Raw genomic sequence first — 113557 nt, forward strand, 5'->3', positions numbered from 1 at the left:
AGTGAAGGCACGCCCGACTTCGAATACGCACGACGGGTAACGGCCGGCGCTAAACGCATGCGCCGCGCGACGCCGACATGCGGCCTTGATGCCGACTTTCCCGGCCTTCCCTATACACACATATGATTTTCGCGGCCGGGTTTTGTCCATAAGATAGAAACACCTGAACGGCGGACAAGACAACAACGTGCCGTCGTAACCGCATGTATGGCAGAGGATAGTCGCTTGCATACCCATCGGATTGTTTCCATCATCGACGACGACGAATCCGTCCGCATCGCCACATCGAGCCTGGTTCGTTCACTGGGTTGGGACGTCCGGCTCTATGCGTCGGCCGAAGATTTCCTCGCCGCCGGCCAGATCGGAGATGTCGCCTGCGTCATCTCCGACGTGCAGATGCCGGGCATGACCGGGCTCGAGATGCAGCGGCGTCTGCTCGACGGTGGGATTGCGCTGCCGATTATCTTTATCTCAGCCTTCGCGTCGGAAACGGTGCGCCGCCAGGCCCTGGAAGACGGAGCGATGTGCGTGCTGAGCAAGCCTGTCGATGGCGCTGCCGTGTCGCGCTGCCTCGAAACGCTCCAGGCCGAAGGCGGCGAGCTTCATTGAAGCCCGCTCGCGGCGGACCTCAATAGTTGAATTTTAAAAAATTCGGATAAAATAAGTATCGGATTATGAGTCGGCGTCCTGCATGTCTGACTTTGATGTGCCGTGCTTGCGGCACAAGACAGGGTTCCGGTGCTCGTCAACGAACGTTTGCCTGGAATGCCTATGCCAACATCGCGCCGTTTAGTCCCCCGCCTTCCCGCGCGGCGCGTTCAATCGTCGTCATGATATTCCGCTCGCGTGCCGGCGAACCGCTGCGGCATGACGCGCGCGTGCTGTCCGTTCTCGCGGCCGTCATCGCGCTGGTCGTATTCCTGATCGACGCGTTCACGCCACTCGATATCGCGATTGCCGTGCTGTATGTGGTCGTGGTGCTGCTCGTCGCATCGACGGGGTCGCGGCCTGCGGCGATCCTCACCGCGTGGAGCTGCGCGGCGCTCACGGTGATTGCGTTTGCGATGTCACATGACGAGCACTACTCGGGCGGCGCGCTGGCGCGCTGTGCCGTCAGCCTGCTCGCCATCGGCACGACGTCGGTGCTGGCGTTGCGCAATCAGAAGAACACCGCAACGCTGCAAGAGCAACTGCAGTTGCTCGATCTGACGCATGACGCAATCGTCGTGTACGACATGAACGATTTGATCACGTTCTGGAATCACGGCGCGGAAGCGCTCTACGGATGGACCGCGCAACAGGCAATCGGCCAGCCGATTCATGAATTGACGCAGACCCATTCCTCAGTTTCACTCGACGAGATTCGCAGTGAGATGTTGCGTTCGGGCCGCTGGCAAGGTGAATTGCAGCGCGTGCGCAATGACGGCACCACCGTCATCATTTCCAGCCGTTGGGCCCTGTGGCGCGATGCGAAGGGTAAGCCGCGCGCCGTGCTCGCCACCAACAACGACATCACTGTCCGCAAGCAGATGGAAGGCGAGTTGCAGCGCCAGAAGGACGAATTGCGCGCGACGATCGATGCGATTCCTGGCATGGTCTGGAGTTCGTCGAGCGACGGGCGGCTAAGTTTCATCAACCGGCGCTGGAACGAACTGGGCGTGACGCTTGCCGACAATGATGGCGATATCTGGCGCTCGATCGTTCATCCCGACGACTACCCCGCGGCGCAGCACGCCTGGAACCAGGCCATTGCCACGGGCATGCCGTTTGAAAACGTCTCGCGCATCAGGCGCAGCGATGGAGTGTACCGATGGATGCATATCGGCGCGGAACCGCTGCGCGATCACGCCGGCAACATTTTGCGCTGGTACGGCGTGAACACCGATATCGAAGAACGCAAGCAGGCAGAGCAGGCGCTCGAGCGCAGCGAAGCGTTCCTGTCCGACGCCCAGCGCCTGAGCCGCACCGGAAGCATCGCGACGAAACTGCCCGACGGCGAAATGTGGTGGTCCGACGAAACGTATCAGATCTTCGACTATGCGAAGCACGTTACGCCCACTTTCCGGCTGATCCTCGAGCGCTCGCATCCCGAAGACATCGCGCTCGTCAGGCAAGCTTATCAGCAGAGTCTCGCGGGCGCGCAGTTCGTCGACATCGAACATCGCCTCGCGATGCCCGATGGAAGCGTCAAATATGTGCACTACGTCGCGCATCTCGCAGCATCGCAGTCGGCGCATCCCGAGTACGTCGGCGCGCTGATGGACGTGACGGAAGGGCGGGTGGCGCAGGAAGCACTCGACCGTTCGACGGCCGAACTCGCGCACGTGACGCGCGTGACGATGCTCGGCGAACTGGCCGCGTCGATCGCGCACGAGGTCACGCAACCGCTCGCGGCGATCGTCACGTGCGGCGACGCCGCTCTGCGCTGGATGAATCGTCCGCAGATCGATCTGAAGGAAGTCGGACAGTCCATTAACCAGATGATTCGCGACGCCAGGCGCGCGAGCGACGTGATCCGCCAGATCCGGGCGATGGCGCAAAAGCGCGACCCGAGTCAGGCGATACTCGATCTGAACGCTATAGTGAGAGAATCCATCGAACTGGTGCGACGCGAACTGGATGGGCACCGTGTCGAAGTGGATGCCGATTACGCATGTCCGCCGCCGCAGGTGTGCGCCGACCGTGTGCAATTGCAGCAGGTCATCATCAACCTCGTGATGAACGGTGTGCAGGCAATGTCGGGCATCACGGGACGGCCGCGGGAATTGCGCATCCGCACGCGCCGCTTCGATGCGCGGCACGCACAGGTGGTCATAGAAGATTCCGGCACGGGTATCAGCGAAGAGAACGCCGGGCGGCTTTTCAACGCATTCTTTACAACGAAGGCGGAAGGCATGGGAATGGGATTGTCGATCTGCCGTTCAATTGTCGAGGCGCACGGTGGCCGGATCTGGGCGGAGTCGCAAGAGGGAAAGGGTGCAGTGCTGCAGTTCATTCTGCCGCTCGATGAGGGAACCTGTCATGAGCAGTGAAACAGGCAACACCGCGACTAACTCGATTGTCTATGTCGTCGACGACGATAACTCGATGCGTGAAGCGGTCGGTATGTTGCTGCGCTCAGTGGGTTTGCAGGTTGAACTGTTCGCGTCCGCAGATGAATTTCTTGCGTTCCAGATGCCGGATGTGCCGAGCTGTCTGATTCTGGATGTGCGGCTCAAAGGGCAGAGTGGCCTTGCCGTGCAGGAACAGATTGCGGCGGGCGCAGTGCGTGTGCCGATTATCTTCATGACCGCGCATGGCGATATTGCCATGTCGGTCAAGGCGATGAAGGCCGGCGCGATGGACTTTCTCGCGAAGCCGTTTCGCGACCAGGACATGCTGGACGCCGTGGCGACCGCGCTCGGCAAGGACGAAGAACGGCGCGAAGCGGACCGCTCGGTCGCGGATCTGCGCCGCCGCTACGCGTCGCTCACGCCGCGCGAGCGCGAAGTGATGGCTTTTGTCGCGAGCGGCCTGATGAACAAGCAGATTGCCGCTGAAATGAAGCTGAGTGAAATCACGGTGAAGATTCACCGCGGTCAGGCCATGAAGAAGATGGAGTCTCGCTCGCTTGCCGATTTCGTGCTGAAGGCGGAAGCTCTCGGCGTCAAATCGCCCCAAGGCACCACTACGCCGCCGCGCGTTCAGCGCGGCTGAACCGCGCGGGCATCTTTGCCTCCCGAACGGCGAAAATCGCATCGTCGTTCGTTTCTCGCTCGAATCCCTTGCAATGCGACGCCCCCGCGCGCGGACGGATGCCGTCGCGCGGCTATTTCATCTGCGCATGTCCCGCCCGCATTAAACCTTCATATAGGTTGACCCAACCATTTGGCGTCGTAGGCAACCGTATGTACGGCTAGGCGCGCGAGCTCCGTTTGATTAACTTTGAGTCATCGCGGTGCAAGTGTTTCGACCGCAGGCAGATCACTCTATCGGACGGACATATCATGACCAGCTCGCTGCTCTCGTATCCTGAACCCGGTGCCGACATTGCGCCGCAACGCATCGCCAGCTCGATCGACGCCGAGCATCAATGGCGCAGCCCGCGCGCGCATCAAGCGCAGCCACACCGGCAGCGCGGCGATGTACAGGTGTCGCGCTGGACGCGCAATATCACCACGCCGCTCGAAGTCGTCAGTCACGGCAACGGGTCCGATCACTGCATAGGCCTGGCGCTGAAATGCGTGTCGCTGACCTTCAATCACGCGGGCCGCAGGCTCATGCAAGGGCGGGTGACGGCGGGTGTGGTTCAGGTGACGGCGCCCGCGGTGTCCGTCAGCGCTGTGTTCGAGTCGTCCGTCGACGTGCTGCATCTGTTCGCGTCGCAACAAGTTCTCGCCGAGTGCTACGAAGATCTGTTCCAACAGCCGCATGCGGGCGACATCGTGCTTGGCGACCCGAAGCTGGTCCGCGATGCCGCACTCGATCGGCTTGGTCAGGCGCTGGTCGTTTCACAGACCAGCGACGCCGCGTTGGGCAAGGTCTTTACGGAGAGTGTCAGCCTCGCCATCGTGTCGCGCATTGTCGCGCGTCAATTCACTGCATCGAACGCGCAGAACCGTGAGGCGGCCGCGCTGCCGCAGTGGCGCATGAACCGCGTGATCGAGTACATCGACGCGCATCTGTCCGAGTCGATTGGTCTCGCCGACATTGCCGCGAGCGCCGGCCTCACCCGCATGCATTTCGCCGCGCAATTCCGGCGCGCGACGGGCCTGCGTCCGCATGAATACCTGCTGCGCCGCCGGATCGAACACGCACAACAGCTGTTGCTGAGCTCGAAGCACAACGTCTTCGATGTCGCGCTGAGCTGCGGCTTTCGCTCGCAAGCGCATTTCACCACTGTGTTCAAACGCTTTGTCGGTGAGACGCCTTGCTGTTGGAGGACGAAAGCGAATGGCGCTCGATAAGCAGGTTCAGTCATTTCTCAGGATCAGCGAGGCGTTTCTAAAGCACACCGGCGATTCATTGTCCGTCAACGACGGCCCAAAAGCCGACGAAACCCCTGTGACGGTCTACGCGCACGGCGAAGCGCTTTGTGAATGCGTCGACGCGCTGCGATAGATCCCCATACAAAGCCATTCAACCAGTTAACTCTTCAACCGGAGTCGCGACATGCTGGCAAACGCAAATTTGATTGATCCGTGGATGCAAACCATTGGCTTGTTGTCCGTGCCTGCGAGTGGGTCGAAAGACCGCGGCAGTGGGTTGAATGAAGGCACCCGGGCGCGTCACGTGGACGACACGGCGCTTCACTGCGTCACGGTGAGCTTGCTGGACCGGCCGACGTCTTCGACCGCGACGATCTCCTGGCGCGACTCGACGCGCTGCTGCTATGGCGACCAGGTCTGGTGCGCGTCGCGGGCTCGCACCGAGGGCGTCTGCGCGATGAGCGGGCGCCCGATTCGTCGCGGCGACGCCGTGTACAAGCCGCGTCCCTGCCGGCCTGCGCCGCGCAATGCCGACGCAATGATCCTGACGTCCGCTCTCGACGACGCAACGCAAGCCTGATCTCGCTTCTTTTTTGCGCGGCTTGCGCTGGTTGGACGTCGTCGTGCTCACTGGCGTTGCCACCGGGCTCACCTCGCGTGCGTGCGATATCTCTGGCGCTGCCATTCTTCGGCTTCAACCGGCCGGATGCGAAGGTGTCGCAAGGCACGATCGACTGGTTCTGGTTGGCCGGTATGCAAGTGTCGATCAAGCGCGCTTACGATTGCATCCGATAATCTAAGCTAGCGCGCCGCACGGCATGTGCACGACGCATGCGGATCGGGTGAATGCGGACTCGCTGGAATTCCTGCAGTCGTAAAGCACAGATGAAGGCTGGCGATTCTCTGCGCGAGTATCGCCAGCTTTTTTATCGAGCGATTGTGTTCTTACCGTGTGGCGGATGATGGGCCTCAATCCGCCCATCGACGGCCACTCGCGGCACCATTACGTCCAGTACTTGAAATCCGTGATCGTCCGCAGATAGCCGGGCGTAGGACGGGGGGCGCGCGTATTGGCGTCCGTGCGGTGGCTGCTCTGCTTCCACGAATGAACCGGCGATTGCGCGTGCGCCCGGTTATCGGTGGCGATGCGTTCGAGCGGCAGTTGCACGTCCGTCCCGACAGTCATGACCGCCCGCATCAGGCCGGGTCCCTGCAGCGCGCACGATGCGCCGATCGACAGGCAAGCGGCAGCGGTGAGGTAGCCGGTTCGGAACCACCGAAATCTGATCGCGTTCATCGTGTGTTCTCCGCGGCGCGCTCTGGAGTACATGCGGGGCGCGCAAGGATGGGATTGGACATGCGATCGAGTATCGTCGTGTGGACCGGTAGTTTCTTTCGCGCTTGCACGCTGCTTTGTCTAATCGCATCCGCAGGCGCCGACCGGTCAGCCGCCCACCTCTTTGGGTAGGGATGTTCGCACTCGTGCGTGCGGATAGAGACCGTGTGATTGCGATAGGGTTACGGTCAAAGGCACGCTCGGCGAGCCGCCTTCAGGAGACCGGCATGTGTTTCGATATCCGGCGACGACGGCTTCAAGATGATGATGGGCGGGGTCGTCGATACGGCCTCTGACCTGACGGATCCGAACTTCGCCGCGATGGGGAATGTGATGGGTATCAGAGGCGTGCTCGTCGAGCATCGGGGGGAACTGAAAGTCGCTGCTCGACGCATTCACGCATCCCGAGCCGGCGCTCGCCAATGTCGTGGGCGCATGTCAAGAACTCGTGATGCCGCCTGTGACGACTATCGACGAGGCCTGGCGCTTCGGGCTATTCATGTTGCGCGCAGTAATCGACGGGCGAGGCCAGCGGATTGCCAACCGCGCGAAGGTCAATCTGTTGCGGTGGTGATTTCGTCGGCACGCGTACTGCGGCCGTGTCGTGATGCATTGGCGTTTGGATAGCCGGCAGGTGTCACGCCCGGCCCGGCGCCGCGTCCGCTCGGAATTGGCAGATCAGGTCCGAGCTATCGGCGAGTATTTCGATCTCGGCCTGCGTCAATGAGCAGATCCGTGTAGCCATAGAATCGGACAGACCGAGTGCGCGCTTTGCCTGCGCCCGGTCTTCCTTGAGCATTCGCTGCGCGAGCAGGAGGTACGATTGGTTAAATGCGGCGATCGCCTGCAGGCTATCTGATTTCTTGGTCAATGGTCTATCTTGCATGCGAAGGTTGACGTTTCATCACCGATCGTTTCCCGGTGATATGCTTTTGCTAAAGCTTACTCGCGCGGATATTCCCGTTTGTGACAAAACCTTGATTCATTCCGCCAATACGCCATATCAACGGTCACTGTTTCACCGGTCCATTTACAGCCAAAACGTTTTTGGCTGTAAATGCCGCCGCTGGTAAATGACATTACTGTAGCGTTCGGTCAATTGATCAGCGTGATCCGACAAGACCACACCCGACTCGACTAATGGAAGACGATACTTGTGCGGGGTTGCCATTCTCGGCAAACCCGAAAGGCCTCGGTTAAACCTGCCCGGCTTCTGGATTCTTTCGGGCAGGTTCTTTTTACGGACCGAGCACCGACATTTCCGGATTAAAGCCTGATCATTCCACACGCGAGATTCAAGTCCCATGCTTAAAGTAACGAAAGCCGTTTTTCCCGTGGCGGGGCTCGGTACCCGCTTTCTTCCGGCAACTAAAGCCAGCCCGAAAGAGATGTTGCCCATTGTCGATAAACCGCTGATTCAATACGCCGTCGAAGAAGCCATCGCAGCAGGTATCACCGAAATGATCTTCGTGACGGGCCGCAGCAAGCGCGCCATCGAGGACCATTTCGACAAGTCGTACGAGATCGAGGCGGAACTCGAGGCGCGTGGAAAGGAGAAGTTGCTTTCGCTCGTACGCAGCATCAAGCCGAGTCATGTCGATTGCTTCTATGTTCGCCAGGCCGAAGCGCTGGGTTTGGGGCATGCCGTGCTATGCGCGGAAAAGCTCGTTGGCGACAGCCCGTTTGCCGTGGTGCTGGCCGACGACCTGCTGGACGGCAGGCCACCTGTGTTGCGGCAGATGATCGATGTGTTCGACCATTACCATACGTCGGTATTAGGTGTCGAAGAGATTGCGCAGGACGAGTCGAAGTCTTATGGCGTCATCGACGGTAAGCAATGGGAAGAGAATATTTTCAAGCTGTCGGGTATCGTCGAGAAGCCGGCACCCGCGGACGCGCCCTCGCGCTACGGCGTGGTCGGCCGCTATGTGCTCAAGCCACGGATTTTTGAGCATCTGCGCGCATTGCGGCCGGGCAGCGGAGGCGAGTTGCAACTGACGGATGCAATCCAGTCGTTGCTAAACGATGAGCAGGTTTTAGCCTATCGGTATGACGGCGCGCGTTTCGATTGCGGCAGCAAGCTTGGCTACCTGAAGGCGACGGTGGAGTTCGCGCTGCGCCATCCCGAGGTGTCGGCTGACTTCAGCGACTATCTCGCCGCCCGCATGACGGAGCTGCAAACATAAAAACGATACCGAGCGGCGGGGCTGTGCCTCGCCGCCAGGAACCAAACCGGTGCGGCGTCAGATAGTGTCGTCGCACCGTCCCACAAGGCCTCAAACAGCGCCGGCGCGTGTCTGAATGTTGCCGATAGCGGTGATGAACTGCGTGAACTGGTCGAGATGCCACCCGGCGCTCGAATACCGCTGCTCACGGCTGCCGCGTGAAAGAAGCTCCGTGACATGTCTAACGCACACGTCGTCCGGCGGCTGTGGTTCTTGTGGTCCCGGCAATGCGTTGTCCAGCAGAAATTCAGCGCACTTGCGCTGATAGCAGAACAGCATGATAGGGACGTCATACACAAAACTCACGATCGCGCCGTGCAGTTTCGAGGTGACGACGCACGTTGCCGAAGTAAGCAGATCAACCACCTCGGTAATCGAATCGCCGTATTGAAAGCGCCCCACGGAAACGTTCGATGGCGAGAACAGGCGAGCAATGTCTCCGGTTACCGCGACGCTTTCGTCGTCGAGCGAGACGAACAGCACCTCGTCTACGAGGCGCTGGCTGTCGACTTTGGTGAGTATGGCGAGCACGGCATCCATGTATTGCCGCAGATGAATGGACACGACCAGAGTACGTCGATCACCGCTCCTGCGCTTTGGCGTATAGAGAGCAGGCAACGCGAAAGCGAGGTCCTTGAGATTGACAGGTGCCAATCCCGTTGCGTCCGCGACCGCGCGGACCGACGCTTCGTCGCGGACCGCGATGCACGGGATCGCTCTAAGCACGCTCGCAAACGCGTGGCGCCGTTCCGCCGTTGCGAATGGCCCGACTGACACGCCAAGCGCGGCGACGGGCCTGTTGAACCGTCGCCCCGCGTTGACGATCAGCTTTGCAAAGGGTAGTGATGCGTGGGCGCCGAATAGCGAGCCTCCGCCGAAGATCGCTGCCCGCGCACGCATGATGGCAGCCACATAGGTCACTGATCGCGCCGCCGCGCCCATTGCGCCAGGACGCCCCCACAATGCCCGGGCAAGCGGCAAGTGGAACCGATGCGTCAATTCTTGCGCGGGCGATGCACCTACTATCAGCGGACGAATCCCCGGTGCTCTGACCGATATCGATTGCAGCAAGTATCCGAACAAATCGTCGCCGAAGTTGTGCCGCCCATAGAATCCAAAGAAAGCGATGCGTGTCTCGCGGCGGATAAACGCTGGATGGACGTCGCCGTGTTGCGACTCGCGAGCGGAGCGAGGGCTCGATGCGACTGCGGACGGCGCTTCGGTTTCGGGCGCGCTCATTTCAGGGCCTCATGTGAAAGTGTGTGCGTCACGGCCGGCAAGCGGCGGCCTGGTACCGGCGTCAGTAATCGCCGGTAGGCTCCCACGTAAGAACGGAAAAACTGCGTGTCGCCGAAGCGGGCGCGCGCGTGCGCAGTCGCAGCGGCACCCATCCGCTGACGGAGTTCAGCGTCGTCGATCAACTGGCGGGTGTAATGTTCCAACTGTTCATCATCATTCGCGAGGAAGCCCGTGACGCCGTGGACGATGACATCGCGGTTGCCGACAATGCGGCTGGCTACCGCCGGAAGCCCGGCGGCTTGTGCTTCTATTAGTGCGATCGGCATGCCTTCCCATAGCGAAGGCAGAACGAAGATGTCGGATTGCAGAAGTCGTCGCCGAAGGTCCCCCGCGGGAATCCAGCCGGTCAACTGAATCGCGTCGCGATCGATCCAACGGTCGATTGCGTCGGCTTCGCCATCACCGATCCACAGGAAGTGCGCGTTCGAGGTTCCCGCAATGTTTTGCGCAAGACGCGTGAATCGCCATGGAGCCTTTTGATAAGTGACCCGCGCCGACGTGCATACGACCACGGCTTCGCCTGCCTGTCTGTGGCCGCCCGGATCGAACCCATCGAGTTTCACCGCATTCTCGACCAGACTTGTGCGCTCCGCACCCAAAAGCAGCATTCGTGCATAACGCAATTCGCTCTTCGAACAGGCAACGATGTGTCCACCCGTTGCATGCAGCATCCGCTCGATCAGCAAAAACAGCTTTGCCTTGAGCGGCGAAATGTCCTCCTTGAGAAAGGCGAACCCGTGTGGCGAATAAATGGTATGCGCCGTGATGCCGAGGAAGCGCGCCGCGATCCGCCCCAACGCGGCGGCTTTCGACGAATGAAGATGAACGATGTCCGGCCGCTCCCGAAACAGAGCGATGAGGAGCCGGAACACGCTGACGATATCGTGGGCTCCGATGCTGGTGTGCATGTCGACGACCTGACGATGCACCCTCGGATCGAACAACTGATCCAGCTTCGCAGTAGGCGGCGTGTCTTGCCGCATGGAATGCAGCACGACGACCTGGTCACCTGCGGCTGCCTGACGATTGGCCAGTAGGGCAACGCAATGCAGCACGCCGCCGCCCAGAGCTTCCGTTACGTGTACGATTTTTTGTCGCATGATCGCTTACCCTAGTTCCTGGATTGCTGGAGCCATCTGATAAGGCAAGAACGGTGATTCCCCGTGTCCTTCTTCATCAGTCATGTTGTGGATGCGTCCCGCGAGCGCGATCAGTCCAATGAGGAATAGCCACGTCGCCAGATTTGTCTGCATGCGTCCAGTCGGCGGAGCGAACTGACGCCAGAGGACGACCAACATCAGGTTCACGAGGATCAACTGAAAGCGGATGCCCGCATAAGTCACCTGGGTCATGCCGTAAAGCACTGCCGCCAGCAACGCGCAGATCAGCCAGCCGATAGGTGGAATGGCGAACTGCCGCCGGTACACCATCATCACGCCCAGCATCAGCATCTGGATCATCAGAAAGAGCAGTCCGGACGACGCATTCGGGGCCGCTATGCCGGTGTAGAGACTGGTCTTGTCGGCGAAGTAGTCCGGCATCAAAAGTGAACCGCCGATGACGGCAACCGCAACGCCGACAAACATCAGCGTGTGTCCGCGCCGGGTCGTCGCAATGAAAAGCAGGAACAGGAGCGCTGAAGAGAAATGCACGCAGGTGCCGATCAAAGCGTAAATGAAGTATCGAAGCGGCTTCTGGTGTGGTGAAACGCGGGTCGCGAGCAGGAAAATCGCCGATGCGAGACCGAATCGCATCACATTCATGGTCAGCTCGTAGAACATGCCGGGCACGAGCACCAGTCCACCGAACCAGATGCCGAAGCGGCTACGGGAAATGGACCACAGCAACAGCAGCGCAGTTGTCATCGAAATGCTGTTGACGACGAACCGCGGGTCGGGATCAATGGCCCAGAGAAACTGCGCATACGCATTGAATAGCGGCTCGGCGCCATAGCCGTTGCCTTGGCCGAGGTCCGTGAACGCCTGGTAATACGCAGCCGTGTCAGTACCGCTATGGCCACGCAAAACGGCTAGAGCGACCATCGGCAACGCACACGTGAGAACGACGGCAGGATTGGTGCCGCCATAGGCAATGCACAGCGCCACGCCGAAGTAAAAGATTAGTAGGGGAACGAGGTAGTAAGTCATTCTGAACGCCTCGCCGGTTGGTGCTGTGCGCTGGATGCGGGTACTTTTCTCACGTAAATCTCCGCGACAGCACGCAGCGCCGAAAATACTTGGCTGCGCTCAACAGGGAAAAACATAGCCATTCGACGTTGCTGATGACTCTGCGTCTGCGAAAGTGGAGGTAGTTATCCTGTTCACCTTTCTGGATTTTCCAGAGTTGAGCGCTCAGGCCGGTTTGCGCACCGAACTGCGCCTTGTAGACGTATGAAAGGGCGATCGGAAACAGGTAGGCCTCGCCTTGCTCTACGAGAACAGCTTCAAGCAGCATGAAATAGTCTTCAGCGTGCCGCTTCTTCTCGTCGAACCGGGCGCCGACATCTGCGCGCATCAGAATGCTGGACGGCGTGAAGCGGTTCGAGAACAGGATGCGCTGTCGCGACATGCGGCGCGGCGCGACGGCAGAAGGCCATGGTTGCGATTCGGGATGCTCGCCGGGCTCGAGTTGCGCCACAGGATGGCCAGTGATCGCCGCCTCCGGACGAGCACGCATCCATCCGTACTGGATCTCCATCTTGGCGGCATGCCAGCTGTCATCCGAGTCGAGAAACGCGATGTAGGGCTGTGTTGCAACCGCCCATGCGGCATTACGCGCTGCACCCGGTCCAGCGTTGCGAGGCTGCGGCAGTACGCGGATCCAGTTGGCTGGATACCTCAGCGCCAGTTGGCCGAGAAGGTCGAGTGTGCCGTCGGTGCTGCAATCGTCGACGAGGATCAGCTCACGTGGGCGGCACGTCTGCAGGAATACCGACTGGACGGCTCGCCCGATCGTAGCGCGGCAGTTGAAACATGGAATGATCACGCTTACCGGAATCTGTTCGGATAGCAAGGAGGGCGCAATCTGGGCATCCTGCTGAACGTCGGTGACAGGTGCCGGCTTGCGCCGTGCACCGGCCAGGAAACGACGGGCGCACAGCACGGACAGCGCAGCCCAGACGACCTCGCCTGCGACCGACGCAACCGCGGCGCCGACGATGCCTGCGAGCAACACGCCGATCACGCCAGCAATGACGCTGAATAACAACGCAGCGAAAGCGCAGCGGTTACGCACATGAATCAGATTGCGGGTCGTCATCACGGAAGAGGCGCTGACGGTCAGGAATCTGAATGGCGTGCTCAGCGTCATGAGCATCACCACATTCACTGATTGCTCGTATTGCCTGCCAAATACCAGTGGGATTGCGAACGGCGCGAGCAATGCTGCGATGCCGGCCAGTGCGACACCGGAGGCGAACATCCATTTGTTGCCGTCCCGGTACACTCGTTCGAGACGCTCGTCGCCCGACGCAGCCCAACGATGAAGGCGCGGCATCAGGAGCTTCTGGAACAAAACGGTTGGCAACAGATAGAGCGCGGTCAGGATCGTCACGGCGACGCTATAGACGCCGACGTCCTGCGACGTGCCGAGGTGCGAGACGATCACCAGCCCGCTTTGTCCGTACGCATAGAAAAGGAGACTGGAGACGCCAAAGGGCATGGCGTTGAGCCAGAGTTCATGGATCGACGGCGTTGGCAAACTCCCGCTCATCCGTCGCGCTGCGGATTTCGCCCCATGTCCAATCAGTTCCACAGCACCACGCCGCAGCGCGGAGACCGACCGCCAGGCGCACAGCGTTACGATTGCGCCCATGCAGCCGAAGCCGAGCGCAATCGCCTCGCTGCTTGCCCCCAGCTGCCAGCAAGCCAGCACCAGTACGAGACGTCCGGCATGCTGCAGCGCCTGCCACATCGCGACCCGCCCGAACTTCTCTTCGAGCTGCAGTTTCGCCGAGGCCATTTCGATTACGCCCTGTGTCAATACCACGGGGAGCATCGACAGCAGCAGTTGGCTGGTGCGCGCGTCGGCCGTGCCGACCCATGCCCAGAGCGCGGCGGCGACGAGGCACACGAGCGCGCTGCGAGTGATGAAACGAACCGATGCCTCCATCCAGCGCTTTGCCGCCCAGCCTTCGGTGCCGTAGGCCTTTAGCCAGAAGGACGGCACGCCGAAGCCGACCGCCGGGGCAATGATGGTCACGACGGCGAGCGCGGCGGCGAACTGTCCGTACTCCGAAGGTGACAGCGACCGCGCTAGCATCGCCTGTACGGCGAACGCCAGCCCGGCCGATCCCAGCGCGCTGACGGAGAGCAAAGATGCCGCCCAGGCATCGCGGCCTCGCTGCGTCATTGCGCGACCTCGTCCAGCACGGGGCGAGGATCTTTGCTTCGCGAGCTCGCGTAGCGATAGCTTCCGTAGGTCGTGCCATACCGGAATCGTCCTGCGTGCCGATCGATCCCGTTGAGTACCACGCCTTTCACGTCGACGCCGACCTGCCGCAGGCGGCGCGCACATTCTTCGAGTTCCGCCGGCTTCGTGATGGAGGCGCGCGCCACCAGGAACACATTGCCATTGGAATAGGGCGCAAGAATGGCGGCGTCGGGTACAGGGAGGAGCGGTGCGGTGTCGACGATCACCACGTCGTACCGCGCGGAGAGGGTCTGGAAAAGATCGGACACGCTCGGGCTGCTCAGATGGTCGGCAGCATTGGGCGGCATCGACCCGCTTGGGAGAAAGTCGAGCGTCGAGCGCTCGACGTTGCGGATCGACGCGTCGAGCCCACTGGCACCGGCGATCACGTCAGATAGCCCAACGGCCGAGTGGCAGCCATAGGCACGGCTCAGTCCGCTGCGTCTAAGGTCACCGTCGATCAACAGGACACGTTTGCCGGTCCGTGCGAGAACCGCGGCCACATTCGACGCGATAAACGATTTACCGATGTTGGGTGACGGCCCGGTGAACATCACGACTTTGTTGCCCGAGTCGGACAGCGAAAACTGCAATGCCGTACGAAGACTGCGCAAACTCTCGATCGCGGGGTCGGCCGGATCGACGAACGCCAGCGGTCGCCGCGGGGGTGTTTTTCGACGCAAGTACCCGGACAACCGGAAGCCACTGCGGTTCGCCATCGGCACCACGGAGAACACGCTGAGATCGGTCTGTTCTTCGATCTCGTGTGAATCGGAAATCCCACGGAACAGCAGATCGCGGATGAACGCGGTAGCGGCCGCTGCAAACACGGCGAGCACGACCACGACGAGACACAACACGGGGCGCCACAACCGGATCGGCTGGTCGGGCAACAACGCGTTATCGAGAACGCGGACGTTCCCGATCCGTCCCACCTCCAGAATCTGCAACTGTTCGATGTTGTTCAGCAAGCCGACGTAGAGGTCATTGCTGATCTTGACGTCACGTTGTGCCGTCACCACCCGACGTTGGGTCTCCGGCAGACGATCGATGCGTTGACTGAACCCGGCCGATTGCGCCTGCAGCACCTTGATCTGGCGATCGAGCGCGACCACCGTTGGATTCGTCGGCTCAAAGCGGGTCAGCGCCTCCGCGCGCTTTTGCAGGAGCGTGCTGACCTGGGTCTCATTGTCGGCGGATTGCTGCAGGATGGCGCGCGCCTCACCGTCGAGATCCACCGATCCCAGCTTGCTTCGAACCGCGGCATAGGCACTTTCGGCGGCATCGAGTTTCGCACGCAAGTCGGGTACCTGGCCGCGCAGGAAGGTCAGCGATCGCGCGGCCTGCTCCGCCTTGCGGTCCTCGTTCTGGCCGACATAGTGGCGGGCGATATCGTTCAGGATTGCCGTGATCAGCACCGGGTCGCTGCCGCGCAGCTTGACCTGAAGAACATTGGAATCCTTGCCCAGCTCACTGATGGAAAGACTGCGTTGAAGCTTGTCGATCGTCTCCAGACGCGATTGCCGCGTGAGCTTGAAGCGCGCGCCAGCTGCCGCGCGGATCGCGCTCACGTGCAAGGTGATCGGACCGTCGTCGCTGACAAAAGTCTCGGTCTTGCCGATCCGGCCGACAACGTCCTGTTCGAGGCCGGCGCCCGAAAGCCGGTAGCTTCCGGCGCCCAGAACCGTCAAGCGGTACTGTTCTCCCTCGAATCCGGTGGGAACGTCGAAGCGCTGGACGCTTGCGCTCTCGTCACCCCACGTGTATCCGCCCATGCCGAGGAAGCCAGGGTGGGACAGCCCCTTGCTGGATCGCGCGATGGCGCGACCGATGAACGGAAAACGCGCGGGCTCCGCCTCGATATCCAGACGCAGGTTATCGACGGCCGAAGCCACGACAAGCCGCGACTGGAGCACCTGCATTTCCGTGTCGGCGGACGACTTGACGTCGAGCATCGACGAAAGATCCTGGCCCAGCAGCGACGACGCGGTGGTTGCGGCAGAACCCTCGTCGACCTGAGTGATGATGTTGACCTGATATTGCGGATCCGATAGCAGTACCGCCGCGATGCCGAGAATCGAGACGGTTCCGAAAATCCACAGCATCATGCGGCGATAGAGCATGAAGACATCGAGCATCGCCGCCAGGTTGAACTCTTTCTCAGTGGCGGCTGCTTCGTGCGGAGCATACGGCGGGTTCACTGTGCACCTCCGCCAACGCAGACCGCTTCCGGATAGACGCGGTCGCCTGCTGGTTCATTCAGGCTTTTCAGTCGCCGTACCCAGTAGTCGATACCGTCTGTCAATGCCTCGCGACACGCGCGGAATGCGGAGATGGGCATGCCCATCGGATCATCGATATCCGCATCGTCGAAGCCGCGTATCGAGAAGATGCGGCCGCGCATCAGCGGATAAAGCGACTGCAGGCTTCGCGTCTGTGCTGCGGTCATCGTCAGTATCAGCTCCGCGTCGTTCGCGATCTGTCGGGTCAACTGCGTGGCGCGGTGCGCTTGGATGTCGATGCCGATTTCGGAAAGTACCGCGACGGCCTCGGTCGCCGCCGGTTGTCCCACCTCGGCCGCCAGACCGGCGGAACCGACGCGCAGACCTTCGACGCGTTGCTGAAGAAGGGCAGCAGCCATCGGGCTGCGGCAAAGGTTTCCGTGGCAAACCATTAGAACGTTGGAAATCATCTGGTTGTTCTTTCTTTGTGTTGAGACGTTGCTGACTCGAATGGGCGTTCGCGCATCCAACGTCATGACGAGCGCCATACCGCGAGTTCGTTGATCTCGAGCTTTCCCGTCCAGCCGGTGAAGGTCGTCTTGAGGACAGCCTGAACGGCGCCGGCTGGAACGGCTGCTTGTGCAGACGGAAGTTCATTCGCCGCGCTTTGCGATTCACTCACGCTTAGCGGAACGCCCCCTGCGGCAAAAAACTGGAACGCGAATGCCGTGCGGCCCGTTATGCCCGTCGCTGTGGCAGTACACGCGGCCAGAACGGTTTCGCCGGGACTGACCGGGAAAGGTGTACGTGTGATCACCGAGAATGGCGCGTTATCCTGATCGTTCGATGCCAGCCGCAAGGCCTGCCTCGAGCTGGCCACTGCGCTGTTTCCGGCAACCGTATCCGAAGCGACGATTTGGCCTGCAGTCTGACCGGGCGTGGCGACTGACATGCTCCAGTGCGTGAGCGCGTCCACGCGCGTGCCTGGGCGATCCAGCGTGAAGAGACTGTCGGCGTTGATCACGCTTCCCCGCCACGGCAGCGCCTGAACCTTCTGGAAGCTCATGGCGGTCACCGACTCGACGGGCACCTCGTCACCGATCAACGCCGTCAACGCCCCCTGCGGTGGAGACTCGAAACGCCACTCGACGCCGGAGGCGGAGAACTTCGCGGTGCCCGCGACCAATTGACGAGGCGCATTGTTCAGGTCCTTGCGCTTCCAGCGTCTCGGCAACACGATCGAGTCGCGGAACACGGTGCGAAGATGCTTACCCGAAGCCGTGGCGTTGACCAGCAGTCCGTCGATACCCTCGATGTGACAGTGGTTGAGCGCCACCGTGCCAAAACGAGCCTGACGGCCGAAATACACCACGTCGCCGTTGAAATCGAACGAGCAGGCATCGAAGACAAAATCCATGCTGTCCGAGTTGATGTCGACGGCACGCGCGGACCCGGCAAACGTGCAATCGACGAAGGTCATCCGTTCGCCGCTATTCACGCTTCTGCCCACCCCCGCAGCCACGTAGATGCCGTTCTCGCGGTTCTGTTCGAACCGCGACGAGAACCACGCGGTGAGGTACGTACTGAGCGGATCGATCCGGAGCGCGCCACGCCAGCCCGTGACCACGACATTGCGGCCACCCGCGTCTCTCACGGCGCCCGAAAATCCGGCTTGCCGGTTGCCCATCACGATGCCCCATCCTTCGGCCCGCGCCTTCCCGGGACCAAGTATCGAGATCGTGCCGCCTGTGCCGTCGAGGAACGGCGAGCGGTCACCCGGAAAACGCAACTCTGTCGCGGGAAGCGTGGTTTCGTTTCTGCAGGTCAAGCCGTCCCAACCCACGGGCAACTGAGAGAAGTCGAGCAGGACGCCGCCCACCGAGCACAGCTTGATCCAGGGCGCGGTGTCGATCGTCTCCGTGAGTACGTATCGACCGGCCGGAATCATCAAGGCCGGTAAGCACGACGTGTCGCGCGTGCGCAGTGCGATATTGCGCACGTAGTCGATCGCGCGCTGGAACGTGCCGGTGTCGTCCGTCGCACCCTTGCCCTTGACGGCGAAGTCACTGATCCAGCGAAATCCGCTCGGTGATCGATTCTCAATGGATTCGCCCCACCCACGCGAGACAGCGGTGGCGCCCAGTATTGCGGCGCCGGCTGAGAGACCCATTGCGGAACGGCGATTCACCATGACCGCACCGTCATGCGCTGGCTTCGGAGAAATCGCAATATCATGGTCATTTCGTCACCAACCCCGCCGTAAGTCCGGCGTTGATACCAGGAAGCAGGAGGCTCAACACGCGGCTGAAGCGAACCAGCCCGTTTCCGTCGACGTAGACGATGTCCTTCGGTTGTAGTTCGAACCGATTGGCGAGAATCATCGAGACGGGCGACGCGGCGTCGAGGTGGAAGACACGTGCGTCCTTGCCGAGCCCGCGGATCACATACAGTTGCGCGGCGTCCGCGGTGGTCGAACTGATGCTGCCCGCCTGTGAAAGCGCGTCGCTCAGCGTCAACTGACCGCTGCGTAGCGGCAGCGCGGTAATGGGTTTTGTCACTTCACCCAGCACGAACACGCCGTTTTCTTCTCTGGCGGAGACGCGAATCAGATCGCCGGGACGCAGCATGATCTTCGAAGGATTCAAACCGCGCTGCAGCATCCCCGTGAAATTGATGTCGTACGACTGACCGTTGCGAGTCAACGTAATGCGGCTCTGATCCGCAGCCGCGCTGAACCCGCCGGCATGACTGATGGCGTCGTACAGTGTCGTCGGGATATCGTTGATGGATTGCGCTCCCGGCGTACGTACTTCACCGTCGACGTACACCTGCTTCGCGCGAAACGACGCAATACGCACCGTCACCTGAGGATCGTGGAACGACTTGCTCAGTTCCGCCGCAAGCTTGCGTTGGACTTCGTCGACTTTCATGCCCTCGACGTGAATATTTCCGACGAAGGGAAACCGCAGATAGCCTGTGTCGTCGACGACGAATCCCGGTGGCGGGTCGTAGGTGCGCGCGTTCGCAGGTGGCTGCGCGCCCAAAGCCGCAGCCAGTTCCGGGTGGTCCCAGACCGTGATCTGGAGCACATCGCCAGCACCGATCGTATAAGCCTGGCCGCGGCCGAGCAGGGCGCTGGCGCTGGCATCGTTACGACGCTCAGCTTCACTGCGGATCTCGTCGATTGACGACAAGGTCACTTCGGTCATCGGTACGGGCAATTGCTCGGCCGGCGCTTGCTCACTCGCACTGGTTATCGGCAACGTAGACGCTTTTTGCATTTTCATGCCGGGCGCAACCGAACAGGCGGACAAGGCGAACTGGAGCGCCGCAATCCATGCAACCCGATTCATCGAAAACATGTTGACACCGCCGCGACGCAGCGCGTTGGACCTGACTTTCAATTGCTTCACTCCGATTCCTTTTTATTGGGCTCGCCGACCTCCTTCTCGCGGTCCGCGGCTCCCCACGATGACTAGTACGCCTGCTTGCTTAAGAACCCACGGACCACCGTGCGTAGCACGATCTTGATATCCATCCAGAACGATCGATGACGCAGGTAATACAGGTCGTACTCAACGCGGCCAGCCATCTTCTCCAGCGCGTCCGTTTCGCCTCGATAGCCGTTGATCTGCGCCCAGCCGGTAATGCCCGGCTTGATGCGATAGCGGTCGAGATAGCCCGAGATCAGCGGTCCGTACAGGTCGTCGTGTTCAAGCGCATGGGGACGAGGACCGACGATCGACATTTCGCCGCGCAGGACATTGATGAACTGCGGAATCTCGTCGAGACTCGTGCGGCGCAGGAAGCGCCCTACGGGCGTGATACGGTTATCGTTGCGTGTCGCCTGACGCACTACGCCACGCTCTTGCGCATGAACTCGCATCGAACGAAACTTGTAGATTGAAAACGGCCGTCCCTTCAGGCCCTTGCGGCGTTGCCGGAAGAAAACCGGACCCGGCGACGAGAGCTTGATGGCGATCGCGATCGCCACGAATAGCGGTGCAAGCCCGATCAGCGCAACCAGTGCAAAGGCCCTGTCGAAGATCTCCTTGCCGGTCATCGCCTCATCAGAAATGGCCGACGGAGAAAGACTGAGCGAGGGGATGTCGAGTGTGCCGAGCGACGCGACGCCGGCGTACAGTCCGAGCGGCATGAAGTCCGGCATCAGCCGAATTTCCACCAGCGTGTTCTTGAGCGCTTCGATGCAATGGGCCGCCGCGGCGTGGGCCGACAGCGGTAACGCGAGCCATACCTCGTGAATGCCGCCGGACTCCGCTAGCCCTGCGAGACGGGCCAGTTTGGTCTGGCCGTGCTCGCCCATGGCGGAGCCGGGTCGGTCGCCGGCGTCGTGCAACTCGACAACTTCCGCGACGCGGAAATCCGGGTGATTGCTGGAGTCGACCTTCGCAACGATCAGCTTGAGGTATTCGCCGTTGCCCACGACGACAATGTTACGGGCGCGCAACCCGACAACACGCGGGGAGGAACGCATCGTGGAGGCGATCACTCGCCATGCCGCGAGCAGTACGACGCCTATGCAGGTCCACCATGCGATCCAGGACACCAGCGTCTCATCCTGGTGCTGAATGGACAGCAGGAGCAGCAAGCCGGCGAACTGCAGGGCCAGCCATGCCGGCAGAACTCGGGTCCCGAGGCGATACAACGAGCGCATGGGCGATACGGCGTAAACGCGAACAATCGGCAGAAGAGCCGCTGACGACATCAGGATAACGATTGCGAACAGCAACTGAAGTGGGCCGCTTTCGTGGCCCTGCGCAGGAGCGATATGGGCTGCGATGACAGCCGCGAGCGCAATGCACCCGCTATCGATCAGGCGTGCGACAGCTTGTTTCATGAGAATCTCCGTGGAGCCGGTTGAGGAAGCAGCCAGCTATCGCTCGCTTCTACGAAACGGGGCGGCGTACCCGCTTGACGGTGGGCGGCTCGGACGACCCGTTATCAGCCAACCGGTTGCGCTCATTGGTCCGATACTCTGTCGGTGACATTTGCAGGTGCTGGCGGAACAGCTTGGCCAGTCGGTCGCCACTACCCAGACCCGTACGACGGGCGATCTTGTCGGCGGGCAGGTCGGTATCGACCAGCATGTGGCAGGCCTTTTCGAGGCGGACCCGCAGGACGAACTCCGTCGGCGTCACGCCGATCTCCTGTTTGAAGCGGCGCAGGAAATTGCGTTCGCTCATTGCCACAGCCTGAGCGGCATCCGCAATCGATATACGGCTCTCGCTGCTGACCCGCAACTGATACGCTGACGTGCGAATCAGGTCACTGGCGCGCGCCTCGCGGGAATTGAATACCGAGTGGGTGAACTGTTTCGGCGTGACGGGCAGGAGGTCGTGCGCGACCTGGCTGGCCGTCTCGTAGCCACAATCACGTTTGACGACGGACAACGCGCTGGTTAGCGCGACACTAGCGTCGGCGTCGATGCCGGCGGTTCTGGTTGCGGACAGCGCACTTGCGGTCATGGCACCACCTGCCATCTCAGTCACTGCAACATCCTTGGGTTCGAGTCGAGCCATTTCGAGAACGCCATTACCTCCGCCGATCCCCTGCACCACCTCCGCATGCGGATAGGCGTGACGTAACCACGAGATCAGCCGTTCGTCGCTTTCGACGGGTGCGCTCACGGCTCCGAGCGCAAACAGCGCATGAACATCTTTCGCATAGTGGGCGTCGACCGCGTCGGTCCAGATCAGCACGCCCGAGGACGAGCGTATGGCTCCGCCGCTGGCGGACACGAGACGCAGGTCGTAGTAGTTGTGTAGCGCGTTGTCCGGATGACGCAAACGGTTGGCGAGACTGAATGTCTCCGCCAGGCGCCCCATGTGAATGAGCGAAAAACCTTCGAACAGGAGAATCACAACCTGTCTGCGGCGGCGCGCCAACCCCACGCTCCCGCCCATCATGAGATGAATTGTTTTCCTCGTTATATCAGTCGCACATTCCATACCGCTGGCCCCCGGCACTATTAGCGAAAATGAGTTTTCTGCAGCGCATCATATTCGCGGGGGTGCTCCGATCAGACAGGGGCGTCCGATTCAACCATGCTCTTGGCGGATTTGATCAAGAACATCCAGGCAGGTAATTTTTTGACACGAAATGCATCGATTTGCCGCTGACGAACGCCAAGAAATTCATATTGGCTTCATATCCGGCAATTGAATATTTGGCGCGCGGTATCGGCGCGAAAGAGGGCGCCGTGTCGCGATAGTCCGCGTCTGGAGCCTCATTGCCAGCTGACTCAAATGCGGTCAAATCATGGCGAAATGACGATATATCAGGGTGGTGTGGCGAGTGTGGGTGGTTAACTGAGTTATACACATTGCATCATTTCGGTCGCTATAGCAGGTTCAGCCAGCTCTTTTTTCTATGTGAAAAGTTCGCGATGTGAAAAAAGCAGTGGTGAATTAATGCTCGCTATTGCGCTAATTGCAGTTCGCCACTAAGACCCGAAAGGAAAAAATAGACCCGAAAACATTGGCATCAGTTGCTGACTATTTTGGGTGTAATTTGTCGGGTGCGCTCCCATGACGGGTGTCGATCCGTATCGCTTGTGCCGGCCGTATCGATGCATCGGATTGCCTGGTGGCTGGCTAAGGGCACTGCACCGTCGCAGGGCTATCGGCAATCGAAACAGAAGCGGCGGGCGTCGGTGGAAGCAGCCCGGAATGAGCTCGGCCGCTTCTCCGCAAGGCGGATCACCGTGCGCAGGTATTCGCTTTCAGGGGAGCGCCACGCTGCGCGCTCAGCTCAGGCTACTCGGAGAGGCTTCTTTGCTCAGCCGGTAATCGGTGGGTGTGGTCGCCAGATACTTTCTGAAAAGCTTAGCCAACTGACCGCCGCTGCCAATTCCGCAGCGCCGTGCGATTTTGTCGATGGGCAAACGCGATTCAATGAGCATCTGACAACTCAGGTTCAGACGCGCGCGAAGCAGATAGTCGGAGGGCGTCATACCGATCTCGTTCTTGAAGCGCCGCAAGAAGTTGCGCTCGCTCATGGCTGCGAGACGCGCCGCGTCGTCGATTGAGATGGGACGATCGACGTTTGCCTCCAGCCACCGGGCCGACGCCATGATCTTCTCGCTAACCTGCGGCGCCCCGCTGCGGGCGACGGAAGAGCTGAAAGGAGTCTTATGCGGCGGCGCGACGGACTCGGCAACCTGACGCGCCAGTTCAGGCCCGAGGTCTTCTTCAACGATGTGCAGTGCCGTGCGCACGGCCGCGGGCGTGTCGCCTTGCGACCGTGCCGGACCTCGGTCGCACGCTTCGGAGCCGCTGCGCAGCAGCGGGCAATAGCGGCTTGGAAGCCCAGCCGCCTCCAGAAGCAGCCGGCCCTCAGCGATTGGGTGAACGATTTCGCTGAACGGATGCCTGTGGCGTAGCCAATTGCGCAGGCGCTCATCGCAGCGTGCCTCTTGCGCGCCCGCGCCGCCTGCGATGAACATCAGATGCGTGTCGCTCGTGCCTTTGTGTGAATCGACGCTGTCCGTCCAGACGAACACCGACGACGAGCTCGCAATGCGGCCACCCGCAGCCGAAAGCAGCGAGACGTCGTAGCGCGCGCGGCCCGATCGTTGCGACGCGGCGAGCGCGTTCGCCTTATGGAATATTTCGATGAGCGCTGCGACCTTGGGCAGCGCAAAACCATTGAACAGCACTATGTCGACGTGAGTCGTCGCGTTCACTTGCGCCGGCACCGCACTTTGCCGCGAGCTGAGCGGCGGAATATGTACCAGCCCCATTGGTTCTTTACCCCGGAATGTTGTGGCCTGTAAAGCCTCTCTCAAGACCCTGTAATTCTTTTGTCGAGGCCTGTTATGCAAATGATACAGGCGCCATTATTATAGGCTGAATTAGTCAAGACATTGGCAGTGGAGACATTGAGTGGGTATGGGAGCACCGAGTTGGGGCACGCGTTTAAACGGAAAAAAATTCGAATACGTCGAGACGATATCCTGGATAGACTGAGACGGAATGTATAGGGAATCTTCAAAAATGATTTATACCAGACACGAGAAAAAGCCCTATTCGAGGTGTTGGTACCCGTGCAGCGCGCGCTTGGGTAATGCCCGGTAAGTATTCTATCTCGCTGTAATTCCGAATCCCGTCTCACGCAATAACAGAATGAGGAATCTGTCTTTGTCTGCGGCTTCGACGCGCGTCACCAGGCCTGCGGAAAAAGCGTTGTCATGGCGTAACGATTCTGAATTGGACGAGGTTTGCATTCTTCATCCTCGTTTGAGACCGGTGCGCAGAACGCCATTGACGCGAGGAAACCTATGGCCGGTAGCAATTCGTCAAGCGCGGTCGAAACGGTGGTGCCTCTTCGGACAGAATGTTTCCGATAGCCGCCGCTCGGAGGAAGATCGAGCCGGGATTGATAGAATCGCACCGGCCGTGCACACGGCGTCATCCTGATTTCGATTTGCTGTTGCGCAGCGATTGTCTGACTCCAATTGATCCGGAACATTCGGGGTAGGGCTTTCCAGAGTCATTTTTGAAGGATGACGCCCGTATCATGTGGACGCGCCACGCGGTGCGTTCGCCGCACGGGGCTGGTTGCGGCCGTCAGATTCAAGCAGGATTGTGTCAAGGCCAGTCATACATTAAGCAAACGATTGCGCGAGGGCCTAAATAAGTCGGCCGCGCAGCCGATAACCCGTTCATGCACAAACAACACATTAAGACAATCGTTGATGCCGCCAGCGAAACCGCCGATAGCATCGTCGGCGCGCGGCAGTGGAGAACGGCCGAAGATGCGAGCGCGATGCACGATGTGATCTTCTGGGACATGATCGCCAAGCAATTACCCAATGTGAGCATTGCCGATCTGCTTTCAATCCTGAATTAGACGCAAAGCGCGGGTTGTGGCCGGGCATTCCGCGGTGGATTGAGCAGTGACATAAGACGGTTCGATAAAAGAGACGAAAATGTTCGTTCCGGTTCACTGTTTTCCGATTGGCGGATCACTTGCACAGTGAGCCGCTATTTTCGCTTCAAATTAGAACGCACAAGATACCGACGAGACGTTTTGCCATTCGGACACGCGGTTGGCCCCATAGCGGGGCGGCGAAATCGCGCGACTACCCATCGTTGAGTCCCATCACTGAAAAAATTTTGACGACCGCTCCTTGCCTGGGTGGGCGTCCTCCTTGTTGTTGATTAAAGACTTGCACGGCGCGCATCATCTCGTCCCAGGAAAGTTTTCGATAGGCGCAAATGTTGTACGTGATGCCGTGTTGCTGGTCTTTGACAAAATTATCAACGCTCGGTAGCTGCATGGTTTCCTCGAATGCGGCGCGCGATTTTTTGTCCGCCGGGGCGGACATTTCTCAACCACGGCGATGGTCAGCAGACTCTCTGCAAGACCTCGGCCCGCGGACGCCGCTCACTAAGACACAGCCGGTGGTTCTCTCAGGTCCTGAATGACCAGCGACGCAGACAGAAATACGTCTTCAATCGCTGCAGCGTACTCGCCCGCCGAATCGCGACTCTGTTCGTCCATCGGATGGAACGTGGCGCTGCGTCGGATTGCACGTCGCATACGCTCCAGTTCGTTGATTGTGGGAGATGTCTTGGCGAGCAGCGCTGCGATTAGCGTCTGATACGCGAGAAGTTGCATCCGCAGCTGTTGAATGTCTTCCATCAGTGACTCTTTCATAAAAGTGAAGCGTTCTGGAACAGGGCGGTCATGTCCCGGGATTGCGGACACTCCTCTTTTAGTGCCTGCTGTGTGGTGAGTCGGTACACATGTATTGGATTCAGGCTGCGTGCATCAATAAGTTGACTCTTCCCGCTGCGAGCTCACGAGCGATCCTAAGCAACCGTGTGAGACAGACCCAGAATGACGGTTAGTGAACCTGTTTTATCGTAATCGAAGAGCCGTGACTTCACTCGCAGAACGCCATCGAATCCCAGTTCGTCGACCTTCATTGTTACGTTGTCGCCGACAAGGGGAAGTTGGTGTGCTGCCCGTGTACCGGTAGTACGGTATGTACCAAAGCCACCGGTGTACTCATACACGTAAGTTACTTTCTCATCCATGTGCACCCCGCTCGTGTGGATCAGCAGTTCTATTCGCTAGAAGTCTCGCACAACTGCGGGCGATTTCGCTTGATCACTTCGGGTAGCCTCGAAGGGGGTTGCGATCACATCGATACGATTCGTGGGGCGCTGCGAAAAGATGGGAAGCCTTGTCTATAAAGACGAAGGCGGGAATGACCGTTTCATATGGCATGGCGATTTGACTTGATGGGTAATTGGCTCAGGTCCAAAACACCTCATGGCGTGGCGGATGCGGCCATGCTTTTGGCAGTTCTTCCCAACAAATACCGCGGTCTGGTCAATTGCCGGTCGGCTACGGCGAGGGAATATTGGTATCGAAAGTGGCAATCAAAGACTCTGATACATACGGGCCGATGTGCGGTTGCCCTGCAACTGGCGAGAGAATGGAAGTATCGACGAAAAAGAACCTGCCGCCCGAGGGAGCGGCAGGTTGTAAGATCGAGGGGTGGGGTTTGCTTGAGAGAAGCCCCCTCGAAAGACCGGCTTTGAGTTTAATCGCCCGAGGGCGGCAGCGGACTCAGGCGGCGGATTGGATCAAGTTGTTGACTGAACAGGACGTGAAAATAGCGGGCCGGTGCAAATTACGGGCGCGAGTGAGAATATGACCGGCCGTTCGAACCCGTGGTCCAGTCGCAGTTGACGTAGACGGAGCCCGCCCGACGCAACATCCCCCCACAAAAGCATAAAGTTATCCCCCACTCTGCCGTTAGAGCAGAGGGGACTACGCGCCGCCGAACTAACGCGGCGCGGCTCGCGGAAGCCAAGCCCCGGATGCAAAAAAACAGTCGCATAAGACTGATATGAAAAAGAGAGAGGGCCGATGACTGGTGTCTACAATCCCTTACTGGTCTGCCTGTCGCTGGTGGTCGCATTCCTCGCGTCCTACACGGCGGTGGAGCTGTCCGGTGGCCTGAACGCGCTCGCGAGCGCGAAACGGCGGCCGCTATGGCTCGTCGGCGGCGCGGTATCGATGGGCGTCGGCATCTGGTCGATGCATTTCATCGGCATGCTCGCGTTCTCGCTGCCGATTCCGATTGGCTACGATTTTTTCATTACCGCGGCGTCGCTGTTCCTCGCGATCAGCGTGTCGTTGATCGCGCTCGCCACCGCGAGCCGTGGCGCGCTGTCGCACAGGCGCCTCTGCATCGCCGGGACGATCATGGGCTTCGGCGTGGCGGGGATGCACTTTACCGGCATGTACGCAATGCAGATGTCGCCGGGAATCGAATACACGATCTGGAAAGTCGGGCTTTCCGTGGGCGTGGCGATCGCCGCGTCGATAGCGGCGCTCTGGCTCGCCTTCACGCTGCGTGCATCGGACGCCGGGAACCTCGTCGTCAAGCGGCTAGGCGCGGCCTTCATCATGGCCATCGCGATTACCGGCATGCACTATTTCGGCATGAGCGCGGCCAATTTCGCCGCCGGCAGCCTGTGTCTCTCCGGTGAGAAGTTCGACGCGAACTGGCTGGCGCTCGTCGTCACGGCGACGTCGTTCACCGTGCTGGTCGGCACGCTCGCATTGTTCGGTTTCCATACGAGCAGCCTGTCTCTTTCTCTGAAGCGCGCGAACCGGCAACTGCATTATCTCGGCACGCACGATGCGCTGACGAACCTCCCCAACCGTCAGCAACTCGCCTTGCGCATTGCGCAGGCGGTCGCCGAATGCGCGCGCAGAGAATCAATGTTCGCCGTGCTCTTCATCGACCTCGACGGCTTCAAGTCGATCAACGATTCACTCGGCCACGGCGTTGGCGACGACTTGCTCCAGGTGTGCGCCGAGCGTCTGCGTCAGGACTTGCGCCATACCGACATGGTCGCGCGGCTCGGCGGAGATGAATTCGTGATCGTGGTGGAGAACGTGGCCGATGCGTCGTCAGCGGCGGCAGTCGCCAATGGCGTGCTGCGGCGGCTCGCCCAGGAGATCGTCGTCGACGGACTGCCGCTGCGCGTGAGCGCGAGCATCGGTATCGCGTTCTATCCTTGCGACGGCGGCAATGCCGACGAGCTGCTCCATAGCGCGGACGCCGCGATGTACGCTGCCAAGCAAAGCGGACGCAACACGTTCCGCGTGTTCGATCCGCAGATGAACCACACCGCGCTCAAGTCGCTGATCCTGCAACGCGATCTGAATCGCGCGTTGAGCGACGGCGAACTCAGCGTGTCGTTCCAGCCGAAGTTCAGCGTTGCCTCCCAATCGGTGACGGGCGTCGAGGCGCTGATCCGCTGGCGTCATCCGGAGCTCGGCGAAATTGCTCCGCTCGAATTCATCCCGCTCGCGGAACGCTCGGGTCTCATCGTCGAGATCGGCGACTGGGTGCTGCGTGAGGTCTGCCGCAACATCGCGCTGTGGGATGCGCAAGGGCTGCCTGCGATTGCCGTGGCGGTAAATCTTTCGCCGATCCAGTTCAACGTGCCGGACCTGGTGGCGCGTATCGACGCGCTACTCGACGTTGCCGGCGTCGATCCTTGTCGCGTGATGTTCGAGATCACGGAAACCACGGCGATGCAGAGCATCGAGAAAACGAGCCGGACGATCGAAGCGCTGCAAGCGCGCGGCTATACCGTGGCCATCGACGACTTCGGCACGGGATACTCGAGCCTCGGCTACCTACAGCGGTTCAGGTTCGACCAGATCAAGATCGACGGCTCGTTCATGCGCGACCTCGACTCCGCCGGTCACCGCGGCAGCGCTTTGCTGTCCGCCGTCGTGACGCTCGCGCGCGCCTTGCAGATCGAGGTCGTGGCGGAAGGCGTCGAGACGGAGTCGCAGTTCCGCACGCTCAGCGAACTTGCCTGCGATCAGATGCAGGGTTTCCTGTTGAGCCGGCCGTTGCCCGCCGCTGAGTTTCTCGCGTTCCTGCGCGGCGCCGCAGGCCGGGTTGTCGCTCCCGGAAGCGCCTGCGCCGCGTCCGCGGGATGAAGGCGGATGCCGGTCCATTGTCGGAGACCGGGCCGGACGACCGATTCGCGGGGCCGCCAATCGCTGCGTTCCCCGAATACCGGGACACCCTGATTCCCGCCGGAACTACCCTCCAACGCCACCACCGGCGCGCCGGCCCTTCCCGACACCCCAACACCCCCAACCCCATTGGCAACACGCCAAAGCGGGACTTTTTTCATGAATTGCGGTGGACGCGTTAATGTACCAGCGCCGCGAGGCCGGGTATCTGGCGTCCCAGATACTCGCCGCCATAGGCGCAAAACGTACTTCTACCCACCGCGTTAATTTTTTTCATGGATTCTTTATGCTTATTAAAAACGTAGCAGTCAGCTTGCCCTCCAGGATCGTTACGAACGAGGAAGTGATCGATATGATTCGATTCCATTCCAAAGAGTACGAGGGCGACATCGACAGGGGGATGCGCACCATCAAGACGTTGCTCGATAGAAGCGGACTGGTTAACCGGCGCTGGTGTGAAAGCCATGAGTCGCCTATCGATCATGTCGCGATGGCGACGCGCAAGGCGCTATCGGAAACATATCTGAAGCCCGAACATATCGAGCTGTTTATTTATGTCGGCATTGGAAGAGGGTTCCTCGAACCCGGCAACAGCCACATGATGGCCAGCACGCTTGGCTTCGTCAATGCGGAATGTTTCGATGTGGTCGACGCCTGCATGAGCTGGACCCGAGCCATGGCGATTATCGACAGCCTTTTCAAGTCGGGCCAGTACAGAAACGCTATGATTGTGAATGCCGAGTTCAATATGCTTGCAGGCGGTCCACTCTATCCGGGGAATTTTGCGTTGAAGAACCAGGCTCAGATTGAATACACTTTGCCGTCGTTCACGATAGGCGAGGCGGCGACCGCTACCTTGCTCGTCGCAAAAGAGCCGGATAACTTCAGCTTCGCTTTCCGCGCGAAGCCGGAAGTGTCGGACCTGTGCACCATCCCGATTCCCGGCTACGAAGGGTATTGCCACCCGACCGAGCGGATCGGGAAAAACGGCGACATGCGTTTCACATCATTCGGCCATGAGCTTCACAAGAATTCGGACGAACTGTCCGCGGTATTGACTAAACTGCCTGTTCCGAAGAAAGACATCGACATCGTCTTCACCCACGCATCCTCCAAGGCGGCGTGGCAGGGTTATGGCGCCAAGGTCGGAATCGACGACAAGATGTATCACATCTATCCGGAAACCGGAAACCTCGTGTCGGCTTCGATCCCGGCTGCGATTTCACTGGCAAAGGACGACGGGCAGTTGAAGAGAGGCGACCGGGTGCTGTGCTGGGTCGGCAGTGCCGGCATGTCATTCAACGTCAGCAGCTTCAAATTCTGAGGCTGGATAGATAAACATAAAGCACGACATGAGAGCCATTTCAGGGAGCATCCGTTACCTCAACCGAGTGGTTTACGACTCGGCCAAGGTGTCGGACTATAGCGTGTTGGCTGTTGGCGTAATCGGTACGATCGGACATCCGCTGTACTGGCTGTGGTGGACGTACATCGATCCTCAACCCAACGAAAGCCTGCAAATGCGCGCTTTCGGCACAGCCGCCTGTGCGCTGCTGCTTTTGCGCCGTTTCTGGCCCACTTCGGCCGTGCGCTTCCTGCCGTGGTATTACTTCGTAACGGTAGCCTATACGCTACCGTTCTTTTTCACTTATTACCTGATTGCCGGTCACTATTCGATGCTCTGGTCAATGGCCGAGCTGGGCATGGTGTTTTTCCTGATCGCCATATTTCCGTCTTTCGTTGCGTTGGCACTCAATCTGATTCTGGGTATCGGCCTTGCCGTCCTGTGTGCCAGGATCGTGATTCCGCAATCCCTCCACGTGGATGGGCAGCTATTTCTCTACACGTATCTGCCAGTTTTTACATTCGGCATTTTCGCGGGCCTTACGTTCAGTTACAGCAACCTGAAGGGCATCGTCGCGCAGGCAAAAAATGTCGCGTTTCGCGCGCTCGCCGGCTCGATCGCTCATGAAATGCGCAATCCTCTCAGCCAACTGAGGCACGTACTGGATCGCATGGAAGAGGCGCTGCCCGCGGTGACGGATGCCAACCCGCCGCCGGCTTTGTCGCATGACAGGGCGGCGTTGCTTTATCGGCATCTCGCCCACGGCCAATTGTCGATTGATAGGGGCCTGCGCATTATTGCCATGACGCTGGACGAAGTCAGTGCGAAACCCATCCGCTCGGATCACTTCACCTATCTGAGCGCGGCGGCCACCACGCGTAAAGCGCTGGACGAATACGGCTTCGGCGATCAGAAGGAGCGCGCCAAAGTTCGACTTGCGGTGCTGGAAGATTTCATCTTCAAGGTCGACGAAACCGTCTATCTGTTCACGCTATTCAATCTGATCAAGAACGCACTCCATCACATTGCCACGCATCCTTTGGCGACGCTTACGCTTACAGTCGACCGCCAAACGGTGCTGGTTCATGACACCGGCCCCGGCATTGCGCCCGACCTCCTGCCGCATCTGTTCGAGCCTTTCCGTACCGCGGGCAATTCGGCGGGTACGGGGCTCGGCCTTGCCTATTGCCAGCGCGCGATGCGCGCCTTCGGCGGCACGATTGCCTGCCGCTCGGAAGTCGGGAAATTTACTCAGTTCACGCTGCAATTCCCCGTCGTCTCCAGCAGAGAAGTTGGAGAGCATGAGCAGAAGATTTTCGAGCGCGCCACGCCGTTTTTCACCGGCAAACGCGTTCTCGTCGTGGACGACGATGCTACTCAGCGGGCGCGAAGCCGCCGTGCGTTGTCGAAGGTGGGTGCGGACGTGAGCGAAGCGGAAAACGGCGAGGTGGCGTTGAGCGCGCTTCGGCTGTCAGCGCCGTACGACCTCGTGCTGATGGACATCAATATGCCGGTCATGGACGGCTACACCACCGCCGAGAAGATCCGCGCCGACCATCAAGACCCGAACTGGAACGTGCTGATCGCCGCCTATACGGCGGAGCCGGCCAATGTGACGCGTGTGCTCGCCCGCCGCGCCGGCATGGACGACATGATCAGCAAATCCGCCAGCGCGGTGGAACTGATCACCGCGCTTCAGACGCTCTTCGAAAGCGGCAATCGGCATGTTCACAGCCATCCGTTCGACGGGTTTGCCGGCAAAACGATTCTGGTGGCGGACGACGACACCTACAGCAGGCGGATTGCCAAAGGTTATCTGGAGCGATGCGGCGCACGCGTCGTCGAGGCCGAGCATGGACCGGACGTGCTGGCGAGGTTGGAGGAGAAGGGCCCCATCGATGCCATCGTGATGGACATGAACATGCCAGGAATGGGCGGCGTGGAAACGACTGCGTCGATTCGCGCCCGTGCTGATTCATATGCCCAGGTCCCCGTCATTGCATTGACCGGGCAATCCGATATGAAAGCCGTGCAGGCCTGTCTCGCTGCGGGCATGAACGAGGTCATGATCAAGCCCGTGCAGATCGGCGCTCTCTATGCTTCCCTTGCAAGACAGTTTGCCCAGCAACGTGCGTCGCATGCGCCGATCAAAGCTGAGCCGGTACAAAGGCCCGCCGTGCAAGCGGGCAGGCCTGCGCCGATCAAGGAAGGCCCCCTGCTCGACGAGAAACACCTCGAAGAACTGGTGGCGCTCGATTTGCTGGACCAGACGTTCCTCAACGGCATCGAGCAGATTCGCTCGACCGTGGCGCAACTCGCCGCCAGCGTGGCGGCCCGCGACCTCGAATCGACGCACGGAGCCTTACACGTCCTTCTTGGCATCAGCGGCAATATCGGCGCGAAGGCGCTGCATCAGTTCGTGCGGCAGATCTATCCGCGCGTGGTGGAAGGCGAATGGCCCGCCGAGGCCGACTGGCTGGCGCGAATCTGCTCGTTGAGCGACGACTCGGCGCCTGCCTTACAGACCTATTTCGCTTTGGCCAAAGCGCGTGGCGATCATGGGGACGCGCTGAGCGATTGATGGGCGTCGAAGTGCTCGTGTTGCGCATTGAAGCGGCATTACCGCGAACATTTTCCGCGTCGCAAGACAGCGCTTGCAACCTGCAAGATGTCATGCAATGGTCGAGCACGGCCGCCGGTGCCGTTCGAACAGTTCTCCCATGAACAATGGCAGGAACTGATGAAGACCGACGTCGACAGCGTGTTCCTAGTGGACAAGCGGTGGCGCGGCATATGATCGAGCGGCAACGCGGGAGGATCATCAACATCTGTTCGGTGCAAAGCGAGGTGGGCCGTCCCAACATTGCCGCTTACACCGCGAGCAAGGGTGCCGTGAAGATGCTGACGAAGGGCATGGCGATCGACTGGGGCCAGCACGGCATCCAGGTCAATGGCCTCGGGCCGGGCTACTTCATGACCGAATTGACCGAGGCGCTCGTCAAGGACGAGACCTTCAGCAAGTGGCTGATCGGACGCACGCCGTCGCGGCGTTGGGGCGATGTGGAAGATCTCGTCGGTGCCGCGGTCTTCCTGGCGAGCAGCGCTTCGAACTTCGTCAATGGCAACATTCTCTACGTGGATGGCGGTGTGACCGCCACGCTGTAATCCGTCGATAAAGCGCCGCCGCGGAACTATCTCGCAGCCGGTCCCGTCGAGTGCCTGAGTTGGAAGAGGGCATGCACCTCTTGTCCGTGCTGCGGACGCTTGCCGTCGAGTGTGTCGAGCAGATATTGCGCGGCGAGTCGCCCGATTTCGTAGGTGTCGATGCGCATCGTGGTCAGCGCGGGGCGAATCTCCTGCGCCATCTCCAGATCGTCGAAGCCGGTGACGGACAATTCGCCGGGAATCGCGATGCCCAGTTCTTCCGCCTCGCGCAGCACGCCCAGCGCGATATGGTCGTTGCCGCAGATGATCGCGGTGGGACGCTCGCCCGGCGCCTGCCAGATCGTGCGCAGGCTGCGCCGCCCGAATCCCATGGTCGATTCGCCTTCGAACATATGTTCCGGCCGCACGGCGAGGCCGCGCCGTTCGAGCGTCGCGCGAATGCCCGCGACGCGTGCCTGCACGCGGTCGTTATCGCGCGTCGGCTGGATGCAGACCGCGAACGAGCGGTGCCCGAGGCCGATCAGATGTTCGGTGATCTCCGCATAGGCCGCGTGATTGTCGAAGCCGATGCAGGTGTGCGGACTGTCTTTGCGATACGCGTACGTGACGGCATACGGCACGCGGTAGAGCCGCAACGCATCGAACAGTTCGGGCGGATGAGCTTCGCCCACCACTGCCATCGCTTCCACGCCGCGCGCCAGCATCGCGCGCACCTGCGTGAGCGCCTGCGCGGGATCGTAGTTCGAACAGCCGAGCACCAGTGTGATGCCGCGCGCCGCGAACGCCGCCTGCATCCCGCTCACCTGTGAAGCGAACACGCGATCATCCAGTGTCGGAATGATGATGCCGGCAATGTGGCTGCGCGTGGAGGCGAGGGCGCGGCCCGCCGCATTCGGAAACCAGTTGAGTGTGAGCGCGGCATGCTCGACGCGCTCACGCACGTTCGCGGAGACCTTGTCCGGCTCGTTGTAGACCCGTGATACGGTCGCCGTGGAGACACCCGCGAGCTTGGCGACATCGGAAAGCACGCTGCGGCCCGTGCTGCGGCGAGCGCGGTTCGTCGGGGTGCGGGCGGCGGCCGGCGGGTCGAGGGAGTCAGGCATCAGGTTGGAAAGCGCACAGTGAATCGGGGAACGCCCGCCATCTTACCGCCGCCCGCGCGCGCGGGAAGCTTGAGCGCGCGTGACAGTTTCAGCGGACGTTGCTGTGATCCGGAAATCCTCCCGGCAAACGCTAGCGAACGGAGCGGCTTGCGCCGAGTGCCGCGATACGGCCACGAAAATGCTCAGTGCCGGCGACGATCTTGTCGAGCACCGCGTCGAGCGCCCAGAAACGTTCACGCACGTCGTAGTCGATCACGCGGCAGCGAATCGAACTGAATGTGCCGATCCGTTGATGGTAAATCTTCGCGAGCGCCGGATAGCCGAGCGATTCGGAGACGGCGGCGAGCACGAGGAACGTGGCGAGTTCCTCTGCGAGAGCCGGGTCTTGCGCCGCATCGTTGCGCAGCCACTTGTACAGATCCGGGTGGAAGTTCGTGAACACGCCGTTGAAGCCGGCGGAACCCGCCTTCATCGCGTCCCACGCAATGGCCGCGTTGGCGTTGAGGATTTTCAGCGGCGAACCGTCGGCGAGCGCGACGCGCCGTTTGACCGTGGCGAGATCGCAGCTTACGTCCTTCAGCATGATGAAGCGGCCGGTGTCGATACACAGCTTCAATTCGTCGTCGGAGAGAAGGCGGCGGTAGGGCGCGGGGCATTCGTACAAACCGAGCGGAATGTCGGACGGCAGGCGCGCGAGGAGTCGTTTGAGATTCGCCGCGAACGTCTCCGTGCCCTGCTGCTTCGGGTCGAGCCGGTTCGTCACCAGCACGACGCCTTGCGCGCCCGTGGCCGCGGCCACGTTGAGTTCTTCTGCCTGCGCCTCGGGGTCGTCGCTGATATGGCCGGAGACGACGACCGGAATGCGGCCCGCCACCTTGTCGACGACGAAGCGTCCCAGCGCGCCACGCTCGGCGAGCGTCAGGAACTGCATTTCACTCGACTGCGCGACGGCAAAGAGCGCGTTCGATCCATGCGCGATATACCACTCGATCAGGCGTTCGAGTCCGGCGTAGTCGATTGCGCCGGCCTCGTCGAACGGCGTCAGCATTACGGGGACGATGCCTTCGATCGACGTGGCGGCTTGTTTGGAAGTGGTCATGCTCGTGATCTCCCGGAGAGGGTTCGTTGAGTCGGGGCGGCGCGCGCGTTCACGCAGGCGCTCGCACGGGTTCGGTTGGCGCGGACGGGTCTTCGATCGGCTTGCGCACCAGCAGGAGGTAGCTCATCGCGCCAATGAACGCGATGCCGGCGGCCGTCAGCAGCGCCGGGACGAACGACCAGCTCTGCGCGATGTAGCCCGTCAGGATCGGGGCGAGGGCGCCGCCCAGAAAACCGCCGAAGTTCTGAATAGCGCCGAGCGAGCCGACGCGGTTCGGCGGCGCGGCGGCGGTAGCGAGCGCCCATGAACTGGCGGAAGCGGCATTCGCCAGAAAGATCACCACCGAGATGCACACGATCGCGATCGTGTTGCTCTCGACGAGCGCCGCCGGAATCGTGAAGGCGACCATGCCGAGCATCGCGATCACCACCGCATTGCGGCGGCTCGCGACCGGGCTCGTGCTGCGGCTCGTGATGAGATCGGAAAACCAGCCGGCCGTCAGCGAGCCCAGGAAGCCGCAGAAGAACGGAATCGATGCCGCGACGCCCGTATGCATCAGGCTCATGTGACGTTCCATCGTCAGATAGCCGGGCAGCCACGTGAGGTACACCCAGTTCAAATAGACCGAGCCGAAGAAGCCGATCAGCATGCCCCACGTCGTGCCGTGCGAAAACAGCGAGCGCCATTCGGCGAAGGTGACCGTGGGTGCCGGCTTGCGGTCGGTTTCGTCGCCTTCGAGATAGTGCCGCTCGGCTTCGGTCATGGTGGCCTTGACGGGGTCGCGGTACACCGCGAGCCACACCAGCGCCACGACGAGGCCGACCACGCCCGTCACGATGAATGCCCAGCGCCAGTGAAACTGCACGACGAGAACCGACAGGCAGAGTGGCGCGAGCGCCGTGCCGAGTGGCGACGCCGAGTTGAAAATGCCGGTCGGCTTGCCGCGCGCGCGCAGCGGAAACCAGTTGCTGACCACACGGGCCGCCGACGGAAACTGCGGCGCTTCGCCGATGCCCAGCACGATCCGCGCGAGGATGAACCAGCCGAAGGTCGAGACGAATCCGCCCGCCGCCTGCGCGAGCGACCAGACGATCAGGCCGATGCCCAACAACTTGCGCGGCCCGATCCGGTCGACGAGGCCGCCTACCGGCAACTGGAAGAGCGCGTAGCTCCACGAGAACGCCGAGAGCAGCAGCCCCATCTGTCCGAGCGACAGCCCGAGATCATGGCGGATCAACGGATTGGCGACCGCGAGCGTGCCGCGGTCCAGATAGTTGACGATGCCGCTCACCATCAGCAGCGTGAGCGCCACGATCTGGGCGCGGCGGATTCTCGGTGGCGCCTGCTCGAGGCCCGGTGTTGCACTCATGATCGTTGTCTCCGTTTCATGTCTTCGGTTGCTGTGAGCAAGCCGCGCCGATGCGATGCCGGACGGCCGGAAATTGCGCTTCCGCCGTCGGCGAAGGCGTCGTTCAGTGGTATATGTTAGCGCTTACATTCTGAGATGCTTTTGAGCTGTTCATCGGATTCTCTTGGCAATTTCACTTCAGTAATCTAAATGATAGCGCTTACATTTTGAGCTTCATTTCGAGGAGATTGCAAGCGCTAACGCTGTTTTGGAGGGTAAACCCCCAGCCACTTGCGGACGAATGCCATCTTGTCGAAGGCGCAAACGCGGCTGGCCGCCACTTCGCCTGGAGCCAGGCCGAATATGTCGCGGAAGCTGGGCGGCGAGATCTCGGTGGTCAGCGCGACGGGCAGCGGCACATCGATCGCCGTGCGCATTCCGGTCGACGACGCTTCGTAGCAGCCGAGAACCCGATCGAATCGTCAAGACGATTTTCGCAAGCGGGCGACAATCGCGTTGATCTGCATGTCGAAGTGTTCGAACCATGAGCGCGCCACTTCCAACTGCGCGTCGACTTCCTGAAAGTGGGCCTCGTGTACTTCGACAGCGCGCCCGGCAGCGGCAATCGCTTCAGGAGTGGTCTGCGAGCGAAACGCGTGCGCCGCGAGCGACTCGATCTCGCCACGGTTACTCTGATCCATGAGTTCAGTGAGCAGCGCCTGCAACATCTGCAATTGACTCTGCCAGTCACTCTCCGCCCGATACAGCGCCTCTATAAAAGGTCCGGCATCGTCCGCTAAAGAGACGTTTGCGGCGGCGGACGTGCCCTGCCGCAGGTGATCCAGCACCGCGAGACAACCCTCCGCGCGGCGGGCCAATTCCTTCGCTTTGTCATGCGCTTCGGCCATGCGCGTCGTGAGCGCCGTGGCGCGATCGCAAAGCCGCGCCTGTAGGACGAACGTTTGCGGCTTCACCGGTTAGTGTCCATGTGCAGGCGTTCGTGGGTTGCGATGAATGATCTTGAGCCTGACGATGTGGACGAATTTGCTCACTTCCTTTCCTTAGGGCCGCTTGCGTTTGAAATGGAGTTGCGTCGCGGGACTGGCGCCGCCTTTCCATGTATACGGCGACGCCGCAGACGGCTTGATGTCAGGATTTCCTGATTTTGGCCCAGGCATTTCCCTTTCAACCGCGTGGCGCGCCGCGGACTGCGTCAGCTTATCCAGTACTCGTCTGGAATCCTGCGGTCCGGTTCGGAGAGGAAGGGATTGTCGAGCGTGAAGGTCAGCCGGGACGCGATCCTGGCGCGTGACAGCGCGTCCTGAACGTAGTGATGGGAGTTGAACAATCTCATGTAGCTGCCATTGCGATACGCAGCGATGAACCCGTCTTCGATCGTCTCCGCCAGTGCTTCGTGGCCCGAGGCGACATAGAAAATGAAATCCGATCGATACTTCAGCAGGAGCCTGTTCTCGACGACGAGATCCGGCTCCTGCTGCTGGCGTCCATCGATCTCAGTAAATGCTTCAACTAAGCCGCGTGGAAAATAGTCGATCCGGCCGCCTTGGGTCATCTCGAACAGCGTGTCATAGGTCGAGGTCTGGATGTTCAGGCCGGCTGCTCTCAGGACCTCCGTATCGATCCACCCAATTCCTTGCCCGCCAATGAACGCCTTCAGATCGGAGAAGCGTTCGACCTTGTCGAAATCGGCTTGCCGATCCTTTCGGATGACGAACACCCGGTGCCCGATCAGTCCACGATGTATCGGAATCCGCACTACATTCCTGCCACGTTCCGCTCGTGCCTCCATGCTCGTCCAATGCAGATTGATCATATTGTTAGTGCCGGCCAGTTCCGCCAGCGCGCGACCCCGCTCCATTTCGATGTCGGCTGAGCGCAATGTGTACGAGGCGTTGGCCGTTTTCATGGCCAGATCGAGAACCGCGAGCGCAAACGCGGCGTGCACGTCGCGGGCAGGCCGAATGCGGGGATAGACGATGTCGAAGTGAACGGGAGGGTCGGCAGGTGCGGCACGCGCGCGAAGCGTGACGCTCGCCGCGCTCAGCGCTGCCAGTACAAAGCGCCTGCGATGCATGAATGGATAGTTTCTCGAAACAGGAGTGGCGCGCTCGACCGGGCGCTCGTCCGCGCAGATTGTCGCCTGATCGGTTTTTCATCGTGCCACGTCCGGACCGTGCTGACAAACCGCGTAATCCCTTTGTCAGGAAGTCAGCTATGCTGTCTTCGCACCGGCCGAAATACCGATGCGCAGGCGTTAAGGATTTCCTGACGGCAGATTCAGCAGATCGGAAGTGCATTTTTCCGGGCTTCCTGACTGTGTGACTCACTAGGCCTCCCTAGGATGTTTTATCGAAATCGTCTATATCAGCGGACCCGTTATGAACGGTCATTCAGAAAGCCGCGAAGTCGCGGTTGAGTTCCTCAACACCACATGCGAGCGCCTGTTCGACATCTGGTGCGAAAGCAGAAGCGTCATACCGCTCAGCTATCTGTTGCACTGCTGGCCGTTACCGGATTGGGGATACGCGTCCGTGAAGCGACTATCGGACGGAATGCGCGAACTGAGGATGTCGAACCCCGACGCCCTCGGCGGCCGCGTCCGGCCGATCCTCGGCGAGCTGACGTCATGCATCGATGAGATTCTGTTGTATCCGCGGATCTGCCTGCCACGGGCGATCACCGATTCGCCGTCTGTCGAACCGATCATGTACGTCATGTAGATTCTCGTCAGATTAATCAGGGCGCGTTTCACCCGGAATGAGCGCCGGCGCAGACCAGGAAATGAGAGTGACTGGCTGGCCGGGGCAGGCAAACATTAAATCGCCACCCTGCCGACGCGGCGGCCGATTGGTCTGGGCCGCGCAGCGGCAACGAGTGCAGAATAGACGAAACAAGAACCGTAGCACTCGCGGGGATGTATGAAGCACAACCTGTTCGATGCATGGTGGAGTTTGATCGGCGGCTTCAGGAGTAGCCTTGTGTCGCGGCTTCTCGTGACGGTGCTGCTCGTCAGCTGCGTAGTCACTGTGTTGTTGACCGGGTTACAGCTTTACCGCGACTACTACCGCGGCGTAGAGCAGATTGAAAATCGCCTTGTGGACATTGATCGCAGCAGTCGCGACAGTCTCGCGGAAGCGCTCTGGCGCCTCGACGGCGCCCAACTGCAACTGGAGTTGAACGGCATTCTGCGTCTCGCGGACATTCGCGCCGTGGAAATCCGCGAGGCGGGGAAAGACGGTCAATCGGCCTACCTGAGCGCGGGTCAGCGCTCAGCCGGTCCCGTGATTGCCCGCGAGTTTCCGCTCCTCTATAACGTGCAGGGCAAGGACCGCGAGATCGGCAAGCTGTACGTCGAGGCGACGCTGCTCGACCTTTACCATGAGCTGATGCGAACCGCTGCGATGATTCTCGTCACTCAGGCCGCCAACACTTTTCTCGTTTCGCTGTTCATCGTCTACATCTTGTCCCGTCTTGTGATGCGGCACGTCGCGGCCATCGCGCGCACGGTGGAGGATTACGATTTCCGTGAACCGCCCCAGCCGTTCAGTCTCCAGCGACGCAAACGGCGCGATCCGGATGAACTGGACCGCGTGGCGGCCGCATTCAATGCAATGGGCGCGCGGCTGTACTGCGCGTATCGCGACGAGCAAGACACGGCGGCTGAACGCGAAGCACGCAATCTGGCGGAAGCGGCCAACCGGGCCAAAGGCGAATTCCTGGCGAATATGAGTCATGAACTGCGGACGCCGTTAAATGGCATTCTCGGCTACGCCCAGATCCTCGAGCGCGATGCCACGCTGAGCGAGCGGCAGCGCGAACGCGTGGCGGCCATCCGCAATAGTGGCGAACATCTGCTGACGTTGATCGAAGACACGCTCGATTTCGCGAGGATCGAAGCGGGCAAGCTGCGCGTCGAAATCGGTGACGTGCCGCTGGCAGGGTTTGTCGATGTCATTCGGGACATCATCGATGTGAAAGCGGAGCAGAAGCGCCTCGACTTCATCTGCGAAATCGCCGGGGATGCGCCCGTCGGCGTGCGTGCCGATGAGCGACGGTTACGGCAGGTCATGCTCAACCTGCTTGCCAACGCCGTGAAGTTTACCGATTCGGGTTGCGTCAGCTTGCATATCTCGAGGTCCGAGTCGAACCGCGTCCGTTTCGAAGTGCGCGACACGGGCATCGGCATTGGTCACGATCAGTTGAATACGATCTTCGAGCCGTTCGAGCAACTGGGCGCGGCCGAGCGGCGAGCAGGCGGCGCCGGCCTCGGCCTGGCCATCAGCCGCGAGTTCGTGCGCGCGATGGGCGGCGAGATCGAGGTGGAAAGCGAAATCGGACGAGGGAGTACTTTCCGCTTCGAACTGCCGGCAGCGACCGTGACGCCGGTGTTGCGCAAGGCGACGGGCCCTGCGCCGCTCCCGTTCACGGCGACGGGTTATGAGGGGCCGCGCAGGAAGGTGCTGGTCGTCGATGACGTCGAGGTCAATCGCGCGATCGTTGTGGATCTGCTAGGCCGTCTCGGCTTCGATACCGTCGAGGCGGAAAACGGTCGCGACGGGCTCGAGAAGGCGCAGCGCGAGCGACCGGCGCTGATTCTCACGGACATCGTAATGCCCGAAATGGACGGCTTCGAACTGACACGCAACCTGCGCCAATTGCAGGCGTTCGCCGATGTTCCGATCGTTGCCATGTCCGCCAGCCCATCCGGAGTCAACAAGGCGAGGAGCATTGAAGCGGGGGTGAACGCATTCCTGTCCAAACCGGTCGACCTCGAAGCGCTGCTGGCCCAGATCGCTACACTGCTTGGGCTGAAATGGACCCATGCATCGCCGCCGTCCAATCGCACTGCTACACCCGAAATCAGTCTCGCGGCCGTGCCTCGGCAACAGATGGAAGAACTGCATCATCTTGCCCGCCTTGGCGATATGCATGAAATCATCGCGTGGGCCGAGAGCGTGGCGGCCCGCGATTCGCGTTATCGCTCGTTCACGGCGCAACTCTGCGCGCTCGCTCGCGACTATCAGTCGAAAGCCATACTCCATCTCGTCGAGCGGCATCTGAATGTCGAGCCCAAGTCATGAACGAGCCCAACGTGGAGGCCGGCGAACGGCCGACGATCCTCATTGCGGACGACACGCCGGCGAATTTCGGCGTGGTCGTGGAGAGTTTGACGGACCGCGGCTTTCGGGTACTCGTTGCGCTCGACGGCGAAGAGGCGCTCGAACGCGCGCTGTTTTCCCAGCCCGACCTGATCCTGCTCGATGTGAAGATGCCTGGCATCGACGGCTTCGAGACCTGCCGGCGACTCAAGGCGGACGCGCGCACACGCGACATCGCGGTGATTTTCATGACGTCGTTGACGGGCGCGGAAGACATGGTCGAGGGTTTCTCGGCTGGCGGCGTCGATTACGTGGCGAAGCCGGTCCGCGTCAATGAAATGATGGCGCGCATCGAGACCCATCTCGCCTTGCGCGTGATGCACCGGCAGCTTGTCGTGCAGAACCGCCAGCTCCTGAACGAGGTGGCGGTGCGCCACCAGGCCGAGGCCGAATTGTCGCGCGCGCGCGATGCACTGGAGCAGCAGGTCGAGCAGCGCACGCGGCAACTCGCGGAGTCGAATGCGAGGCTTTCCGCTCAGGTCGACGAGCGCCGCCGGGCGGAAGCGAAATTGCAGGCGAGCGAAGCGCGTTTTCGCACGATTGTCGAAACCAGCCCGATTCCGCTGTGCATCACGTCGATGCCCGAAGGCGTGATCCTGTACGCGAATGAACCGCTGCGAGAACTGTTCGGTATCGATACGGGCATCGGCACGCTGACCAACATCGTCGATTTCTATGTGGATCCCGGCGACCGTGACCGGCTCGTGTCGCATCTGCGCACGGAGGGCAGTTTCAACAATAGCGAAGTCCAGATGCGGCGCATGAACGGCTCGGCGTTCTGGGCCATGGCGACCGCGCGCGTGGCGACGTTCGGCGACGCGCCGGCGATCTACGTGGGTCTGAGCGATATTACGTCGCGCAAGCGTATCGAACAGGAGCTGTTCGAATCGCGCAATCAATTGCGCGAGTTGTCCGCTTATATGGAGGCGATTCGCGAGGAAGAGCGCAAGCGCATCGCCATGGAGATTCACGATGAACTCGGCCAATTGCTGACCGCCCTGAAGATGGACGTCTCGCTGCTGAAAATGCGCCTCGGCAAAGATCCGGACGCCATGCGCAAAGCCGAGGACATGCGGGAACTCGTCGAAAAGACGATCTGGATGGTCCGCAATGTGGCGAACCATTTGCGGCCGGTGGCGCTGAACTTCGGGGTCGTGTCGGCGCTGGAGTGGCTCGTGGAGGACTTCATGCGACGCCACGGCATTCCTTGCCAGTTGCATATCAACGGCGGCGAACCGGTGCTGCCGGAGGCTTGTGCCACAGCCGTATTTCGTATCGTTCAGGCTTCGCTAACCAATGTCGGGCGCCACGCGCACGCGACGCGGGCCGACGTGACGCTGACCAGCACGGCGGCGGCGCTCGAACTCCACGTGAGTGACGACGGCTGCGGTTTTGATCCCAACATGGCGCGCACGGGTTACTCCTACGGACTGCTCGGCATGCAGGAGCGCGCCCGCCTGATCGGCGGCGCGATGACTATCGACAGTGCGCAGAGCATGGGCACCGCCATCTCCATTCACATTCCGCTTACAGGCGGGGCAGAAAATGATCGACGTCCTGATTGCTGATGACCACGCCGTGGTGCGTGGCGGCCTGAAACAGATTATCGCGACGACCACGGATATCGTCGTCGCCGCCGAGGCCGCGCAGGGTTCGGAAGTGCTCGATCGGCTGCGCGCGAGGCGGTTCGATCTCGTGCTGCTGGACATGACGATGCCCGGCATCAGCGGAGTCGATCTGATCCGGCGCGTACGTGCCGAGCAGCCGCCTTTGCCGATTCTCGTGCTCAGCATCCACAACGAGGCGCAGGTCGTGTCGCGCGCGTTGCGCGCCGGCGCGACGGGTTATGTGACGAAAGACAGCGATCCCGACGTGCTGCTCGCGGCGATCCGTAAACTGGCGGCAGGCGGGCGGTTCATCGACCCGAAACTGGTCGACGCGATGGTCTTCGAAACGCATTCCGGCGACGCGCCACCGCACGAGGTGTTGTCCGACCGTGAATTTCAGGTATTGCGGATGCTGGCCGCCGGTCAAAGCATCAACGAGATTGCCGAGTCGTGTTCGCTCAGCGCCAAGACCATCAGCACCCATAAGATGCGTCTCATGCAAAAACTCGGCCTGAACAACAACGCCGAGTTGATCCGATATGCGATCAGACACGGTCTGGTAACCGAGTGACGGAGCCGTTAGGGAAATCCTGAGGCTCGAAGCAGCGTTTCCCGAATCAACAATCCGGCGCTGCTGACTGAAGAATCCCCGCCGTTGTCCCACGATTGTCAAATGGGAACCTGAGGTGCGGGGGCAGATGTGGATGCGACGAAAGGCTCACTACGCGGACTGCGCGAGAAATTATTGGCAACGGCAGGCACGCTGCCGGTCCGTGTGCTCACGCTGCATGGTTCGCAGGACGGTCTGACTTGCCGGGTTTGCGTCGAAATCAGGCGTCCCGATGGTCCGATCCTGCTGTTCTTCTTCCGGCACGACGACGGTACCTGGCACGTCTTCCCGCCGGCAAAGAACCTGTGCAGAATGAGCTTCGAGCCGCTCGTCGGGTGACCTGAACGAGGCCGGACAAAGGAGATCATCGATGAATGCAGACAACCTGAGGACACTGTCGGGGCACGAAACGAAATTGCGCGCGTGGTTGAGCGAATGGTACGACCATGCGTTTGCGACTGGCTTCATCAGGCCGCCTTTCATACTCGACGACGCGACCGCTTTGAGGCTGGAAGGCTATTTCGATGTGGGTCTGACGCCGGCGGAGGGCGTCAACGCGATCTTCGGCGTGGTGCATTGACTCGTCAGACGCGCCGGGGCATCCGCCGCGTCGACGCGTTGCTCACCGGGAGCGGACTTTTTGTTGCGGGACGCCGCAGTCCAGTTCGGCGGCGTCGCTGTCGTCACTGCTTTCCTCGTCGATCCAGCGCCGCGCCCATTCGAGCGCGTATTGCTGTGCCGTCTCGCAGTTCTTGAAGCTCGGACCGATCAGCCCGGAACGCGCGATTCGCCTTTCATCACGCACGATCTCGGCCCATCCTCGGAAGCGGGTGTTTGCCAGCCGGTCGGCGGCAATGTAGATGACGTAGCCGCGCGGGTCGGATTCGGTTTGGCCTTTCGACGCGAGGCCCATCCACGGTGAGGCAGTTCGATGAATCGAATGTAAGGGTGTCACCGGCGCGCGGGATTCGACGCGCTCGGGTACGGCATGCGCGGAATTGTCGGGATTGGGGAGTTGCCGCGCGATATCCTTGAATGTGTCCGCCGTTTCGCCTGACTGCCATGTCTCGCGCGATGTCTGCCACGACGCCTGATCTCGCCAGAACACCCGGCGAAAACCTGCGTCTCGAGTCTGACGGTCGATGCCGCGCGTCAGGGCGTCGCGGCGTTCCAGTGTCAGTTGCGGACCGCACCGAAACTTGCGTCCGGTGCTTGAAAGAATCCGGTACATCTCCGCGAGAGCGCCGCTCGAACGCCACGCCTCGAAGCGGTGCCGGCACGTCGGCGCTGAAGGATAGTGGCCCGGCAACATCGACCAGGAATCGCCGGTTGTCAGTACCCACAGCACGGCATTCGCCACGACACGAACCGCCGCGCGCGGCCGGCCGCGCTGCCGGTGAACAATCGGGGGATCCGCCAGAATGGGCGCGAGCAGCAGCCACTCTTCGTCACTGATCTCGTTGAAATGCACGCTGTCCTCCACGTCGCCGTTCGCGCTACCAGCCGCTCGTCAGCCACGTTGGCAGGGACGACAGGATCAGCAGATCCTCGACACAATCCGATAGCTCGCAGACTTCCTGAAAGGCGGCATCGTTGGAGTCGTGCAGATGTTGCCGTCTGAGCTCCCGTAACGCAGTTCCGAGACGCCGAAGGGTCTCGGGGTCGCCGTTCATCATCGGCCAGCCTCTTAACAGATACGTCAGCGGCACGACGCTTCTGGTTTCGCACCACCGGTCGAAGAGATGCAAGCACATTGCGTTGACGTGCTCGATCGAGTTTTCTCTTTCGGACAGATAGGGAACCATGGCAGCACTCGGATGAAGGACGATCGGCGTGCGTTCATCGTATGCGGCCAGTTTTCGCGGTGCTGTCAGGAGATCAAGAAAATAAGAGTGGCCGATGCTGAACTTTGGGTCAGGGAATCCTTAGAGGCGTGTATTTATGTCAGCGACCGGCATTCGCCGTGTGGAAGAGCTTGCGTCTTGAGGCGTCAGAAAGCTCGCCGGCCTTCGATCGGATATCCGGGATCCGTATAGCCCGGCGTCGATGCGTGACCGGGAGGCACCAAGTTGTCCACAAACTTTTCGTCGTCGGCCCCCAGTTGCACATTCAGCGCCTGAACGTAGCTGTCCCAATGAGCCTCGGTGCGAGGACCAGCGATAGTCGAGCTGACGATTTTGTTCTTGAGCACCCAGGCCAATGCGAAGGCGATCGAATTGGTACCGCGTGCCGCGGCGTGCGCCGCAACCTTCTGCGCGATCGCCAGCGACTCAGGCCGCCATTCGGTCTGCTGGATGCGCTTGTCACCGCGCCCTACGCGCGAATCAGCGGGCGGCGCGCCATTCACCGTGTATTTGCCGGTCAGCACGCCGCGGGCGAGCGGGCTATAAGGCACGACGCCGATGCCATAGTGCGCCGCTGCGGGCAACTGCTCGACTTCGGCAGTGCGGTCCACCATGTTGTAAAGCGGCTCGCTGGCGACTGGGCGCTCGATGCCGAGCTGGTCGGCAAGACGCACGATCTCGGCAATGCGCCAGCCGCGGAAGTTGGACAAGCCGAAGTAGCGAACCTTTCCTTGGCGGATCAGATCGCCAATCGCGCGGACACCTTCTTCGAGCGGTGCATCGAGCAGTGCGCGGTGAAAGTAGAGGATGTCGATATAGTCCGTGCCGAGGCGCTTGAGACTGGCTTCCACCGACTGAATGATCCACTTGCGCGACTGGCCCTGTTCGTTCGGACCCTGCGTCGTCGGATAGCCGAACTTCGTGGCGATCACCCAGCTGTCGCGGCGCTCGGCAATCGCACGGCCGACGATTTCCTCGGAACGGCCAGCGTTGTAGACATCCGCTGTGTCAATGAAGTTGACGCCCTGATCGAACGCTTTATCGATGATGCGCTTCGACGTCGCTTCATCCGTTTCACCACCGAACATCATCGCGCCCAGACACAAGGGTGAAACCTTGAGGGCGCTACGGCCCAGATACCGATAATCCATTAGCTTTCTCCATGCAGGCTACGCCTGCTGTCTGCGACTCTTCCGGACCACGCTATAAACGGCGGCTAAATTCAGATGATAGGCATTCGCCGTCTAGAGATTAAGTCCATGAAACCGCAAGAGGTTATGAAGTGCATTCATGAATATTCCTGTATGCCTGTGCAAGCGCGGCTAGCTTTAGTTGAGGTGGCGTGTCTCAACCGAAGCGAAATACAAACTGGCATTGACCCAACGAATTTAACCAGTGCGCACCTGTGTGACTAGTGGTTAAATTCGGCAATCACCCATGAGGCCGGTTCATCAATGCCACGCGAAAATTTCAACGATCTGCTCGCTTTCATCGCCGTCGCGCGCGAACGCAGCTTTACTCGCGCGGCCGCCCAACTCGGTGTATCGCAATCGGCTTTGAGCCACACGATCCGCGCGCTCGAAACCAGGCTCGGCCTGCGGCTGTTGACGCGAACCACGCGCAGCGTATCGCCGACCGAGGCAGGTGAGCGCATCCTGCGGACGGTTGCGCCGCGCTTCGAGGAGATCGAAACCGAACTGACGGCCGTCACCGAACTTCGCGACAAACCCGCCGGCACGATTCGCATCACCGCGACCGATTACGCGACCAACACGGTGCTCTGGCCCAGGTTGTCGAAGGTGCTCCGTAAATATCCGGAGATCAAGGTCGAGATCATCACGGACTACGGCTTAACTGACATCGTGGCGGACCGCTACGACATCGGCATTCGTAACGGAGATCAGGTCGCGAAGGACATGATTGCGGTGCGCGTTGCCGCGGATATGAAGATGTCGATCGTCGGCACGCCGGCCTATTTGGAAAAGCAGCCGTTGCCGAAAAAGCCACAGGATCTGATGGCGCACAACTGCATCAACCTGCGCTTGCCGACACTCGGAGCGTTTTACGCGTGGGAGCTGAAAAAGGGCAGTCGAGAAATCGAGGTTCGTGTGGAGGGCCAGTTCTCGTTCAACGGTACTTATCACATGCTCGACGCCGCATTGGCCGGTTACGGCCTTGCGTACATACCGTCCGACCTGGCGCAACCTCACGTTACGGCGGGGCGTCTCATTCGCGTGCTCGACGACTGGTGTCCGACATTTCCGGGCCTGCATGCGTACTACGCCAGCCGATCCGAGTCTTCGCGAGCGATGGCGCTGATTATCGATTCGCTGCGTTATCGTCCGAAGACGAACTAGCGTCAGCGAATCCCCCTCTCGTACGAGACAAATCCGCGCGTTGCAGCAGAGCATTTTGTATTCCTGCCGCCGGCATACTATGCTGAAACTTTCCCATGGCGATCGGCGGGAATTCCCATGCGCATGCAATTCCTGGCTGTTCTGGCGTTGATCGCCTCAAGTTCGTTCGTCGCCGGTTGCGGCAGTGAACTCTCGCAAGATCCTATTGCGCAGATCATGGACAAGCCGCGCTATACGAGTGCGAAGTCGCAATGGTCGATGATCGTCATGGACGCGGGCACCGGCGAAGTGCTGTACTCGCTGCAGCCTGACGTGCTGTCATTGACCGGCTCGGTGCGCAAGCTCTTCTCGGTGGGGACGGCACTCAACGCCATCGGTCCGGATTATCGTTTTGAAACGCCGGTCTATCGTAATGGCACCATCGACGCATCCGGCAAACTGACTGGTGATCTCATCGTCAAGGCATCCGGCGATCTGACTTTCGGCGGCCGGATGAAGGCCGACGGCACGATTGATTTCACCGACTTCGATCATAACGAGGCGCGTGCCTTCAATGGTGCAATCCTGACACCCGAAGATCCATTGACGGCCGTGAACCAGTTAGCCGCACAGGTCAGGGCGGCGGGCATTACGTCGATCAGCGGCGACGTGATCATCGACGACAGGCTCTTTGACGCGTTCCGCGTGCCGAATGGCAACGTGCTCATTTCGCCGATTCTCATCAACGAGAACGTGATCGATGTGACGCTCGCACCGGGTGCGAACGCGGGGCAACCTGGCGAGCTCGACTGGCGGCCGCGCACGAACGCGATGACCGTGCAGGGAACGTCGATTACGACTGCGGCCAACAGCGCACCGGACATCGTGACATCCGGCGACGCGCTCGACGAAGGGCCGCTCAGTTGTCTTGCCACGCCCGGCTGCAAAGGAACCATCTCCGGCGAAGCCAGCCTCAACACGCCGGCGTCGATCCCTGCCGGCTATCAGGCGGCTTTGATCGGCAACGACCTGTACGTCAGCAACCTGCGTGTCGAGGATCCGCCGTCCTTTGCGCGGACCGCCTTCATCGACGCATTGGCACGCGCCGGCGTGACGGTGTCGGCGCCCGCTGTCCAGCCAAATGCTTCAGACAAATTGCCCGCGCCGCAAACGTATACGAGCGCGACGCAGGTCGCGAGTTTTACGTCGTTGCCGTATTCGGAGTTCGCGAAGCTGATCCTCAAGGTCAGCCTGAATACGGGCGCTAATCTGAGCCTGATGTACCAGGGTTTGACGAAAGGCGCGCGGACCGTCGGCGACGCGCTGGCCACCGAGCGTCAATCCTTGACCGGCGATCTGGGCCTCGATGGAGCGGGCTTCAATTTTCCGACCAATGGCAGCGGCACGCCCGACAGCCGCGCGACGGCACGCACCACCGCGACGCTGCTCAGCGTAATGAGCCGCCGGCCGAACTACACGGTGTATCGGAACGCACTCTCGATTCTCGGTGTCGATGGCTCGCTTGCCGCAATCGGTAAAAACGTGCCGGGCAAGGAGCATATCGCCGTGAAGAGTGGCGCGACGGTCACGGGCGGCCAGATGATCGCCATGAACATGGCCGGCTATATCGACGCAAAGAGCGGACGGCGGCTCGCCTACGCGCTGTTCGTCAACAACGCCGGTCGGGTGGCCGCGCTCACCGATACGCTCGATGTATTCGACGACGAAGCAGAAATACTCGGCATCGTCTACGCGCGGTATTGACGAAACGCAGGCAGGCTGCGCCGCCGCGTTACTGCAGTTTCCAGAGCATCGCCGAAATCGTGCCTTCGTCCTGGAAGACCGATAGCACGTCGATGATGCCTGAAATAGGAACGTTGTTCACCGTCAGCACGAACGCGATCCGGTGGCCGCTTTTCGCGTCGATATAGCCGGCGAGGGATTGTCCTCTCAGGAACGGTAACGTCGGCGCGTTTGGGTTCTCCGTGACGTAAGTGCCGGTCTTCGCGTGCACCTGGCCTTTCGCTCCCGCAAGCGTCGCATCGGATTCGAAGGCGGTGATGGTGGCCAGCGATCCGTCTACGCCCAGCACCGGCAACGCGTCGAAGTAGGGCGAAAAGACCGGCGTCGTGCTCATGCCTCTCAGCATGGCAATGACGGCAGTGCCGCTCGCAGTCGAGTCGCCGCCGCCGCTGCCGTCGATGAAGTGATACTGGCTCGACGGGATCTTGAACGTGGTGGTCAGCACGCTCTGTTCCGCCGCCAACGCGTCGGTCAGCGTCTTGGCGTTGTTGTTCGCAAGACCGAACAGCATGAGGCTCGTATCGGCGCCGATGTTATAGCTCACCTTCATGACGTATTTAGCGTATTGCTCATACGGTTGCGAAGTGAGTTGCGCAACTTGCGTCGCGCTCGAATACGAGCCTTGCGCGGGCAGCAACTGAACCGGATTGGCGGCGACGGGCGTCGCCGTGACCGTGACACCCGCGCGCGCCAGGGCTTCGATAAAGACCGTCCGGGCATAATTGGATGGCTCGGTCACGCGGAACGTGCGAATCAGCGGGTAGGCGTTCGTCAGTGGCGGCACGAACCCGGCCGGCACGTTACCGGTTACGTTGCCGACACAACCCGATGAGCCGATGCACAACGGCGGTTCCGGTGCGAGTTTGATATCCAGATCCGAGGTCGCGCTGCCCGTCGCGAGCGTGGATTGCACACTGAACGCGGCCGTTTTGGGCCGCCAGTCGAATGGAACGGCCGAGCCTTCGGCGCTCTGGTTCAGGGTGACGTCGACGACGTCGTCGTTGACGAAGATCGGCCGCACATTGAACTCACCGCGGAAGTTGAAAGGCTCGAAAAGCCGGTCGTCGATCACGACATCGCCGTTGATTGTTTTGATGCCCGCAGCCGCGACCTGCGCGGCGAGGGAATTGAAGCCGGCGAGCGGATCGGGCGTGGCGAGTATCGCGTTGCCCAACGAGTCGGCCTCGTTGTGATCGAAGTTCGTGATGGCGATCGTGCCGTCCGGGTTGGCTCGGCCGCCCATTGTCAGATCGCCGCTTGCCAGCAGAATCAGATTGCCGGTGAGGGTGCCGCTAGCATTGACCGTACCCTGCCGGTAGACCGGCGTGACGAATTGATGCTGCGCACCCAGTTGATTCAACGCGGAGCCGACCGAAAAGAGCTTACGCACCGAACCGATCAGCATTTGGGCGCTCGAGTTCATATCGTAGATCACATCGCCCGAGTCGAGGTCGACCACTCGCATCGACCAGGTCGCGCTCTTGTAGATCGGCTTTTGCATCACCTGCATGATCGAATCGGGGACGGTCGGATTCGAATTGATCGAATCGCCGCACGACACCAGCAGAATGGCACTCGCGATTGCGGCCCAACGTTTCCACTGTCGATCGATGGTCGGGCTCATGGCATGTCTCCAGCGTTGACTGCACGGTAAGCGGCTCGATTCGCAGCGGATGCATCCCGTCACGGCGAGATTGCGGCATCAGAAAGTTCGGCGCTCAGGCGAACGACTACGCCGCATGAAGTGAAAATCACGCACGGTGCGAAATTCGATCTCCGGCAACAGCAGGTAATGTACTTCTACTTTGTGACCCGGCCGGCAGATAGTGGAATTAAATACCGTCCTGAACGGGTGTCAAGGAGACTGTATGCATTGACGCGCAGGCGGCGAAGCTTTGGCGTTGTTGCATGATGAGTGAAATAGGCCGGCTTATTGCAGCTATCATTTAGCACTCGGGGCAAACCGGGGTAACGGCGTCGTTGTGGCCGCAACGACGCTAACGAAGCGCTGGGATTCACCGGCTTTGCCACACAGTTCGTAAGGAGGGAGCATTGGTCAAAGGCACCAACGGGCAAGAAGTTCTCGACCCGGCATCGACGCGTGAAGATATCGGGCAAGGCGGCGGAGGTGCGCCGGGCGAGGTGACCGCGCTAGGGCTGTTCCTTATTTTTTCCCGCATCGGTCTCACGAGTTTTGGCGGGGGATTGAGTGGCTGGTTTCTGCGCGAGTTCGTGCACGACCGGCGCTGGCTGAGCGAGGACGAGTTCCTCAACGGACTGGCGTTGTCGCAGGCGCTGCCGGGCGTCAACATCAAGAATCTGGCCATCTGGATCGGTTATCGTTTGCTTGGCTGGCGCGGCGCGCTGGCCGGATTTTGCGGAATCATCTTCCCGCCGGCCGTCCTGATCGTGCTGCTCGGCGCATTCTTCTCGGCCATCGCCTATCTGCCACTCACGCATACCGCGCTGGCGGGTGCGGCGGCAGGTGCAATCGGCCTATCCGCGGCGATGGCGATCACCGCCGCGCGCAGGCTGCCGCGGCGGCTCTTTTCGTACCTCATGCTGATCGCGACCTTCGTGGCGGTGGCGTTATTCAGGGCGTCGCTCGTGTGGACAGTGTTGATAGCCGGCGTCCTGAGCGTCGGCTACGAATACGTCCGTTCGCCGCGGCAGCAATAACGACAGTCGGGCAACTTTCAGAAAGCCACATCACGTGTCCAGAAATCTCATCGCACTGTTTTCGGTTTTTGCGCCGCTTTCGATCGTGACGGTCGGCGGCGGGCAAGGGATCATTGCCGAGGTCCAACGGCAAGTCGTCGACGTGCATCATTGGATGACGCACGCCCAATTCCTGAGCGACTTCGCGATTGCGCGGCTCGCGCCGGGTCCGGGGTCGCTGCTGGCGACATTGATCGGCTGGCAGGTGGGCGGCTTTGGCGGAGCCCTCGTGGCGACGCTGGCTTTGTTCGGGCCAACTGCGTTCCTGATGTGCGGTGTCGTGCACGTGTGGAACAGACATGAAGGCGCCCGCTGGCTGAACGCGTTGCAGGCGGGTCTGCGGCCCGTCGCCGCCGGTCTTATTCTTGCCGCCGTCTACGTGTTGATGAAACAACTCGATGGCGGCTGGATAGCATGGCTTACCGCGGCAATCGCGACCGTGCTGGTGATGACGACCCGAATCAACGCTTTGGTGTTGATAGCGGGCGGCGCCGGGTCGTTCGTCGTGCTGCATCTCGCGGGTTTGCTCTAGTCCGGCAGCGACGCACCCGCAATCTGCCGGTCGATGCGTTGCGCCTGCTTGTAGACCGCATGCATCAGCAGCGCCGTGTTGCGGGAAGGCGGAGAGAACTTCGAATAGACAAAGGTGGAGACGAGTTCGAGTTCCTCGATCAGCGGACGGACGATAAAGCCCTGACCTTCGGCGGCGAACTCGTCGACGATAGCGAGCCCGAGTCCTCCTTTCACCAGTGCCAGCGCCTGGTCCGCGCGCGTGACGTCCACCACGGATTGCAGTTCGACATTGGCTTGCTGGCATGCGCGCGCGATCATCGTGCCGAACGGAATGTCGCGCCTGAAGAGAATCATGGGTTCGCCAGTCAGCTCGGCCAGCGCAATCGGCTCGGGCGCGGCGAGACGATGAAGCGGCGGCACGACGCAGACCATCCTGCCGCGCATGAACGGCACCACGTCGAGGTGTTCGTGCTCGATCGGCATCGATGTGACCGCCACGTCGACGGCCTTGCTCAAGACTTCGAGCGGCATGTCGGCCATCAGGGTGGTGTGCCAGTCCACGCTGAGCGCCGGCAACTGCCGTTTCAACTCGACGATGGCAGGCGCGACGATCGACGTCGCCAACGACGGACTGCACGACACCCGCAACAGGCTCGCCGGCCCAAGCGCCAGCGCCCGCGCGAATTCATCGACGCTCAGCGCCGCCTGATAGACCTGCTCCACCTCCCTGAATAGCGCCTGCGCTTCCGCTGTCGGTATCAGCCGGCCTTTCGTGCGTTCAAAGAGGCGCAGCCCCAAGGTGGTCTCAGTGTGGGAGATGAGCTTGCTGACAGCCGGTTGGGACACGTAGAGCATCTTCGCCGCTGCGTTGATCGAGCCGGTCAGCATGACCGCACGAAACACTTCCATCTGCCTGAGCTTGAACCGCATGCATCCTCCAGAACGCGTATCCGGGGATATTAACCAAAAGTTATAGGGTAGCTGAAACTCGGCATACGACAAGCTTGCGGCAACTATCTAGTATCTGCTCAACGGGAGCCCGTCTCCCGCGTTGCATAGTGCACTCAAGACAAAGAGCAGACAGGATGGAGACAAGATGAATCAGGCAACTCAGTCTGGAGTCGCGGCAATCGACGTTGCCACGACCGCGCGGCGGACCCGCGCCCGCTTCGGCATACTCGCGCTGCTGGCGGTCGGCACGATGATCAATTATCTGGATCGCAGCGTCGCCGGCATTGCCGCACCGAGCATGAGTCACGAACTCGGCTTGAATCCGGCGCTGATGGGCGTGATCTTCTCAGCGTTTTCGTGGACGTACACGGCTTCGCAGATTCCCGGCGGCGTGATGCTGGACCGCATCGGAACCCGCTGGACGTATTTCTTCGCACTCACGCTGTGGTCTCTTTTCACCGGATTGCAGGGGCTGGCGACAGGTTTCGTCTCGCTGCTGATCATGCGTTTGCTGATCGGCATTGCCGAGGCCCCCTGTTTTCCGACTAACAGCCGCGTGGTCGCGATCTGGTTTCCACAGAGCGAGCGCGCCCGCGCAACCGGCATCTACACGTTCGCGGAATACGTCGGCCTCGCTTTCCTGAGCCCGTTCCTGTTCTGGCTGGAACAACGCTATGGATGGCGTGCGTTGTTCGGCATCGTCGGTACAGTCGGGGTCGTGTTCGGCGGCATCTGGCTCATGCGCTTTCACGAGCCGCATCAGTCCAAGCGCGCGAATCGCGCCGAACTCGATTACATCGCGGATGGCGGCGGCGTGGTCGACGGAAGCCAGCAGGCCACGCACTTTCGCTGGTCCGACATCGGCGCGCTTCTCAAGCGGCGCAGCATGCTCGGCATCTGTCTCGGCCAGTTCGCCTGCAATTCGACCAACGTGTTCTTTCTGACGTGGTTCCCGACTTACCTCGTCACCGAGCGTCATATGCCGTGGTTGAAGGTCGGGCTGATCGCGGTGCTGCCGTTCATCGCCGCGTCCGTGGGTACGCTCGCGGGAGGCTGGATCTCCGACGCCATGCTGCGCCGGGGCATCTCCCTGAACTGGTCGCGCAAGCTGCCGGTGATCGTGGGCCTGCTCGCGGCGTCGAGCATTGTCCTCGCGAATTATGTCGAGTCCACTGCAACCGTCATCGCGATTCTTTGCGTTGCGTACTTTGCTCAGGGGATGTCGGCGCTTGCATGGATGATCGTCTCGGACATCGCACCAAAGGGTCTGCTCGGTTTGAGCGGCGGCATCTTCAATCTGTTCGCCAATGCAGCGGGGATCGTCACGCCGCTGGTGATCGGCCTGATCGTCAACGCGACGGGCTCGTTCGTCTATGCGTTGGCCTTCATCTCGGCGGTCACGCTGGTCGGCGCGCTTTCATACATTTTCGTCGTTGGCGATATCAGGCGCATCGAACTGCAAAACGACATTCTTCAAGCAAAGGAATAAATCGGATATGACTCGCTCTCTCGACGGGAAAGTGGCCATCGTCACGGGCGCCGCGCGTGGCATCGGTCTGGGCATCGCGCAAAAACTGAAAGCGGACGGCGCACGCGTCGCGGTGTGGGACCTGAACGTGGACGACTGCGGCGCGCAACGTCTGGGCTTCGCGCCCGACCACGTTCAGCAGGTGGACGTCGCTTCCATGAACTCGGTCGAACAGGCCTTCGCGGCTACGCTCGACCATCTCGGGCAAGTGGATATTCTCGTGAACAACGCGGGGATCAATGGACCGGTGGCGCCGTGCTGGGAATATCCGGTGGACGCATGGCAACGTGTGATCGCGGTGGATCTGAACAGCGTGTTTTACTGCTGCCGCGTCGCCATTCCGCATATGCGCGCGCGCGGTGGCGGCCGCATCGTCAACGTGGCGTCGATCGCGGGCAAGGAAGGCGTTCAGTTCATCTCGGGGTACTCGGCGGCGAAGGCGGGTGTCATCGCGTTCACCAAGGCCGCGGCGAAGGAACTGGCGAAGGACAACGTGCTCATCAACTGCGTCGCGCCGGCAATGGTCGAAACCGAACTGTTCAGCGAGATGTCCGACGCGCATATCGAGGCGAGCAAGGCCAAGATTCCGATGGGCCGCTTTCTGCAGATCGAGGAAGTCGGTGCGATGGTTAGCTGGATCGCGAGTCCCGAATGCAGCTTTACGAGCGGCTTCACGTTCGATCTGACCGGCGGGAGGGCCACATATTGAGCGCGCCGACAAAAGCGCCGAAGCTTGCGGTCGCGCATCTCACCGCGCTGGAGCTGACACCGCTGGAATGGGTCACGCAAGCGGCGCGCGCGGGGTTCGATGCGGTGGGGCTGAGACTGAACCCGACCTCCGCGGATGCGATCGCGTACCCGTCCATCGTGGGCAGCGAAGCGCATCGCGTACTGCGGCGCGTGCTTGCCGACGAGGGCATGACGGTGCACGACGTCGAGTTCATTCCGATGCCGCCCGATATCGACGTCGCGTCCTATGCGCCGATGTTCGACGCGGCGGCCGATCTGGGCGCACGTTGCGTGACAGTCTCGGGCGACGATCCCGACGCCGGGCGGCTTGCCGCCAACCTCGCGGCCTTGTGCGAACTGGCCGCGCAATATGGCTTGCGTGTCGATCTGGAGTTCATGCGCTGGCGCCATGTCGGCACGCTGAAGCAGGCCCGGTCGATGGTCGAGCGCGTGGCCAGCGCCAACCTTGCGATTCTCGTCGACGCGTTGCATCTCGCGCGCTCGGGCGGTAGTCCGGCCGACGTTCGGGCGTTACCGGTGGGGATGGTGCGTGCCGTGCAGCTTTGCGACGCGTCGCAGCACGCGCCGGTCGGTGACGATGCGACGATCCTCGAAGCGCGCACCGGCCGTTTGCCGCCGGGCGAAGGGGTGTTGCCGCTCATCGACTTGCTGGACGCGCTGCCTGCCGGCACGGCTTTGGGCGTGGAGATGCCGTTGCCGTCGCTGCCTGCGAAGGACCGGCTCGAACTTGCGTACCGAAGCACGCGCGCTATGCTTGAAGTGGCACGCCGCCGACACGAATCTCTCGGAGAGTCGCCGCAATGAATATCTTCGATGAAGAGAAGATCGACTGTCACAACCATATTTTCGATCCCGCACGCTTTCCCTATCGCGCGGACACCGCGTACCGGCCATCGATGCAGGAGATCGGCACCGCTGCGCAGTTTGTCCACGTCATGGACGCATGCGGCGTGCGACATGCGTTGCTGGTCGGGCCGACGAGCGGCTATCGCACCGACAATCGCTGCATGCTCGATGCCATTGCATGCTATGGCGATCGCTTCAAAGGCATCGCCGTGGTGGACAACGGGGTGAGCCGGGAAGCGTTGCTGGAGATGAGGCGCGCGGGCGTGGTCGGCGTCGCCTTCAATCCGGCGATGGAAGGCGTCGAAGCGCTCAACGACGCCGACGCGCTTTTCAATACGTTGGCTGACCTCGACATGTTCGCGCAAGTACAGGTCACGGGCGATCAGTTGGTTGCGCTCGAGCCGCTGATCGGGCGGACTGCGACGCGGGTGCTGATCGACCACTGCGGTCGACCCGATGTCGCGGCCGGCTTGAATCAGCCCGGCTTCCAGGCGCTCCTGCGTCTTGCCGACACCGCGCGCACGGTCGTCAAGCTTTCCGGCTTGCAAAAATTCTCACAGCTTGAATATCCGTACGAAGACGCGCAGATTTTCGCCCGGCAGATTCTTCGCACGTTCGGGCCGGATCGCTGTGTGTGGGGTTCGGATTGGCCGTTCCTGCGCTCGCCGGTGCGAATGGACTATGCGCCCTTGCTGACGTTGGTCCAGCGTCTGATTCCCGATCCGGACGCACGCCGGCGTGTTTTGTGGGCTACGCCTCGCAACTTGTTTGGCTTCGACGCTTGAAGGTGCAGTCGCTGTGCTGCCACTGCGATTCACCCGAGAGGCACGACTTGCCGCTGCGTATCAATGCGTCGTTGTCCGCATTGCCCGATAATCGCGTCGCACGATCTCCATGAGCTCCTCGACCGACGTGCTGGCTGCCTCCCGCTGGTAGGTCACCCGTCCGCGTTGCATGAGCATCACGCGATCCGCGATGTCGAGCGTCTGCGCATAGTTGTGCATGATCATGACGATAGACAGGCCCCCTTTCGCCTTTAGCCGAAGGATCAGGTCGATGATCAGTCCAGCCTCGCGGGCGCCCATCGCGGCCAGCGGTTCGTCGAGCAGCAGTATCTTTGCATTCGAATTGACCGCGCGAGCGACCGCGATAGCCTGTCGCTGCCCGCCCGACAGCTGCTCGACCGGCAGGTCGACCGAGGGCACGTGCACGCCGATTTCTTCAAGACATTCCGCGGCGCGCTCACGCATTGCGCGATTGTTCAACAGGCGAAACGGCCCTCGACGGATGATCTCCCGATTCAGGAACATGTTGTGATAGATGCTCAGGGAATTGGCGAGCGCGAGATCCTGATAGACACATTCAATGCCGAGCGAACGGGCGTGATCGACCGACCGAAGCATGGTTTCCTCGCCGCCGACGAAAAGCTTGCCGCTTGTCTGCTGATGAAAACCGGTCAGAATTTTGATCAGCGTCGATTTGCCTGCGCCGTTGTCGCCGAGTACGCCGAGAATCTCGCCCTGTCTTAGCGTGAGCGTCACGCCATCGAGTGCGGTGACCGCGCCGAAGCGCTTGACAATGTCTTCACCGCGCAGCGCCTCCAGCACTTCGGACATTACAGCTCCCCTTTGCGTGCGAGACGAACCACGTGAATGTTGAAGATCATGGCCCCGAGAATCGCCGCGCCGAGAATCATGTTGAAGGTGAAGGCGTTGATGCCGATCAGCGTGAAGCCGTCGTTGAGAATGCCAAGCACCGCCGCGCCGATCAGTCCGCCGATGATCGTGCCCGAGCCACCGGCGAGCGGCGTGCCGCCAATCACGGCAGCGGCGACGGCAAGAAACATGATCTGGTTGCCGCCTGCTTGCGGATCGATCGACGTGATGCGGAAACCCTCGAGGATCCCGGTCAGGCCGGCGAGGAAGGCGGCAAGAATGAAGTTGCCGAGCTTCAGCCGTCTGACCTGTATCCCCGCCTCGCTCGCACCCAATGGATTCGCTCCCGAGGCGATCGTATGCAAACCCCAACGTGTGTGACGTAGCAGCACATGCATGATGGCGGCAATGACAAGCGTCCAGATGATTTCGCTATACCCCCATCCGCCCATGAATGCCGCAAACGCTGAGTTTTCCGGCGGCGAAACCGGCGTGCCTCGTGAAATCGTCAACGTGAGGCCGTTCACGAAGAACAACGTGCCGAGCGTCGTCACGAACGAGGGGATGCGCAGGTACACCGTCACGGCGCCGTTGATCAGACCGACGAGGCCCGCGGCAACCACGCCGGTGAGCATTCCGAGCCACGGCGGCAAGCCCGCCTCGATGGCGAAGTGCATGATGAAAGGCGCAAATGCAAAGACCATCCCTGCGGAGAGATCGATCTCCCCGCCGATCATCAGCATGATTTCGCCAAAGGCAATGATCGCGACTGGCGCGATGAACTGCGACAGATTCTGCAGACTCGCGCTGGTCAGCAGAAAGTCATGGTTGACCGTCTCGAAGTAGATGCAGAGGATGAGCGCCACCGCGAAGATGCGGATCTCGCTGGAACGCCCGAGCGCGCCTGACCGGCGCCTCGGACGTTGGGCGGCTTTCTGGGCGTCCGTCACAGAAGACGTCACCCTTTGATCGCACCGGTGCGTGGCACGATCTGGGCTTTCGTGCTCTTGCCTTCATAGCGCGTCGATGTGTTCAGGTACGGATCCACCGTACCCTTGGTGACGAACTTCAGGCCCGTGTTGACATTGGCCGGTCCGACGAGCCCGCCGGAGGCGAGGAAGGTGAACGCTTCGACCACGGTATAGAAACCCTGCACGTACGGCTGCTGGTCGATCGTGAAGTCGAGGAAGCCTTCGTGAATCAGATCGACCGTGCGCGGCAAGAGATCAAAGCCGCCGCCGTGAACGCCCTTGGACGGCAAGTTGGATTCCTTCATGACCACGGCGACGCCCTGGGTGCTGCCCGCGTCCACCGCGAACATGCCTTTGAGATCCTGGTGGCCGAGATAGAACGATTTGATCTTCGAGAGTTCTTCGTTGACGGTCGCGCCGGTTGCGATGGTCTGCACGTCGATCTTCTTGCCCGATTTCTTGATTGCAGCCACCGCGCCATCGAGGCGGGGCTGAATGTTGAGCTGGCCGGGCGTGGCAATAAAGAGCGCGACGAGGCCGCTATCGATGAGGCTCACGATCCGCTCGCCCATCTGATAACCGGACAGATAAAGATCCTGGCCGATATACGCAAGGCGCGGATTCGTGGAATCCGAGGGCGCGTCGGCGTTATAGGCGAACACGGGAATGCCGGCGTCGAGCGCGGCCTGGATGGGTTTGTCGAACGCCTTGGGGTCGACGATCGGTACTGCGATCGCGTCGGCTTTCGAGGCGATCGCCGCGTTGACCGCATTCACCATTTCGGCGATGTCGGCATTGGCCGAGCCGGTCCATTGATAGTCCATGCCCAGCAAAGCGGTCGCGTCCTGAATGCCGTATTGCGTCGGCACGAAGAACGGATTCGTCGTGACATGGTTGACGAATACGATTCTCCACCGTTTGTGCGCCGGGAACGAACCCGCTTCCGCCGCCTGGGCCTGCGAGATCATTCCACCCATTCCACCCATTAGCGCCAGTGCTGCGGACAGGCCTGCGCCCTGCAGCAATCCCCGACGCATGCCTTGCACTTCGTCCTTGTCTTCCTTTTCTTGCGCCATCTCAGTCTCCCGTCTCTCAGTTGTTGAACACTTCACTGTTTATAACGGCGCAAGCAGGAAAAGCTCCGGCAAGACAGGTACCGGAGCCGGGCATCACTCCTTTCGGAAAGCCCACGTGCACGCGCGTACGCATGACTACCCCTCAGAAAATGCTATATCACGCACTTTTGCCCACTAATCGATGTATACCCTTAACTAGTCTGACTAATTAATTACTGTCGCGCAGCTTTTGCCTTTTTCATTTGCAGCTCGAGGTGCGGCGCAACACGATGACGGACCTGGTCTGGTGTCGCCGGAATGATGTGCACGATACACCGATTTAATAGTATTACTATCGAGTTGGCACCTGGAAGGAGAGGGACATGAAGAACGGAAAGCGCCCGCTACGCTCTGCCCAATGGTTCGGGTCGGCCGACAAGAACGGTTTCATGTATCGAAGCTGGATGAAAAACCAGGGCATTCCCGATCACGAATTTCACGGTAAACCAATTATTGGGATCTGCAACACGTGGTCCGAGTTGACCCCGTGCAATGCCCATTTTCGAAAGCTTGCTGAACACGTGAAGCGCGGCGTGCTGGAAGCGGGCGGTTTCCCGGTGGAATTCCCGGTGTTTTCCAACGGCGAGTCGAATTTGCGTCCCACGGCGATGCTCACACGCAATCTTGCGAGCATGGATGTCGAGGAGTCGATTCGCGGCAATCCGATCGACGCTGTCGTGCTGCTGGCCGGTTGCGACAAGACGACCCCCGCGCTTCTGATGGGCGCGGCAAGCTGCGATGTGCCGGCGATCCTCGTCACCGGTGGTCCGATGCTCAACGGCAAGCATCAAGGCCGCGATATCGGTTCGGGCACGATCGTCTGGCAACTGAGCGAGCAGGTGAAGGCGGGCAAAATCTCGCTGCACGACTTCATGTCCGCCGAAGCCGGGATGTCACGCTCGGCGGGTACCTGCAATACGATGGGCACCGCCTCGACGATGGCATGCATGGCGGAAGCGCTCGGCGTCACGCTGCCTCACAATGCGGCGATTCCCGCGGTGGACGCGCGCCGCTACGTGCTGGCGCATATGTCGGGCATGCGCATCGTGCAGATGGCGCTGGAGGATCTACGTCTGTCGGCACTGCTCACGCGTGAGGCATTCGAAAATGCGATTCGCGTCAATGCAGCGATCGGCGGCTCGACGAATGCGGCGATTCATCTGAAGGCTATTGCGGGACGCATCGGCGTGAGCCTTGAACTCGACGACTGGACGCGGATTGGACGCGGTACCCCGACGGTAGTCGACCTGCAGCCGTCGGGCCGCTACCTGATGGAAGAATTTTATTACGCAGGTGGCCTGCCTGCGGTCTTGCGCCGGCTCGGCGAAGGCGGCCTGCTGCCGCATCCGGGTGCGTTGACTGCGAATGGTCAGTCGCTGTGGGACAACTGCAAGGATGCCCCGCTTTACAACGAGGAAGTCATCCGCACGCTCGATAAGCCGATTTTTCCGGACGGCGGCTTATACGTACTGCGCGGCAACCTTGCGCCCAACGGAGCGGTGCTCAAACCTTCCGCGTCCACACCCGCGCTCCTCAGACATCGTGGGCGGGCGGTGGTTTTTGAAAGCTTCGAAGACTACAAGGCACGCATCGGTGCACCCGACCTGGACGTGACCGCGGATTCGGTGCTGGTCTTGAAGAATTGTGGACCCAAGGGCTATCCGGGCATGGCCGAGGTCGGCAACATGGGTCTGCCGCCAAAACTGCTGGCTCAAGGCGTGACGGACATGGTGCGGATATCCGATGCGCGGATGAGCGGCACCGCGTACGGAACGGTGGTGCTGCACGTAGCGCCCGAGGCTCGCGCGGGCGGCCCGCTTGCGGTGGTCCACGACGGGGACTGGATCGAAGTGGACTGCGATGCCGGACGCCTGCATCTCGACGTCAGCGATGCCGAACTCGCCGCGCGTCTCGCCGCATGGACTCAAGCACGCCAGGACGATCCCGCCGACGCGAGCGGCTACCGGCATCTGTACGTTCAGCACGTATTGCAGGCCGATCAGGGATGTGACTTCGACTTTCTGGTGGGCTGCCGGGGCGCGGAAGTGCCGCGCCATTCGCATTGAGCGGCGGAGAGCGGGCGATCGACAGCGCAACCTGCGCGTCGCTGCGGCTTCCTGTATGCATGTCCAGTCGATGACAAAGACGTTTACTTCGCATGCGAATGTTATATACTTCGCATGCGAACGGTTAGACACGTTCCAATGTGCCCAGGCGTGCATACCCGTAGATAGCCTGAGCAAATCTTTGGAGACGAAGCAATGAATGCGGAAGTGAATGTAGAACTTGCAAATGGCGTGCTGGTCGTCACGATCTCGCGACCAGGAAAAATGAACGCCATTACAAACGTGATGTATGGCGCGCTTGCGGATGCAGTCGAACGGGCCAATGTCGATGAGGACGTTCGCGCATTATTGATCCAGTCAGATGGGGACATGTTCACAGCCGGTAACGATCTCTCGGAATTTGCCATACAGGCTGCGGGCAACGGTCCACAGGAACGTCAGGTGGTCCGCTTTCTTCGCGGCCTGGCTAACGCGACAGTGCCTATCGTGGCCGCTGTTCAGGGCAAGGCGGTCGGAATCGGTACGACGATGTTGCTCCATTGCGACTACGTGCTTTTGTCCGAAGAGGCGCAATTGATGACCCCCTTCGTGAATCTGGCCTTGGTTCCCGAGGCCGCCTCGAGCTACCTTATGCCGCTACAGATTGGGCACGTCAGGGCATTCGAAATGTTCGCGCTCGGCGACCCGGTTTCGGCTGATTCCGCCGTTGCCTGGGGTATTGCAAATCGGCTCGTCCCCGTTGCGGAACTGCGTACAGAAGCACGCCGGATTGCCGAGAAAATTGCCACCAGGCCCTACGGATCTCTGACGGCAACGAAACGGCTCATGCGGGACGCAGAGCGGCTGACGGCCCAGATGGATCGGGAAACCACGATATTCGTGGAGCGGCTCGCAAGTGCTGAGGCGAAAGAAGCATTCCTGGCGTTTGCCGAAAAGCGCCGGCCAGACTTCACGAAGATTCCGCGATGATGTGAGCGGCGTACACCGCCGAGCAAGACGGCGGCACGGCGGTGCCGCCGCGTTCAGTGTCACCCTATGCCGCTTCTTCGTCGACGTCGGGAAACTTGTCCTGCAAACTCGTCAGCCAGCGCGCAACCACGTCGATCTCTGACGACGTAAATCCCTCCGTCAATCGTGCATTCAACTCAGCGAGACCCGATTTCGACCGCTTGAGTGCGGCGCGTCCTGCGGCGGTCAGCCAAAGCCGCGACGCGCGTCGATCGAGTTCGTCCGAATGACGTTCCACAAGACCGGCCCGCTCAACTCTATCGACCAACCCGCTCATTCCCGGCGCCTTGAGATCGAGTGCCGCCGCCGCCTCGCTCGTGAGGGCGCCGTCGTTTTTCCCGAGAAAGAAAAGCAGTCCCGCCTGCGCTGCGGTGACGCCACCTGCGGCTGTGCGGGTCTGCGACCATCGATTCAGGCGCTTTTGGCCCACATTGAGCAGATATACGAGCCGATGATCCATGTTTCAACCTCGCCTGTTGCGCTCCAGAGTACGGCGCTTTTTTGTTGGAAGTTAGTTCGTGTACGAACTTTTATCTTAGCATAAGTCATATCGCACGACAGACGGCGGGAGTCGGCAAATGAGGCCGAGTGCGGCGACAAACAACTACTCAACCGGGGTCATACCCGCATGGCTGAAGCTAATAAAAAAGTGAACTTTTTCTTCCCGCCGTGTCAATTTTGATGGTCTTCCTTCGTCGTCTCAATGGCAGCATGCGGCTTACCTGCGCATTCAGCCACCACTGACAGGAGATTTGCCATGACGATTCAAAAGATCACGCCTTTTCTTTGGTATTCCACGGAAGCTGAGGAGGCGGCTGCTTTCTATGCGAGTATTTTTCCAGACTCGCGCGTCACTCGGGTCACCGCGGTGCCGAGCGCCGGGTCCACGAGGGTTGTCGAGTTTGTTCTCTTTGGGCAGCCTTTCATCGCCATGAGCGCGGGGCGACTCGACGCGTTCAACCACTCGATATCCTTGATGGTCAACTGCGCCGACCAGGCAGAACTTGACCGCTATTGGAACGCTCTTCTCGAGGGCGGCGGTGCGCCCGAGGAGTGCGGCTGGCTGAAAGACCGCTTCGGCGTCTCGTGGCAGATCGTTCCGACCGATATCCTCGACATGATGGCTGACCCCGATCCCGCCAGGGCCACGCGTGCTGCCGACGCCATGTTAAAAATGGTGAAGTTCGACATCGCCACGCTGAAAGCCGCCTATGCGGGGACGACGGATTAACAAAAGACCCCGTATATCATGTGTGCCATAGCGCGTCGGTCGGGTTTGTCCGCTTCCGGCCGACGCTCATCTCATACGTTCTGGAACCCTAACGCCAGGCGAGATACCGAGAGCGGGAAACGCGGCGCTGTTTCGCCGGTTATGGCAAGTGCAGTGAGCATCTGACAAAATCTCTAGAAGAATACTAAGAACGGAGGCAGCTTGCGGACGGTCGAATACCGCTTTTCCACCATCTGGCGCATCGATGCGCCAGTGCAGGACGTGTGGGCGGCAATCCAGGATTCGGCGCGCTGGCCCGAGTGGTGGCATAACGTCGAGAGCGTGGACCAGTTGCAGGCAGGTTCCGATCAGGGCGTGGGCGTCGTTCAACGCTATACGTGGAAAGGCTGGTTGCCCTATCGCCTCGTGTTCGATATGCGGGTGACGCGCGTCGACCCGTTGGTCGCGCTGGAGGGGGAAGCCAGCGGCGATGTCGAAGGCGCCGGCCGGTGGAGCTTTTCGACCGATGGACGCGCTCTGACTGTAGTCCGCTATGACTGGTGCGTGCATACGAAGCGCCCATGGATGAATGCCTTGGCGCCGTTGTTGCGACCGGTTTTCCAATGGAACCACGATGCGGTGATGCGCGAAGGCGGCGCGGCGCTGGCGCGGCGGCTGGACGCGCGGCTGCTAGGCATCGAGCAGGGATGAAGCTCTATCCCGGCTGCAGCGGGGTTCAATCAGCGCAAGCACGAATTCGCCCCGGCCGTTCGATGAAGTGTGCCGTTCAGGAGCCGCCGAACCAGTTGTAGCCCTGGTTTTCCCAGTAACCACCGGGGTATTCGTTCGTCACAGTGATCGCCACGATATGCTTTGGATTCTTGTAGCCGAGCTTGGTCGGCATGCGCAGCTTCATCGGGAAGCCGTATTTCGGTGGCAGCACCTGACCGTCGTAGGTCAGCGTAAGCAGCGTCTGTGCATGCAGTGCAGTGGGCATGTCGATACTGGTCCAGTAGTTGTCCGAGCAGTGCAACGACACGTACTTCGCTGTGGTGTCCGCACCCGAATGCTTCAGGAAACTGGAGAAGCGCACGCCGCCCCATCGGCCGATCGCACTCCATCCTTCTATGCAGATATGACGCGTAATCTGGCTTTCCTGCGGCATTGCGCGCAGTTCATCGAGCGTCCAGACGCGTTTGCCAGTCGCAAGACCACCCACCTGGAGCCGGTAGGTAGCGGCGTCGACTTCGGGCACATCGTCGATATCGTAGAACGCGTTGAAAGGAAACGGTCGCGTGATCATCGACTCAGGATAGGTCGGGGCCATCTCGTTCGGATTGAACAACAGGGCTTGCACCTCGTCGTTGAAGAACGACACTCTGCGCAGCATGGTGTTCACCGACTTGTCATTGGTCAGATCGCAGCCGGACAGCAAAGCTAACCCGCCGAGCGTGAGAACTCGCTTGCCAAGCAGCCGGCGGGCCGGATTTTTCAGCTCGTTGCGCGCATCCTTGATGATGGACTCAGCGTGAGACCGAAGAAACGTATCAGGCTCCACAGCCTTTTTTCGAAAACTCATGGTCACCGTCCGCGAATCATCAGAAGCAGCGAGCGCGGCACCAGTGCGACCATGACGACATGCACGACGAAGAACGCAACCAGCACGCTCATTGCAACGAAATGCACGACACGCGCATTGTCGTACCCGCCCATCAGCGTGCGCAGCAGCGGGAACTGCACCGACTTCCATATCGCCAGTCCCGACAGGATCACGAGCGCAATATCGACGATGACGACCAGATAGGCGAATTTCTGTACCGCGTTGTAGCGTGTGAGGTCCTCATGCGCGAGCGTGCCGCGCAGTGCGGCGACGAGATCGGTTGCAAGCGACTTGAAGCTGACCGGCAGCAGTTTCCGGCGCAGACGTCCCGAAGCGATATTCAGCCCGACGTAGATGAGGAAATTCGCGACCAGCATCCACATGATCGCAAAATGCCATTGCAAGGCCCCGCCGAGCCAGCCGCCCAATGTGATGGCGGAAGGAAACTGTAAAGCTGGAAAGATCGGCGAGGCGTCATAGACTTGCCAGCCGCTCATCACCATCAGGACGACAGCGAGTGCATTGATCCAGTGGGTGATGCGGACCCAGGCGGGTTGAATCGTTGCGTGGCCCAAAGCGATCTCGTGATTGATGAAGTTGCGCATCGTCGGAAACGTCAAGCCACCGGCTTGCTCGGAATATCAATCGCTACTGGCCGGAATGCTGCGCTGCCTGTTCGATCAGCGCAGCGACTTCCCGCGGATGAGATTCGAACACCGCATGGCTCGCACCGTTGATCTCGACCGTATTGGCGTGAGCGCGCGCCGCGTACATGCGCTCGAGGTCCGGATTGATGATCTTGTCGGCCTTCGCGACCATGTACCAGCTCGGCTTTGTCTTCCATGCCGGATCGGAAATTTGCGCGGAGAACTCGGACGCCGCAAGCGGTATCTGCGCATGCGCTTCGAACTCTGCCTGCGCACGAGGCAGGTCGGGTGCGAACTGCAACGGATAGTCGGCGGGTTTCAGGTAGACAAAATTATCCGGCGTGCCGACGATGGAGATGGGTGAACCCGGGTACTTCTTGCCGTTGGCCGCCATGGTTTCGCCGGCGTCGAGCGCATGCGCGGCGATGTAGACCAGCGAGCTCACGTGATCGTCGTTCCCGGCTTCACTGATAATCGCGCCGGCATAGCTGTGACCGACGAGTACGCACGGACCGTCGAGGCTGTTGAGCACGCGTTTCGTGGCAGTCACGTCGTCGTTAAACGATGTCAGCGGTTGTTGCACCAGTGTCACGTGGTAGCCATCCTTCGTCAGAATGTTGTAGACGGGGCGCCAACCCGCGGCATCGGCGAAGGCGCCGTGGACCACCACGATATTCTTAACAGGCGCGGCAAAAGCCGGCGCGACGGCAGTGGTAAGCAGGCAGAGTACGGCGGCGGCTCGTAAGGCGGAAAAACGCATGGTGAATCCTTGAATATTAGAAGCGCAACAATGGATTAGGATTGTTGAATGAATGGAAAAGAAAATCGGAATGTCGACGGCATGAGGTGACGCGTAGCCGCTGTCGTGGTCATCTATGATTTCCAACACGATTCAGGCCGCTACCGGGGCCGGCCGCGCTTGCTGCCATCAGGGAAGATCATCGCCACTAGCGGCCACAGCGGAGACCGGCATCATGCGTTAGAACTGCGGCGCCACGCCGTCCTTTTCGACGAACAGCACGTGCGCGTCATAAACGCCGTTCGCGCCTGGGGTCACCACGGCGAAGACTTTCTTTCCCGCGATTAGATCGGCTTTGCTGACCGGAACCGGCGTCACGACGGGCACGTTTGTCGGCACGGTCACCGTGCTGGAGCCCCCCTTGTACGACAGATTCAGTTCACGGCCACTGGTGCCGGTGACAACCGATACTACGTTTGCATTCGTCATTGTGCTGTTAGGACCGAAGTCATAGGCGAAATGCCCTTCGGCCGTACCGCGTGCCGCCTCAGGAAAAACGATCATCGAAGTGGCCGTCAATTTTCCATCGCTTCCCGTGAGCGCCGGCGTCCCGACGTACGAACCGACTTTGGCGTCGGCAAGTTTGGCGGCCTTGAAAGCCGACACGCCGACGTCCGGCTTGACATCGATTGACACCGTATCGCCGCTGTTCCGGTGTACGGTCAGCATTTCGCCTTTGAACGACACGATATCGCCACGAATCCGTTCCGGTTTGACGTCGGGCGTTTGCGCGAAAGACACGCTGGAAAACGCAATGGCAGCGAATACAACGCCTAGTTTGTAATGAATCGACACGAGTTACTCCATCTACATGAATGCGATTGAATCGGGGCGCCGCGGTTGCAGCAACCCATGTTGCATGGGACCGGAGCAGGGCGCCCAAGCGCGAAGTCTGGTCGACAACTAAAGCGCTAACGCCGATCGGCAGGAGACAGACCGCCCGCGCGGGTTTGTGCGCTGCCGAGGCGCGAACGGGTCAGGGCAGTTGATTTTTCATGGCCAGAACGTCGATCGGTTCGATGGAAGGAGGGCTTGCCAGCATCTCGTCGGCGCGCGCCATCAGGGCGTTGGCCATGCTACCGAGCAGGTGTGCCTGACGATCCTCTTCACTCGCAAAGGCGTCGAAGACGCCGAACGTCGTCGGCGAGAACTTGAGGGCGAACCAGATCGGCGTGGTCGCCTCGCGATTGGTCATTTCAAGGCCACTGGTAAGGAAGTCCGCTACCGCCTGCTCCTTTCCCGGTTTGGCTTCAAGTCGGACAAAAAAAGCGTGCTTGATCATCTTCGTTTCTCCAGTGTCCGCGTGATGGGTTCATGCGGTGAGTGACACTGTACAAACAGAGTGCGCAGGGGAATACTGTCCCAATCGACAATTTTGGTACCAATTCTGCCATGCGAATTTTTGTCCTTGCGCTCGAGGGCGTGTTCGACACGGGTCTCACCACTGTGCTCGATAGCCTGACGATGGCCAACGGCCTTGCGCAAGCGACAGGCATGACCACGCCGGGCTTCGACATTACCGTGGTGGGGCTGCGGCCCGAGGTGCGTACCGCGCTCGGGATGCAGGTACCCGTTTGCGATATGTCCGACGCTCCCGCGCCGGATTGGGTCGTCTTGCCGGCGCTCAACCGCATAACAGCCGATGCGCTTGTGCCTTTGCTCGGCCGCGATGATGTGATCGATGCGTCGAGTGCCTTGCGTGCGTGGCGCAGCGGCGGCGCCCGCGTTGCGGCCGCCTGTACGGGCACGTTCGTGCTGGCTGAAAGCGGCTTGCTCGACGGTGGCGAAGCCACGACCACCTGGTGGCTCTCACCGTTATTCCGGCAGCGTTATCCGCACGTGCATCTGGATGCACATCGGATCGTCGTTTCCAGCGGCGGCGCGCTGACGGCGGGGGCGGCCCTGAGCCACGTCGACCTTGCGCTCTGGTTGATTCGCAACAACAGTCCTGAGCTTGCGGCGCTCGTAGCCCGTTACCTCGTCTTCGATTCGCGGCTGTCGCAGTCGGCGTATGCGATCTCCGATCACCTTTCCCATTCGGACCCGCTCGTCGAGCGTTTCGACCGTTGGGTGCGCGAGCGTCTCGACACGGCAATCTCGCTCGACGCCGTCGCCGATGCATTGGCGACCAGCACGCGGACGTTGACTCGACGTCTGAACGCAGTACTCGGTAAAACGCCTGTCGAGTACATACAGGATCTGCGGATCGAGCGTGCCGTTCAATTGCTCAAGACGACCAAGCTCACGGTCGATCGCATTGCTGAACAAGTCGGGTATGCGGACGGTCACACTTTGCGAACGTTGCTGCGGCGGCGGTTGGGTAAGGGAGTGCGTGAGTTGCGGGGATCTTGAGTCACAATAGCCGTCGTGCGATGCGCCTGCCGTCCGGTCCGGGCCGAGTTCGCACAGTAGCGACGCCGGCAGCATCGTGCGCCACGCTCGCCGTCACAGCGCGCCGCTCAAACAGCCAGACCAGATCTGCCCGGCGAAACAGGTTCGCCGGAAATGGGAGAGTCTATGTTCGACAAGATGCTGCGTATCGAAGGCGGACCGGACTGGCACCACTTCCACGTCTATACCGACAGCGAATTCGTCGCAGTACTGCTCGTCATAGCGCTGCTGCTCGCGATTCTGCTGGCGAGCGCGGTCTGCTACTACCTGACGCGCTCGATCATGCTGTTGATCGTCGGCCGCCTCGCGCGCCAGGAGCGGCACAAGTGGCTGCGAGCCGCCGAGCGTCACAAGGTCTTCCACCGGCTCGCGCCGCTCGTGCCTGCCGCGATCGTCTACGCGGCAGGCCCGCTGCTTTCAGGCATCACGTTCCCGATGATCGCGGCGCTCGGGCATCCGCTGTCGGTGCTGGCGGCCTGCTACATGGTGTACACGCTGCTGCGCGCCGCGCTCGCGTTCCTCGACAGTGTCAGCGAGCGCTACAGCCACTTCCCATCCTCGAGCGAGCGGCCGATCAAAAGCTTCCTGCAGATCGCCACCATCGTGCTCTACGTGATCGCGCTGATCGCTGTGATTTCCGTGTTGCTGGAGCGTTCGCCCGCCTACTTCCTCACTGGCCTCAGCGCGATGACGGCGCTGCTCATCATCATCTTCCGCGATTCGCTGCTCGGCTTCGTGGCGAGCATCCAGCTCGCCGCCTACGACATGCTGCGAGTGGGCGACTGGATCGAGGTGCCCGGCTACGTCGCCGACGGCACGGTGATCGACATCGCGCTGAACACGATCAAGGTGCAGAACTTCGACAACTCGATCGTCATGCTGCCGAGCTACGTCCTCCTGACAAACGGCGTGAAGAACTGGCGTGGCATGACGGAGTCGGGCGGCAGGCGCGTCAAGCATTCGATTCATTTCGACGCCGACACGGTCCGCTTTCCCGACGAAGCGCTGCTCGCCCGGCTGCACAGCGATATCGACCCGCCGCTCGCGGCATTTGCGCCCGACGACGCACGGCGCACGAACCTCGGCCTGTACCGTCTCTATCTGACCGCGCATTTTCGCGACCATCCGGCCGTCCGCCGCGACATGCCTGTCGTGATTCGCCAGGTGCAATCAAGTCAGCCCGTCGTCGCGCTGGAGATCTTTCTCTACCTCGACGAAACCAACTGGGAGCCGTACGAAAACCTGCAGTCGGACATGCTGGACCATGCTTATGGGCTCGTGCCGCTGTTCGGCTTGCGCTGCTGGCAACAGCAATGCCAGTCAGCGCGGCAACCTTAGCGGCGGGTGCAATCGCGGGCATAGCGTCTCGGGGCGTTCCAACCCGCGGCCGGACCACGGGAATGTCGGCTTGAGGAAAGCCGCCTCGGGCTGGCACTAGTTCAGCCCGGCATCTACACTTATTCCATACCTTGGCTGATGATGCCAACGACTGCGCCGAACAGGCGACGCAGGTATTGCCGCGCCTCTTCACTGACAAGAATAATCAACGGCGATCCGGCGCGGACAGGAGACACCGACATGAACGGCTATCAGGTCACCTTCTTCACCCAACAGGATCGCCGCCATCACGGCAAGCCGCTGGCCGATTGGCTCGTCCATCTTGCGGGGGAACTCGGTCTGCGCGGTGCGACCGTGATACCGGGCTGCGAAGGCGTCGGCCAGCATCACCGCATTCACTCGGCGCACTTCTTCGAGTTGGCGGACCAGCCTTTGTCCGTCGTGATGGCGATGACGAGCGACGAAGCCGATCGATTATTCGACCGGCTGCGCGCCGATGGTGTGCATCTGTTCTACGTCAAGACGCCTGTCGAGTTCGGGGTCATCGGGAACGACAACGGGAGCACTGCGAAGTCTTAGCAATACGATTGCGTGCGCAAACTCCGCGAGGTTCGACGCGCCCAACTCTCGTTGCCGACCCGACGTGCATCGCCGGGCGGCGCGTTCAATAAGCGTCCATCGGCGCCGCAAAGCCGCCGGCTTCGTTCGTCTTTGCTTCCGGCTCGCCGAGATACGGGCGATCGGGGCGAATCCAGTGCGCGGCAATCGGCCCAAGCACGAGAAAGAACATCGACAGTGCAAACACCGGCTGCCATGAATGCATCGTATCGACCAGCCAGCCGACGAGCGGCGGCGATACCGATGCCGCAATGCCGAGCCCCGTGTTCATGATGCTGCTCGAAGTCGCCGCGTGATTGGGCGCGAGATCCATTGCGACGGCCCACAGCGGCGCGGTCACCAGTTCGGATAGAAACAGCGCGGCAGCCAGCGAGAGGGCGGCGAGTGTCGACGACGTGTGCAGGAACATCGGCACGAAGAACACGATCGGCGCGAGAAAACCAATGGTAATCAGCGTTTGACGTGAGCGGCGAATGTTGCCGGTCTTCTTGAGCATCAGATCGCTGAGTGAACCACCGAGCGTGGTGCCGACCACACCGCTCAAGAAAATCCCCGAGCTGAAGATGGCCGAATGCCGGATATTCAGGTGATACGCCTGCGCGAAGAACGACGGCATCCAGTTCAGAAAGAACCACAGAATCCAGCCGTGACAGAAGCTCACGACGGTAGCCGGCCACAGTGCGCGCAGCAGCGGCGGCCAGCGCATCGGCACGCGTGTCTTGCCGAGTTTCGCGGGGAGTCGCGCAATGTCCTGGGGCGTGATACCCGGATGATCGGCGGGATTGTCGCGGTAATACCAGACCCACAGTACGACCCACGCCAGACTCGCCGCACCGAGCACGATAAACGCGATGTGCCACGAAAACGCGGTGATCAGGCCGGCGACGAGAATCGGCGTCGAGGCGTTGCCGAGCCGCGCGCAGGCATGCGTGATGCCTTGTGAAAAGCCGCGCCGCTCGGGTTCCATCCATGCAGTCAGCGCGCGGGCCGATGCCGGCACGATCGGGCTTTCACCCAACCCGACGACGAAGCGCGCGAGCAGCAACGTCCCCAGCCCGCCGGCAAAGCCGGTGAGGAGTGTGCCGAGCCCCCACAGCACGCCGCATACCGCGAGCATCTTGCGGGCGCCGAGACGGTCGCCGATAAAGCCGCCTGGAATCATCGCGAGCGCGTAGGTCAGCGCAAAGGCGGAGAACACGATGCCAAGCTGCGAGTTGCTCAGATGCAGATCGCGACGGATCGCGAGAGCCGCGGTCGAAATATTGGTGCGGTCCACATACATCAGGAACGACATGATGCACAGGACAATCAGTACGCCTGTCGTCGCGGAAAAGCGGTTGCGGCGGCGGATCGATTCCATCGTGTCTCCTCCTTGCGACCACGCAACGGCACGTGCCGTTGCGTCTCGTGTCGCGGCGCCGCGGGAATCGCCCCACGTCGCCGTACGTCGAACAGTTCGCTATGAATTGGTGTGATGCGAACTGAAACGCGAACTTGAACCTACTTATTCGAGTACTTCGCCGTGTACGCCGGCGGCGAGCGTCTGCTTTTCCCAGCGTTGCATCGGCACGACTTCGGCGACCGGACCGTTCGGCGAACGGAACTTGACCGGCAGATGACCCGGCGCCGTCAGGATCTCGCCGCCGTTTTCCTTGATCTGCGCGATGAATGCGTCGAGGTCTTCCACTTCCATGCCGATGTGGTGAATGCACGGCGCCGGGCCGGCGAAATCGGCTTCATCGGAGTCCGACTTCTCATAGTGAATCAGCGTCAGGTCCATGTAACCGTCGGTCAGGTGATGCGAAATGTGATCGCCGTTCTTGCCCTTGCGACGCACCGTGTTCACGTGCTTGTAGCCGAACACGTTCTCATAGAACGCGCGTTCCTTCTCGACGTCTTCAACCTTGAATGCAATGTGCTTGATGAAATTCGGCATGGGTCATCTCCTCTGATGTAAGCGCGCGTGGTTGCGCGATGAAGATCAGTCTAAGACGACATGTCGCCTCAGTCAATCGAATCATTCGAATGATTCGAATTAATGGATAGGTTCGGGTCGATGCCGATTGTCTCCGGTTATCGGGCTCGGTAGCGGCATGGCGCCGATCACGGTCACGCACGCGGGTGTCGATCCTGTATCCTTCCGGAATTCGCCGTGCAGGCCGCGAATCGGACCGGAGGCAGCGCATGAAATGTGTGCGTCTCGCGGCCATCTCAGCGCGGAACGGGCGGCATTTTCCGATTCCTTTTCTTCACTCTGACACTGACCTGAATGCCAGGACTTCGTACTCCGGGAGAGCAACCGCTCTATGAAATCGTCCGCGCCCGCATTCTCGAGCGCCTTCGTACCGGCCAATGGACGGCCGGCGACAAGATCCCGACGGAGCCGCAACTGGCCGAGGAATTCGGCGTCGGCATCGGCACGATCCGCCGCGCGGTCGAAGAACTGGTGGCCGAGCGCCTGCTGATTCGCCGGGCAGGGCGTGGCACGATTGTCGCGAAGTTCGCCGACGAACATGCGTTCGACCACTACTTCAGCTTCGTCGATACAGACGGCGAATTAATGAAGGTCACCGCGCGCCTGCTGCGCTTCGGCAAGGAGCGCGCGAGCCCGGCGCTTGCCGCGACGCTCAAGCTCGCTCGCGGCGCACGGCTTGCCACCGCCGACAATCTTCGGTTGCATGACGACGTGCCTGTCATGCTGGATCGTTTGTGGTTTCCGCTCGACGTGTTCCCGGATCTCGAACCCGGCATTTTCGAAGCACGGCGCGGTTCCATCTATGGCTTTTACCAGGAGCACTTCGGGATTTCGGTGGTGCGCGTGGTGGAAGATCTGGGCGGCGCAATTGCCGACGAAGAGGTGGCGCGCGCGCTGAATATCGAAGTCGGTGCGCCGGTGTTGCGCATCGAGCGCACGGCTTACACGTTCAAGGACCAGCCGGTCGAATTTCGCGTGCGCTATGTCGATTCGAGCCGTTGTTCGTATCGGAACGTGCGCGGCTTGCAGGATTGAGCGGTGTGCATCGACGGCGGAGAGGGCGGTGCGCCTGAGCAACTGCTCGGAAGCGGCAACCGCGTCCACCGCGCGCCTGAAAAACGCGGCACGTCATCAACGAACGACGCCCATAAATCAGGACGTCGTTCGCATCGATCAGTCTATTGCCGGAACTGCGCGATCGCGCCGAGCGCCGGCTCATTGAATACCGTCTCGCACCACACGCGCGCCTCGTCGGCGAGTGCGATGCTCCAGCCGCCGTGCTGCGCGTTGTCGGTGAATTTGGCCGCGAGTTCGGCGCGCGACAGCGGCTCACGCGCGCCGCCGCGCATATGCGGCTGGCGCACTTCCTGAAAGGTACCGTCGTTGAGCGTCGCGCGCAGATGGCCGGTGAAATTGCTCGGGTACTCGTTGTCCGGATCGATCACATAGCGGATCTTGCCGGCCAGCGCGAGCACCGCCGGATCGTGAATGCGCGCTTCGGTGAACTGGCTGAAGCCCGCCTTGCGATCGAAGAAACCCACCGCCATGCAGAACGGTGTGCTGAACTTGGCGGCGTAAGCGGTCGGCGGCCGATGCTTGACCGCGAGGTCTTCCCACAGCCGATGCACCGTGCCTTCGCCCACTTCACACACGATGTCGCGAATCTGATCCGCCTGCACGCCGCGCTCCGCGAGGGCGATCGCACAATCGATATACGGTTGGGTCATCGTGCCGCACGCATAGGGCTTGAACGCGATCGTCTCCATGATCCACGACTTGCCGAGCGTCTCGAGCACCGGCGAGAAATCCGGCGCGCGCGACGGTGCGAACGCCTTGAAGAAACCGTGCTTGCCTTCGAGTACCGTACGCGGGCCGTCGAAGCCGCCGCGCGCCATCAGCGCCGCGCGAATGCCCGACTGCGCGGCCCATCCGGCGTGCATCCGCTTGGTCGAGGTGCCTTCGGCCAGATACTCGATGATCCCCGCCGCCATGCTGCCCGCGATACCGAGCGCCGAGGTGGCCTGCTGCGGATTCAGGCGTAACGCACTTGCGACGCCGCCCGCTGCCGCGAGTGCACCGATCACGGCTGTCGGATGAAAGCCTGCCGTATGAATAGCGCGCGGCGCGACGAGACTCAAGCGGCACATCAACTCCGTGCCGACCGCGATGCCACGCAGCAACGCTTCGCCACCAAGACCTTCACGTTCGCACGCTGCCAGCACCGCGGGCACGACCACTGCGCCCGAGTGCACCGGACCGCCCTCGAATGTATCGTCGTAATCTTCGCCGTGCGCGGCGGTGCCGTTGATCAGCGCCGCGTCGAATGCACTGAAGCTGCCTGCGTGGCCGAGCGCTGTGCAGGCGCCGCCTGCGTCGGTGGCTTGCAGCGTCGCGCGGATATACGATTCGTCGCGCCCGGCGATGCACAGACCCGTCACATCGAGCAGCAACAGACGGGCGATTTCGACGGTCTGTGCAGGCAGTGCCGACGCGTGCACGTCCGCAATCCAGGCGCCGAGTTTTTCGCCAACGATTCCGTGTCCTTCTGGTTTTTCAACGCTCATACGGGTGACCACTCCGAGTCGGTAATGAAATGCGTGCGCCGCCGTGTTGCGCGCGTGCCGGGCGTTTCGGGCGCGCGCTGAGGCTTAGTGCGGACCTTCGGCGACGGTGGCTCGCGCCGTCTTGCCGGCGGCGTCACCTGCCGCGGCTGCGGGGGCTGCGTCTTCCGCGCTATGCGCGGCGATCGCGCGCTGGAAGCCCGCCTGCACGTGCTGGCGCATCGCCGTCGCGACGGCTTCGGGATCGCGGCTCGCGAGCGCGTCGAGAATCAGGCGATGTTCGGTGTGCGACGCCTGCGAGCTGCCCGCAATCGAAAAACCGCGCCGGCGCAGCAGGTGCATACGGTTGATCGTTTGCCGGTACAGACCGAGCATCGTCGCGTTGCCCGACAGTTCGACCAGCCGGTCGTGAAAGGCGATATTCAGCGTGAAGTAATTGTTCAGCTCGCCGTGGATCGAACTGGCTTCGAGCTGATCGAGCATTGCGTGCAGTTCCTGCAACTGCGTGTCGGTGATCTTCGATGCGAGCCGGCGACCGGCCATCTCGTCGAGGCCGGCGCGCACTTCATAGAGTTCGGCGGCTTCGTCGTCGGAAATCTCGCGGATGTAGACGCCGCGATTCTTTTCGAGCCACACGAGACCCGCTTCCTCGAGCGCGCGAAACGCTTCGCGCACCGGACTGCGGCTGATCTTCAGATGGTCGGCGAGATCCATCTCATTGAGTTTCATGCCGGCCTCGAGCTCACCCGTCTTGATGCGACGGAGAATTTCCTCTTGCACGAGACCGGACAGCGTGACGGAGCGAAGCAACTCGAGCGAAGTGGTGGGGCGGGGCATAGACAGACCTGTTTTGGGAAAGCTGGCAGTGTACAACGCACATTGCGTCTTGAAGATTGTCGACAACATACTATCCACAACGCAGGCGCGCAACTAGAATTTGCCATGATTTGCGTATTGTCGACAATATGTACAATGCGATCTCGTACCCTGGCGATTCCCTGTTCACGGCCTCACTATCCTTTACGATCCGATGACCCAAGCCGATCGCGTCACCCAAACTCTCGCGCGCTACCTCGTCAACGCGCGTGCCGACAGCCTGCCGCAAGCCGTGCGCGACCATGCGGTGCGTACTTTCGTCAACTGGATGGGCTGTGCGGTCGGCGCGTCGCGGCATGAAGCGGTCGAGATCGCGATGGCGGCGCTCGCACCGTTCGGCGGCCCGGCGCAGGCGACGGTGCTCGGCCGCACGGAGAAGGTCGACGTGCTGAGCGCCGCGCTCTTCAACGGCATCAGCTCGCACGTGTTCGACTTCGACGACACGCATCTGAAGACCGTGATCCATCCGGCGGGCCCGGTGGCGTCGGCGATTCTTGCGCTGGCCGAGTATCGGCCGGTCAGCGGCAAGGAGTTCATTCTCGCGCTGACGCTCGGCATCGAAACCGAATGCCGGATCGGCAATGCGGTCTACCCGAACCACTACGACATCGGCTGGCACATTACGGGCACGGCGGGTGTGTTCGGCGCGGCCGCCGCGGCGGGCAAGCTGCTCGGGCTCGACGAACAGCAGATGATCTGGGCGCTCGGTCTCGCGGCGACGCAGCCGGTCGGCCTGCGTGAGATGTTCGGCACGATGACCAAGAGCTTCCATCCGGGACGCGCGGCGCAGAACGGCCTCGTGTCGGCGTTGCTGGCGGCGCGCGGCTACACGAGTTCGCAGCAGGGCATCGAAGCAAAACGCGGCTGGGCGAACGTGACGAGCACGCATCGCAACTACGCGGAAATCACGGACGGGCTCGGCGAACGTCATGAAAGTCTGCTGAACTCGTATAAGCCGTTTGCGTGCGGCATCGTGATCCATCCGGCAATTGACGGCTGTATCCAGTTGCGCAACGAACATGGGTTGAAGGCGGACGCGATTGCGTCGGTGCAGTTGAAGGTGCATCCGCTGGTCCTCGAACTGACCGGCAAACGCACGCCGCAGACCGGGCTCGACGGCAAGTTCAGCGTCTATCACTCCGCGGCGGTGGCGATCATCGACGGTCGCGCCGGCGAGCATCAGTACAGCGACGCGGCCGTTCATGACGCCACGACAGTGCGGCTGCGCGACAAGGTCACCGCCGAGATCGATCCCACGATGCCGGCCGACGCCGTTCACATCACGGTCACGCTGACCAATGGCGAGCGGCTCGAGAAACATGTGGAGCACGCCATCGGCAGCATCGATCGGCCGATGAGCAATGCCGAGCTGGCCGCCAAGTTTACCGATCTGGTCGAACCGATTCTGGGCGGCGCGCACGCCGCGAAGCTGCTGGAAGCGGGATGGCAGATGGAGTCGCTGGACAACATCGCAACGCTGGCGGAGCTGGCGCGTCCGGTCGAGAAGACGTCGTAAAACGGCGCTCACGTGCAGTACCGATGAGGTGCGCCTCGTGCAAGCATGGACGCGCGTCATCGATAACATTGTCGACATAACACAAGCCGCGATACCCAAAAACGCGGCGGACCGTGGATTCAGGAGACGAGATGTCGAGTTCCGTCGGTGTGGCAGTCGCAGTAGCGCGTCCGTATCGCGTCTTTATCGCCACATGGGCGGGCTGGATGCTGGACGGCTTCGACAACGCCATCTACATCTACGTGATCGTGCCCGCCTTGACCGAGTTGCTGCCGAAAAGCGGCTTCGTGGCCGATCACGCGCATATCGCGCGGCTCGGCGGGTTGATGTTCAGCCTCTTCATGCTCGGCTGGGCCTGCTCGATGTTCTGGGGCTGGTGCGCGGATCGCTTCGGCCGCGTGCCGACCATGTGCGCGACCATTCTCATCTATTCGATTTTTACCGGCGCCTGCGGGCTCGCGCCGGGCATCGTGTCGTTCGCGATCTTCCGTTTTCTGACGGGCTTCGGCATCGGCGGCGAGTGGGCCGCGGGAGCGCCGTTGTTGCAGGAGTCGGTGCCGGAGCATTTGCGTGAACGCCTATCGGGATGGCTGCATACCGGCACGCCGATCGGTTTTCTGTTGGCGTCCGCCGCCGCGCTGGTGATTCTGCCGCTGGGCGGCTGGCGCGTTCTGTTTCTGATCGGCAGCGCACCCGCGTTGCTGACGATCTGGCTGCGCCTCGGCGTGCCGGAGTCGCGCCGTTGGCAAGAGCAGCGGCGCGCACAGGGGCCGCGTGCGCGCGTCAGCGATCTGTTCGCTTCCGGCATGGCGCGCACCACCTGGTCCGCAGCATTGATGATGACGTGCCTGATCTTCGGGCTGTGGTCGTCCACATTCTGGATTCCGACGCTCGTGATTACCTGGCAGCGCGCGGGCGGCGCATCCGTTGCCGATGCGCAGTATCTCGGCTCGCTGAGCGGCCTGATCCTGAGCGTCGGTACGCTCGCGGGATGCGTCGCGATGCCGTGGATCGTGCGCTGGATTCCGCGCCGCAAATCGGTCGCCAGCGTGTTCTTCTCCGGCGCCCTGATCTGCAATGTCACGTCGTACTTCGGCATTGTGGTGTTGCTGAAAAGTCTGCCGCTATTCCTGATCACGCTGCCGCTGCTCGGCTTCTTCACGAGCGGCGTGTTTTCGCTGTTCACGATTTGGCTGCCCGAAATGTTTCCGACGATGCAGCGCGCGCTCGGTTCCGGATTCGCCTTCAGCTTCGGCCGCGTGCTTGGGGCGGCGGGGCCGTCGATTGTCGGCGCGCTCGCGGCGATGTTCGGTTCCTATCCGCTCGCGATCACGGCAGTCTCGCTGATCTATCTGGTCGGTCTGTTCTGCGTGAAGTGGGCGCCGGAAACCGCGCATCGGGCACTGCAGAGATGATCAAACGTATTCCGAATGATGTGCGTCGCGCGCCGCAGGGCGTCGGCGGCAATCGAAACTGAAGGAGCAAACCATGCATCACGGTCACAGTCGCGGTCACGGGCAGGGCGGTTCAAGATGAAAGCGAAAGCAGGCATGTTTACCGGCACCACAGGCAGAGTGTTCATGCTCATCTGCGCGATGTATTTCATCGAATACGTCGACCGGGTCAATCTTTCCATCGCGGCGCCGCTGCTGAAGTCGGAGATGCATCTGTCGAACACGCAGCTCGGCATTGCACTCTCGGCGTTCGGCTATTGCTATGCGATCTTCCAGGTCATCAACGGTTATCTGGGCGACAAGATCGGACCTCGCCGGATGCTGGCGTTCTCGGGCATCCTATGGACGCTCGGCACGCTCGCGACCGGTGTGACCGGCGGCCTCGCGACGCTGGTGCTCTCGCGCGCACTGGTCGGTCTCGGCGAAGCCGGCACGATTCCGAACGCCACGCGCGCGATGGCCAACTGGGTTCCGCTGGTCAAACGTGGCTTCGCACAGGGCTTCACGCACTCGGCCGCGCGCCTCGCGGCCACCGTCACGCCGCCGTTGCTCGTGCTGATGATTCCGCTGCTCGGCTGGCGAGGCGCGTTTGTCGCGCTGGGCTGCGTCAGCGCGATCTGGGTGGTCGTATGGGCGCTGTATTTCCGCGACGATCCGCGCACGCATCCGTCGATCACCGCCGCCGAAGTCGATACGTTGCCGCCGTATGCCGGCCCGCGCCATCGCACGGCGGTGCCGTGGTGGCCGCTGATCCGGCGCATCATGCCGGTCACGCTGGTGTTCTTCTGCCACGCGTGGACGCTGTGGCTGTATCTGAGCTGGCTGCCGAGTTTCTTCGTCGGCGTGTACGGCATCGACTTGAAGAGCACGGCGCTGTTTACGTCGGGCGTGTTTCTCGCCGGCGTGGTCGGCGATACGGCGGGCGGCCTGCTGACCGACGCGATTTATCGACGCACCGGCAATCTGAATACGGCGCGGCGCAACGTGATCATCATCGGTTTCGCGGGCTCGCTGCTGTTTCTCTCGTGCGTGCTGTTCGTGCGGGACCGGACCTTGATCGCGCTGTGTCTGGCCGCGGCACTGTTCTGCCTTGAATCGACCGAAGGCCCGATCTGGGCCGTGCCGATGGATGTCGCGCCGGCCTTTGCGGGTGTCGCTAGCGGCTTCATCAGCACGGCGGCCGGTCTTGCGGCGGTGGTGTCGCCGGTCGCGTTCGGCCTCATTACCGACATGACGGGCAGCTATCGTCTGCCGTTCGTGATGTCCATTGCGCTGTTGCTGGTCGGCATTGCGTTGTCGTTCTGGATTCGTCCCGACCGGCCGCTGCAAGCCACCGCGCAACCCACGCTATCAACGAAATCACTGGGAGTGCATTCATGAAAGGAGAAGTCAACGGCGTCGCGGTCGTCACCGGGGCGGCGCGCAATATCGGCCGCGAGATCGCACTGCAACTCGCGGCAGCGGGCAATGCGGTGCTCGTCAACGCGCGCAGTTCCGCCGCCGAGGCCGCCGAAGTCGTGCGCGCGATCGAGGCCGCGGGCGGCCGCGCGGCCGCGCATCTGGCCGACGTCAGCGAACCGGCGGGTGCGCAAAGTCTGATGGAAGCGGCGATTCACCATTTCGGGCAGATCGACATTCTCGTCAACAACGCCGCGGTGCGTCGCGAAGTGCCGTTCGCGGAGCTGGATTACGCACGTTGGCGCGAGGTGATGTCGGTGATTCTCGACGGCGCGTATCTGTGCGCGCACGCGGCGTTGCCCCATTTGCGGCAATCGAAGGCCGGCGCGATCGTCAATATCGGCGGCATGTCCGCGCATGGGGGCTCGGCGGGGCGCGCGCACGTGATCGCCGCGAAAGCGGGCCTCGTCGGTTTGACGCGCGCACTGGCGCACGATCTGGGTCCGGACGGCATCACCGTCAATTGCGTGGTGCCCGGCTTGATCGCGACCGTGCGCGGCGGCGCGGCGGGCAATACCGAACCCGCGCATCACGCTGAGCGCACTACCTTACTTGGCCGGCGCGGCCAGCCCGACGAGGTCGCAAGCCTCGTGCAGTTTCTGTGCGGCCCGACAGCACGCTATCTCACGGGCCAGGCGATTCATGCGAACGGCGGCGCTTTTCTAGGCTGATCGTAGCCGCGGCGGCGCGGCAGACAACATCTGCGCGCCGCTGCCGACCAGTTTCAAGTCGGACTCGCTATTGCGGGTTTCGCAGGAGGATTGCTTATGCGGTGAAGACATCGAATTAGTTAGTATTACAGAGTGAAATGTTTAAGGCACAAATAAATTATGACTTGGCGGAGATGACAGAATGAGAAAGTCGCTTTTTGCATTATCGATATTGGGGACCTTTGCTGGAACCGTTCACGCGCAGAGCTCGGTCACGCTGTACGGCATTGTCGACGAAGGCGTGTTGATCAACACCAACGCGAAGAACGTGGTGAACGGCAAGAACGTGGGCGGCCGGCAATTTTCGGTCGATTCCAACGCGGGCACGCAGGGCAGTCGCTGGGGCATCCGCGGCGCGGAAGATCTGGGCGGCGGCCTGAGGGCGATCTTCGTGCTGGAGTCGGGCATCAACGTCAGCACGGGCGCGTTCGGACAAGGCGGCACCGCATTCGGCCGGCAAGCCTACGTGGGCCTCGCCAGCCGTTCGTTTGGCTCGGTGACGTTGGGCCGTCAGTACGACAGCATCAACGACTATGTCGGCAACTACGGCTTTGCCGCGGCGTATGGCGGATCGACGACGGAACATCCGGGCGACCTCGACAACGTCAACCACACGTTCCGCGCGAACAACACGATCAAATACGCGAGCCCCAATTTCAATGGCCTGACGTTCGGCGGCACGGTGAGTCTGGGCGGCGTAGCGGGCGAGATTTCGCAGTCGAGCGGGTACAGCCTCGGTGCGAATTATGGACACGGCCCGTTCGGGATTGCGGTCGCCTATGAACTGTTCAAGAATCCATCCGCGCTGGGCTCGATTCTGAACAGCAACGCTAGCCCCACGACGTTCAACTCGCTGAATTCGGGCTATCTCGGCACGAAGCCTGCCAACTCGCTGCAAATCATCACCACGGGCGGCTCATATGATTTCGGCCCAGCAAAGATTGGCGCGGTGTATTCGAATACCAAGTACATGAACATCGGCGCATTCGGTGGCGCGACCGCGACGTTCAACAGCTACGAGTTGAACGCGCTCTATCGCGTCACGCCGGCGCTGTTCTTGTCGGGCGAGTACAACTATACGAAGGGCAACGCGGTGAAGGGCGACATCGGCGACCAAAAGTACAACCAGTTCTCGTTGCTGCTCGACTACGTGCTCTCCAAGCGTACCGATGTCTATCTCCTCGGCACCTTCCAGACCGCGAGCGGCACGAGCTCCACTGGCGCTGCGGCGGTTGCGGATATCGGCAGTCTCGGCGATTCGTCGAATAATCATCAGGCCGTGGCGCGCGTCGCGATTCATCACAAGTTCTAAGAGCTCTGTTTTACATGCGCAAAGCCCAGGGCATCGAGCGATGCCCTGGGCTTCATTCATGCATTCAAGCCTCGCGCGCTAACACTTCACGTCAACGCTGCCAGGTTATTTCGCGCTGATCGCGACGCCGCGAACCTTGGCAACTTCACCAGCAGTGACAGCGGCTGCGCGATTTCCCCAACTGCTTCGCACAAAGCTCAACAGATCCGCGATCTGCTGATCGGTCAAACGCCAGCCGAAGTCGGGCATGGCAAGCGGCGTCGGCGCGGCTGCGGTGGACGGCATATGCGAGCCGCTCAATACGATATGAATCAGCGATGCCGGATCGCCGCTCAGCACCGATGCATTGCCCCTGAGGCTAGGGAAGGCCGGCATCGCGCCGGTGCCATCCGTGCGGTGACAGGCTGCGCAATTGTCCAGATAGAGATGCGCGCCGGTCGAATCGATGTGACCGGCTCTGAGCGCGACAGCCGTCTGATCCGCGCGACCGCTTTGCTGCGCGGCCGGCGGCGTCGCGCCCGTTTGCAATGACGGCGACGTCAGATAAGTTGCAATCGCGTTCAAATCTTCGTCGTGCAGATATTGCGTGCTGTCGTTGATGACCTCCGTCATCGGGCCGAATGCCGCGCCGTCGTGCATACGCCCACTGCGTAGATAGGCGACAAGATCGGCCTTGCTCCATACCTTATCGCTGGTCGATGTTTGCGCCATGTGACCACGCAGGTTCGGTGCATACCAGCCAGCCAGCGTATTGCCGGACAGGAACGCGGTATTGTCCTTGTCGTCGAGTACGCTCTCCTGCCCGAGCATGCCGTGCGGCGTGTGACATGCGCCGCAGTGCGCGAGCCCTTGCACCAGATACGCGCCGCGATTCCATTCGACACTCTGGTGCGGATCGGCTTGATAAGGCAGTGGGTCATGCGCATACAAACGATCCCACACTGTCATCAGCGTGCGAACGTTGAATGGAAAGCGCAGTTCGGACGCGCGATTCGGCTGCCCGACGGGTTTGACGCCTTGCGTGAAGTAGCGATAGAGCGCATGCATATCGCTATCGTCGATCTTCGCGTACGACGGATACGGCATTGCCGGATACAGACGATGACCGTCTTTGGCTATGCCTTGGCGCAACGCCTTGGCGAAGTCGTCATAGCTATAGCCGCCGATGCCAGTCGATGCGTCCGGTGTGATGTTGGTCGAATAGAGCGTGCCGAAGGGCGTCGCGAGCGGCAGCCCGCCCGCGAACGGTTGCGCCTTGTTCGCCGTGTGGCACGCCGCACAATCTCCGACTTTCGCGAGATAAGCGCCTTTGGCTAGCTGCGCGTCGACGGTTACTGGCGTGGGCGTGGCATTCAAAGTTTGCGCGTTCGCACCGCTGCCGGGCGCGCCACTGCACATCAGCGCAAACACGGGGATCAGGTACTGCCTCAAGCGATCGAAAGTGATTTTCATGACGGTCGCTCACGCCTGAACCAGAGGGCCGGGATTCTTCAGATACGTCTCGCGTATTGCCTTCGCCGCGTAGTACGTCATGGCGCCGATGGTGCCGGTTGGATTGATGCCGAGATTTTGCGGGAACGAACAGGCGCCGGTCACGAACACATTCGGAACGTCCCACGACTGAAGGTATTTATTCACCACGCTGTTGTCCGGCCGGTTGCCCGCGATCGCCCCACCGGTCGTATGCGTGCTCTGATACGGCCCGACGTCGAAGTGATCGCCCGGCTTGCCCGCGTTGATCGCAACCGATTGCGGTTTCGGATTCATCGCGCGCGCGACATCGGCGGCTTTGTGGCTGACGAACTGGGTCATGCGGCCTTCGTTGTCTTTCCAGTCGAACGTCATGCGCAATAGCGGCAGGCCGTATGCATCCTTGTAAGTCGGATCGAGGTCGAGATAGTTGTCGCGGTACGACATCACCGAGCCTTGCGTGGAGATGGCGAACGAATGCAGATAGTGGTCCTTCACGGCCTTTTTCCAGCCGGAGCCCCACTTCGGCGTGCCGGGCGGCACCAGTGCCTGCGCGATCGGGCGGCCGCCCGTCACGGTCGCAAAGGTAATCGCGCCACCGACGAAGTTCAGCGGACCGTGATCGAAGTTGTCGGCATTGAAATCGTCGTAGACGACGCCGCCCGCTCCCGAACCGATGAACGGATTGATCGCCACGTCCTTGTCGAAGAAGACCTGAATCTTGCTGTTCTTCTGGTACGCGTAGTTCTTGCCGACAGTGCCTTCGCCGGTGGCGGGATCGTATGGCTTGCCGATCCCCGACAGCAACAGCAGACGCACGTTGTGCATCTGGTACGCGCACAGCGCGACGATATCCGCGGGCTGCTCGACGGTACGACCTTGAGCGTCGATATAGGTGACGCCCGTCGCGCGCTTGCCGGTCGCATCGAGATTGACCTTGACGACCGCCGAGCGGTCGCGCAATTCGAAGTTCGGCTTTCTCGCAAGCGCCGGGAGAATGCAGGTCTGCGGCGATGCTTTGGAAAACATGTAGCAGCCGAACAGTTCGCAATAGCCGCAGAAGTTGCACGGGCCTAGCTGCATGCCATACGGGTTCGTGTACGCCTTGGAAGCAATCGACGCAGGCGTCGGATACGGGTGGAAGCCCACTTCGCGCGCGGCCTGCTCGAACAGCATCGACGGATACGCAGTGGGCAAGGGCGGCAATGCGTAATCGCGTGAACGCGAAGCTTCGAATGGATTGCCACCACTGATCGGCTGACCGTTGACGTTACCCGCCCTGCCCGAAGTGCCGGCGACATATTCGAAGCGGTCGTAGAACGGCTCGAGTTCGGCGGCGCTGACGGGCCAGTCCTGAATCGTCATGTCGTTGGGTATGAAGCTCTTGCCGTAGCGCTGTTCGTAGTGGCTGCGCAGTTTCAGTTCGGCATCGGTTGCACGATAGGTGAAGCCGTTCCAGTGCACGCCCGAGCCGCCGACGCCGTCGCCGAACAGAAAGGCGCCGTACTGGCGCAGCGGCAACGCGACTTCCTGCGCCTGGCGGCGGATCGTGACGGTCTCGTGCGCGAGGCTTTGCATCAGCTTGAAGCGCTGCACGTAGGTCAGTTCGTCGGCGACCTTCGGATACGCGAAGTCGGGATACGTATCGCGGTTTTCGCCGCGTTCCAGGCCGACCACGGTGAGGCCGGCGTCCGCCAGTTCGATCGCCATGATCGAACCCGACCAGCCCATGCCGACGACCACCGCGTCCACTTTGGGTTTACTGATGTTCGCCATGTGTCTCCTCCTGGCGTGTGTTTTATCTAATGCTGCTGTGCGCGTTGCTGGATGAAGGCGGCGGCTATGCCTTGCCTTCGATCGTTACGGTTCCGAGCGGATACACTTTGCCGGGTTGCGCGACCCAGTCGAGATAGTCGGCGCGCGCGCCGGGAAAACCGATCATGGTCCAGCTCGCGGCGTGCTTGTTGCCGCCATGAATCGGATCGGAGAAATAGCCTTCTTTGGTGTTCTGCCACAGCAACGCGATGAAATGACCGGCCGAGGTTTGCTCGAATTTGACCTTGCGGCTATCCATGCCATGCAGCAACGTGTCCTGTTGCGCGGTCGTCAATTGCACAAACGGCTTGCCGCCGAAGTGCGCCTTGCAATAGGCGTCGAGCGCCGCGATTCCGGTACGGTATAGGTCGCGAGGGGTCATGGGACTTTGATAGCCGGCGAGCGGCGTGGCATCGGGATGAAACGGGCCATGCATATACCACGCTGCCGCATGACCGAACGCGCCTTCCATCTGCCGGTCGATGAACGCCGCGACGTCGAGTTCGAGCGCGCCCGGACCTTCGGCATCGGTGGGAATCAGGCGGTCGATCGCGGCTTGCAGCACGCTCCACTCGTCGGGCTTGAAGAACTTCGGCTGGTACGGTTTCGCGCTAGAACCGTCGGTTCCAGCGGTGGCTGACGTTGACGCCGATGCCGATGCCGTCACGCCGCCGGGCCGATCACACGCAGCAAGGCCGCCCGCCACCGGCAACACCGCGACGCTTTTGATCAGGAACCGGCGCCGCGATGATGCTTTGGGAGGCACTGCTGACGCGGCGGCGGGTTTATCGTCCATGATGAACTTCTCCGTGCATTAAAAAGGCATCCTGATCGATCTGGCTTGAGAGCAAGATGGTCGACCAGCGTAAGCGCCGCGAAACGGCGCCCCCCGTCTTTACTTCAACGCGTCCGCGCCTGCCTTGCAGATATCCGCATCCTGGTCGCCGCTGCCGCCGCTGCATCCGATCGCGCCCACGATCTTGCCGCCCATCACGAGCGGATAGCCGCCGGGAGAAGCGGCCAACGAAGGATCGAGCGTCGCGGAATAGGTGTGGCCGGTTTCGAAGGCGTTATAGAACGTGCGCGTATCGCGACGAAAGCGCGCGGCGGTCGCGGCTTTGCGCAGCGCGATTTTCGGCGACGCGTTCTGCGTGTTGTCCATCTTGGCGAACGCGACGAGTTCTCCGCTCGGATCGGTCACGGCAATGGCTTCGGGCCAGCCGTGCCGCGCGGCTTCAGCTTCGGCGGCTTCGAGCGCCTGGTTGGCGTTCTGCAGGCTGATCGGCATGCCGTATGGAATATCGAACGGCGAGTGCGCCGGCAGGCCACCAGCCGACGGTTGCGACGCGGGCGTCTGCGCGATGGCGTTCGTGCCGCTCAGTGCCGCGCACAGCGAGAACAGCGCGGACAACGAGGCTTGGATGATTCGCTTGCTGGTCATATTGGATTCCCCTGTGTGGCCGATAAAAAGCGTCGAGCATTGGCGGTCGGTGACAGCTTCGCCCGATGCGTCAAACACATCGGGCGAAGCGCATCACGTTCAGTCGACCGAAGTCCAGCGCGTACCCAGCGCTTCCGTAATGGCGGCGGTGTCGAAGCGATACGCCATCAGCGCAGCGAAGCCGCGCCGTCCGTCGATCGACGCAGCCGCACTCGTGAAGCCATGCTTCGCGATCATCGCGGCTTCGAGCGCGTCCGCTGCGGCCTTGCCGATCTCGATCGCTTCCATCGCGTGGTCCGCGTTGTGCGCGAGTCCCGCGGCCTGGGTTGCGGCGACGCCGAGCGCATGACGTGTATGCACTTCGTCGAGACGCAGCAGGCGCGAGACCGCCAGCACCGCGCCCAGCAAGCCCACCGAAGACGCCACGTTCCAGCGCACACGGAATTCAGCGCTATCGACCGCGCTGAGAATGCGCGCGGCGGCTTCGATACCGATCGCGGCGGCGGCGATCGCGTCGCTCTCTGAAGAGCCGAGCGTGTCCCCGGCTACGATCACAGCGGCGAGCACCGGCATCGCCGGCGACGCGGCGGCTTGCGTCGCCAGCGACGTGCCGAGAATCCATGCGCGGGTGCGCGAGTCGGTCGCCGCGCTGCCTTGCGATTGCAGCAGGGCGCTGATCTGCTCGGTGGAACGCGTCGCCGGATCGGTGATCAGGCGCGCGTGGGTGAGAGCGTCGCGCGCGGCGTCGAGTGCGGCGTCGGCCGAAGCGGGCAGCGCGGCGATGGCGAAGCCGACGAGCGCGTCGGACACGACGGAATGTTGTGCGGCGTTATGCATGATTCAATTCTCCGGCGGGAGCGCACAGTGCGAAGAGCGCGTCGAGGTTGGCGGCGCTGTCGAGTGTCGCCACGGCGGATGCGAGTTGCGCGGCGGTGCCGTCGCCAAGCAGCGGATCCACGAGCAGACGGACCTTGTTCATCAGCTCGTCGTCGGTCAGCGGACGCGCGAGGCTGCCGCGCGCATGCTCGACGTGATGTTCGACGACCGTGCCGTCCTTCAGCGTCGCCGCGATAAAGACTTCGTCGCGATTGACCGATGCGTCGGGCGCGAGCTTGGTGAGCGCGCGCACCGCCGTCACGTCGTCCTGTACCACGCGTGCGTCTTCGTATTGCGCGAGGCCGACCTGGCCGTCGCACAGTGCGGCGGCCACGCCGTGAATCGCGCTGAAGCGCGCCTGCAGGCCGTCCTTCGGCTGCGGGTTGCCCATCAGTTCGGGCACGAGCGGATGGCAGCGCAGCGTGATCGATTCGATCGACTGCACGTCGTCGATTTGCGGCGCGAGCGCGAGTCCCGCGTCGATCGCCGGATGCGCGACGATGCCGCACGGGTACGGCTTGTACGTGTTGAAAAGCAGTTCCCAGCGCTCGCCGAACGCGCCGTTCATCAGTTCGAAATCGACCTTGGTCGACATCGAATGCGAGTAGCCGCCGGCGGCTTCGAAAATATCGGCGGCGGCGCGCTGGCCGTGCTGCGCGAGACGCGCGGCCGCAATGCCGTTCGCAGCCGCCTTGCCGGGGTGATAGGGCTTGGTCATCGTGCCGAACGCTTCGCGCTGGCCGACGAACATCGAGGCGGCGATCGACACCGCTTGCGTCAACCCCGCTTCGTCGAGACCGAGCAGCAGCGCGGCCGTCACCGCGCAGCCGATCACGCCGCACGTGCCGGTGATGTGCCAACCGCGGTCGTAGTGTTCCGGCGAGATCGAGACGCCGACCCGCAACTGCGCTTCGCAGCCGAGCGTGAAGGCCGTCAGCGCGGCGGCGCCGTTCGGCCGCGTGTCGGGCGCAAGCGCCGTCAGCACGGCGAGCACCGAAGCGGCCGGGTGAATGACGGTCGCGAGATGGGTATCGTCGAAATCGTCGAGATGGCCGGCAAAGCCGGTCGCAAGCGCGGAAAAATGCAGATCGACTTTTTCGCTGCGGCCCGGCACCGGCGCAATTTGCGCCACGCCTAGCTCATGGGCGGCGGCGAGGATCGCGTCGACACCAGGATGCCGCGATGCGCCGATCGAAGTGCCGATCACATTGATCAAAGAACGCCTGGCTTCCTCTGCGACCGGGACCGGCAGCGGACGCTGCGCCAGTGCGAAAAGGCCGTGCGCGAATGCGGCGGCGATGGAACTCATTGAGACAACTCCTCCAGACGAATGCCGTTGGTCTTCGGCCCTAGCAGCCCGACCATCACGACGATCACAAACATGGCTGACGAAATCAGCACGAACACGGCGGGCACGCCCGAATGCTTCAGCAATGCCGCCACCCAGAAACCGACGAAGATCGAACTCAGACGGCTCCAGCTAAAAACGAAACCCACGGCGCGGGCGCGAATCCGGGTCGGATACAGCTCGGCCTGATAGGTGTGAAAGATGCCGATCAGCCAGTTGTTCGCGATGGTCACGGCGCTGCCGAACAGCAGGATCAGCACCGGTTCGCGCACCATGCCGAACAGCACGCCGGCCACCGCGACGACGATCGCGCAGCCGACCAGTTGCCACTTGCGCTGGACGCGCTCGGCGCACGCCATCGCGCCGAGTGCGCCAAGCGGCGTCGCGAACGCGATCACCATCGTGTAGAGCAGCGAATGCGTGATCGTGATGCCCTTCGTGTAGAGCAGCACCGGCACCCACGCACCGAATCCGTACACGCCGAAGGTCTGGAAGAAGTTGAAGAACGACAGCATCACCGTGCGGCTGAAGTAGCGGCCCTTCCACATTTCCGACCATGAACCGCTGTGCTCGCCGGCCGGCGGTTCCGGCGTGTGTTGCGCGGGTGCCTGCAACGCGTGGCCGGTTTCGGCGACCACGCGGGCCTCGATCGCATCGACGATGGCGCGCGCCTCGTCGACACGGCCTTTGCTTTCGAGCCAGCGCGGCGATTCGGGCAGCCCGCGCCGCATGAACCAGATCAGCACGGCGCCCGCTGAGCCGATGATCATCACCCAGCGCCAGCCTTCGAGACCGAGGATGGTGTGCGGCACGAGCAGAAACGACAGCACCGCGACGGTCGGCACGGACGTCAGGATCACGAGGATGCTGAACGCACTGTAGCGGCCGCGCGTGTGATTCGGCGTCAGCTCGGAAATATAAGTGTCGACAGTAATGAGCTGCACGCCGATTCCGAGGCCCGCGACGAAGCGCCAGAGATCCATGGATTCCGGTGAATGCTGGAATGCGGCGGCGAAGGTCGCGACCGAATAGATCAGCATCGCGCAGGTGAACACGGCGCGGCGTCCGAAGCGGTCGGTGAAGCCGCCGAGCGCCACCGTGCCGACGAACATCCCGGCGAAAAACGAGCCGAGAAAGCTGGCGAAGCCGTTGACATCGAACAGGCCCGCCGTGGTGGCGCGGTACAGACCACTGCTGATGAGTCCCAGTGAGATATAGGCCGCCATGAACATTTCATAAAACTCGAACCAGCCGCCGATCGCGATGCGCGCGACGAGGCCGCTGAAATAACGCGTCGGCGGCAGGCGGTCGAGCCGCGCTGAAACGCTGGCTTCGACGCCGGTCCTTCCGGCGATCTCCTTTTCCATGTACATCGCGTCTGTCTCCTGATGGACTGATGTCCTATATTGGTAGTGTCGACACTTTCGCCAAGTGTATGGCGAATCTCAGGTGAATTTCAAGAGATATTCGATAAACTGTGCACACTTGTGGAAATCGGGCAGGGTGCCGTACCGGGCTGGCCGGGCGTCGGTTTGCTAGAATCCGTCCACGCAGCCGGGCGGCACGCCAAGAGATATCGAGGAAGAAAGGGATGGACGAAACTGTCGACACACGCGACGAAGAGGAGCAGGGCGACGCATCGCCGGTCGGGGAGATCGTCGACTGGGTGGCGCGCGGCATCATCGAAGGCCGGCTGCAACCGGGCGACGACCTGAATTCGGTCGATCTCGCCAAGCGCTTCAACGTCAGCCGCACGCCGGTGCGCGAAGCGCTGTTCGTGCTGAACCGCGAACGGCTGGTCGACTGGTCGCCGCGGCGGCGCCCGCGCGTGTCGTCGATGAGCCTCACGGAAGTGCGCGAGATCTATCAACTGCGCGTCTTGCTATATGGGCAGGTGTCGCTCGCGATCGTCGAGCACGCCACGGCCGAGGACATCGAGTCGTTGTGGCGCGCGCACGCGCGTCTCGCCGACGCGGCCGCGCGCGCCGACGTCGACGGTTATTTCTGGGCCAATGTGGCGTTTCGCGATGAGGAACTGCGGGTGAGCCGCAACGGCATCTTCAAGGAAGTGCTCGATTCGATGCGGATGCGCACCAACCGGCTGCGGCATCTCAGCACGTCGTTGCCCGGACGGATGCAGCGCTCGTGCGCCGACCACCAACGGCTGTGCGAGGCGTATGCCGAGCGCGACGGCACGCTCGCGGCGGCGCTCAACCGGTCGATCGTGTTGACTGCGCTGCAGGCAATCGAGCAGGTGTGGGACACGGATTTCGGTAAGGGTTGACGCGCGTCTTCTGTGCGTCTCAAGGCAAGCCGGGGTTCATTCAGCCAGACGTTGTCAACGGTGAAGACTGGTTCTGCTGCCTGGGGGGACCTTCAGGATGAAGTTCGGTCCCGTGCGGTTAGCGACAAGCACGGGACCTGCACAGCATGTCATTCATTTGCCGAAGTACGGCGTGCAGAAGCTGGCCGGACCGACACAGGTCGATTGCATCGCCGTGTGCGCCGGACCACCCGACGACGTGCTGTTCGCCGGCACACCGCCGTAGCCCTGGGGCGCCTGCTGGTCAACGGATTGCGCTGCGACCTTCGCTTCGGCGGCCTGGATGTCGGCCGGATAGTTCGCGTCGTCGGATCGCGCCGGGTTGTAGCCGGCCCGTTCCACCTGCAAGAGATCGTTGCGGACCTCGGCACGTGTCACCGGACCGTTGGATTGCGCGAAGCTGAGCACTGGAGCGGACAAGGCGGCGGCAGCGAGGGCGAGGCAAGCAAGAGCTTTCTTCATGATCTAGACTCCGAAATAAATACAATGGGTGACTGATGGAAATTCGCTGAATAGCAGCAGCTACTTCGACGCTACTGGTATTGCGCGGGTCTTTCTTCCCTGAGCGTCTGGAAGCCATATTGCGCTTCTGCAAATGACGCGATCCCCACCGGTTCATTACGAAATTGACATATAGAGCCTGCCCCTGGTCCGGGTTGCGGGCGCTTACTCGAGTACCGCCTCGATCAGGCGTGGGCCACGCTGCGCTATCGCCGAGACGAACGCCTGCTCGAACGCCCGACGGGAATTCGCGCGCACGGCGTCGACACCCAGGCCTTGCCCAATCGAAACCCAGTCCAACGTCGGTGTGCCCAGATCGAGCATGGCGCCCGAGTTCGGTCCATTCGAAGACGCGCCCACGCGGACTAGTTCGTTGTTCAGCACCTTGTAACCGCGATTGGCGAACACGACGGTCACGATGTCGAGGTTCTCGCGCGCCTGAGTCCAGAGCGACTGGACGGTGTACATCGCGCTGCCGTCGCCGACCAGCGTCACAACCTTGCGGTCCGGACGCGCAATAGCCGCGCCGGTCGACACTGGCATCATGCTGCCGATCGCACCGCCGGTCAGGTTCAGAAAATCATGCGGTGCTGCGTTGTTCAGGAGGTCGTAGTAAGGCAGGGTGGACGAAACGCCCTCATCGGCCACGATCGCGTTCGCGGGCAGGTGCATGGCCACGATCTGCGCAATGCTTTTCGCGTCGAGTGCGCCGTCGAGCGACAACGGGATCGCTTGCCGCGTGATGATGCGGCCCTCGGCGCCTCGTGCATCCACGGCATCCATGAGCGCGGCGAGTGCCGCTGCGCCGTCTTCGTGCGGATGACTTAGCACGGCGATCTCGCAGCCGTCGGGCGTCAGCCAGCTGGGTTTGTCGGGATACGCGAAGAAACTGACCGGAGGACGTGCGCCGACCAGAATCAGCAGCTCTGTCCCGGCCAGGAATTCGGCGGCGTGCTCGCCGAAGTAGGGAAGCCGCTCGACCTGCACGCGACCCGCGCCGCGTTCCAAACGAGGTGCAAACGTATCGGACACCAGCCGCGCGCCGGTCTTCGCCGCGATTTTGCCCGCTGCGACCAGACCTTCGCCGAGAAGCGCGTCGCCTCTAACCAGGAGCACTGCTTTTGACCCTGCCTGCAGTTTGCTGGCTACGCGATCGATAGTCGAACCGGCTGCGTGTGTGCGCGGCTGAAGCGGCAGCGGAGCTGCAACTTCAACGGCGGGATCCCAGGCGGTGTCGGCCGGGAGAATCAGCGTTGCGATCTTCCCCGGCGCCTCCCGCGCGGTACGGACGGCGCGTGCCGCATCCGCGCCGACGGAACGGGCGCTCGTGGACGAATGCACCCAGTCCGACACCGGGCGTGCAAATCCGGCGATGTCCGACGCGAGCGGCGCGTCGTACCTTGCGTGCGACGACGCGTGGTCGCCGACGATATTCACGATCGGACTGGAGGCGCGGCGCGCGTTGTGGAGATTGCTCAGACCGTTTGCCAGACCCGGTCCCAGATGCAGGAGCGTGGCGGCCGGCTTGCCGGCCATGCGTGCGTAGCCGTCGGCGGCGCCCGTGACGACGTTTTCCTGAAGCCCCAACACGGGTCGCATTTCTTTCACCGCATCGAGCGCTGCGACGAAATGCATTTCCGATGTGCCCGGGTTTCCAAAACAGACTTCCACGTCGCTGGCAACCAGCGACTTCAGCAGACTTTCTGCACCGTTCATGGTGTTGCTCCAAAGATGTCGAAAAGGGGCGCCGCTGTCTGATGGATTCGGACGCAGTGCCGGCTTGACGATCATTCTCGACAGTCCTACTGTGAGTAACAATCGAGTCCAATTGGAAACTTAGTTACATCATGCGTAAGAATCTGGATTACGGACTGCTTCACGCGATGACGGCGTTTGTGAGGGTGGTGGATGCCGGAACCTTCACATCCGCTGCCGAGCAGATGGACCTCACGACCGCGCAGATCTCGCGGCTCGTATCCGGACTGGAGGAGCGCCTGCGCACCAAGCTGCTGCAGAGAACGACCCGCCGGATTGCGCTCACCAGCGCCGGCGAGACGTATGTGATCCAGTGCCGGGATATCCTCGAGCGCGTGAATGTGGCGGAGGCATACGCATCAGGGGCGACGGTCGAGCCGGCGGGGCGGCTCAGGGTTCAATGCATGGGTAGCTTCGGGAATTACTATGTGGTCCCGCTGATCGCCGAATTTTGCGCAGCGTTTCCCAAAGTGAGCATCGAGTACGCGACTTCGCAGTACGCGCCGGCGCTGCTTGCGGAGGGAATCGACGTGGGCATCTACCTGTCGCGACAGCTGTCCGATTCGGGATTGGTGGCGCTGTCGCTGGGTACGGTGTTCGGTGTGATGTGCGCGGCGCCTGCCTACATGGAACAGCACGGTGCGCCCCGGCATCCGCGCGACCTGGCCAATCATGCCTGCATTCGGCTGATCAATCCTTCCGTCGCCTCGGAGTGGGAACTGATCTCGGGCAAGCGGTCCTATCAGGCGCAAGCCGTCGGCCCCATCATCGCGGACAATCCCGACGTTCTTCTGAAGACCGCGGAGCAAGCTAGCGGCATAGCATTGTTGCCGTGGTTCACCGCCAGGGATTCGATTCGCGAAGGGCGCCTGGTTCGCGTTCTTCCGTCGTGGCGGTCGCCTGATGTCACGGTCTCCGCGTTGTATCCCTCCAGACACTTTCTCGATGCCAAAACCAAGGCGTGGCTCGATCTGCTCAAGGCTCGAGTGACGCCCGCGCTGATCGACGATGGCTCAATGTTTCGGTGACGCGGAAGGTTGCCGGCTGCAATCCGCGCTGAGGCGCCATGCCGTATGACCCATTCAACCGCTGACCGGCCGGCCGCGCGCCTGGCAAAAAACCATGTCATGCGTTAATGCATGACAGGTGTGCATATTTGTAAGTTTTCAGACTGATTTGCATGGACCATCATTCGCTTCATCTGCTTTTTCCCCTTACCGGTATTTGCAAGGAGCGTTCACCATGACTATGCAAGCCCTCGTTCTCTCCCAGTACAACGGACCGCTCGAACTCACCACCTTGGCGCGCCCCGAGCCGTTGCCCGGCCAGGTGCTGGTGCGCATAGCGGCGGCCGGTCTGAATCCGCTCGACACCAAAATCCGGGCAGGCGGCGCGGCCCATGCAAAACATCCGCTGCCGCTGGTGCTCGGCATCGACATGGCCGGCGTGGTCGAGGCGGTGGGCGCGGGCGTGACCCGCTTCAAAGCAGGCGACGAGGTCTACGGCATGACGGGCGGCGTCGGAGGCATACAGGGTTCGCTCGCACAATACGCCGCCGTCGACGCGAATCTGCTCGCACTGAAGCCCTCCAATCTGTCGATGCGCGAAGCCGCCGCGCTGCCGCTGGTGTTCATCACCGCCTACATGGGGATCGTGGATCGCGCGAAGCTTCAGGCTGGGCAGACCGTGCTCGTGCAGGGCGGTGCGGGTGGCGTGGGTCATGTGTCGGTGCAACTCGCGCGAGCGCTCGGAGCGCACGTGTTCGCCACGGCGAGTTCGCGCGATCACGACGCGCTCACGCGCCTCGGCGCCACGCCGATCGATTACGTCGCTCAGAACGTCGAGCAATACGTCGCGCAGCATACGGGCGGCGCGGGTTTCGATCTGGTCGCCGACACGGTGGGCGGCGCGACGCTCGATGCCTCGTTCGCGGCGGTCAAGCATTTCGGCCATGTCGTCAGCGCGCTCGGCTGGGGTACGCATGCACTCGCGCCGCTGTCGTTTCGCGAGGCGACCTACTCCGGCGTTTTCACCCTGCATGCGTTGCTGACCGGCGAGAATCGGGCGCACCACGGCGAGATGCTTGGCGAGGCGACCCGTCTCGCAGAAGCGGGTCATTTGACGCCACGGCTCGATCCGCGCCGCTTCGATCTGCGCTCGGCTGAGCAAGGTTACGACGCAATCACCGATCGCAGCGCGCGCGGCAAGATCGTCGTCGATATCGAATGACGCTGGCCGCGCCGGTCGGCGACCGCGAACGATTCAGCGGCGACCGGATGCCTGTCAAGCGCTGGCGAGTCTGTCGACGACAACGTCGATCAGCGCCCGCAACCGCCCAAGCCGCCGAAGGTCGCGATGGTAGCCGAGCCAAACCTCGCGCCCCGGCGGCGTTTCGCCGAGGTCGATACGCCGCAGGCCCGGCGTGTTGTCGCCGAGCGCGCACGGCAGGACCGCGAAGCCGCCGCCCTCGGCGCACATGCGCGCCTGGACACCACGATTGTTGCTGGCGTAAGCGACCCGCGCATTCGGCAGCATGCGGCGGATCCACGTCACATCGGGCAAAGCCTCGAAGGCGCTGTCCATTGTGATGAGCGCTTGCCCCGCGCCATCGCCGGCCTGCGGCGCAACCAGATCGACGTGTCCGTACAGCGCGTAGTTCAAATCCATGATCTTTCGCTGGATCACGTCGGGTTCGTCGAACGGCGTGATGCGAAACACGAGGTCTGCTTCACGGCGCGAGAGGCTGTAGCGTCGCGAATCGGTGATCAGTTCGATCGACAGTTGCGGATGCCGTGAGAGAAAGCCGGCGAACACCGGCGTCAGCACGTGAATGCCGAACCAGTCGGATGACGACACGCGCAGCGACCCCGTCAACTGCTGCGTTGTGCCTTCAAGCGAACGTGTGAACGCGAGCGCTTCTTCCTCCATTCGCTCCGCGAAACTCAGCACCGCGTTGCCTTCATCGGTCAGTACGAAGCCTTCGGCGGTGCGCTGGAACAGCGCCTGGCCGACCGCGTTTTCGAGCGCACGCAACCGGCGGCCCATAGTGGGCTGGGTCTGTCCCAGTTGGCGCGCGGCTGCGCCGAGTGTGCCGCAACGGGCAATCGCGAGAAACACGCGGACATCGCCCCAGTCCATGGTCGTTTCGTTCATAGCAGGATGTGCTCGTGCGACAGGCGGGCTTATCGTACCGAACTTCGAGCTTTGGCGGTGGACGATGCCGACCACCGCGTCATCGTCGGAATGGTCTTTGCTTGACGGGCAAGTACATCGGCAAGCGTGCGGCCACCGGCGAATCTCGCTCACATACTGACGAAAATTTCTACCTTAGCGACCAGGTGATACCGGACTACGCTGAACGTGCTCGGCGTACTAACAGCTCAATCCTGCCTGCAACGTTAAACGGAGACGACATGATCCAGATGATCGATATTGGCGCGGTCGCCGGCGACACGCCTGAAGGATATTCAAACAAGGTGCTGACGAGCGTGAATGACCACGACGTCCATTTGAGCGTGATGGACGCGCCATTTTTCTGGCATTTTCATCCGGATTCGGACGAAACATTTTTCGTCGTCGAAGGTGCTCTTACCATCGAATTCGAAGACGGGGCGATTGACCTGCAAGCCGGCCAATTGCTGACCGTGCCTGCGGGCACGCGCCATCGAACGCGGCCGGTCGGCGCGCGCTCTGTCAATCTCACGGTTGAAAAGAAGGATGCGACTACGGTCCAGTGCGATGCGCCGCCGCATCGGACAGCGCGTCTTGATTGATGGCACGGGTGATGATCGGCGCCTATCCGCGCTCCGCCTGGCAAGGCGCGTTCAGCACGGCGGGCCGGCCGACGATCGCCAGCGTCAGCAGCACAGCAGCCAGTTCGCAAGCCGCCGCGACCCATCCGAGGCCGGCCACGCCGCCGTGAGCCAGGGTCAGCGCGCCGAGCGCGGCGCCCATCGAAAAGCCGATGTACATGAAGGAAGCATTGAGCGACAGCACGATCGACGCGACCTTCAGGCCGGCGATGTCGATGAGCCGCGCGTGCTGCGCCGGATAGAACGCCCAGTGCGCGACGCCCCACAACGCGATGGCCACGAGCACGGGTATGAGTGCAGCGGCGGGTGGCAGCAAGCGTGCGCTGATCGACAGCGTGCCGAAGGCGAGGCCCGACAACGCGATTGTCGGCACGATCACGGCCAATGGCCCGAACCTGTCGCTGGCGTTGCCGCCGGTCACGACGCCGACCGCGGCCGCGAGACCCCACATGAACATCACCATGCCGATCTGCGCACCCGCCAAACCGGTGACGCTGGCGAGAAACGGCGAGAGATACGTGTAGACCGTGTAGGCGCCGGTGGCCCAGAGCGTGGTGGTCAGCAACGTTGCCAGCACGAGCGGATTGCGCGCCACCGCGATGCGCTCGCGCAGCGTCGCGATCGGGATGCCCGCACCAATGTCGCGCGGCAGGCCGATGACCAGCCCGGCCGCGGCGAGCGTCGCCAGGCCGGCGACGCCGGCAAACGTCATGCGCCAGCCGAGCGCATGGCCGACGACCGCGCCGAGCGGCACGCCGAGTGCGATGGCGATCGTGATGCCGCCGTTCACCACCGCGATTGCTCGGCCACGGCGTTCGGGCGGCACGATCACGCTCGCCAGCGCATTCGCGCCCGGCACATACAGACCGGCGGACAGCGCCAACAGCACGCGCGCGCCCATCAGCGCCCAGAAGTTCGGCGCGACCATGGCGAGCACATTCGAGAGCGCGAAGGCGATCATGCTGGCGAGCAACAAGGTGCGGCGATTCAGGCTGCCGCTTAGCGCCGTCAATACCGGCGAACTGAGGCCATAGGCCAGAGCGAAAACGGTGACCAGCTGGCCCGCGGTTTCGATCTTCACCGAGAGGTCGGCGGCGAGTCCGGGCAAGAGAGGCGAAATCATGAAGCCTTCGGTGCCGATCGCGAAAGCGCCGAGCGCGAGCCAGTAGACCGGAGCGGGGAGAGCGGAAGTAACGTGTGCGGATTTCATGCAATGCCTCGAGGCGAAAGTGATGCGTTGCATGATTCTGGAGGCGGCGTTCGCGGCCATCAATATGCTAGAGTTCCCGACTTATCGGACACCAATGTCCGCAATCGTGGGGACGCGCGTGGACAGTCTCAACGCACTGAAAGTCTTTTCCCGCGCGGCTGAGCTCCGCAGTTTCACGGATGCCGGCCAGCAGCTCGGCCTGTCCTCGTCCGCGGTCGGCAAAGCGGTGGCCCGGCTCGAGAAGCGGCTCGGCGTGCGCCTTTTCCACCGTAGCACGCGCAGCATCACGCTGACGCAGGAAGGCCAGCAATTCCTCGAAAGCTGTCGCCGCATCTTTTCCGAAATCGACGCGATCGAATCCGGCTTCGCGCAATCCAAAGGCGCGCCCAAGGGCCGGCTTCGCGTGAGCCTGCCGATGGTCGGCATGCTAATGATGCCGACCCTGAGCGGTTTCATGCGCGCCTATCCCGAGATCGAACTGGATCTGGACTTCAGCGACCACCTGGTCGATGTCGTCAACGATGGGTTCGATGTCGTCGTGCGCACCGGCGACGCGAGCGATTCGCGGCTGATCGCGCGTACGCTCGGCGCTTACCGGCTTCAACTTGTCGGCGCGCCGTCTTACTTCGCTCGCGCCGGCACGCCGTCGAAGCCCGAGGACCTGTTGAACCATGCCTGCCTGCATCACCGCTATCCGACCAGCGGCAAGCTACAGCGCTGGCCTTTGGTGACGCCCGCTTCCGGCAATGACGTGGCGTTGCCCGTGACGGCTTCGGCGAGCACGGTCGAGCCGCTGATCGCGCTCGCCGAAGAAGGGCTCGGCGTGACCTGCGTGCCGAACTTTGCGATCCGCCGACAACTTGCCGACGGCAGCCTCGTGACGGTACTGGATGAGTATGTCGAACACAGCGGCGTGTTCCGCGCGGTGTGGCCGTCGAGTCCGTACGTGTCGCCCAAGCTGAGGGTCTTTGTCGATTTCCTCGCGGCGAATCTGCTGCCTGCTGCCGATGCGAAACGGCTCAGGACTCCGGAAAAAAGCAAGCGCTCGTAGCGCTCGAAGCTGTTGTACAGAAGCCGGGGGAATGGTGAACTTCAGACCGATACGATGAATCGGTGAATTGACCTTGGGCGTATCCGGTCCGAACTGCTATCTTGAGTGAGTGTCGCCGACACAGTCGGCGATCGAGCGTCGCATGGGTGCTGATAAATACCTGCCTAGAGGTGCATGATGGTCGAAGTTACGTGGCTTGTCGTGGCTGACGGAGGTCGCGCGCGTATCTTCAAGATGCCTGGACTTACGCTCGACTTGCAGGAGGTCGAAGTTCTCGTCAACGATGAATACACCGGTACGGTCTTGACCGAAAAAGATCGGGAGAAGTTTGCAAAGCGCGTGTCCAGACTATCTGGAGGAGGGACGGCTCCATCAACTCTACAATCGGCTGCGCCTCGCCATCGAGGCGAAATTCCTCGGCATGGTGCGTTCGAATCTGTGCGAGGACACGCGTCGACTGATATTCGAGCAGATCAGCGAGGATCTGCTGGCGCTCAGTACCCAGGAAATCGAGGCGCGTCTGCGCAAGCAGTGATCGGCTGAGGGAGAATTGCATCGAGCCCGCAAGGATTTTGCAGGCTCGGCCTTGCAACGTTCAGGAGCTGATTTCCGGCCCGTGCGATTTTTCTTCCGCATCACGGAACCAGACCTCCGCGCGAGACCGGGCGTTCACCCAGGAGTGCGGTTGCGGCGTTTCGAACTCACGATCGATGAACCGGCGGCCCCATTCGACCGCGTCTCTAATCGCTTCTTCTTCGGTCAGCCATTCCGGTTGAATGGTCATCGGGCGAATATCGACGACTTTTCCCGCGTTATTCTTCAGGCTCACGCTCGCAATCCATGCGCCGAACTTGTTCGTCTCGGGGCGCACGACCATCTCAAACTCGCCGTAAAAAACAGTGGATGCTGGCATCGTTCTCTCCTTTAGCGAGCGGGCCTCTGCTCAGCGTCATCATGCCGTAATCTCAGCATTCCGACACAAAGAAAATTGCGCCTGAATGGCGCAAGCCCATCGTATTTCGCCGATAGTTGGCATTGGAGAAACCCGCGTGCACCCGGTCGTGACTTGCTCATAGAATTCCGTGTGGCGTGCCGCGCGCGAAGACGCGTACTCGTATGAAGAAATCGTGGGCTCAACTCATCTTTCGTAAGGAGGCGTTATGGCACAAGAATTCTCGTATCGACGATTCCTGTTTTCGGCAACGATCTCTCCACTGCAAGGGAGCCGCGGGATCGTCACTGTCGATGTCACGACCTCGGACGCTGAGCGCGTCGCCGATCTCGGCACGCAGCGTTTCCTTCACGTGGAGCGATGGGTGGAGAGAAACGATCCCGCTTTCCTTCAGGTCGTGGTCGACGAATGCAAGGTGGCAGTCGACCATTACGCGGACAACGTCGACGATAGTTGACGCCTTTCCGGAACACCGGCGGCGCATGAGGGCCCGATCCGATCCGGGTCAGTTGCCCAGCATGCTCGCGGCGATATTCACGCACAAACCCAGCACGGCCACGTTGAAATAGAAAGACAGGATCGATTGCGCAAGCACGCCGCGCCGCGCGCTGCGCCCGCGCAGGCTGATGTCCGCGGTCTGCGACGCAACCGCGATCGTGAACGAGAAGTCCAGAAAATCCCAGTAGTCCGGTTCGAGCGTGCTGTCGGGAAAGGCGAGCGCGGGCGCATTCGGATCGGAGCCATAGTAGAGCCGCGCGTAGTGCATCGTGAAGATGGTCGGGATCAGAAACCAGGCGCCGAACAAGGTCAGTCCTGTCAGCAGCGAATGCAGCACCTTCGATTCGAAGGTCAGATCTTTGGTGGTGCCGAGTTCCAGCACGATTGCGAGAATGCTGGCAACGGTCGCCGCGCATATCACCGTCAGCACGGTGACCGCATTCTGGTCCTCGCGCCGGGCGTGGGTTCGCACGTCGCTCTCGCTGGCGAAGGCCATGTGGAACCAGATCATGACGAGGTACGCCCAGATCGCGATGTCCCAGCCGAGCAGCAGCCGCGCCGTGATCCGTAGCGAGGCTGGCGCGAGCACACCGGCGCTCAAACCGGCGAGCAGACCGATCATCATATGCGGCCGGTTGCGAAGCACCTGGGGATATAAACTCATTGTAGGAAAGGAGTGCCGCGGATATCTGTTCTGGTGATTCTAGTCATTGAGACCTTAACTTGCATGAGGGGGCGAAAATGCAGGAATTCGATTTCTACATTAACCTGAAGAAGCCGACACTCGGGCTCTATGTGCGCATTGGCGCGGGCCTGCCCGATCTCGCCGACAAGAGCGACTGGCAATTCGAAGGGCATGTCTGGCAAAGCGAACTGACACCCGAACTCCTGAAAGGACTCGAGGCCAACGGCCACGTGTTTCAGGAACTGGGTGCGTGACGCCCGGCTCTACGGCGAGTAGAGCGAATCAAGCTGAGGGAGAAGACCATGCCGGAGCAACAGGGTGACCTGAGTGACGAGTTCATCGCGCAGCAGAAGAAGCGCCTGGAGGCGCTGCGTCGGGAACTGCTGGGCGGAGAGGAAGATACGATCGCGGACGAGAGAACGGCTCAGGAGGAGCATGGCGACGAGGCCGAGGAGTATGAGGACGAAGCGCAGGGAATGGCACAGAATGAGATCAACCAGTCGCTGCATGACGTGAACGACCAGCGCGTTGCGGATATCCAGCGCGCGCTGCGCAAGATCGACGAAGGCACCTACGGTCTCTCCGATGAAAGCGGCCAGCCGATTCCCAAAGAGCGGCTCGAAGTCATGCCTGAGGCTATCCTTACCGTTGCGGAGCAGAGCCGACGAGAGACCGGCAGGTAGAGACATTCACGCACGTTCAAGCGCGTCGTCTCGCAGCCTGATAGCGTCGGGCATGTCGGCCAATGCCTATCATCGGAAAAACCAATGTTCCCTTACTAACGATCCACTCATAGAATTCAAAGGCGGTTTTTAGGTTCGTTATGCCAATCATGTGGTGATCAGGCGCGCAGCGAGAACACGCGAGCGCATGCCAGGTTGCCGGAAGCCGCTCGCGCGTCTCTTTCTGTCCGAAAGAGACGCCGGCATTTTGAACATCGACCCGCGAAGCATCGGTCCCTGGCGCACAACAAATCGAAAGGCTGGCGACAGGTTTCGAGCATTCGCCCCTCACATGAACGCGTCCCATAACCTCTAACAACATCGGATGCCTTAACTGATAAAGGTGAATTTACGATGCCCGCCCTTTGCGAAATCTGTAACGCCCGTCCCGCTGTTGCCCGTGTGACCGTTGTGCAGAACGGCGAGCGGAAAACTTTATCGATCTGCGACTACGATTACCGGCAATTAATGCGGCATCAGAGCATGGCGAACCCGTTCGACTCGCTGCTCGGAGGTGGCGGTTTGTCCCGCTTCTTCGGGGGTCTTGGCGGCGCGGGCGAGGAAGATGACGAGGAGTTCGCCGCGGAGCTGCCGCGCGAATCGGTCGACGCAACCGACGCCTTCAGCGAACAGACACTCGAATTGTTGCAGCGTGCGGCGGAAAAAGCCCATGAGCTTCAACGCACCGAACTCGACACCGAGCACCTGCTTTACGTGCTGGCGGACACGGACGTGTGTGCGGCGCTGCTCAAGGAGCTCAAGTTGTCGCCGCAGGACATCAAAGGCTATATCGATCAGCATGCCCAGAAGGGCACCGCGAATCCCGATGCGCCGATCGAGAAGATGACCATCTCGCCTCGCATGAAGAAAGTGTTCCAGAACGCGTTCCAGGCATCGCGGGATCTGGGGCATTCGTATGTCGGCCCGGAGCACTTGCTCATCGGGCTTGCGGCGGTGCCGGACAGTATCGCGGGCACCTTGCTGAAGAAGTACGGCGTGACGCCGGAAGCGCTGCGGCAGAAGGTGGTGAAAGTGGTCGGCAAAGGCGCCGAGGACGGCCGCGTCGACGCGCCGACCGGCACGCCCACGCTCGACAAGTTCGGCCGCGACCTCACGGCCCTAGCGCGGCAGGGCAAGCTCGACCCCGTGCTGGGTCGCGCGCAGGAAATCGAAAGTACGATCGAGGTGCTCGCGCGGCGCAGGAAGAACAATCCGGTGTTGATCGGCGAGCCCGGGGTCGGCAAGACCGCGATCGTCGAAGGCCTGGCGCAGCGTATCGTCAACGACGACGTCCCCGAAAATCTGCGCGGCAAGCGGCTCGTCGAGGTCAACATCAATTCGATGGTGGCGGGCGCGAAGTATCGCGGCGAGTTCGAAGAACGCGCAAAAACGCTGATCGACGAAGTGACAGCGAAGAAGGACGAACTGGTTCTGTTCATCGACGAATTGCATATGATTGTCGGCGCCGGCCAGGGCGGCGGAGAAGGCGGCCTCGACATCGCGAACGTGCTCAAGCCGGCGCTGGCCCGTGGCGAACTCAGTCTGATCGGCGCGACTACGCTCAACGAATACCAGAAGTACATTGAAAAGGATGCCGCGCTCGAGCGGCGCTTTCAGCCGGTGCTGGTGCCCGAGCCGACCGTCGAGCAGACCATCGTCATTCTGCGCGGTCTGCGCGACAAGCTCGAAGCGCATCATCAGGTGACCTTCGCGGACGATGCGTTCGTCGCCGCCGCCGAAATGTCGGACCGTTACATCACGTCGCGCTTTTTGCCCGACAAGGCCATCGACCTGATCGACCAGGCCGCCGCGCGCGTGCGCATCGGCGCGACCTCGCGTCCGGCGGACATCCAGGAACTGGAAGCCGAAATCGCCCAGCTCAAGCGCGAGCAGGATTATGCGTCCTCGCGCAAGCGCTATGACGAGGCGAAGAGGTTCGAGGAACGTATCGGCGAAAAGCAGACGAAACTCGACGAGCAGATGGAGGCATGGCAGCGCAAGACCGGTTCGGAAACGCTCGAAGTGACCGTGGCGGCGATCGCCGAAGTGGTGTCGCGTCTGACAGGCATTCCGGTCACGGAGTTGACACAGGAAGAGCGCCAGAAGCTGCTGGACATGGAGAACAAACTGCGCGAACGCGTGGTCGGCCAGGACGACGCGGTGGTTGCCGTGAGCGACGCGGTGCGCCTTTCGCGTGCGGGACTCGGGCAGGCGAACCGGCCGATCGCGACCTTCCTGTTCCTCGGACCGACCGGCGTCGGCAAGACCGAACTCGCGAAAGCGCTGGCAGAGACGGTGTTCGGCGATGAACAGGCCGTCATCCGTATCGACATGTCCGAGTATATGGAACGTCACGCGGTGGCGCGCTTGATCGGCGCGCCGCCGGGCTATGTCGGTTATGACGAGGGTGGCCAGTTGACCGAGCGTGTCCGGCGCCGGCCGTATAGCGTGATTCTGCTCGACGAGATCGAGAAGGCGCACGCGGACGTGAGCAACGTGCTGCTCCAGGTGTTCGACGATGGCCGCCTGACCGATGGCAAGGGTCGCGTTGTGGACTTCAGCAACACGATCATCATCGCGACGAGCAATCTCGGTGCGCACATCATCATGGACAACCTCGAGAAACCCGAGGGAGAACGCCTCGCCGACAAGGCGATGCGCGAAGAATTGATGGGCGTGCTGAAGGGTCACTTCCGTCCGGAATTCCTCAACCGGATCGACGAAGTGATCATTTTCGACGGACTCTCTCGCGAGAATATCCGCTCGATCGTGCAGATCCAGCTCGAACGGGTGACGCGCACCGCGGCGGCGCAAGACATCACGCTCAAGATGGACGAGTCGATTGTCGATCACCTGGCCGACGCCGGCTATCGGCCGGAATTCGGCGCCCGCGAGTTGAAACGCCAGATCCGTCAGGAACTGGAAACGCGACTTGCCAAGGAGATTCTCAACAGCGACCTGAAGTCGGGCGACAGTGTCGAGGTCAGCTACGACAAGGACAGCGGCGAAGTGAAGTTCACTCGCAGCGAGGCGCCGCCGCCCAAGGCGAAACGCGCCAATAGCCGCGGAAAGAAAAAACCGCCCGACGAAGTCAGCAGCACCGAGTCCACGGAAGGAGCCCGCTCCTGACGGCATGGCGTGAATAGCGAGCAGGCAAGATCACTGCGCTCCTGGCGGCAGTGCGGCGGCGCTCGGCCTGGCGGATATGAACGGTTGAGCGCAACACGATGGCGTAACCCTCGACAGGACCGCTCCCGGACTCCCGGGGCGGTTCACGGAGTCTCATATGACCACGCGACGCGAAGTGCCGGGAATCCGGCCGTATGACGGACCCGCTGGAGGTTGGGGCGCGCTGCGGGCGACAGCTCAAGCCATCAGGCAACAGATGGAGAGCATCGAAGCGCCGATTACGCTGATGCGGACCAATCAGCCCGACGGTTTCGATTGTCCGGGCTGCGCCTGGCCGGACAAGGAGCATAAGTCCACCTTCCAGTTCTGTGAGAACGGCGCCAAAGCGGTCACATGGGAAGCCACGACCAAGCGCGTGGGGCCGGAGTTTTTCCAGAACAACACGGTGTCGTCGCTGCTGCAACGATCCGATTTCGAACTCGAAGATCTTGGCCGGCTCACGCATCCGCTTGTCTACGATCGCGACACGGACAAGTTTCGCGCCGTCGAATGGGATGACGCCTTCGCTCGTATCGGGCAAGTGCTTCAAGGGCTGTCCTCTCCCGATCAGGCCGAGTTCTACACGTCGGGCAGGGCGTCGAACGAGGCCGCCTACCTTTTCCAGTTGTTCGCACGAGAGTACGGGACCAACAATTTCCCGGATTGCTCCAACATGTGCCACGAGCCCACCAGCGTGGGATTGCCGCAGTCGATCGGGATCGGCAAAGGCACGGTGTCGCTGGAAGACTTCGACGAGACCGAACTCATCATCTCGATCGGCCACAATCCCGGCACCAATCATCCACGGATGATGGGCACGTTGCATGAAGCCTCGCGGCGCAATGTGCCCATCATCGTCTTCAATCCGCTGCGCGAGCGCGCACTCGAACGATTTGCGGACCCGCAGAACTTGCTTGAAATGGCCACGTACGGTTCGACCCGAATCGCCTCGACGTATTTTCAGGTCGACGCCGGCGGTGACGCCGCCGCGCTCAAGGGCATCATGAAGGCGCTGCTGGCGATGGAGGCTGAGGAAGGCAACGTTCTGGACCATGAATTCATCGCCGCGCACACGGAAAATTTCGACGCGTTCGCCGCTGATCTGGAAGTTACGGCGTGGGACGATATTGAAACGGCAAGCGGACTGAGCCGGTCCGATCTCGAACAGGTTGCGATTGCCTACGCCAAATCGAATGCGACCATCGTCACTTACGGAATGGGCGTGACCCAGCACAATAAAGGCACGGCCAACGTCCGCCTGATCGCCGATCTGTTGCTATTGCGCGGCAACTTTGGCAAACCCGGTGCGGGCATCTGTCCTTTGCGCGGACATTCGAACGTGCAAGGAAACCGGACCGTAGGCATAACCGAAAAGCCCTCCGGCACCTTCCTGAAACAGATCGAGGATGTGCTCGGTTTCAAACCGCCCGAGGCACACGGACACGATGCCGTTCAGGCGATGCAGGCGATGATCGACGGCTCGACCAAGGCGCTGCTTTGCCTGGGCGGAAACTTCGCGGTCGCGCTGCCCGATTCGGAACAGTCTTTTGCCGCCATGGCTAAACTCGATCTGAGCGTTCACCTCGGGACCAAGCTCAATCGTTCGCATCTGTTAGTGGCGAAGGAAACCTATGTGCTGCCGTGCCTGGGCCGCACGGAACTCGATATCCAGGCAAGCGGCCGCCAATCCATCACGGTCGAAGATTCCATGTCGATGGTCCATGCTTCGTCCGGAAAACTCAAGCCCGCCTCCGAATTCCTGTTGTCCGAGCCGGCGATCATCGCGGGTATTGCGCGGGCGACGTTGCCGCACAGCAAGGTCGCCTGGCAGGAACTGGTTGCCGATTACGACAAGGTTCGCGATCTGATCGAACAGACCGTACCGGGTTTCGAAGCATTCAATGCGCGCATCAGGACGCCGGGCGGATTCCGTCTGCCGCTCCCTCCAACCGAACGCGTGTGGCACACGCCGTCCGGAAAAGCGAGGTTCTCGGTCTACGGCGGCGTGAAGGAAGACGCCGACGTATACGGTGCCGAAAATGTGCTGCGCCTCATCACGATCCGCAGTCACGACCAGTACAACACCACGATCTATGCCCTCGACGATCGTTACCGGGGCGTGTTCGGCCGGCGCGACGTGGTGTTCATGAATGAAGCCGATCTCGCGGCGCGCGGACTCGAACATGGCGATCTGGTTGATATCGAAACTATTTCATCGGGCAGGAAGCTTTGCCTGAAGAACATCACGGCAATTGTTTATGGCATCGCACAAGGATCGGTGGCGGCGTATTATCCGGAAGCAAACGTGCTGGTGCCGCTCGACTTCATCGACAAGGAAAGCGGCACGCCGTCGTACAAGTCGGTCCCTGTTCATGTTTCGCGCTCGGCGCAAGCCTGAATGCCGGCGAGTTTGACGGGTCGATCGACTGGACATGCGCGTCCAGTCGATCGACACACGGAGAGACCAGCAAATGCCGCTATCACCTGGAGCCGCTGATCAATCATGGAAATCTTCGACGCCTTCCACCTCGCCAGGTTGCAGTTTGCGTTCACGGTTTCATTTCACATTATTTTCCCCGCGATCAGTATAGGAATGGCCAGTTTCCTCGCCGTGCTGGAGTGGCGCTGGCTGCTGACCGGCGACGTGGTCTACAAGGACATGTTCCTGTTCTGGTCGAAGATCTTCGCGGTCGGCTTCGGCATGGGCGTGGTGTCGGGCGTGGTGATGGCCTACGAGTTCGGCACCAACTGGAGCGGATTTTCCACCATTGCCGGCAACGTCACGGGACCGCTCCTGACTTATGAAGTATTGACGGCATTCTTTCTCGAAGCCGGCTTTCTCGGCGTCATGCTGTTCGGCTGGCAGCGGGTGAGTCCACGCGCGCACTTTTTCGCCACGCTGATGGTGGCGGTCGGCACGTTGATCTCCACGTTCTGGATTCTCGCCTCGAATAGCTTCATGCAGACGCCGCAAGGATTCGCCATGGAGAACGGCCGGATCGTGCCGGTCGACTGGATGAAGGTGATTTTCAACCCATCGTTCCCGTACCGGCTCGCGCACATGACCATCGCCGCGTTTATTGTCGCGGGCTTCATCGTCGCCGCGTGCGGGGCGTGGCATCTGCTGCATGGCCGGCGCGATGGCCCCATCAAGCGCAGTTTTTCGATGGCGCTGTGGATTCTGCTTTTGCTGACGCCGATCCAGATTTTCGTCGGCGATGCGCACGGCCTCAACACCCGCGAATATCAGCCCGCCAAGATCGCGGCGATTGAGGGCCTGTGGGAAACCGAGAAAGGCGGCACGGCGCTCAATCTGGTCGGTCTGCCCGACATGACAGCGGAAGTCACGCGCTACGCGGTGCAAATACCGCATTTGGGCAGCCTCATACTGACCCATAGCTGGGACGGCGAAATCCGCGGGCTCAAGGAGTTTCCCGCCAGAGATCGCCCGTATTCGCCAATCATCTTCTGGACTTTTCGGATCATGGCGGGCCTCGGCATGTTGATGCTGTTGACCGCGTTGCTAGGGTTGCTGCTCAGGCTAAAAGGCCGTCTCTACGAGACGCGGTGGTATCAGGTTTTCGTACTGTGCATGGGCCCGTCGGGAATCGTCGCGCTGTTGGCCGGGTGGGTCACGACGGAGGTCGGCCGCCAGCCCTGGACGGTCTACGGTGTGCTGCGCACTGAAGACTCGCTCTCGCCGATCAGTGCCCAGCAAGCGGGCGTTTCACTGCTGATCTTTGTGCTGGTGTACTTCCTGGTATTCGGTATGGGGGTCTACTACATGCTCAAGATGATGAAGCGCGGACCAGAGGAACATGTCGACGCCCGCCAGTCGGTCAAGCACCCGGTGTTGCGCAACCGTCCGCTGGACGCACTGGAAGGGGAGTGACGCCATGCAAATCGATCTTCCGGTTGTGTGGGCTGCGATCATCGGACTCGGCGTTTTCATCTATGTGATGCTGGATGGCTTCGATCTTGGTATCGGCCTGCTGTTTCCGTTCTTCGAGGAAAAAGCCGATCGGCAAGTGATGCTCAATACCATCGCGCCGGTCTGGGACGGCAACGAGACATTCCTCGTGCTCGGTGGCGCGGGGTTATACGGCGCGTTTCCGGTCGTCTATTCGACGCTGCTGCCGGCGAACTATCTGCCGCTGATCCTGATGGTGGTCGGCCTGATCTTCCGCGGGGCGGCTTTCGAATTGCGCGCGAAGGCCACGCGGACCCAGCATGCGTGGGATCTTGCCTTCATTGCCGGATCCGCGCTCGCGGGACTCTGCCAGGGCATCGTGCTGGGGTCGCTGCTGCAAGGCATCAAGATCGTTGATGACCGTTTCGCCGGCGACCCGTTCGACTGGCTATCACCGTTCAGCCTGTTCTGCGGAATCGGGGTGCTCTTTA

At 61.4% G+C, this 113557-nt stretch carries 104 protein-coding genes and 2 pseudogenes (1 of these 106 cut by a window edge); 53 read left to right on the plus strand and 53 right to left on the minus strand.

Annotation, left to right across the window (positions count from 1 at the left end):
* Positions 1–225: 225 nt before the first annotated feature.
* From ACQKRQ_RS31955 to ACQKRQ_RS31985, 7 genes and pseudogenes are all read left to right on the plus strand, one after another.
* Positions 226–609, plus strand: coding sequence for a response regulator transcription factor (locus tag ACQKRQ_RS31955; protein ID WP_408313719.1), 384 nt, complete (start codon positions 226–228; stop codon positions 607–609).
* A 221-nt stretch (positions 610–830) separates the two neighbouring features.
* On the plus strand, positions 831–3032 hold the full coding sequence (locus tag ACQKRQ_RS31960; RefSeq protein WP_427481447.1) for a PAS domain-containing sensor histidine kinase: 2202 nt from the start codon (positions 831–833) through the stop codon (positions 3030–3032).
* Positions 3022–3696, plus strand: coding sequence for a response regulator transcription factor (locus ACQKRQ_RS31965; RefSeq protein ID WP_132381518.1), 675 nt, complete (start codon positions 3022–3024; stop codon positions 3694–3696). The genes ACQKRQ_RS31960 and ACQKRQ_RS31965 overlap by 11 nt, the downstream gene beginning before the upstream one ends.
* 290 nt (positions 3697–3986) lie before the next feature.
* On the plus strand, positions 3987–4946 hold the full coding sequence (locus ACQKRQ_RS31970; RefSeq protein ID WP_132381520.1) for a helix-turn-helix domain-containing protein: 960 nt from the start codon (positions 3987–3989) through the stop codon (positions 4944–4946).
* Complete coding sequence (locus ACQKRQ_RS31975) at positions 4933–5100, plus strand: hypothetical protein (RefSeq protein WP_427481448.1); 168 nt, start codon at positions 4933–4935, stop codon at positions 5098–5100. The genes ACQKRQ_RS31970 and ACQKRQ_RS31975 overlap by 14 nt, the downstream gene beginning before the upstream one ends.
* Before the next feature lie 51 nt (positions 5101–5151).
* Positions 5152–5547 (plus strand): DUF3331 domain-containing protein, encoded by a 396-nt coding sequence (locus ACQKRQ_RS31980; RefSeq protein ID WP_427481449.1) that lies wholly within the window; start codon positions 5152–5154, stop codon positions 5545–5547.
* A gap of 92 nt (positions 5548–5639) precedes the next feature.
* Positions 5640–5845 (plus strand): annotated as a pseudogene (locus ACQKRQ_RS31985) (alpha/beta fold hydrolase); the annotation flags it as partial.
* A 125-nt stretch (positions 5846–5970) separates the two neighbouring features.
* Here ACQKRQ_RS31985 and ACQKRQ_RS31990 read toward each other — a convergent pair.
* Together ACQKRQ_RS31990 and ACQKRQ_RS31995 are read right to left on the minus strand one after the other, a co-directional pair.
* Positions 5971–6264, minus strand: coding sequence for a hypothetical protein (locus ACQKRQ_RS31990; protein WP_408292229.1), 294 nt, complete (start codon positions 6262–6264; stop codon positions 5971–5973).
* 676 nt (positions 6265–6940) lie between these two features.
* A complete protein-coding gene (locus ACQKRQ_RS31995) occupies positions 6941–7174 on the minus strand; it encodes a flagellar transcriptional regulator FlhD (protein WP_132381526.1) in 234 nt (77 codons plus the stop codon).
* A gap of 433 nt (positions 7175–7607) precedes the next feature.
* Here ACQKRQ_RS31995 and galU point away from each other — a divergent pair, with 433 nt between their 5' ends.
* Positions 7608–8489 carry a UTP--glucose-1-phosphate uridylyltransferase GalU gene (gene galU / locus ACQKRQ_RS32000; protein ID WP_408182026.1) on the plus strand — a complete coding sequence of 294 codons (882 nt, stop codon included), beginning with the start codon at positions 7608–7610 and terminating at the stop codon, positions 8487–8489.
* Positions 8490–8579: 90 nt separating this feature from the next.
* Here galU and ACQKRQ_RS32005 read toward each other — a convergent pair whose 3' ends face one another.
* From ACQKRQ_RS32005 to ACQKRQ_RS32055, 11 genes are all read right to left on the minus strand, one after another.
* A complete protein-coding gene (locus tag ACQKRQ_RS32005) occupies positions 8580–9767 on the minus strand; it encodes a polysaccharide pyruvyl transferase family protein (RefSeq protein ID WP_427481450.1) in 1188 nt (395 codons plus the stop codon).
* Positions 9764–10927 (minus strand): glycosyltransferase, encoded by a 1164-nt coding sequence (locus ACQKRQ_RS32010; protein ID WP_427481451.1) that lies wholly within the window; start codon positions 10925–10927, stop codon positions 9764–9766. Before ACQKRQ_RS32010 ends, ACQKRQ_RS32005 begins: the two co-directional genes overlap by 4 nt.
* Before the next feature lie 6 nt (positions 10928–10933).
* Complete coding sequence (locus ACQKRQ_RS32015; protein ID WP_427481452.1) at positions 10934–11974, minus strand: EpsG family protein; 1041 nt, start codon at positions 11972–11974, stop codon at positions 10934–10936.
* 49 nt (positions 11975–12023) lie between these two features.
* Entirely contained in the window at positions 12024–14177 is a 2154-nt protein-coding gene (locus ACQKRQ_RS32020; RefSeq protein ID WP_427481453.1) for a glycosyltransferase, read from the minus strand.
* Positions 14174–16360 (minus strand): polysaccharide biosynthesis tyrosine autokinase, encoded by a 2187-nt coding sequence (locus tag ACQKRQ_RS32025; protein WP_279388649.1) that lies wholly within the window; start codon positions 16358–16360, stop codon positions 14174–14176. The genes ACQKRQ_RS32020 and ACQKRQ_RS32025 overlap by 4 nt, the downstream gene beginning before the upstream one ends.
* A 74-nt stretch (positions 16361–16434) precedes the next feature.
* Positions 16435–17007, minus strand: a complete 573-nt coding sequence (locus ACQKRQ_RS32030; protein WP_427481454.1) for a low molecular weight phosphotyrosine protein phosphatase — start codon at positions 17005–17007, stop codon at positions 16435–16437.
* Entirely contained in the window at positions 16992–18650 is a 1659-nt protein-coding gene (locus tag ACQKRQ_RS32035) for a hypothetical protein (RefSeq protein WP_427481455.1), read from the minus strand. Before ACQKRQ_RS32035 ends, ACQKRQ_RS32030 begins: the two co-directional genes overlap by 16 nt.
* A 46-nt stretch (positions 18651–18696) precedes the next feature.
* Positions 18697–19821, minus strand: coding sequence for a polysaccharide biosynthesis/export family protein (locus tag ACQKRQ_RS32040; protein ID WP_132383201.1), 1125 nt, complete (start codon positions 19819–19821; stop codon positions 18697–18699).
* A 113-nt stretch (positions 19822–19934) separates the two neighbouring features.
* Positions 19935–21317 carry an undecaprenyl-phosphate glucose phosphotransferase gene (locus tag ACQKRQ_RS32045; RefSeq protein ID WP_427481456.1) on the minus strand — a complete coding sequence of 461 codons (1383 nt, stop codon included), beginning with the start codon at positions 21315–21317 and terminating at the stop codon, positions 19935–19937.
* Between the two features lie 49 nt (positions 21318–21366).
* Positions 21367–22341, minus strand: coding sequence for a GlxA family transcriptional regulator (locus tag ACQKRQ_RS32050; RefSeq protein ID WP_427481457.1), 975 nt, complete (start codon positions 22339–22341; stop codon positions 21367–21369).
* Between the two features lie 884 nt (positions 22342–23225).
* Complete coding sequence (locus ACQKRQ_RS32055; RefSeq protein ID WP_132381543.1) at positions 23226–24221, minus strand: GlxA family transcriptional regulator; 996 nt, start codon at positions 24219–24221, stop codon at positions 23226–23228.
* Positions 24222–25144: 923 nt separating this feature from the next.
* Here ACQKRQ_RS32055 and ACQKRQ_RS32060 point away from each other — a divergent pair.
* Complete coding sequence (locus ACQKRQ_RS32060; protein ID WP_132381545.1) at positions 25145–25330, plus strand: hypothetical protein; 186 nt, start codon at positions 25145–25147, stop codon at positions 25328–25330.
* A 232-nt stretch (positions 25331–25562) separates the two neighbouring features.
* On the opposite strand, the gene ACQKRQ_RS32065 is transcribed toward ACQKRQ_RS32060, so the two are convergent.
* The 3 genes from ACQKRQ_RS32065 to ACQKRQ_RS32075 form a co-directional block, all read right to left on the minus strand.
* Positions 25563–25808 (minus strand): hypothetical protein, encoded by a 246-nt coding sequence (locus ACQKRQ_RS32065; protein ID WP_243658501.1) that lies wholly within the window; start codon positions 25806–25808, stop codon positions 25563–25565.
* A 62-nt stretch (positions 25809–25870) separates the two neighbouring features.
* A complete protein-coding gene (locus ACQKRQ_RS32070; RefSeq protein WP_132381546.1) occupies positions 25871–26125 on the minus strand; it encodes a hypothetical protein in 255 nt (84 codons plus the stop codon).
* 170 nt (positions 26126–26295) lie between these two features.
* A complete protein-coding gene (locus ACQKRQ_RS32075) occupies positions 26296–26523 on the minus strand; it encodes a hypothetical protein (protein ID WP_408182040.1) in 228 nt (75 codons plus the stop codon).
* 841 nt (positions 26524–27364) lie between these two features.
* On the opposite strand from ACQKRQ_RS32075, the gene ACQKRQ_RS32080 reads away from it, so the two are divergent.
* The 4 genes and pseudogenes from ACQKRQ_RS32080 to ACQKRQ_RS32095 all read left to right on the plus strand — a co-directional run.
* Positions 27365–29464: a putative bifunctional diguanylate cyclase/phosphodiesterase gene (locus ACQKRQ_RS32080; RefSeq protein WP_427481458.1), complete on the plus strand. Its 2100-nt coding sequence runs from the start codon at positions 27365–27367 to the stop codon at positions 29462–29464.
* A gap of 220 nt (positions 29465–29684) precedes the next feature.
* Entirely contained in the window at positions 29685–30827 is a 1143-nt protein-coding gene (locus tag ACQKRQ_RS32085) for a 3-oxoacyl-[acyl-carrier-protein] synthase III C-terminal domain-containing protein (RefSeq protein WP_243658503.1), read from the plus strand.
* Between the two features lie 28 nt (positions 30828–30855).
* Positions 30856–33429, plus strand: coding sequence for an ATP-binding response regulator (locus ACQKRQ_RS32090; protein WP_427481459.1), 2574 nt, complete (start codon positions 30856–30858; stop codon positions 33427–33429).
* A 120-nt stretch (positions 33430–33549) separates the two neighbouring features.
* Positions 33550–34013, plus strand: a pseudogene (locus ACQKRQ_RS32095) (SDR family oxidoreductase); the annotation flags it as partial.
* Positions 34014–34039: 26 nt separating this feature from the next.
* On the opposite strand, the gene ACQKRQ_RS32100 reads toward ACQKRQ_RS32095, so the two are convergent.
* The 5 genes from ACQKRQ_RS32100 to ACQKRQ_RS32120 all read right to left on the minus strand — a co-directional run bounded on the left by ACQKRQ_RS32100 (position 34040) and on the right by ACQKRQ_RS32120 (position 39658).
* Positions 34040–35116, minus strand: a complete 1077-nt coding sequence (locus ACQKRQ_RS32100) for a LacI family DNA-binding transcriptional regulator (RefSeq protein WP_427481460.1) — start codon at positions 35114–35116, stop codon at positions 34040–34042.
* Positions 35117–35246: 130 nt separating this feature from the next.
* Complete coding sequence (locus tag ACQKRQ_RS32105) at positions 35247–36215, minus strand: dihydrodipicolinate synthase family protein (RefSeq protein WP_427481461.1); 969 nt, start codon at positions 36213–36215, stop codon at positions 35247–35249.
* A gap of 49 nt (positions 36216–36264) precedes the next feature.
* Positions 36265–37584, minus strand: a complete 1320-nt coding sequence (locus ACQKRQ_RS32110; RefSeq protein WP_427481462.1) for an MFS transporter — start codon at positions 37582–37584, stop codon at positions 36265–36267.
* 461 nt (positions 37585–38045) lie between these two features.
* Positions 38046–38537 carry a hypothetical protein gene (locus ACQKRQ_RS32115; protein ID WP_427481463.1) on the minus strand — a complete coding sequence of 164 codons (492 nt, stop codon included), beginning with the start codon at positions 38535–38537 and terminating at the stop codon, positions 38046–38048.
* A 239-nt stretch (positions 38538–38776) separates the two neighbouring features.
* On the minus strand, positions 38777–39658 hold the full coding sequence (locus ACQKRQ_RS32120) for a hypothetical protein (protein WP_427481464.1): 882 nt from the start codon (positions 39656–39658) through the stop codon (positions 38777–38779).
* Between the two features lie 304 nt (positions 39659–39962).
* Between ACQKRQ_RS32120 and ACQKRQ_RS32125 the strand changes: the two genes are divergently transcribed.
* The 6 genes from ACQKRQ_RS32125 to ACQKRQ_RS32150 all read left to right on the plus strand — a co-directional run bounded on the left by ACQKRQ_RS32125 (position 39963) and on the right by ACQKRQ_RS32150 (position 45540).
* Positions 39963–40304: a hypothetical protein gene (locus ACQKRQ_RS32125; RefSeq protein WP_132381553.1), complete on the plus strand. Its 342-nt coding sequence runs from the start codon at positions 39963–39965 to the stop codon at positions 40302–40304.
* Between the two features lie 198 nt (positions 40305–40502).
* Positions 40503–42665, plus strand: a complete 2163-nt coding sequence (locus tag ACQKRQ_RS32130; protein ID WP_427481465.1) for an ATP-binding protein — start codon at positions 40503–40505, stop codon at positions 42663–42665.
* Positions 42662–44311, plus strand: coding sequence for a response regulator (locus ACQKRQ_RS32135; protein WP_408292194.1), 1650 nt, complete (start codon positions 42662–42664; stop codon positions 44309–44311). Before ACQKRQ_RS32130 ends, ACQKRQ_RS32135 begins: the two co-directional genes overlap by 4 nt.
* The gene (locus ACQKRQ_RS32140) at positions 44289–44921 is read left to right on the plus strand and encodes a response regulator (protein ID WP_132381558.1); all 633 of its coding nucleotides are present in this window, start codon (positions 44289–44291) and stop codon (positions 44919–44921) included. The genes ACQKRQ_RS32135 and ACQKRQ_RS32140 overlap by 23 nt, the downstream gene beginning before the upstream one ends.
* Before the next feature lie 129 nt (positions 44922–45050).
* A complete protein-coding gene (locus ACQKRQ_RS32145) occupies positions 45051–45299 on the plus strand; it encodes a hypothetical protein (RefSeq protein WP_132381559.1) in 249 nt (82 codons plus the stop codon).
* A gap of 31 nt (positions 45300–45330) precedes the next feature.
* Positions 45331–45540 carry a hypothetical protein gene (locus ACQKRQ_RS32150; RefSeq protein ID WP_132381561.1) on the plus strand — a complete coding sequence of 70 codons (210 nt, stop codon included), beginning with the start codon at positions 45331–45333 and terminating at the stop codon, positions 45538–45540.
* Between the two features lie 42 nt (positions 45541–45582).
* Here ACQKRQ_RS32150 and ACQKRQ_RS32155 read toward each other — a convergent pair whose 3' ends face one another.
* The 3 genes from ACQKRQ_RS32155 to ACQKRQ_RS32165 all read right to left on the minus strand — a co-directional run bounded on the left by ACQKRQ_RS32155 (position 45583) and on the right by ACQKRQ_RS32165 (position 47955).
* Positions 45583–46443 (minus strand): transposase, encoded by an 861-nt coding sequence (locus ACQKRQ_RS32155; protein WP_427481466.1) that lies wholly within the window; start codon positions 46441–46443, stop codon positions 45583–45585.
* A gap of 13 nt (positions 46444–46456) precedes the next feature.
* Positions 46457–46765 carry a hypothetical protein gene (locus tag ACQKRQ_RS32160; RefSeq protein ID WP_427481467.1) on the minus strand — a complete coding sequence of 103 codons (309 nt, stop codon included), beginning with the start codon at positions 46763–46765 and terminating at the stop codon, positions 46457–46459.
* 185 nt (positions 46766–46950) lie between these two features.
* Positions 46951–47955 carry an aldo/keto reductase gene (locus ACQKRQ_RS32165; RefSeq protein ID WP_427481468.1) on the minus strand — a complete coding sequence of 335 codons (1005 nt, stop codon included), beginning with the start codon at positions 47953–47955 and terminating at the stop codon, positions 46951–46953.
* Between the two features lie 303 nt (positions 47956–48258).
* On the opposite strand from ACQKRQ_RS32165, the gene ACQKRQ_RS32170 reads away from it, so the two are divergent.
* Both ACQKRQ_RS32170 and ACQKRQ_RS32175 read left to right on the plus strand, forming a co-directional pair.
* Positions 48259–49161, plus strand: a complete 903-nt coding sequence (locus ACQKRQ_RS32170; RefSeq protein WP_427481469.1) for a LysR family transcriptional regulator — start codon at positions 48259–48261, stop codon at positions 49159–49161.
* Between the two features lie 117 nt (positions 49162–49278).
* On the plus strand, positions 49279–50904 hold the full coding sequence (locus ACQKRQ_RS32175; protein WP_427481470.1) for a D-alanyl-D-alanine carboxypeptidase/D-alanyl-D-alanine-endopeptidase: 1626 nt from the start codon (positions 49279–49281) through the stop codon (positions 50902–50904).
* A gap of 28 nt (positions 50905–50932) precedes the next feature.
* On the opposite strand, the gene ACQKRQ_RS32180 is transcribed toward ACQKRQ_RS32175, so the two are convergent.
* On the minus strand, positions 50933–52567 hold the full coding sequence (locus ACQKRQ_RS32180; RefSeq protein WP_427481471.1) for a D-alanyl-D-alanine carboxypeptidase/D-alanyl-D-alanine-endopeptidase: 1635 nt from the start codon (positions 52565–52567) through the stop codon (positions 50933–50935).
* Positions 52568–52995: 428 nt separating this feature from the next.
* Between ACQKRQ_RS32180 and ACQKRQ_RS32185 the strand changes: the two genes are divergently transcribed.
* Together ACQKRQ_RS32185 and ACQKRQ_RS32190 are read left to right on the plus strand one after the other, a co-directional pair.
* Positions 52996–53622: a chromate transporter gene (locus tag ACQKRQ_RS32185; RefSeq protein ID WP_132381572.1), complete on the plus strand. Its 627-nt coding sequence runs from the start codon at positions 52996–52998 to the stop codon at positions 53620–53622.
* A 34-nt stretch (positions 53623–53656) separates the two neighbouring features.
* Positions 53657–54193, plus strand: a complete 537-nt coding sequence (locus ACQKRQ_RS32190; RefSeq protein WP_132381574.1) for a chromate transporter — start codon at positions 53657–53659, stop codon at positions 54191–54193.
* Here ACQKRQ_RS32190 and ACQKRQ_RS32195 read toward each other — a convergent pair.
* On the minus strand, positions 54190–55104 hold the full coding sequence (locus ACQKRQ_RS32195; RefSeq protein ID WP_427481472.1) for a LysR family transcriptional regulator: 915 nt from the start codon (positions 55102–55104) through the stop codon (positions 54190–54192). The genes ACQKRQ_RS32190 and ACQKRQ_RS32195 overlap by 4 nt on opposite strands.
* Before the next feature lie 166 nt (positions 55105–55270).
* On the opposite strand from ACQKRQ_RS32195, the gene ACQKRQ_RS32200 reads away from it, so the two are divergent.
* Genes ACQKRQ_RS32200 through ACQKRQ_RS32215 form a run of 4 tightly spaced genes read left to right on the plus strand, consistent with a single transcriptional unit; the run spans position 55271 to position 59034 of the window.
* Positions 55271–56614 (plus strand): MFS transporter, encoded by a 1344-nt coding sequence (locus ACQKRQ_RS32200; RefSeq protein WP_427481473.1) that lies wholly within the window; start codon positions 55271–55273, stop codon positions 56612–56614.
* 7 nt (positions 56615–56621) lie between these two features.
* Positions 56622–57362: an SDR family NAD(P)-dependent oxidoreductase gene (locus ACQKRQ_RS32205; protein WP_132381580.1), complete on the plus strand. Its 741-nt coding sequence runs from the start codon at positions 56622–56624 to the stop codon at positions 57360–57362.
* On the plus strand, positions 57359–58207 hold the full coding sequence (locus tag ACQKRQ_RS32210; protein ID WP_427481474.1) for a sugar phosphate isomerase/epimerase family protein: 849 nt from the start codon (positions 57359–57361) through the stop codon (positions 58205–58207). The genes ACQKRQ_RS32205 and ACQKRQ_RS32210 overlap by 4 nt, the downstream gene beginning before the upstream one ends.
* Positions 58204–59034 carry an amidohydrolase family protein gene (locus ACQKRQ_RS32215; RefSeq protein WP_427481475.1) on the plus strand — a complete coding sequence of 277 codons (831 nt, stop codon included), beginning with the start codon at positions 58204–58206 and terminating at the stop codon, positions 59032–59034. Before ACQKRQ_RS32210 ends, ACQKRQ_RS32215 begins: the two co-directional genes overlap by 4 nt.
* Positions 59035–59094: 60 nt before the next feature.
* Here the strand turns inward: ACQKRQ_RS32215 and ACQKRQ_RS32220 are convergent, their stop codons facing one another.
* Genes ACQKRQ_RS32220 through ACQKRQ_RS32230 form a run of 3 tightly spaced genes read right to left on the minus strand, consistent with a single transcriptional unit; the run spans position 59095 to position 61951 of the window.
* Positions 59095–59865: an ATP-binding cassette domain-containing protein gene (locus tag ACQKRQ_RS32220; protein ID WP_427481476.1), complete on the minus strand. Its 771-nt coding sequence runs from the start codon at positions 59863–59865 to the stop codon at positions 59095–59097.
* On the minus strand, positions 59865–60866 hold the full coding sequence (locus tag ACQKRQ_RS32225) for an ABC transporter permease (RefSeq protein ID WP_408177704.1): 1002 nt from the start codon (positions 60864–60866) through the stop codon (positions 59865–59867). The genes ACQKRQ_RS32220 and ACQKRQ_RS32225 overlap by 1 nt, the downstream gene beginning before the upstream one ends.
* Entirely contained in the window at positions 60863–61951 is a 1089-nt protein-coding gene (locus ACQKRQ_RS32230; protein ID WP_132381590.1) for a sugar ABC transporter substrate-binding protein, read from the minus strand. Before ACQKRQ_RS32230 ends, ACQKRQ_RS32225 begins: the two co-directional genes overlap by 4 nt.
* 362 nt (positions 61952–62313) lie before the next feature.
* On the opposite strand from ACQKRQ_RS32230, the gene ACQKRQ_RS32235 reads away from it, so the two are divergent.
* Both ACQKRQ_RS32235 and ACQKRQ_RS32240 read left to right on the plus strand, forming a co-directional pair.
* The gene (locus tag ACQKRQ_RS32235; protein ID WP_132381592.1) at positions 62314–64056 is read left to right on the plus strand and encodes an IlvD/Edd family dehydratase; all 1743 of its coding nucleotides are present in this window, start codon (positions 62314–62316) and stop codon (positions 64054–64056) included.
* A gap of 195 nt (positions 64057–64251) precedes the next feature.
* The gene (locus tag ACQKRQ_RS32240; RefSeq protein ID WP_427481477.1) at positions 64252–65025 is read left to right on the plus strand and encodes an enoyl-CoA hydratase; all 774 of its coding nucleotides are present in this window, start codon (positions 64252–64254) and stop codon (positions 65023–65025) included.
* Positions 65026–65089: 64 nt separating this feature from the next.
* On the opposite strand, the gene ACQKRQ_RS32245 is transcribed toward ACQKRQ_RS32240, so the two are convergent.
* Positions 65090–65524, minus strand: coding sequence for a MarR family winged helix-turn-helix transcriptional regulator (locus tag ACQKRQ_RS32245; RefSeq protein ID WP_132381596.1), 435 nt, complete (start codon positions 65522–65524; stop codon positions 65090–65092).
* 297 nt (positions 65525–65821) lie between these two features.
* Between ACQKRQ_RS32245 and ACQKRQ_RS32250 the strand changes: the two genes are divergently transcribed.
* On the plus strand, positions 65822–66295 hold the full coding sequence (locus tag ACQKRQ_RS32250) for a VOC family protein (RefSeq protein WP_427481478.1): 474 nt from the start codon (positions 65822–65824) through the stop codon (positions 66293–66295).
* 201 nt (positions 66296–66496) lie between these two features.
* Positions 66497–66985 carry an SRPBCC family protein gene (locus ACQKRQ_RS32255; protein WP_132381600.1) on the plus strand — a complete coding sequence of 163 codons (489 nt, stop codon included), beginning with the start codon at positions 66497–66499 and terminating at the stop codon, positions 66983–66985.
* 76 nt (positions 66986–67061) lie between these two features.
* Here the strand turns inward: ACQKRQ_RS32255 and ACQKRQ_RS32260 are convergent, their stop codons facing one another.
* From ACQKRQ_RS32260 to ACQKRQ_RS32280, 5 genes are all read right to left on the minus strand, one after another.
* Positions 67062–67853, minus strand: a complete 792-nt coding sequence (locus ACQKRQ_RS32260; protein ID WP_427481479.1) for a molybdopterin-dependent oxidoreductase — start codon at positions 67851–67853, stop codon at positions 67062–67064.
* Positions 67854–67855: 2 nt separating this feature from the next.
* Positions 67856–68479, minus strand: coding sequence for a cytochrome b/b6 domain-containing protein (locus ACQKRQ_RS32265; protein ID WP_427481654.1), 624 nt, complete (start codon positions 68477–68479; stop codon positions 67856–67858).
* Between the two features lie 43 nt (positions 68480–68522).
* Entirely contained in the window at positions 68523–69281 is a 759-nt protein-coding gene (locus tag ACQKRQ_RS32270; RefSeq protein WP_427481480.1) for an alpha/beta fold hydrolase, read from the minus strand.
* 219 nt (positions 69282–69500) lie between these two features.
* Positions 69501–70115 carry a hypothetical protein gene (locus ACQKRQ_RS32275; RefSeq protein WP_427481481.1) on the minus strand — a complete coding sequence of 205 codons (615 nt, stop codon included), beginning with the start codon at positions 70113–70115 and terminating at the stop codon, positions 69501–69503.
* A 181-nt stretch (positions 70116–70296) separates the two neighbouring features.
* On the minus strand, positions 70297–70602 hold the full coding sequence (locus ACQKRQ_RS32280) for a putative quinol monooxygenase (RefSeq protein WP_408177714.1): 306 nt from the start codon (positions 70600–70602) through the stop codon (positions 70297–70299).
* A 110-nt stretch (positions 70603–70712) separates the two neighbouring features.
* On the opposite strand from ACQKRQ_RS32280, the gene ACQKRQ_RS32285 reads away from it, so the two are divergent.
* Positions 70713–71672 (plus strand): GlxA family transcriptional regulator, encoded by a 960-nt coding sequence (locus ACQKRQ_RS32285; protein WP_132381610.1) that lies wholly within the window; start codon positions 70713–70715, stop codon positions 71670–71672.
* A gap of 165 nt (positions 71673–71837) precedes the next feature.
* Positions 71838–73049, plus strand: a complete 1212-nt coding sequence (locus ACQKRQ_RS32290; protein WP_427481482.1) for a mechanosensitive ion channel family protein — start codon at positions 71838–71840, stop codon at positions 73047–73049.
* Between the two features lie 119 nt (positions 73050–73168).
* On the opposite strand, the gene ACQKRQ_RS32295 is transcribed toward ACQKRQ_RS32290, so the two are convergent.
* Positions 73169–73291, minus strand: coding sequence for a hypothetical protein (locus ACQKRQ_RS32295; protein ID WP_427481483.1), 123 nt, complete (start codon positions 73289–73291; stop codon positions 73169–73171).
* Between ACQKRQ_RS32295 and ACQKRQ_RS32300 the strand changes: the two genes are divergently transcribed.
* Positions 73290–73628, plus strand: a complete 339-nt coding sequence (locus tag ACQKRQ_RS32300; protein ID WP_408290117.1) for a DUF190 domain-containing protein — start codon at positions 73290–73292, stop codon at positions 73626–73628. The two genes, ACQKRQ_RS32295 and ACQKRQ_RS32300, sit on opposite strands and share 2 nt — an antisense overlap.
* Before the next feature lie 85 nt (positions 73629–73713).
* On the opposite strand, the gene ACQKRQ_RS32305 is transcribed toward ACQKRQ_RS32300, so the two are convergent.
* Both ACQKRQ_RS32305 and ACQKRQ_RS32310 read right to left on the minus strand, forming a co-directional pair.
* A complete protein-coding gene (locus tag ACQKRQ_RS32305) occupies positions 73714–75027 on the minus strand; it encodes an MFS transporter (RefSeq protein ID WP_132381616.1) in 1314 nt (437 codons plus the stop codon).
* Positions 75028–75171: 144 nt separating this feature from the next.
* Positions 75172–75603, minus strand: a complete 432-nt coding sequence (locus ACQKRQ_RS32310) for a VOC family protein (protein ID WP_132381618.1) — start codon at positions 75601–75603, stop codon at positions 75172–75174.
* A 333-nt stretch (positions 75604–75936) separates the two neighbouring features.
* Between ACQKRQ_RS32310 and ACQKRQ_RS32315 the strand changes: the two genes are divergently transcribed.
* On the plus strand, positions 75937–76677 hold the full coding sequence (locus ACQKRQ_RS32315) for a GntR family transcriptional regulator (RefSeq protein ID WP_132381620.1): 741 nt from the start codon (positions 75937–75939) through the stop codon (positions 76675–76677).
* A gap of 143 nt (positions 76678–76820) precedes the next feature.
* Here the strand turns inward: ACQKRQ_RS32315 and ACQKRQ_RS32320 are convergent, their stop codons facing one another.
* Positions 76821–78206, minus strand: a complete 1386-nt coding sequence (locus ACQKRQ_RS32320) for an MmgE/PrpD family protein (protein ID WP_427481484.1) — start codon at positions 78204–78206, stop codon at positions 76821–76823.
* Between the two features lie 84 nt (positions 78207–78290).
* Entirely contained in the window at positions 78291–79040 is a 750-nt protein-coding gene (locus tag ACQKRQ_RS32325) for an FCD domain-containing protein (protein WP_408177719.1), read from the minus strand.
* 193 nt (positions 79041–79233) lie between these two features.
* Here ACQKRQ_RS32325 and ACQKRQ_RS32330 point away from each other — a divergent pair, with 193 nt between their 5' ends.
* The 5 genes from ACQKRQ_RS32330 (at position 79234) to ACQKRQ_RS32350 (ending at position 85529) form a co-directional block, all read left to right on the plus strand.
* The gene (locus ACQKRQ_RS32330) at positions 79234–80595 is read left to right on the plus strand and encodes an MmgE/PrpD family protein (RefSeq protein ID WP_427481485.1); all 1362 of its coding nucleotides are present in this window, start codon (positions 79234–79236) and stop codon (positions 80593–80595) included.
* A 131-nt stretch (positions 80596–80726) separates the two neighbouring features.
* A complete protein-coding gene (locus ACQKRQ_RS32335) occupies positions 80727–82010 on the plus strand; it encodes an MFS transporter (RefSeq protein WP_132381628.1) in 1284 nt (427 codons plus the stop codon).
* Positions 82011–82127: 117 nt separating this feature from the next.
* Entirely contained in the window at positions 82128–83429 is a 1302-nt protein-coding gene (locus ACQKRQ_RS32340; protein WP_408177722.1) for an MFS transporter, read from the plus strand.
* The gene (locus ACQKRQ_RS32345; RefSeq protein ID WP_427481486.1) at positions 83426–84178 is read left to right on the plus strand and encodes an SDR family NAD(P)-dependent oxidoreductase; all 753 of its coding nucleotides are present in this window, start codon (positions 83426–83428) and stop codon (positions 84176–84178) included. The genes ACQKRQ_RS32340 and ACQKRQ_RS32345 overlap by 4 nt, the downstream gene beginning before the upstream one ends.
* A 181-nt stretch (positions 84179–84359) precedes the next feature.
* A complete protein-coding gene (locus ACQKRQ_RS32350; protein WP_427481487.1) occupies positions 84360–85529 on the plus strand; it encodes a porin in 1170 nt (389 codons plus the stop codon).
* A 105-nt stretch (positions 85530–85634) separates the two neighbouring features.
* Here ACQKRQ_RS32350 and ACQKRQ_RS32355 read toward each other — a convergent pair whose 3' ends face one another.
* The 7 genes from ACQKRQ_RS32355 to ACQKRQ_RS32385 all read right to left on the minus strand — a co-directional run bounded on the left by ACQKRQ_RS32355 (position 85635) and on the right by ACQKRQ_RS32385 (position 93852).
* On the minus strand, positions 85635–86981 hold the full coding sequence (locus ACQKRQ_RS32355) for a c-type cytochrome (protein ID WP_427481488.1): 1347 nt from the start codon (positions 86979–86981) through the stop codon (positions 85635–85637).
* Between the two features lie 9 nt (positions 86982–86990).
* Positions 86991–88775, minus strand: a complete 1785-nt coding sequence (locus tag ACQKRQ_RS32360) for a GMC family oxidoreductase (RefSeq protein WP_427481489.1) — start codon at positions 88773–88775, stop codon at positions 86991–86993.
* A gap of 64 nt (positions 88776–88839) precedes the next feature.
* Positions 88840–89610: a gluconate 2-dehydrogenase subunit 3 family protein gene (locus ACQKRQ_RS32365; RefSeq protein ID WP_427481490.1), complete on the minus strand. Its 771-nt coding sequence runs from the start codon at positions 89608–89610 to the stop codon at positions 88840–88842.
* A 99-nt stretch (positions 89611–89709) separates the two neighbouring features.
* Positions 89710–90255 (minus strand): GlcG/HbpS family heme-binding protein, encoded by a 546-nt coding sequence (locus ACQKRQ_RS32370; protein ID WP_132381642.1) that lies wholly within the window; start codon positions 90253–90255, stop codon positions 89710–89712.
* A 99-nt stretch (positions 90256–90354) separates the two neighbouring features.
* The gene (locus ACQKRQ_RS32375; RefSeq protein ID WP_408290095.1) at positions 90355–91092 is read right to left on the minus strand and encodes an MmgE/PrpD family protein; all 738 of its coding nucleotides are present in this window, start codon (positions 91090–91092) and stop codon (positions 90355–90357) included.
* Positions 91085–92440, minus strand: a complete 1356-nt coding sequence (locus tag ACQKRQ_RS32380; RefSeq protein WP_427481491.1) for an MmgE/PrpD family protein — start codon at positions 92438–92440, stop codon at positions 91085–91087. Before ACQKRQ_RS32380 ends, ACQKRQ_RS32375 begins: the two co-directional genes overlap by 8 nt.
* Positions 92437–93852, minus strand: coding sequence for an MFS transporter (locus ACQKRQ_RS32385; RefSeq protein ID WP_427481492.1), 1416 nt, complete (start codon positions 93850–93852; stop codon positions 92437–92439). The genes ACQKRQ_RS32380 and ACQKRQ_RS32385 overlap by 4 nt, the downstream gene beginning before the upstream one ends.
* Positions 93853–94070: 218 nt before the next feature.
* On the opposite strand from ACQKRQ_RS32385, the gene ACQKRQ_RS32390 reads away from it, so the two are divergent.
* The gene (locus tag ACQKRQ_RS32390; protein ID WP_408290089.1) at positions 94071–94763 is read left to right on the plus strand and encodes a GntR family transcriptional regulator; all 693 of its coding nucleotides are present in this window, start codon (positions 94071–94073) and stop codon (positions 94761–94763) included.
* A 153-nt stretch (positions 94764–94916) separates the two neighbouring features.
* Here ACQKRQ_RS32390 and ACQKRQ_RS32395 read toward each other — a convergent pair whose 3' ends face one another.
* Complete coding sequence (locus tag ACQKRQ_RS32395) at positions 94917–95264, minus strand: DUF4148 domain-containing protein (protein WP_427481493.1); 348 nt, start codon at positions 95262–95264, stop codon at positions 94917–94919.
* A 204-nt stretch (positions 95265–95468) separates the two neighbouring features.
* Positions 95469–97019, minus strand: coding sequence for an acetolactate synthase large subunit (locus tag ACQKRQ_RS32400; protein WP_427481494.1), 1551 nt, complete (start codon positions 97017–97019; stop codon positions 95469–95471).
* 167 nt (positions 97020–97186) lie between these two features.
* On the opposite strand from ACQKRQ_RS32400, the gene ACQKRQ_RS32405 reads away from it, so the two are divergent.
* Together ACQKRQ_RS32405 and ACQKRQ_RS32410 are read left to right on the plus strand one after the other, a co-directional pair.
* A complete protein-coding gene (locus tag ACQKRQ_RS32405) occupies positions 97187–98086 on the plus strand; it encodes a LysR family transcriptional regulator (RefSeq protein ID WP_427481495.1) in 900 nt (299 codons plus the stop codon).
* Between the two features lie 214 nt (positions 98087–98300).
* The gene (locus tag ACQKRQ_RS32410) at positions 98301–99287 is read left to right on the plus strand and encodes a zinc-dependent alcohol dehydrogenase family protein (protein WP_427481496.1); all 987 of its coding nucleotides are present in this window, start codon (positions 98301–98303) and stop codon (positions 99285–99287) included.
* 54 nt (positions 99288–99341) lie between these two features.
* Here ACQKRQ_RS32410 and ACQKRQ_RS32415 read toward each other — a convergent pair whose 3' ends face one another.
* Complete coding sequence (locus ACQKRQ_RS32415) at positions 99342–100211, minus strand: LysR family transcriptional regulator (protein WP_427481497.1); 870 nt, start codon at positions 100209–100211, stop codon at positions 99342–99344.
* Between the two features lie 260 nt (positions 100212–100471).
* Between ACQKRQ_RS32415 and ACQKRQ_RS32420 the strand changes: the two genes are divergently transcribed.
* Positions 100472–100831, plus strand: a complete 360-nt coding sequence (locus ACQKRQ_RS32420; protein WP_427481498.1) for a cupin domain-containing protein — start codon at positions 100472–100474, stop codon at positions 100829–100831.
* 22 nt (positions 100832–100853) lie between these two features.
* On the opposite strand, the gene ACQKRQ_RS32425 is transcribed toward ACQKRQ_RS32420, so the two are convergent.
* Positions 100854–102080, minus strand: a complete 1227-nt coding sequence (locus tag ACQKRQ_RS32425; protein ID WP_427481499.1) for an MFS transporter — start codon at positions 102078–102080, stop codon at positions 100854–100856.
* Between the two features lie 94 nt (positions 102081–102174).
* On the opposite strand from ACQKRQ_RS32425, the gene ACQKRQ_RS32430 reads away from it, so the two are divergent.
* Complete coding sequence (locus ACQKRQ_RS32430) at positions 102175–103131, plus strand: LysR family transcriptional regulator (RefSeq protein ID WP_427481500.1); 957 nt, start codon at positions 102175–102177, stop codon at positions 103129–103131.
* A 328-nt stretch (positions 103132–103459) separates the two neighbouring features.
* Positions 103460–103666, plus strand: a complete 207-nt coding sequence (locus tag ACQKRQ_RS32435) for a host attachment protein (protein ID WP_427481501.1) — start codon at positions 103460–103462, stop codon at positions 103664–103666.
* A 60-nt stretch (positions 103667–103726) separates the two neighbouring features.
* On the opposite strand, the gene ACQKRQ_RS32440 is transcribed toward ACQKRQ_RS32435, so the two are convergent.
* Positions 103727–104044, minus strand: a complete 318-nt coding sequence (locus tag ACQKRQ_RS32440) for a DUF6566 family protein (RefSeq protein ID WP_427481502.1) — start codon at positions 104042–104044, stop codon at positions 103727–103729.
* Positions 104045–104291: 247 nt separating this feature from the next.
* Between ACQKRQ_RS32440 and ACQKRQ_RS32445 the strand changes: the two genes are divergently transcribed.
* Positions 104292–104540: a hypothetical protein gene (locus tag ACQKRQ_RS32445; RefSeq protein ID WP_132381663.1), complete on the plus strand. Its 249-nt coding sequence runs from the start codon at positions 104292–104294 to the stop codon at positions 104538–104540.
* A gap of 48 nt (positions 104541–104588) precedes the next feature.
* Here ACQKRQ_RS32445 and ACQKRQ_RS32450 read toward each other — a convergent pair whose 3' ends face one another.
* Positions 104589–105245, minus strand: a complete 657-nt coding sequence (locus ACQKRQ_RS32450; protein ID WP_427481503.1) for a DUF1345 domain-containing protein — start codon at positions 105243–105245, stop codon at positions 104589–104591.
* Positions 105246–105322: 77 nt separating this feature from the next.
* Between ACQKRQ_RS32450 and ACQKRQ_RS32455 the strand changes: the two genes are divergently transcribed.
* The 6 genes from ACQKRQ_RS32455 to cydB all read left to right on the plus strand — a co-directional run.
* Positions 105323–105520 (plus strand): hypothetical protein, encoded by a 198-nt coding sequence (locus ACQKRQ_RS32455; protein ID WP_427481504.1) that lies wholly within the window; start codon positions 105323–105325, stop codon positions 105518–105520.
* Between the two features lie 48 nt (positions 105521–105568).
* Positions 105569–105949: a TraR/DksA family transcriptional regulator gene (locus ACQKRQ_RS32460; RefSeq protein WP_408290068.1), complete on the plus strand. Its 381-nt coding sequence runs from the start codon at positions 105569–105571 to the stop codon at positions 105947–105949.
* A gap of 393 nt (positions 105950–106342) precedes the next feature.
* Positions 106343–109117 carry an AAA family ATPase gene (locus tag ACQKRQ_RS32465; RefSeq protein ID WP_427481505.1) on the plus strand — a complete coding sequence of 925 codons (2775 nt, stop codon included), beginning with the start codon at positions 106343–106345 and terminating at the stop codon, positions 109115–109117.
* Between the two features lie 157 nt (positions 109118–109274).
* Positions 109275–111554 (plus strand): FdhF/YdeP family oxidoreductase, encoded by a 2280-nt coding sequence (locus ACQKRQ_RS32470; protein WP_427481506.1) that lies wholly within the window; start codon positions 109275–109277, stop codon positions 111552–111554.
* A 105-nt stretch (positions 111555–111659) separates the two neighbouring features.
* On the plus strand, positions 111660–113048 hold the full coding sequence (locus ACQKRQ_RS32475) for a cytochrome ubiquinol oxidase subunit I (RefSeq protein WP_408313808.1): 1389 nt from the start codon (positions 111660–111662) through the stop codon (positions 113046–113048).
* Between the two features lie 4 nt (positions 113049–113052).
* On the plus strand, positions 113053–113557 hold the 5' portion of the coding sequence (gene cydB, locus ACQKRQ_RS32480) for a cytochrome d ubiquinol oxidase subunit II (protein ID WP_132381675.1). Its footprint extends 503 nt past the window's final position; the window shows 505 of its 1008 coding nt (coding positions 1–505); the start codon lies at positions 113053–113055; its stop codon lies beyond the right edge, outside the window.

This window comes from Paraburkholderia sp. NPDC080076 (genome assembly GCF_050281145.1).
In the GTDB taxonomy this organism is placed as follows: Bacteria; Pseudomonadota; Gammaproteobacteria; order Burkholderiales; family Burkholderiaceae; genus Paraburkholderia.

What these genes read in the sequence shown, in the direction of transcription:
- ACQKRQ_RS32400 (WP_427481494.1), bottom strand. Translation starts at nt 97,019, where the DNA reads ATGAACGGTGCAGAAAGTCTGCTGAAGTCGCTGGTTGCCAGCGACGTG.
- ACQKRQ_RS32340 (WP_408177722.1), top strand. Translation starts at nt 82,128, where the DNA reads ATGAAAGCGAAAGCAGGCATGTTTACCGGCACCACAGGCAGAGTGTTC.
- ACQKRQ_RS32395 (WP_427481493.1), bottom strand. Translation starts at nt 95,264, where the DNA reads ATGAAGAAAGCTCTTGCTTGCCTCGCCCTCGCTGCCGCCGCCTTGTCC.
- ACQKRQ_RS32335 (WP_132381628.1), top strand. Translation starts at nt 80,727, where the DNA reads ATGTCGAGTTCCGTCGGTGTGGCAGTCGCAGTAGCGCGTCCGTATCGC.
- ACQKRQ_RS32315 (WP_132381620.1), top strand. Translation starts at nt 75,937, where the DNA reads ATGCCAGGACTTCGTACTCCGGGAGAGCAACCGCTCTATGAAATCGTC.
- ACQKRQ_RS32265 (WP_427481654.1), bottom strand. Translation starts at nt 68,479, where the DNA reads ATGCGCAACTTCATCAATCACGAGATCGCTTTGGGCCACGCAACGATT.
- ACQKRQ_RS32120 (WP_427481464.1), bottom strand. Translation starts at nt 39,658, where the DNA reads ATGCATCGCAGGCGCTTTGTACTGGCAGCGCTGAGCGCGGCGAGCGTC.
- ACQKRQ_RS32075 (WP_408182040.1), bottom strand. Translation starts at nt 26,523, where the DNA reads ATGGATGAGAAAGTAACTTACGTGTATGAGTACACCGGTGGCTTTGGT.
- ACQKRQ_RS32070 (WP_132381546.1), bottom strand. Translation starts at nt 26,125, where the DNA reads ATGGAAGACATTCAACAGCTGCGGATGCAACTTCTCGCGTATCAGACG.
- ACQKRQ_RS32235 (WP_132381592.1), top strand. Translation starts at nt 62,314, where the DNA reads ATGAAGAACGGAAAGCGCCCGCTACGCTCTGCCCAATGGTTCGGGTCG.
- ACQKRQ_RS32470 (WP_427481506.1), top strand. Translation starts at nt 109,275, where the DNA reads ATGACCACGCGACGCGAAGTGCCGGGAATCCGGCCGTATGACGGACCC.
- ACQKRQ_RS32130 (WP_427481465.1), top strand. Translation starts at nt 40,503, where the DNA reads ATGAAGCACAACCTGTTCGATGCATGGTGGAGTTTGATCGGCGGCTTC.
- ACQKRQ_RS32160 (WP_427481467.1), bottom strand. Translation starts at nt 46,765, where the DNA reads ATGGTTCCCTATCTGTCCGAAAGAGAAAACTCGATCGAGCACGTCAAC.
- ACQKRQ_RS32455 (WP_427481504.1), top strand. Translation starts at nt 105,323, where the DNA reads ATGCAGGAATTCGATTTCTACATTAACCTGAAGAAGCCGACACTCGGG.
- ACQKRQ_RS32345 (WP_427481486.1), top strand. Translation starts at nt 83,426, where the DNA reads ATGAAAGGAGAAGTCAACGGCGTCGCGGTCGTCACCGGGGCGGCGCGC.
- ACQKRQ_RS32195 (WP_427481472.1), bottom strand. Translation starts at nt 55,104, where the DNA reads ATGCGGTTCAAGCTCAGGCAGATGGAAGTGTTTCGTGCGGTCATGCTG.
- ACQKRQ_RS32200 (WP_427481473.1), top strand. Translation starts at nt 55,271, where the DNA reads ATGAATCAGGCAACTCAGTCTGGAGTCGCGGCAATCGACGTTGCCACG.
- ACQKRQ_RS32035 (WP_427481455.1), bottom strand. Translation starts at nt 18,650, where the DNA reads ATGGTGAATCGCCGTTCCGCAATGGGTCTCTCAGCCGGCGCCGCAATA.
- ACQKRQ_RS32440 (WP_427481502.1), bottom strand. Translation starts at nt 104,044, where the DNA reads ATGCCAGCATCCACTGTTTTTTACGGCGAGTTTGAGATGGTCGTGCGC.
- ACQKRQ_RS32425 (WP_427481499.1), bottom strand. Translation starts at nt 102,080, where the DNA reads ATGAAATCCGCACACGTTACTTCCGCTCTCCCCGCTCCGGTCTACTGG.
- ACQKRQ_RS32285 (WP_132381610.1), top strand. Translation starts at nt 70,713, where the DNA reads ATGCGAATTTTTGTCCTTGCGCTCGAGGGCGTGTTCGACACGGGTCTC.
- ACQKRQ_RS32125 (WP_132381553.1), top strand. Translation starts at nt 39,963, where the DNA reads ATGAACGGTCATTCAGAAAGCCGCGAAGTCGCGGTTGAGTTCCTCAAC.
- ACQKRQ_RS32020 (WP_427481453.1), bottom strand. Translation starts at nt 14,177, where the DNA reads ATGACGCAGCGAGGCCGCGATGCCTGGGCGGCATCTTTGCTCTCCGTC.
- ACQKRQ_RS32330 (WP_427481485.1), top strand. Translation starts at nt 79,234, where the DNA reads ATGACCCAAGCCGATCGCGTCACCCAAACTCTCGCGCGCTACCTCGTC.
- ACQKRQ_RS31970 (WP_132381520.1), top strand. Translation starts at nt 3,987, where the DNA reads ATGACCAGCTCGCTGCTCTCGTATCCTGAACCCGGTGCCGACATTGCG.
- ACQKRQ_RS31980 (WP_427481449.1), top strand. Translation starts at nt 5,152, where the DNA reads ATGCTGGCAAACGCAAATTTGATTGATCCGTGGATGCAAACCATTGGC.
- ACQKRQ_RS32270 (WP_427481480.1), bottom strand. Translation starts at nt 69,281, where the DNA reads ATGCGTTTTTCCGCCTTACGAGCCGCCGCCGTACTCTGCCTGCTTACC.
- ACQKRQ_RS32385 (WP_427481492.1), bottom strand. Translation starts at nt 93,852, where the DNA reads ATGTACATGGAAAAGGAGATCGCCGGAAGGACCGGCGTCGAAGCCAGC.
- galU (WP_408182026.1), top strand. Translation starts at nt 7,608, where the DNA reads ATGCTTAAAGTAACGAAAGCCGTTTTTCCCGTGGCGGGGCTCGGTACC.
- ACQKRQ_RS31960 (WP_427481447.1), top strand. Translation starts at nt 831, where the DNA reads ATGATATTCCGCTCGCGTGCCGGCGAACCGCTGCGGCATGACGCGCGC.
- ACQKRQ_RS32365 (WP_427481490.1), bottom strand. Translation starts at nt 89,610, where the DNA reads ATGGACGATAAACCCGCCGCCGCGTCAGCAGTGCCTCCCAAAGCATCA.
- ACQKRQ_RS32405 (WP_427481495.1), top strand. Translation starts at nt 97,187, where the DNA reads ATGACGGCGTTTGTGAGGGTGGTGGATGCCGGAACCTTCACATCCGCT.
- ACQKRQ_RS32010 (WP_427481451.1), bottom strand. Translation starts at nt 10,927, where the DNA reads ATGCGACAAAAAATCGTACACGTAACGGAAGCTCTGGGCGGCGGCGTG.
- ACQKRQ_RS32465 (WP_427481505.1), top strand. Translation starts at nt 106,343, where the DNA reads ATGCCCGCCCTTTGCGAAATCTGTAACGCCCGTCCCGCTGTTGCCCGT.
- ACQKRQ_RS32140 (WP_132381558.1), top strand. Translation starts at nt 44,289, where the DNA reads ATGATCGACGTCCTGATTGCTGATGACCACGCCGTGGTGCGTGGCGGC.
- ACQKRQ_RS32360 (WP_427481489.1), bottom strand. Translation starts at nt 88,775, where the DNA reads ATGGCGAACATCAGTAAACCCAAAGTGGACGCGGTGGTCGTCGGCATG.
- ACQKRQ_RS31965 (WP_132381518.1), top strand. Translation starts at nt 3,022, where the DNA reads ATGAGCAGTGAAACAGGCAACACCGCGACTAACTCGATTGTCTATGTC.
- ACQKRQ_RS32040 (WP_132383201.1), bottom strand. Translation starts at nt 19,821, where the DNA reads ATGTTTTCGATGAATCGGGTTGCATGGATTGCGGCGCTCCAGTTCGCC.
- ACQKRQ_RS32355 (WP_427481488.1), bottom strand. Translation starts at nt 86,981, where the DNA reads ATGAAAATCACTTTCGATCGCTTGAGGCAGTACCTGATCCCCGTGTTT.
- ACQKRQ_RS32110 (WP_427481462.1), bottom strand. Translation starts at nt 37,584, where the DNA reads ATGAGTGCAACACCGGGCCTCGAGCAGGCGCCACCGAGAATCCGCCGC.
- ACQKRQ_RS32215 (WP_427481475.1), top strand. Translation starts at nt 58,204, where the DNA reads ATGAATATCTTCGATGAAGAGAAGATCGACTGTCACAACCATATTTTC.
- ACQKRQ_RS32175 (WP_427481470.1), top strand. Translation starts at nt 49,279, where the DNA reads ATGCGCATGCAATTCCTGGCTGTTCTGGCGTTGATCGCCTCAAGTTCG.
- ACQKRQ_RS32445 (WP_132381663.1), top strand. Translation starts at nt 104,292, where the DNA reads ATGGCACAAGAATTCTCGTATCGACGATTCCTGTTTTCGGCAACGATC.
- ACQKRQ_RS32415 (WP_427481497.1), bottom strand. Translation starts at nt 100,211, where the DNA reads ATGAACGAAACGACCATGGACTGGGGCGATGTCCGCGTGTTTCTCGCG.
- ACQKRQ_RS32150 (WP_132381561.1), top strand. Translation starts at nt 45,331, where the DNA reads ATGAATGCAGACAACCTGAGGACACTGTCGGGGCACGAAACGAAATTG.
- ACQKRQ_RS32025 (WP_279388649.1), bottom strand. Translation starts at nt 16,360, where the DNA reads ATGCTCTATCGCCGCATGATGCTGTGGATTTTCGGAACCGTCTCGATT.
- ACQKRQ_RS32245 (WP_132381596.1), bottom strand. Translation starts at nt 65,524, where the DNA reads ATGGATCATCGGCTCGTATATCTGCTCAATGTGGGCCAAAAGCGCCTG.
- ACQKRQ_RS32080 (WP_427481458.1), top strand. Translation starts at nt 27,365, where the DNA reads ATGACTGGTGTCTACAATCCCTTACTGGTCTGCCTGTCGCTGGTGGTC.
- ACQKRQ_RS32090 (WP_427481459.1), top strand. Translation starts at nt 30,856, where the DNA reads ATGAGAGCCATTTCAGGGAGCATCCGTTACCTCAACCGAGTGGTTTAC.
- ACQKRQ_RS32170 (WP_427481469.1), top strand. Translation starts at nt 48,259, where the DNA reads ATGCCACGCGAAAATTTCAACGATCTGCTCGCTTTCATCGCCGTCGCG.
- ACQKRQ_RS32250 (WP_427481478.1), top strand. Translation starts at nt 65,822, where the DNA reads ATGACGATTCAAAAGATCACGCCTTTTCTTTGGTATTCCACGGAAGCT.
- ACQKRQ_RS31990 (WP_408292229.1), bottom strand. Translation starts at nt 6,264, where the DNA reads ATGAACGCGATCAGATTTCGGTGGTTCCGAACCGGCTACCTCACCGCT.
- ACQKRQ_RS32350 (WP_427481487.1), top strand. Translation starts at nt 84,360, where the DNA reads ATGAGAAAGTCGCTTTTTGCATTATCGATATTGGGGACCTTTGCTGGA.
- ACQKRQ_RS32060 (WP_132381545.1), top strand. Translation starts at nt 25,145, where the DNA reads ATGCACAAACAACACATTAAGACAATCGTTGATGCCGCCAGCGAAACC.
- ACQKRQ_RS31975 (WP_427481448.1), top strand. Translation starts at nt 4,933, where the DNA reads ATGGCGCTCGATAAGCAGGTTCAGTCATTTCTCAGGATCAGCGAGGCG.
- ACQKRQ_RS32230 (WP_132381590.1), bottom strand. Translation starts at nt 61,951, where the DNA reads ATGGCGCAAGAAAAGGAAGACAAGGACGAAGTGCAAGGCATGCGTCGG.
- ACQKRQ_RS32375 (WP_408290095.1), bottom strand. Translation starts at nt 91,092, where the DNA reads ATGCATAACGCCGCACAACATTCCGTCGTGTCCGACGCGCTCGTCGGC.
- ACQKRQ_RS32430 (WP_427481500.1), top strand. Translation starts at nt 102,175, where the DNA reads ATGTCCGCAATCGTGGGGACGCGCGTGGACAGTCTCAACGCACTGAAA.
- ACQKRQ_RS32100 (WP_427481460.1), bottom strand. Translation starts at nt 35,116, where the DNA reads ATGCCTGACTCCCTCGACCCGCCGGCCGCCGCCCGCACCCCGACGAAC.
- ACQKRQ_RS32165 (WP_427481468.1), bottom strand. Translation starts at nt 47,955, where the DNA reads ATGGATTATCGGTATCTGGGCCGTAGCGCCCTCAAGGTTTCACCCTTG.
- ACQKRQ_RS32085 (WP_243658503.1), top strand. Translation starts at nt 29,685, where the DNA reads ATGTACCAGCGCCGCGAGGCCGGGTATCTGGCGTCCCAGATACTCGCC.
- ACQKRQ_RS32260 (WP_427481479.1), bottom strand. Translation starts at nt 67,853, where the DNA reads ATGAGTTTTCGAAAAAAGGCTGTGGAGCCTGATACGTTTCTTCGGTCT.
- ACQKRQ_RS32450 (WP_427481503.1), bottom strand. Translation starts at nt 105,245, where the DNA reads ATGAGTTTATATCCCCAGGTGCTTCGCAACCGGCCGCATATGATGATC.
- ACQKRQ_RS32420 (WP_427481498.1), top strand. Translation starts at nt 100,472, where the DNA reads ATGATCCAGATGATCGATATTGGCGCGGTCGCCGGCGACACGCCTGAA.
- ACQKRQ_RS32030 (WP_427481454.1), bottom strand. Translation starts at nt 17,007, where the DNA reads ATGGCGCTCGTCATGACGTTGGATGCGCGAACGCCCATTCGAGTCAGC.
- ACQKRQ_RS32045 (WP_427481456.1), bottom strand. Translation starts at nt 21,317, where the DNA reads ATGAAACAAGCTGTCGCACGCCTGATCGATAGCGGGTGCATTGCGCTC.
- ACQKRQ_RS32005 (WP_427481450.1), bottom strand. Translation starts at nt 9,767, where the DNA reads ATGAGCGCGCCCGAAACCGAAGCGCCGTCCGCAGTCGCATCGAGCCCT.
- ACQKRQ_RS32015 (WP_427481452.1), bottom strand. Translation starts at nt 11,974, where the DNA reads ATGACTTACTACCTCGTTCCCCTACTAATCTTTTACTTCGGCGTGGCG.
- ACQKRQ_RS32475 (WP_408313808.1), top strand. Translation starts at nt 111,660, where the DNA reads ATGGAAATCTTCGACGCCTTCCACCTCGCCAGGTTGCAGTTTGCGTTC.
- ACQKRQ_RS32305 (WP_132381616.1), bottom strand. Translation starts at nt 75,027, where the DNA reads ATGGAATCGATCCGCCGCCGCAACCGCTTTTCCGCGACGACAGGCGTA.
- ACQKRQ_RS32240 (WP_427481477.1), top strand. Translation starts at nt 64,252, where the DNA reads ATGAATGCGGAAGTGAATGTAGAACTTGCAAATGGCGTGCTGGTCGTC.
- ACQKRQ_RS32055 (WP_132381543.1), bottom strand. Translation starts at nt 24,221, where the DNA reads ATGGGGCTGGTACATATTCCGCCGCTCAGCTCGCGGCAAAGTGCGGTG.
- ACQKRQ_RS32380 (WP_427481491.1), bottom strand. Translation starts at nt 92,440, where the DNA reads ATGAGTTCCATCGCCGCCGCATTCGCGCACGGCCTTTTCGCACTGGCG.
- ACQKRQ_RS32370 (WP_132381642.1), bottom strand. Translation starts at nt 90,255, where the DNA reads ATGACCAGCAAGCGAATCATCCAAGCCTCGTTGTCCGCGCTGTTCTCG.
- ACQKRQ_RS32180 (WP_427481471.1), bottom strand. Translation starts at nt 52,567, where the DNA reads ATGAGCCCGACCATCGATCGACAGTGGAAACGTTGGGCCGCAATCGCG.
- ACQKRQ_RS32310 (WP_132381618.1), bottom strand. Translation starts at nt 75,603, where the DNA reads ATGCCGAATTTCATCAAGCACATTGCATTCAAGGTTGAAGACGTCGAG.
- ACQKRQ_RS32300 (WP_408290117.1), top strand. Translation starts at nt 73,290, where the DNA reads ATGAACGGCTATCAGGTCACCTTCTTCACCCAACAGGATCGCCGCCAT.
- ACQKRQ_RS32105 (WP_427481461.1), bottom strand. Translation starts at nt 36,215, where the DNA reads ATGACCACTTCCAAACAAGCCGCCACGTCGATCGAAGGCATCGTCCCC.
- ACQKRQ_RS32295 (WP_427481483.1), bottom strand. Translation starts at nt 73,291, where the DNA reads ATGTCGGTGTCTCCTGTCCGCGCCGGATCGCCGTTGATTATTCTTGTC.
- ACQKRQ_RS32325 (WP_408177719.1), bottom strand. Translation starts at nt 79,040, where the DNA reads ATGCCCCGCCCCACCACTTCGCTCGAGTTGCTTCGCTCCGTCACGCTG.
- ACQKRQ_RS32135 (WP_408292194.1), top strand. Translation starts at nt 42,662, where the DNA reads ATGAACGAGCCCAACGTGGAGGCCGGCGAACGGCCGACGATCCTCATT.
- ACQKRQ_RS32320 (WP_427481484.1), bottom strand. Translation starts at nt 78,206, where the DNA reads ATGAGCGTTGAAAAACCAGAAGGACACGGAATCGTTGGCGAAAAACTC.
- ACQKRQ_RS32460 (WP_408290068.1), top strand. Translation starts at nt 105,569, where the DNA reads ATGCCGGAGCAACAGGGTGACCTGAGTGACGAGTTCATCGCGCAGCAG.
- ACQKRQ_RS32220 (WP_427481476.1), bottom strand. Translation starts at nt 59,865, where the DNA reads ATGTCCGAAGTGCTGGAGGCGCTGCGCGGTGAAGACATTGTCAAGCGC.
- ACQKRQ_RS32290 (WP_427481482.1), top strand. Translation starts at nt 71,838, where the DNA reads ATGTTCGACAAGATGCTGCGTATCGAAGGCGGACCGGACTGGCACCAC.
- ACQKRQ_RS32280 (WP_408177714.1), bottom strand. Translation starts at nt 70,602, where the DNA reads ATGATCAAGCACGCTTTTTTTGTCCGACTTGAAGCCAAACCGGGAAAG.
- ACQKRQ_RS32065 (WP_243658501.1), bottom strand. Translation starts at nt 25,808, where the DNA reads ATGTCCGCCCCGGCGGACAAAAAATCGCGCGCCGCATTCGAGGAAACC.
- ACQKRQ_RS32410 (WP_427481496.1), top strand. Translation starts at nt 98,301, where the DNA reads ATGACTATGCAAGCCCTCGTTCTCTCCCAGTACAACGGACCGCTCGAA.
- ACQKRQ_RS32390 (WP_408290089.1), top strand. Translation starts at nt 94,071, where the DNA reads ATGGACGAAACTGTCGACACACGCGACGAAGAGGAGCAGGGCGACGCA.
- ACQKRQ_RS32205 (WP_132381580.1), top strand. Translation starts at nt 56,622, where the DNA reads ATGACTCGCTCTCTCGACGGGAAAGTGGCCATCGTCACGGGCGCCGCG.